Origin of the sequence: Psychrobacter sp. NPDC078929, from assembly GCF_050267985.1 — a bacterium.
Classification (GTDB): domain Bacteria; phylum Pseudomonadota; class Gammaproteobacteria; order Pseudomonadales; family Moraxellaceae; genus Psychrobacter.
Window position 1 is genome coordinate 1 of sequence record NZ_JBNNFX010000010.1, and the last position, 115,343, is coordinate 115,343.

Annotated in this window: 92 protein-coding genes and 2 pseudogenes (1 of these 94 running past the window's edge); 56 read left to right on the forward strand and 38 right to left on the reverse strand. The window is 43.2% G+C overall.

The window, feature by feature from the left end; all coding sequences use genetic code 11:
* From ACQKCG_RS07190 to ACQKCG_RS07205, 4 genes are all read left to right on the forward strand, one after another.
* A partial coding sequence (locus ACQKCG_RS07190) for a transposase (RefSeq protein WP_427585354.1) occupies positions 1-395 on the forward strand: 395 nt, incomplete at its 5' end.
* A gap of 760 nt (positions 396-1,155) precedes the next feature.
* The gene (gltB, locus tag ACQKCG_RS07195; protein ID WP_101206079.1) at positions 1,156-5,619 is read left to right on the forward strand and encodes a glutamate synthase large subunit; all 4,464 of its coding nucleotides are present in this window, start codon (positions 1,156-1,158) and stop codon (positions 5,617-5,619) included.
* Between the two features lie 231 nt (positions 5,620-5,850).
* Positions 5,851-7,272: a glutamate synthase subunit beta gene (locus ACQKCG_RS07200; RefSeq protein ID WP_058024467.1), complete on the forward strand. Its 1,422-nt coding sequence runs from the start codon at positions 5,851-5,853 to the stop codon at positions 7,270-7,272.
* A 205-nt stretch (positions 7,273-7,477) separates the two neighbouring features.
* Complete coding sequence (locus tag ACQKCG_RS07205; protein WP_101206078.1) at positions 7,478-8,689, forward strand: FUSC family protein; 1,212 nt, start codon at positions 7,478-7,480, stop codon at positions 8,687-8,689.
* Between the two features lie 82 nt (positions 8,690-8,771).
* Here ACQKCG_RS07205 and ACQKCG_RS07210 read toward each other — a convergent pair whose 3' ends face one another.
* The gene (locus ACQKCG_RS07210; protein WP_101206077.1) at positions 8,772-9,905 is read right to left on the reverse strand and encodes an ABC transporter substrate-binding protein; all 1,134 of its coding nucleotides are present in this window, start codon (positions 9,903-9,905) and stop codon (positions 8,772-8,774) included.
* A gap of 374 nt (positions 9,906-10,279) precedes the next feature.
* Between ACQKCG_RS07210 and ACQKCG_RS07215 the strand changes: the two genes are divergently transcribed.
* Positions 10,280-11,107: a 3-oxoacyl-ACP reductase gene (locus tag ACQKCG_RS07215; protein ID WP_101206076.1), complete on the forward strand. Its 828-nt coding sequence runs from the start codon at positions 10,280-10,282 to the stop codon at positions 11,105-11,107.
* 218 nt (positions 11,108-11,325) lie between these two features.
* On the opposite strand, the gene ACQKCG_RS07220 is transcribed toward ACQKCG_RS07215, so the two are convergent.
* Positions 11,326-12,156: a Cof-type HAD-IIB family hydrolase gene (locus ACQKCG_RS07220; protein WP_101206075.1), complete on the reverse strand. Its 831-nt coding sequence runs from the start codon at positions 12,154-12,156 to the stop codon at positions 11,326-11,328.
* Positions 12,157-12,455: 299 nt separating this feature from the next.
* Between ACQKCG_RS07220 and ACQKCG_RS07225 the strand changes: the two genes are divergently transcribed.
* The 4 genes from ACQKCG_RS07225 to ACQKCG_RS07240 all read left to right on the forward strand — a co-directional run bounded on the left by ACQKCG_RS07225 (position 12,456) and on the right by ACQKCG_RS07240 (position 15,328).
* Positions 12,456-12,962: a hypothetical protein gene (locus tag ACQKCG_RS07225; protein WP_101206074.1), complete on the forward strand. Its 507-nt coding sequence runs from the start codon at positions 12,456-12,458 to the stop codon at positions 12,960-12,962.
* A gap of 452 nt (positions 12,963-13,414) precedes the next feature.
* Positions 13,415-13,888 carry a BLUF domain-containing protein gene (locus ACQKCG_RS07230; protein ID WP_101206073.1) on the forward strand — a complete coding sequence of 158 codons (474 nt, stop codon included), beginning with the start codon at positions 13,415-13,417 and terminating at the stop codon, positions 13,886-13,888.
* Positions 13,889-14,261: 373 nt separating this feature from the next.
* The gene (locus tag ACQKCG_RS07235) at positions 14,262-14,741 is read left to right on the forward strand and encodes a BLUF domain-containing protein (RefSeq protein WP_101206072.1); all 480 of its coding nucleotides are present in this window, start codon (positions 14,262-14,264) and stop codon (positions 14,739-14,741) included.
* Between the two features lie 107 nt (positions 14,742-14,848).
* The gene (locus tag ACQKCG_RS07240; protein WP_101206071.1) at positions 14,849-15,328 is read left to right on the forward strand and encodes a BLUF domain-containing protein; all 480 of its coding nucleotides are present in this window, start codon (positions 14,849-14,851) and stop codon (positions 15,326-15,328) included.
* 129 nt (positions 15,329-15,457) lie between these two features.
* Here ACQKCG_RS07240 and parC read toward each other — a convergent pair whose 3' ends face one another.
* Complete coding sequence (parC, locus tag ACQKCG_RS07245) at positions 15,458-17,764, reverse strand: DNA topoisomerase IV subunit A (RefSeq protein WP_101206070.1); 2,307 nt, start codon at positions 17,762-17,764, stop codon at positions 15,458-15,460.
* A 457-nt stretch (positions 17,765-18,221) separates the two neighbouring features.
* Between parC and ACQKCG_RS07250 the strand changes: the two genes are divergently transcribed.
* From ACQKCG_RS07250 to ACQKCG_RS07275, 6 genes are all read left to right on the forward strand, one after another.
* Positions 18,222-20,015, forward strand: coding sequence for a vWA domain-containing protein (locus ACQKCG_RS07250; RefSeq protein ID WP_101206069.1), 1,794 nt, complete (start codon positions 18,222-18,224; stop codon positions 20,013-20,015).
* Positions 20,016-20,368: 353 nt separating this feature from the next.
* Positions 20,369-22,096: an AMP-binding protein gene (locus ACQKCG_RS07255; protein ID WP_101206068.1), complete on the forward strand. Its 1,728-nt coding sequence runs from the start codon at positions 20,369-20,371 to the stop codon at positions 22,094-22,096.
* A gap of 502 nt (positions 22,097-22,598) precedes the next feature.
* Positions 22,599-24,398, forward strand: coding sequence for an AMP-binding protein (locus tag ACQKCG_RS07260; RefSeq protein WP_101206067.1), 1,800 nt, complete (start codon positions 22,599-22,601; stop codon positions 24,396-24,398).
* Positions 24,399-24,579: 181 nt separating this feature from the next.
* On the forward strand, positions 24,580-25,296 hold the full coding sequence (rph, locus tag ACQKCG_RS07265) for a ribonuclease PH (RefSeq protein ID WP_101206066.1): 717 nt from the start codon (positions 24,580-24,582) through the stop codon (positions 25,294-25,296).
* Positions 25,297-25,414: 118 nt separating this feature from the next.
* Entirely contained in the window at positions 25,415-25,906 is a 492-nt protein-coding gene (locus tag ACQKCG_RS07270; protein ID WP_101206065.1) for a hypothetical protein, read from the forward strand.
* Between the two features lie 263 nt (positions 25,907-26,169).
* Positions 26,170-26,808, forward strand: coding sequence for a hypothetical protein (locus ACQKCG_RS07275; RefSeq protein WP_101206064.1), 639 nt, complete (start codon positions 26,170-26,172; stop codon positions 26,806-26,808).
* Positions 26,809-26,920: 112 nt separating this feature from the next.
* On the opposite strand, the gene hemJ is transcribed toward ACQKCG_RS07275, so the two are convergent.
* The 6 genes from hemJ to serB form a co-directional block, all read right to left on the reverse strand.
* Positions 26,921-27,355 carry a protoporphyrinogen oxidase HemJ gene (gene hemJ, locus ACQKCG_RS07280; RefSeq protein WP_101206086.1) on the reverse strand — a complete coding sequence of 145 codons (435 nt, stop codon included), beginning with the start codon at positions 27,353-27,355 and terminating at the stop codon, positions 26,921-26,923.
* 40 nt (positions 27,356-27,395) lie between these two features.
* The gene (gene bioB / locus ACQKCG_RS07285) at positions 27,396-28,559 is read right to left on the reverse strand and encodes a biotin synthase BioB (RefSeq protein ID WP_101206063.1); all 1,164 of its coding nucleotides are present in this window, start codon (positions 28,557-28,559) and stop codon (positions 27,396-27,398) included.
* Between the two features lie 245 nt (positions 28,560-28,804).
* Positions 28,805-29,311, reverse strand: coding sequence for an SCP2 sterol-binding domain-containing protein (locus ACQKCG_RS07290; protein ID WP_101206062.1), 507 nt, complete (start codon positions 29,309-29,311; stop codon positions 28,805-28,807).
* A gap of 206 nt (positions 29,312-29,517) precedes the next feature.
* Positions 29,518-29,910, reverse strand: a complete 393-nt coding sequence (gene aciT / locus ACQKCG_RS07295; protein WP_227522969.1) for an AciT family ciprofloxacin tolerance protein — start codon at positions 29,908-29,910, stop codon at positions 29,518-29,520.
* A gap of 277 nt (positions 29,911-30,187) precedes the next feature.
* Positions 30,188-31,183, reverse strand: a complete 996-nt coding sequence (locus tag ACQKCG_RS07300) for a DUF368 domain-containing protein (protein WP_101206061.1) — start codon at positions 31,181-31,183, stop codon at positions 30,188-30,190.
* Positions 31,184-31,534: 351 nt separating this feature from the next.
* Complete coding sequence (gene serB, locus ACQKCG_RS07305) at positions 31,535-32,725, reverse strand: phosphoserine phosphatase SerB (protein ID WP_101206060.1); 1,191 nt, start codon at positions 32,723-32,725, stop codon at positions 31,535-31,537.
* Between the two features lie 449 nt (positions 32,726-33,174).
* On the opposite strand from serB, the gene ACQKCG_RS07310 reads away from it, so the two are divergent.
* The 6 genes from ACQKCG_RS07310 to ACQKCG_RS07335 all read left to right on the forward strand — a co-directional run bounded on the left by ACQKCG_RS07310 (position 33,175) and on the right by ACQKCG_RS07335 (position 38,236).
* Positions 33,175-34,632: a hypothetical protein gene (locus ACQKCG_RS07310; RefSeq protein ID WP_101206058.1), complete on the forward strand. Its 1,458-nt coding sequence runs from the start codon at positions 33,175-33,177 to the stop codon at positions 34,630-34,632.
* Between the two features lie 186 nt (positions 34,633-34,818).
* Positions 34,819-35,055: a PA3496 family putative envelope integrity protein gene (locus ACQKCG_RS07315; RefSeq protein ID WP_057761656.1), complete on the forward strand. Its 237-nt coding sequence runs from the start codon at positions 34,819-34,821 to the stop codon at positions 35,053-35,055.
* Positions 35,056-35,344: 289 nt separating this feature from the next.
* A complete protein-coding gene (locus ACQKCG_RS07320) occupies positions 35,345-35,902 on the forward strand; it encodes a UPF0149 family protein (protein WP_101206057.1) in 558 nt (185 codons plus the stop codon).
* A 108-nt stretch (positions 35,903-36,010) separates the two neighbouring features.
* Positions 36,011-36,451 (forward strand): YbjQ family protein, encoded by a 441-nt coding sequence (locus ACQKCG_RS07325; RefSeq protein ID WP_227522968.1) that lies wholly within the window; start codon positions 36,011-36,013, stop codon positions 36,449-36,451.
* Between the two features lie 48 nt (positions 36,452-36,499).
* A complete protein-coding gene (locus ACQKCG_RS07330) occupies positions 36,500-37,006 on the forward strand; it encodes a YbjQ family protein (RefSeq protein WP_101206056.1) in 507 nt (168 codons plus the stop codon).
* Positions 37,007-37,312: 306 nt separating this feature from the next.
* The gene (locus ACQKCG_RS07335; protein WP_101206055.1) at positions 37,313-38,236 is read left to right on the forward strand and encodes a bile acid:sodium symporter family protein; all 924 of its coding nucleotides are present in this window, start codon (positions 37,313-37,315) and stop codon (positions 38,234-38,236) included.
* Positions 38,237-38,423: 187 nt separating this feature from the next.
* On the opposite strand, the gene ACQKCG_RS07340 is transcribed toward ACQKCG_RS07335, so the two are convergent.
* Positions 38,424-39,566 carry a formate/nitrite transporter family protein gene (locus tag ACQKCG_RS07340; protein WP_227522967.1) on the reverse strand — a complete coding sequence of 381 codons (1,143 nt, stop codon included), beginning with the start codon at positions 39,564-39,566 and terminating at the stop codon, positions 38,424-38,426.
* A 260-nt stretch (positions 39,567-39,826) separates the two neighbouring features.
* On the opposite strand from ACQKCG_RS07340, the gene ACQKCG_RS07345 reads away from it, so the two are divergent.
* From ACQKCG_RS07345 to ACQKCG_RS07365, 5 genes are all read left to right on the forward strand, one after another.
* Positions 39,827-42,796 (forward strand): valine--tRNA ligase, encoded by a 2,970-nt coding sequence (locus tag ACQKCG_RS07345; RefSeq protein ID WP_101206054.1) that lies wholly within the window; start codon positions 39,827-39,829, stop codon positions 42,794-42,796.
* 399 nt (positions 42,797-43,195) lie between these two features.
* The gene (locus ACQKCG_RS07350; RefSeq protein ID WP_134292579.1) at positions 43,196-43,723 is read left to right on the forward strand and encodes a hypothetical protein; all 528 of its coding nucleotides are present in this window, start codon (positions 43,196-43,198) and stop codon (positions 43,721-43,723) included.
* 20 nt (positions 43,724-43,743) lie between these two features.
* A complete protein-coding gene (locus tag ACQKCG_RS07355; RefSeq protein ID WP_101206052.1) occupies positions 43,744-44,040 on the forward strand; it encodes a hypothetical protein in 297 nt (98 codons plus the stop codon).
* A 4-nt stretch (positions 44,041-44,044) separates the two neighbouring features.
* On the forward strand, positions 44,045-44,440 hold the full coding sequence (locus tag ACQKCG_RS07360; protein WP_101206051.1) for a protein-export chaperone SecB: 396 nt from the start codon (positions 44,045-44,047) through the stop codon (positions 44,438-44,440).
* A 132-nt stretch (positions 44,441-44,572) separates the two neighbouring features.
* Positions 44,573-45,883: a VWA domain-containing protein gene (locus ACQKCG_RS07365; RefSeq protein ID WP_101206050.1), complete on the forward strand. Its 1,311-nt coding sequence runs from the start codon at positions 44,573-44,575 to the stop codon at positions 45,881-45,883.
* A gap of 109 nt (positions 45,884-45,992) precedes the next feature.
* On the opposite strand, the gene ACQKCG_RS07370 is transcribed toward ACQKCG_RS07365, so the two are convergent.
* The gene (locus tag ACQKCG_RS07370) at positions 45,993-46,889 is read right to left on the reverse strand and encodes an ABC transporter substrate-binding protein (RefSeq protein WP_101206049.1); all 897 of its coding nucleotides are present in this window, start codon (positions 46,887-46,889) and stop codon (positions 45,993-45,995) included.
* Between the two features lie 731 nt (positions 46,890-47,620).
* Here ACQKCG_RS07370 and ACQKCG_RS07375 point away from each other — a divergent pair.
* Both ACQKCG_RS07375 and ACQKCG_RS07380 read left to right on the forward strand, forming a co-directional pair.
* The gene (locus ACQKCG_RS07375) at positions 47,621-48,043 is read left to right on the forward strand and encodes a YbaN family protein (RefSeq protein WP_101206048.1); all 423 of its coding nucleotides are present in this window, start codon (positions 47,621-47,623) and stop codon (positions 48,041-48,043) included.
* Between the two features lie 243 nt (positions 48,044-48,286).
* A complete protein-coding gene (locus tag ACQKCG_RS07380) occupies positions 48,287-48,496 on the forward strand; it encodes a cold-shock protein (protein ID WP_045453470.1) in 210 nt (69 codons plus the stop codon).
* Positions 48,497-48,736: 240 nt separating this feature from the next.
* On the opposite strand, the gene ACQKCG_RS07385 is transcribed toward ACQKCG_RS07380, so the two are convergent.
* Positions 48,737-49,858: a YeiH family protein gene (locus ACQKCG_RS07385; RefSeq protein ID WP_101206047.1), complete on the reverse strand. Its 1,122-nt coding sequence runs from the start codon at positions 49,856-49,858 to the stop codon at positions 48,737-48,739.
* 220 nt (positions 49,859-50,078) lie between these two features.
* On the opposite strand from ACQKCG_RS07385, the gene ACQKCG_RS07390 reads away from it, so the two are divergent.
* Positions 50,079-51,014, forward strand: a complete 936-nt coding sequence (locus ACQKCG_RS07390) for a LysR substrate-binding domain-containing protein (protein WP_101206046.1) — start codon at positions 50,079-50,081, stop codon at positions 51,012-51,014.
* A 107-nt stretch (positions 51,015-51,121) separates the two neighbouring features.
* Here the strand turns inward: ACQKCG_RS07390 and ACQKCG_RS07395 are convergent, their stop codons facing one another.
* The gene (locus ACQKCG_RS07395) at positions 51,122-51,583 is read right to left on the reverse strand and encodes a universal stress protein (protein WP_057761630.1); all 462 of its coding nucleotides are present in this window, start codon (positions 51,581-51,583) and stop codon (positions 51,122-51,124) included.
* Between the two features lie 103 nt (positions 51,584-51,686).
* A complete protein-coding gene (locus ACQKCG_RS07400) occupies positions 51,687-52,148 on the reverse strand; it encodes a universal stress protein (protein WP_101206045.1) in 462 nt (153 codons plus the stop codon).
* Between the two features lie 296 nt (positions 52,149-52,444).
* Between ACQKCG_RS07400 and ACQKCG_RS07405 the strand changes: the two genes are divergently transcribed.
* Positions 52,445-55,525 carry an insulinase family protein gene (locus ACQKCG_RS07405; protein WP_101206044.1) on the forward strand — a complete coding sequence of 1,027 codons (3,081 nt, stop codon included), beginning with the start codon at positions 52,445-52,447 and terminating at the stop codon, positions 55,523-55,525.
* A gap of 82 nt (positions 55,526-55,607) precedes the next feature.
* On the opposite strand, the gene ACQKCG_RS07410 is transcribed toward ACQKCG_RS07405, so the two are convergent.
* Positions 55,608-56,171, reverse strand: coding sequence for an NUDIX hydrolase (locus ACQKCG_RS07410; RefSeq protein WP_101206043.1), 564 nt, complete (start codon positions 56,169-56,171; stop codon positions 55,608-55,610).
* Positions 56,172-56,729: 558 nt separating this feature from the next.
* Here ACQKCG_RS07410 and ACQKCG_RS07415 point away from each other — a divergent pair.
* Entirely contained in the window at positions 56,730-57,464 is a 735-nt protein-coding gene (locus ACQKCG_RS07415) for an NUDIX hydrolase (protein ID WP_101206042.1), read from the forward strand.
* Between the two features lie 132 nt (positions 57,465-57,596).
* Here ACQKCG_RS07415 and ACQKCG_RS07420 read toward each other — a convergent pair whose 3' ends face one another.
* From ACQKCG_RS07420 to nhaA, 3 genes are all read right to left on the reverse strand, one after another.
* The gene (locus ACQKCG_RS07420) at positions 57,597-58,985 is read right to left on the reverse strand and encodes an oxygenase MpaB family protein (RefSeq protein ID WP_101206041.1); all 1,389 of its coding nucleotides are present in this window, start codon (positions 58,983-58,985) and stop codon (positions 57,597-57,599) included.
* 77 nt (positions 58,986-59,062) lie between these two features.
* A complete protein-coding gene (locus tag ACQKCG_RS07425) occupies positions 59,063-59,665 on the reverse strand; it encodes a DUF2799 domain-containing protein (protein ID WP_101206040.1) in 603 nt (200 codons plus the stop codon).
* 209 nt (positions 59,666-59,874) lie between these two features.
* Positions 59,875-61,077 (reverse strand): Na+/H+ antiporter NhaA, encoded by a 1,203-nt coding sequence (nhaA, locus tag ACQKCG_RS07430; protein ID WP_101206039.1) that lies wholly within the window; start codon positions 61,075-61,077, stop codon positions 59,875-59,877.
* 462 nt (positions 61,078-61,539) lie between these two features.
* Here nhaA and ACQKCG_RS07435 point away from each other — a divergent pair, with 462 nt between their 5' ends.
* Positions 61,540-62,295, forward strand: a complete 756-nt coding sequence (locus tag ACQKCG_RS07435) for a TSUP family transporter (RefSeq protein ID WP_101206038.1) — start codon at positions 61,540-61,542, stop codon at positions 62,293-62,295.
* Between the two features lie 96 nt (positions 62,296-62,391).
* Here ACQKCG_RS07435 and ACQKCG_RS07440 read toward each other — a convergent pair whose 3' ends face one another.
* The 3 genes from ACQKCG_RS07440 to radC form a co-directional block, all read right to left on the reverse strand.
* Positions 62,392-63,768, reverse strand: a complete 1,377-nt coding sequence (locus ACQKCG_RS07440; RefSeq protein WP_101206037.1) for a dicarboxylate/amino acid:cation symporter — start codon at positions 63,766-63,768, stop codon at positions 62,392-62,394.
* A gap of 524 nt (positions 63,769-64,292) precedes the next feature.
* Positions 64,293-67,226, reverse strand: a complete 2,934-nt coding sequence (locus ACQKCG_RS07445) for an acyl-CoA dehydrogenase (RefSeq protein ID WP_101206036.1) — start codon at positions 67,224-67,226, stop codon at positions 64,293-64,295.
* Positions 67,227-67,574: 348 nt separating this feature from the next.
* The gene (gene radC, locus ACQKCG_RS07450) at positions 67,575-68,258 is read right to left on the reverse strand and encodes a RadC family protein (RefSeq protein ID WP_101206035.1); all 684 of its coding nucleotides are present in this window, start codon (positions 68,256-68,258) and stop codon (positions 67,575-67,577) included.
* Positions 68,259-68,386: 128 nt separating this feature from the next.
* Between radC and coaBC the strand changes: the two are divergent.
* The 3 genes and pseudogenes from coaBC to ACQKCG_RS07465 form a co-directional block, all read left to right on the forward strand.
* Positions 68,387-69,184, forward strand: a pseudogene (gene coaBC, locus ACQKCG_RS07455) (bifunctional phosphopantothenoylcysteine decarboxylase/phosphopantothenate--cysteine ligase CoaBC); the annotation flags it as partial.
* On the forward strand, positions 69,179-69,793 hold the full coding sequence (locus ACQKCG_RS07460) for a phosphopantothenoylcysteine decarboxylase (protein ID WP_424505569.1): 615 nt from the start codon (positions 69,179-69,181) through the stop codon (positions 69,791-69,793). The pseudogene coaBC and the gene ACQKCG_RS07460, both read left to right, overlap by 6 nt.
* 91 nt (positions 69,794-69,884) lie before the next feature.
* Positions 69,885-70,667 (forward strand): sulfite exporter TauE/SafE family protein, encoded by a 783-nt coding sequence (locus ACQKCG_RS07465; RefSeq protein WP_101206033.1) that lies wholly within the window; start codon positions 69,885-69,887, stop codon positions 70,665-70,667.
* 58 nt (positions 70,668-70,725) lie between these two features.
* Here the strand turns inward: ACQKCG_RS07465 and ACQKCG_RS07470 are convergent, their stop codons facing one another.
* The 3 genes from ACQKCG_RS07470 to ACQKCG_RS07480 form a co-directional block, all read right to left on the reverse strand.
* A complete protein-coding gene (locus tag ACQKCG_RS07470; RefSeq protein ID WP_101206032.1) occupies positions 70,726-71,640 on the reverse strand; it encodes a histone deacetylase family protein in 915 nt (304 codons plus the stop codon).
* Positions 71,641-71,768: 128 nt separating this feature from the next.
* The gene (locus tag ACQKCG_RS07475; RefSeq protein ID WP_101206031.1) at positions 71,769-72,623 is read right to left on the reverse strand and encodes a YbjN domain-containing protein; all 855 of its coding nucleotides are present in this window, start codon (positions 72,621-72,623) and stop codon (positions 71,769-71,771) included.
* Positions 72,624-72,653: 30 nt separating this feature from the next.
* Positions 72,654-73,763, reverse strand: coding sequence for a hypothetical protein (locus ACQKCG_RS07480; protein ID WP_227522966.1), 1,110 nt, complete (start codon positions 73,761-73,763; stop codon positions 72,654-72,656).
* 162 nt (positions 73,764-73,925) lie between these two features.
* On the opposite strand from ACQKCG_RS07480, the gene ccmA reads away from it, so the two are divergent.
* The 5 genes from ccmA to ccmE all read left to right on the forward strand — a co-directional run bounded on the left by ccmA (position 73,926) and on the right by ccmE (position 77,404).
* Positions 73,926-74,555, forward strand: a complete 630-nt coding sequence (gene ccmA, locus ACQKCG_RS07485) for a heme ABC exporter ATP-binding protein CcmA (RefSeq protein WP_101206030.1) — start codon at positions 73,926-73,928, stop codon at positions 74,553-74,555.
* 84 nt (positions 74,556-74,639) lie between these two features.
* Positions 74,640-75,347 carry a heme exporter protein CcmB gene (locus ACQKCG_RS07490; protein WP_101206082.1) on the forward strand — a complete coding sequence of 236 codons (708 nt, stop codon included), beginning with the start codon at positions 74,640-74,642 and terminating at the stop codon, positions 75,345-75,347.
* A gap of 286 nt (positions 75,348-75,633) precedes the next feature.
* Positions 75,634-76,422, forward strand: coding sequence for a heme ABC transporter permease CcmC (gene ccmC / locus ACQKCG_RS07495; protein ID WP_101206029.1), 789 nt, complete (start codon positions 75,634-75,636; stop codon positions 76,420-76,422).
* Between the two features lie 16 nt (positions 76,423-76,438).
* Positions 76,439-76,660 carry a heme exporter protein CcmD gene (gene ccmD, locus ACQKCG_RS07500; RefSeq protein WP_101206028.1) on the forward strand — a complete coding sequence of 74 codons (222 nt, stop codon included), beginning with the start codon at positions 76,439-76,441 and terminating at the stop codon, positions 76,658-76,660.
* Positions 76,661-76,903: 243 nt separating this feature from the next.
* The gene (gene ccmE / locus ACQKCG_RS07505; protein ID WP_101206027.1) at positions 76,904-77,404 is read left to right on the forward strand and encodes a cytochrome c maturation protein CcmE; all 501 of its coding nucleotides are present in this window, start codon (positions 76,904-76,906) and stop codon (positions 77,402-77,404) included.
* Positions 77,405-77,504: 100 nt separating this feature from the next.
* Here the strand turns inward: ccmE and ACQKCG_RS07510 are convergent, their stop codons facing one another.
* The 7 genes from ACQKCG_RS07510 to ACQKCG_RS07540 form a co-directional block, all read right to left on the reverse strand.
* The gene (locus ACQKCG_RS07510; RefSeq protein ID WP_101206026.1) at positions 77,505-78,353 is read right to left on the reverse strand and encodes an aldo/keto reductase; all 849 of its coding nucleotides are present in this window, start codon (positions 78,351-78,353) and stop codon (positions 77,505-77,507) included.
* A gap of 327 nt (positions 78,354-78,680) precedes the next feature.
* Positions 78,681-79,658, reverse strand: coding sequence for a MetQ/NlpA family ABC transporter substrate-binding protein (locus ACQKCG_RS07515; protein ID WP_101206025.1), 978 nt, complete (start codon positions 79,656-79,658; stop codon positions 78,681-78,683).
* Between the two features lie 170 nt (positions 79,659-79,828).
* The gene (locus ACQKCG_RS07520) at positions 79,829-80,515 is read right to left on the reverse strand and encodes a methionine ABC transporter permease (protein WP_057761583.1); all 687 of its coding nucleotides are present in this window, start codon (positions 80,513-80,515) and stop codon (positions 79,829-79,831) included.
* Positions 80,516-80,534: 19 nt separating this feature from the next.
* Positions 80,535-81,305: a methionine ABC transporter ATP-binding protein gene (locus ACQKCG_RS07525; protein WP_057761581.1), complete on the reverse strand. Its 771-nt coding sequence runs from the start codon at positions 81,303-81,305 to the stop codon at positions 80,535-80,537.
* Between the two features lie 256 nt (positions 81,306-81,561).
* Positions 81,562-83,691, reverse strand: a complete 2,130-nt coding sequence (locus tag ACQKCG_RS07530) for a sensor histidine kinase (protein ID WP_101206024.1) — start codon at positions 83,689-83,691, stop codon at positions 81,562-81,564.
* 85 nt (positions 83,692-83,776) lie between these two features.
* Positions 83,777-84,499 carry a response regulator transcription factor gene (locus tag ACQKCG_RS07535; protein WP_057761578.1) on the reverse strand — a complete coding sequence of 241 codons (723 nt, stop codon included), beginning with the start codon at positions 84,497-84,499 and terminating at the stop codon, positions 83,777-83,779.
* 258 nt (positions 84,500-84,757) lie between these two features.
* On the reverse strand, positions 84,758-85,978 hold the full coding sequence (locus tag ACQKCG_RS07540) for an efflux RND transporter periplasmic adaptor subunit (RefSeq protein ID WP_101206081.1): 1,221 nt from the start codon (positions 85,976-85,978) through the stop codon (positions 84,758-84,760).
* A 687-nt stretch (positions 85,979-86,665) separates the two neighbouring features.
* Between ACQKCG_RS07540 and pilG the strand changes: the two genes are divergently transcribed.
* From pilG to ACQKCG_RS07585, 9 genes and pseudogenes are all read left to right on the forward strand, one after another.
* The gene (pilG, locus tag ACQKCG_RS07545) at positions 86,666-87,043 is read left to right on the forward strand and encodes a twitching motility response regulator PilG (RefSeq protein ID WP_057761576.1); all 378 of its coding nucleotides are present in this window, start codon (positions 86,666-86,668) and stop codon (positions 87,041-87,043) included.
* Positions 87,044-87,222: 179 nt separating this feature from the next.
* On the forward strand, positions 87,223-87,585 hold the full coding sequence (locus ACQKCG_RS07550) for a response regulator (protein ID WP_057761573.1): 363 nt from the start codon (positions 87,223-87,225) through the stop codon (positions 87,583-87,585).
* Between the two features lie 3 nt (positions 87,586-87,588).
* Entirely contained in the window at positions 87,589-88,119 is a 531-nt protein-coding gene (locus ACQKCG_RS07555; protein ID WP_057761571.1) for a chemotaxis protein CheW, read from the forward strand.
* A 528-nt stretch (positions 88,120-88,647) separates the two neighbouring features.
* Positions 88,648-89,709: pseudogene (locus tag ACQKCG_RS07560) on the forward strand (methyl-accepting chemotaxis protein); the annotation flags it as partial.
* Positions 89,710-89,893: 184 nt separating this feature from the next.
* The gene (locus tag ACQKCG_RS07565; RefSeq protein WP_101206022.1) at positions 89,894-90,751 is read left to right on the forward strand and encodes a CheR family methyltransferase; all 858 of its coding nucleotides are present in this window, start codon (positions 89,894-89,896) and stop codon (positions 90,749-90,751) included.
* A 30-nt stretch (positions 90,752-90,781) separates the two neighbouring features.
* Positions 90,782-97,657: an Hpt domain-containing protein gene (locus tag ACQKCG_RS07570; RefSeq protein ID WP_101206021.1), complete on the forward strand. Its 6,876-nt coding sequence runs from the start codon at positions 90,782-90,784 to the stop codon at positions 97,655-97,657.
* Positions 97,647-98,642, forward strand: coding sequence for a chemotaxis protein CheB (locus tag ACQKCG_RS07575; RefSeq protein ID WP_101206020.1), 996 nt, complete (start codon positions 97,647-97,649; stop codon positions 98,640-98,642). Before ACQKCG_RS07570 ends, ACQKCG_RS07575 begins: the two co-directional genes overlap by 11 nt.
* Before the next feature lie 17 nt (positions 98,643-98,659).
* The gene (locus tag ACQKCG_RS07580; RefSeq protein WP_101206019.1) at positions 98,660-99,157 is read left to right on the forward strand and encodes a hypothetical protein; all 498 of its coding nucleotides are present in this window, start codon (positions 98,660-98,662) and stop codon (positions 99,155-99,157) included.
* A 138-nt stretch (positions 99,158-99,295) separates the two neighbouring features.
* A complete protein-coding gene (locus ACQKCG_RS07585) occupies positions 99,296-99,823 on the forward strand; it encodes a cytochrome b (protein WP_101206018.1) in 528 nt (175 codons plus the stop codon).
* 85 nt (positions 99,824-99,908) lie between these two features.
* Here ACQKCG_RS07585 and minE read toward each other — a convergent pair whose 3' ends face one another.
* The 5 genes from minE to ACQKCG_RS07610 form a co-directional block, all read right to left on the reverse strand.
* Entirely contained in the window at positions 99,909-100,199 is a 291-nt protein-coding gene (minE, locus tag ACQKCG_RS07590) for a cell division topological specificity factor MinE (RefSeq protein WP_057762631.1), read from the reverse strand.
* A 2-nt stretch (positions 100,200-100,201) separates the two neighbouring features.
* Positions 100,202-101,014: a septum site-determining protein MinD gene (minD, locus tag ACQKCG_RS07595; RefSeq protein ID WP_057761560.1), complete on the reverse strand. Its 813-nt coding sequence runs from the start codon at positions 101,012-101,014 to the stop codon at positions 100,202-100,204.
* Positions 101,015-101,303: 289 nt separating this feature from the next.
* Positions 101,304-102,128, reverse strand: a complete 825-nt coding sequence (gene minC / locus ACQKCG_RS07600) for a septum site-determining protein MinC (RefSeq protein ID WP_101206017.1) — start codon at positions 102,126-102,128, stop codon at positions 101,304-101,306.
* Between the two features lie 71 nt (positions 102,129-102,199).
* A complete protein-coding gene (locus ACQKCG_RS07605; protein WP_220455975.1) occupies positions 102,200-103,297 on the reverse strand; it encodes a hypothetical protein in 1,098 nt (365 codons plus the stop codon).
* 380 nt (positions 103,298-103,677) lie between these two features.
* Positions 103,678-104,640 carry an acyltransferase gene (locus ACQKCG_RS07610; protein WP_101206015.1) on the reverse strand — a complete coding sequence of 321 codons (963 nt, stop codon included), beginning with the start codon at positions 104,638-104,640 and terminating at the stop codon, positions 103,678-103,680.
* Positions 104,641-105,015: 375 nt separating this feature from the next.
* Here ACQKCG_RS07610 and ACQKCG_RS07615 point away from each other — a divergent pair, with 375 nt between their 5' ends.
* From ACQKCG_RS07615 to ACQKCG_RS07645, 7 genes are all read left to right on the forward strand, one after another.
* Positions 105,016-105,672 carry an OmpA family protein gene (locus ACQKCG_RS07615; protein WP_057761553.1) on the forward strand — a complete coding sequence of 219 codons (657 nt, stop codon included), beginning with the start codon at positions 105,016-105,018 and terminating at the stop codon, positions 105,670-105,672.
* Between the two features lie 346 nt (positions 105,673-106,018).
* The gene (locus ACQKCG_RS07620) at positions 106,019-107,479 is read left to right on the forward strand and encodes an imelysin family protein (RefSeq protein WP_101206014.1); all 1,461 of its coding nucleotides are present in this window, start codon (positions 106,019-106,021) and stop codon (positions 107,477-107,479) included.
* A 286-nt stretch (positions 107,480-107,765) separates the two neighbouring features.
* Positions 107,766-109,430, forward strand: a complete 1,665-nt coding sequence (locus ACQKCG_RS07625; RefSeq protein WP_227522965.1) for a di-heme oxidoredictase family protein — start codon at positions 107,766-107,768, stop codon at positions 109,428-109,430.
* Positions 109,431-109,513: 83 nt separating this feature from the next.
* Positions 109,514-110,665: an imelysin family protein gene (locus ACQKCG_RS07630; RefSeq protein WP_101206013.1), complete on the forward strand. Its 1,152-nt coding sequence runs from the start codon at positions 109,514-109,516 to the stop codon at positions 110,663-110,665.
* Positions 110,666-110,668: 3 nt separating this feature from the next.
* A complete protein-coding gene (locus ACQKCG_RS07635; RefSeq protein ID WP_101206012.1) occupies positions 110,669-112,231 on the forward strand; it encodes a DUF1513 domain-containing protein in 1,563 nt (520 codons plus the stop codon).
* Positions 112,232-112,447: 216 nt separating this feature from the next.
* Positions 112,448-112,981 (forward strand): M48 family metallopeptidase, encoded by a 534-nt coding sequence (locus ACQKCG_RS07640; RefSeq protein WP_101206011.1) that lies wholly within the window; start codon positions 112,448-112,450, stop codon positions 112,979-112,981.
* A 196-nt stretch (positions 112,982-113,177) separates the two neighbouring features.
* Complete coding sequence (locus ACQKCG_RS07645) at positions 113,178-113,780, forward strand: methyltransferase domain-containing protein (RefSeq protein WP_101206010.1); 603 nt, start codon at positions 113,178-113,180, stop codon at positions 113,778-113,780.
* Here ACQKCG_RS07645 and ACQKCG_RS07650 read toward each other — a convergent pair.
* Together ACQKCG_RS07650 and ACQKCG_RS07655 are read right to left on the reverse strand one after the other, a co-directional pair.
* Complete coding sequence (locus ACQKCG_RS07650; protein ID WP_101206009.1) at positions 113,758-114,429, reverse strand: HD domain-containing protein; 672 nt, start codon at positions 114,427-114,429, stop codon at positions 113,758-113,760. The two genes, ACQKCG_RS07645 and ACQKCG_RS07650, sit on opposite strands and share 23 nt — an antisense overlap.
* Positions 114,430-114,469: 40 nt before the next feature.
* Positions 114,470-115,343 carry the 3' portion of a hydrogen peroxide-inducible genes activator gene (locus ACQKCG_RS07655; RefSeq protein WP_101206008.1) on the reverse strand. The gene runs 38 nt beyond the window's last position, so the window shows 874 of its 912 coding nt (coding positions 39-912); its start codon lies off the right edge, out of view — the gene reads right to left on this strand; the stop codon is at positions 114,470-114,472.

Consider the following 115,343-nt stretch of genomic DNA (forward strand, 5'->3'; position numbering starts at 1 on the left):
GTAAACCCTGTATCGATAGCTACAACTGGCAAGCTTCGAGACGTACGAATGTCATCGGAGCTCTCTATGAAAAAATGCTATTTGCGCTTGATTACGTTGAGCAGAATATCAATAGCACCATATTCTACGACTGGTGCAAATACACGCTAATCCCAAGTCTTAAAACTAAATGCGTGATTGTCATGGATAATGCTCGATTTCATAAGAGTAAGCGTATTCAAAAGCTACTTAATAGACATGGTCATCGTATTTTATGGCTGCCGCCGTACAGCCCTGATCTAAACCCTATCGAGAAAAAATGGGCACAGGCTAAGTTTCTACGCCAAGGATGGATGGAGAATAATCTACCTAAACTGTTTCATGATATGGGCTGTATCGATTTTATAAAGATTTAACTATATTATCAAAGCCTTTTGCTAACTGTCATTTATATTGTTCGCATTAAAATTTTAACAGCATTTTTATTTGTCCTATAACCAATAGTAATAAGTCCTCTTACAATTTATGGCTAATGAATCGATAGAAAAGACTAGATTTTTCGACAATCATTAACTAATATAACTGTGGGCGACGTTCTGTATAGTTATCGTAAAAAATGTCTATTTAACAACTATTTAGTGGTTTTTTCTTAGTTTTTAGAGTTCTTTACTAAATATTATTGTCTCAAGCGCGGTTACTTACTATCCATAATTAGGTTATCGTAAGTGACGCAACCTCTCTTATTGTCACTCTTTTTAGGGTAAACAAAGTGCTTGAATACAGAGCGTCAGATATTCAAGATAAACAAGTGCACTGTTATTAAGTTATTGTATGCTTAGCTTTAAATGCTAGACATGACAACATAACAAATGATGCTTAAATGAATGGCATTAGATATCACTGATTGAGTAACTGGCATTTAAGGGCGTAGATTCTCCCGTTGCCAAGGGCTGCTACTTACTATCTTTTGATACACGGACCACATGTCAAGACATCAGCTAATGACCAGGAGGGTCAAGGGTTTTACTTTCTCTTAAAGTATGATGTCTATCGAGCATTGCGCTATTTGCCAATTCGAACACACGAATATCCACTATCAGCCCGTTCTGCTTACGGGTACCAACTTATACTCCGCATTGGAAATGTAAGTTGCCCGTCTACTTAAAAGGACAAGCTATGTCAATGATTTCCTCACAAACACACCTGGCCACGCCAGATGATTTTTCTGATAATTGCGGTTTTGGCCTAATTGCCCATATTGAGGGTGAAGCGAGCCATGATTTGGTAAAAACTGCCATTCATAGTTTAAGTTGTATGACACATCGCGGCGGTGTTGCTGCTGACGGTAGAACTGGTGATGGTTGTGGCTTACTATTAGCCACGCCTACTGATTTCTTTAAACAGATTGCTGACGAGCAGCAATTTGCCATTACGGACAACTTTGCTGTCGGTATGGTGTTCGTGAATTTAGATAGCGATAAAGCCAAGCATAGCCAACAAGTATTAAGCGATGAGATTACAGCCCAAGGGCTAGAAGTGGCTGGCTGGCGTGATGTACCACTCGACTTGAGTATTGTTGGTGAGATTGGTCGTGAGACATTACCAGACTTTAAGCAAGTGTTCGTTAATGCGCCAGATGATCTAGCTGCTGATGACTTCAACCGTAAGCTGTTTGTTGCACGCAAAAAAGCAGAGCAGCGTTTGACGGATGATGAGCTATTCTATGTCTGTTCATTGAGTTGTCAGACCATTATTTATAAAGGCTTGGTAATGCCTTCAGATTTGCCAGCGTTTTTCTTGGATTTGCAAGATGAGCGTTTGGCATCACATATCGTAGTATTCCATCAGCGTTTTTCAACCAATACGTTACCGCGCTGGCCACTGGCACAGCCATTCCGTTATCTTGCGCACAATGGTGAGTTAAATACCATTACAGGTAACCGCAACTGGTCTAAAGCCCGTACGCCAAAGCTAAAATCAGACAAGCTGCCTAACTTGAATGAGCTGACACCACTTGTAAATAGTACCGGTTCAGATTCATCAAGCTTAGACAACATGCTTGAAGTGCTTATGTCTGGTGGTATGAACCTATTCCATGCAATGTCTATTTTGGTACCGCCAGCGTGGCAGAATGTTGATAGCATGGATATGGATCTACGTGCGTTTTATGAGTTTTACTCACAGCATATGGAAGCGTGGGACGGTCCAGCAGGGCTAGTCATTCAAGATGGACGCTATGCGGTCTGTATGCTCGATAGAAACGGCCTGCGACCGTCACGTTGGGTAACCACTAAGAACGGCTATATCACTGTTGCATCAGAAGTGGGCGTTTGGGATTATGAGCCACAAGACGTATTGGCAAAAGGTCGTGTTGGACCTGGTCAAATGCTGGTCATTGATACGTTAACAGGTCAAATTTTAGATACGACGGCTATTGCAACTTTACTAAAAACGGCGCATCCATATCGCAAATGGTTGCGTGAAGAAGCGACGCGTGTTCGTGATGATGAGCGTCTAGAAGAGACATTGGCAACGCAAGCGTGCCGCGGTGATAAGCTCAAAGCGCTACAAAAAATGTATCACATCACCAATGAAGAGCGCACAGAAATCATTCGCCCTAATGCTGAAAATGGTCAAGAACCAGTCGGCTCAATGGGTGACGATACACCAATGGCTGTACTCTCGCAGCAAATTCGCCATGTCGGTGACTTTTTCCGTCAGCAGTTTGCACAGGTGACTAATCCGCCAATCGATCCATTACGTGAATCAATCGTGATGTCGTTGCAGACTTGTCTAGGTGCTGAGACTAATGTGTTTGCGCCATCAGCAAGAGATGCTCACCGTATTATTTTGTCATCACCAGTCTTGTCAGCCAGCAAGATGCAGCAGCTTGAAACCTTGGATGATCCAGCATTCAAGATGGCTCGTATCGATCTGAACTATGACCGTACTTTAGAGTTATCTGATGCTATCGTTGCTATTTGCGAAGAAGTGGCAGATAAAATCCGTTCGGGCAATACCTTGATCGTACTGTCTGATAAAGAGATCGATGCAGAAAAAGTACCTGCCAATGCCATCATGGTCACAGGAGCCGTGCACCATTACCTGATTGCAGAAGGTATCCGTACCGATGCTAACTTGGTGATTGAGACAGGTCTTGCGCGCGATTCGCATCAAGTGGCTGTATTGATCGGGTTTGGTGCAACTTGTGTGTATCCGTATCTGGCATATGATGTGATCGATGATTTGGTGGCTACTGGTGAGTTGCTTGGTGACCCAATTCAAGCCCGCGTTAATTTCCGCAAAGGCTTGGATAAAGGTTTGCTAAAAATCTTATCAAAAATGGGTATCTCTACCATTGTGTCGTATCGCGGTGCACAGCTGTTTGAAGCAGTTGGTCTGTCTGAAGAAGTCGTGAGCCTATGTTTTAAAGGTGTACAAAGCCGTATCAAAGGCGCTACCTTTGCAGATCTTGCCGCTGACCAAGCGCAACTGGCTGCCAACGCATTTAAGCGTCGTGCGCCACTAGATCAGGGCGGTTTGCTCAAATTTGTCTTCAATAAAGAGTACCATGCCTTTAACCCTGACGTGATCAACAGCCTGCATACGGCAGTACGTACGGGCAATTATGAGAATTATCAGAATTATGCCAATCTAGTCAATAGCCGCCCAGTGGCGACCTTACGTGACTTGTTGCAACTAAAGACTGACAACAGTATCGATGTCGATGATGTTGAAGATATCTCTGAGATTTTGACGCGTTTTGACTCAGCAGGCATGTCGTTAGGCGCGCTGTCTCCTGAGGCGCATGAATCGATTGCGATGGCGATGAATACTATCGGTGGACGTTCAAACTCTGGTGAGGGCGGTGAAGATCCTGCGCGTTATGGCACGTTGCGTAACTCAAAGATCAAGCAAGTGGCCTCTGGTCGTTTCGGCGTGACACCTGCATATCTGCGCTCAGCAGAAGTGATGCAGATTAAGGTCGCTCAAGGCGCAAAACCGGGCGAGGGTGGTCAGCTACCTGGTGGTAAAGTGAATGCGCTGATTGCGCGCTTGCGTTATTCGGTGCCAGGCGTGACCTTGATTTCACCGCCGCCGCATCATGATATTTACTCTATCGAAGATTTGGCGCAGCTGATTTTTGATTTGAAGCAAGTCAATCCAGACGCATTGGTATCCGTTAAATTGGTTTCACGTCCAGGTGTTGGTACGATCGCGACAGGCGTTGCAAAAGCCTATGCCGATTTGATTACGATCTCAGGTTATGATGGTGGTACAGCAGCATCTCCGCTATCGTCTATCCATCATGCAGGCTCGCCATGGGAGCTAGGTCTGGCTGAAACCCATCAGTCTCTACGAGTGAATGGATTACGTGATAAGGTACGTGTTCAGACCGATGGTGGTTTAAAAACAGGATTGGATGTCGTCAAGGCTGCCATTCTTGGTGCAGAGAGCTTTGGCTTTGGTACTACGCCGATGATTGCGGTTGGTTGTAAGTACCTTCGTATCTGTCATTTAAATAATTGTCCAACAGGGGTTGCTACCCAAAAAGCCAAGCTACGCGATGAGCATTTCATTGGCGAAGCAGAAATGCTGATTAATTTCTTTAAATTTGTGGCGACTGAAACACGTGAATGGTTAGCAGCGCTAGGTGTTCGTAGTATGGAAGAGCTGGTCGGTCGTACTGACTTGCTAGATATCTTAGAAGGTAATACGGACAAGCAGCGTCATCTTGATTTAACGCCATTGCTATTTAGTCACCCAGCCAGTGTGGGCAAAGCCCAAACGTGTCAGGTGGAGCGTAACGAGCCGTTTGATAAAGGCTTGCTCGCTGAGCAGATGATTCGCGATATGCTCGTCAATATTCGCCAAGGCTCAGGCGGCGATTATAGCTATTTCGTTGGCAACTGTGACCGCTCTATTGGTGCTCGTATCTCTGGTGAGATTGCGCAAGTATGGGGCAACCTTGGCATGAGCGATATGCCGATCAAGCTTCGTCTGACAGGTACTGCAGGGCAAAGTTTAGGCGTGTGGAATGCTGGCGGCTTAAATATCGAGCTTGAAGGCGATGCCAATGACTATGTGGGTAAAGGTATGGCGGGTGGTGAGATTGTCATTTATCCACCGAAAGACTCAAACTTTGTAGCACAAGAAACGGCCATCATCGGTAATACCTGCCTATATGGTGCAACGGGCGGTAAGTTATATGCTGCTGGGACCGCAGGTGAGCGTTTTGGCGTTCGTAACTCTGGCGCGCATGCAGTCATCGAGGGTACAGGAGACCATTGCTGTGAATATATGACTGGTGGCATCGTCACGATTCTTGGCCGTACTGGACTCAACTTCGGTGCTGGTATGACGGGTGGTTTTGCTTATGTACTCGATATGGAAGGCGACTTCTTTGACCGTTGCAACCATGAGCTAATCGATCTAAACCGTATTTCAAGCGAGCAAACAGAAGAGCATCGCATTCATTTGCAACAAGTTATTGAAGCTCATGTAGATAAAACAGGCAGTGCATGGGGTCAGACAATTCTGAACGACTTTGAGCACTATGTTCGTAAGTTCTATTTGGTTAAGCCAAAAGCGGCGAACATTGCAAGCCTTCTTAAAACTACCATGGCCGACCCACAATAGCCGATACGTAACTGCCTATCGTATCAATGGAATGCATTGATGGATTGTATTGATGGATCGGCAGTCGCTTTAATCAGGTTAGCCAGCGTTCCGTTTTTAGAGACGTTTTAACTCACAGGTTTTCAGCAGGTACGTGACAGCAGTGATATATGTCTTAAATTTTAGACAAACCAAACATCGCTGACTGTCACCACCCACTGCAAAAGAGCCTTATATAAAAGAGATAGCACCATGGCAAAACGCTTAGAAAATAACTTCCAGTTTTTAGATGTACCAAGATTTGATCCAACCAAAAAAGACATTGCAACGCGTTCAACAGAGTTTGTTGAAATTTATAAACCTTTCGAAAACGAAGCTGTTGCCCAGCAAGCGCATCGTTGTCTTGAGTGTGGTAACCCGTACTGCGAGTGGAAATGCCCAGTACACAATTATATTCCTAACTGGCTAAAGTTGGCGACAGAAGGACAGATATTCCAAGCGGCTGAATTATGCCATCGCACCAATACCTTGCCTGAAGTATGCGGACGAGTTTGCCCACAAGATCGCCTATGTGAAGGCGCTTGTACCTTGAATGACGGTTTTGGCGCAGTCACTATCGGTAACGTCGAGAAATATATCAACGATACCGCGTTTGCACTTGGCTGGCGCCCAGATATGTCTGAAGTCGTTTGGACAGACAAAAAAGTTGCTATCATTGGCGCAGGACCAGCAGGTCTTGGCTGCGCAGATATCTTGGTCAGAAATGGTGTCAAGCCTGTCGTCTTTGACAAACGTCCTGAAATTGGTGGCTTATTAACTTTTGGTATTCCTGAGTTCAAAATGGAAAAAGACGTCATGCGTAACCGCCGTGTCATCTTTGAAGACATGGGTATGGAATTTCGCTTAGAGACAGAGATCGGTACAGACGTCACCATTGATGAGCTATTGGCTGAGTATGACGCGGTCTTTATGGGTATGGGTACATACACCTATATGCGTGGCGGCTTCGCTGGTGAAGAGTTGACAGGCGTCTACGATGCGCTAGATTACCTGATTGCCAACGTCAACCGTTGTAATGACTGGGAAAAAGATGCCGAAGAGTACATCGACCTTAAAGGCAAAAGAGTTGTCGTACTAGGAGGTGGTGACACAGCGATGGACTGTAACCGTACCAGTATTCGTCAAGGTGCTGAAAAAGTCGTCTGTGCTTATCGCCGTGATGAAGAAAATATGCCTGGCTCACGCCGCGAAGTAGTCAATGCTCGTGAGGAAGGGGTTGAGTTTTTATTCAACCGCCAGCCTACTGAAATCATTGGCTTAAACGGCAAAGTCAATGGGGTAAAAGTAGTCACGACGCACTTGGGTGCGCCAGATAACCGCGGACGTCAGCGTCCTGAGCCGATTCCTAATTCTGAAGAGATTATCCCATGTGATGCAGTCATTATGGCATTTGGCTTTAGACCAAGTCCTGCTGATTGGTTCGAGTCGCAGCAAGTGGCAATGGACAGCTCTGGTCGAGTGTTGGCTGCAGAAAAACAAACCTTTAAATTCCAAACGCAGAATCCCAAAATTTTTGCAGGTGGTGATATGGTACGTGGCTCTGATTTGGTCGTGACGGCTATTTGGGAAGGCCGCGAAGCAGCAGAAGGTATACTAGACTTTTTAGAAGTATAATTACCTCGATTTAGATTCCACGATTTATTAGTGGTTTGTGATGTAAACGTCTTTTGTCTTTTATCAGACAAAAGACGTTTTTTTTGAGTGATGCTTGGTAAATCGAGGCTCGACTGCTAGCATGTTTTTGCGTACCCTATATGCTTTATCGTTTACCTCATTTATCCACTAAAACTCGTTTATTCACTAAAAAGAGTAGCCTTGCGTGAAATCAACCCTTTACCAGCTTATTACTGCTCCATTTACTGAGCCTTATGTTCGCTATCAACATGCCGACGTCTTGCACGCCATTCGCTTAGGAACGGCTGTCATACTGGCGCTACTGGCCAATAAACTCACCAACCTGCCGCATGGTGAGTGGACCACCATTACGGTTTTTATTATCTTGGGATTATTGCAGTATCAAGGCGCTATCTATACCAAAGCCAAAGAGCGTGTCTTGGGTACTCTATTAGGCATAGGTACGGCCCTTGGGGTGCTGTGGTTCATTCAAAATGCAGGTGCATGGCCATGGATCGATTATGCACTTATCGGTATATTAAGCGGCATCATTGGCTATTTAGCCGTCAGAAAGCTCGGATATACAGGGCTGCTAACGGGTATCACTATGTTGATGATTGTCTCTGACTTGGGTCACAACAGCATCGGTCAAGATGGCATCTACCGCGCGCTAAATATCTTACTGGGGACAGGCGTTTCGGTAGCAGTGACGCTGATTTTGCCGCTTAAATCAACGTTGATGTGGCGATTCTTATTGAGTAGTAATCTTGATGCTTGTAGTAGCCTCTACGCTGGCGTAGGTCATCATATTGAGGCGACGGATGGAGTGGTGGACGACTCTGTTCAAAAGCTAAACCCAGTGGCTTTTCCTGTCAAGGAAGTACCCGTTGATAGAGCGTTGGTCACAGCGTTACAGCAGATCAATAAACGCTTGCTAGCCGTGCGCCCCCATATCGCGGCGACAGCCAGTGAGTCAGGAATCGAAAAAGAAACATTAGAAACGATTCAGCGTACTCATCGTAATATCATTGGGACGATTGATTTACTACTAAGTGCGGCACCGCGCTTGGCAAATATCGACATTGATGAAGAAAACCATATTTTATTGGTACATTATCAGCATGAGCTAACCCAAGCGATGCAGCACATGGCAGCGGTATTACGTAGTCCAAGTGACGAAGTATTCCGGCCCATTACTCGAATCGCCGTCTCAGAGTATCCAAGCGTACAGCACCTGGCGTTTGAGTGGCAGGGCTATTTTTGGTTGACCCAAACCTTGCAGACTCAATTGCAGCAGCTGAGTGATTTACTGCAAACATCGAAACCGCATTGGTTTGCTGCATCTGGTCTGGGCTATCAGCGCCGCGAGCAGCGCCGGATGAAAGAGCAGGGCGGCGAGACGGATTTACATTTATGACATACAAAAAAACGCTGACCATTTAGGATCAGCGTTTTTATTTTAAAAGACTACGTTATTTTCAAGTGCTACATCAAAACTATTAACGACCCGTCTTTAGTTTGTCCCAATACTGCTGATACACTTGCAACGCCTCATCGCCCACATCTTCTTGGAACTCAGCTTTTGCCAGTACTTCTTTAGAAGGGTAAATCGTTGGGTTGTTTCGAACGCTCTCATCCATTAGCTCACGCGCTGCTATGTTTGGTGATGCGTAGCCGATCTCTTCGCTGACAACTTTTGCATTTTCAGGACGTAATAAATAATCAATAAACTTATGTGCTGCATCAACTTGCTTAGCATTTTTTGGAATGACAAAATTGTCCATCCATAAGATAGCGCCTTCGGTTGGATACTTATAAACCAAGCTAGTCAAACCTTCGTCATTGGCCATGACTGCTTCACCATTCCATGTCATACCAAGCGAAGTCTCACCTTCAATATACGGCATACGTGTCGCATCAGAGTTAAAAGTTTTGACGTTTGGCATCAACGTGGTGAGCTTATCGTAAGCGGCTTCGATTTCGTCAGGATTGCTACTATTACCTGAGTAGCCAAGAGTCAGCAGTGCCATACCGAATACTTCACGCACGTCATTGGTCAGCATCACCTGACCCTTATACTTAGGGTCCCAAAGGTCATTCCAGCTATTGACAGTTTTCGGATCGACACTGTCACCGTTAATGGCTAGACCAGTGCTGCCCCACATATAAGGGATAGAGTATTTGTTATCAGGATCAACTTTGGTATTGGTAAATGAGGTATCAAGGTTTTTAAAATTGCTCAATTTAGACTTGTCTAGCTCTTGTAGCAGTCCTTCTTTCGCCATTTTTTCGACGTAATAAGTCGATGGAATCGCTAAGTCATACTGACTAGAATCATCGAGTAGTTTGAGCTTGGCATACATCGCTTCGTTAGAGTCAAATGTGGTGTAATTAACTGAGATGCCAGTTTCTTCTTCAAAACCATCTAAAATCTCTTGCGGCATATATTCTGACCAGTTGTAAAGGTTCAGCGTCTCATTGCTCGCCGCAGCACTGCCATCCGCTGCATTATCAGAGTTGCTACAGCTGGCAAGCACCAAGCCGACAGCCATTGCTAATAATGCTTTTGGCACTATACGACCGACACTAGCCGAGGTGTGAGTAGTGGGATGGAACGACGATAAATGGGTCAAAATATCTCTCCTAAATAAAGATAATGCAAATCAGAAAAATTCAATAAAAAAGCCAAAAACATACAAGCCTGACATGGCCAATAAAACTATTATGGTCATTAGTTTATACAATTTAAAGGGTTGTTATTAAGGTAATGCTTAACAATACTAATAAAAATAGTCAGTTGGGCTAATGAGATGGGTAGTAAACTAACTTAGTGACAGCTAATTTTGAGTAGAGTTGCTAGCGATCTGCTAAAGTCGAATCGAAAAAAGATAGCATATAACCATGCTATGATTGGCGCAGGCCGAAGTATGACGAACATCATCTAAGTAAGTATAAGCCTTCGGCTCTAAGACACCAACCATACCATAATAATAAAGGATACAGCACAATGACCGAAAGTACCTCAACTCAAAACGCCTTGAATAAAAGCCACTCAGTTATACCGGCATTGCTTACGGATAAAGTTGCCATAGTCACTGGTGCCAGTCGTGGGCTTGGTGCACAGATTGCACAGCAAATGGCAGCAGCAGGCGCTATCGTTTGCGTCAACTACCTCAATAGTAAAGAGGCTGCTGAGGCAGTAGTGGCTGATATCATCGCGACAGGTGGACAAGCATTTGCTTATCAGGCGGATGTGACCGATCTTGAGCAAGTACAAGCCATGGCAGCTGAAGTCATCACTCGTCATGGTCGTATCGATATATTGGTCAATAATGCCTTGCCAAGTTATCAGTTCAATCCAAGCGCTGCGTACACTAGTATTGAAACAGTAAGGTGGTCGCACTTTTCGCAACAAATGGACGGTATCGTCAAGGGCGCAGTCAATACAGTGCAAGCAGTGTTGCCGCAAATGAAAGCGCAGCAAGTAGGTAAAATTATTAACATCTCAACCAATCTTGTCTACAACCCAGTGGTTACCTATTATGATTACACCACGGCTAAATCAGCATTGATTGGACTGACCCGCAACCTAGCGAGCGAGCTTGGACAGTATGGTATTCGGGTTAATTTGCTAGCAGGTGGCTTATTAAAAACCACCGACGCAAGCAGCTTAACCACTGAAGAGGTATTTGACTATATCGCGACTACGACGCCGCTGCGCCAAGCGACTTCGGTAGCTGACTTTGCCAATTCAGTATTGCTCATGGCATCTGATTTGAGCATGGCTATTACTGGACAATCTATCGCTGTCGATGGTGGCTTAACCATGCCTTAATTGAGGCCTTAACTGACGCCTTACGTTCTATTAGATTTGTAGAAAGAATGAAATGAATACTCGACAAGGTATTGGAATTATCACCGCTACAGTTTCCAGTTGAAACGTTTATATAAAATTAGTCCATAACAAAAAGCCCTTACTAGTCGGTTAGTAAGGGCTTTTTTAATTGAACGTTAATTAAATAAACATTAATGGCTTTATGTGCCTGAACAGTCTTACGACTTCATTGCTAACTGATTAAGCACGGTTTGAATACCATACTCTTCAATCGTCCCAGTGACAAAGTCAGCGCGTTCTATTAAAGCTGGCTGCGCATCTCCCATGGCTACAGCAAATCCAACCAAGTCGAACATTTCTAAGTCATTCATACCATCACCAAATGCCATACACTCGCTTGCATCTACCGCATAGTACTCGCATACATCTTTGATGCCGCGAGCTTTTGATGCCTCTGCTGGCAATATATCGGCACCAATCTGATGCCAATGTACCAGCTTTAAATCATACTGGGCAAAGTCGATGTCTTGCATCTTTTCTTGCTGATTATTAAAAAATACCGAGCACTGATAGACGGTATTTGTTTTGTAGTACTCAGGATCAAAGATCGAGTTGGGCGTGACCGCATTGAACTCGCGTAAACGTTCATTTTCACCTGACCAAGCGATATGAGTGGCAGAGTCAAACTTATGAATCAAATCACTCTGCTGGCATAGGCGTACGATTTTATCTGTCTGTTCAGCAGTTAATGGGTAGTGGCTGATTCGGCCGCTTTTATCAAAACTATATTGTCCATTCATACAAATAATGGCGTCCAATATATCTGCATCAAGCAACGCTAAAATGTCTTCAGGCAATATGGCTTTAGAGCGGCCAGTCGAAATCACTAGTTTAATATCGGTATCTGCAAGCTGCTCAAGCGTCGCTTTATTGTGTTCAGCGATAATGCCGTTACGGCTCAAGGTATCATCGATGTCAAAAAAGATGATTTTTGGGGTCGAAATCTTAGTAGTCATACTTTCTTTGGCAATCTTATCTTCGATAAACATGATAATCCTATTATTTTTAGTCGTGTAGATACAATGATTCAGATACTACTACAACATACCCAATCAGATAAATACCTATCGAGTAACCTATGATGCTGCAAGCATGCTTATTGAAACAGTATTTGGATGTAGCCTGTAGAACCGCTCATTGCTTGTCCAGAGGATTAACAAAAATGCTAAACGATATGATTAACTTAACCGTGTCTATGTATTATAAAGTTATATTCAATTATCAAAAACAATCTACCAAATAAGATGGACTCTCGTTATTAATGCATCAGCTACCTAAAGGAATAAGTATGAAATTCTTTACCTTAAAATCGATTACAGTTTTTGCAACATTAGCTTTATCTACCAATGCTTTTGCAATGGATGTTAAATTTAATGATGCTGTTTGGGATGGCAAAAAAATACCTGAGGGGCAGCAATGTCTAAACTATGGTGGCAAAAGTCCAGCCACGCCTAGCATGACTGTCTCAAACATTCCGGCAGGCGCGGAAAGCTTGGTATTCGTCTATAACGATGTAAGCAACAAACGTATGCAGCATGGTGGCCATGGCATTGTGGAGTTCGCACTACCAGAGGGTGCTACGAGCGCAGAAGTGCCAAGAGTGTTTGGTCATACTTACGAAGTACCAGTAGATATTGAGATGGTCGCAGAATACCGTAACCGTAAAGGTGAGGCGGGCGGTGCATATAAGCCGCCTTGCTCTGGCGGCAAGAACCATCTGTATACGGTAGATGTACAAGCATGGCAAGGCGACTCGGTACTTGCTGAAACAACAGTTGAGATGGGACGGTATTGATACGTTAGCTACTCAATCAATATGCAACAGTTAGTATGCAACAAAGCCGTCTATACAAAACTGTTTATACATAGCATAGACGGCTTTTTATTGAGGGTAGGTTATGTTTCATATACCTATAAACGGGCTAGCTTAATAGACATTAAAGACCCTGATAAATGCTTGTAGAATTTAGTCTATAAGTAAACATGACTTAGTCATATAAGTGCGTTGAGGCAGGGCTATAGGAGAATATAGATTAGGCTTGTTAATTATTGGAATAATGCCAAGATACTGAACGTGACAACTTTGTAGTATAATTTTACTACTATGAATATTGGTATGCTATATCATTGAAACTTCTATGTTATAAATCTAAAAAAATCATAGCAAATGATAAAAAACGTTATTAATTATACTTTATCTTAAAGTGTATCTTGATTTGAATGAATTTTTTATAAATAAGGTTTCTTATGAACATAACGACAAGCCAATCCTCAGAAGATAGAAAAAGGCATGGCGAGCATATTCTTATCCACATGACATATATCGCCAAAAATGTCGATCTAGATTCTGGGATTGAGCTGACTCGCGCACTTGAGTACTGGCGCAGATATTTTGAAGAAAACGATATCGTTTCAGCTTTAGTCATTAGTGAAGGTTATTTCGTTCAAAGTTTTCAAGGGACAAGGCCTGCTATCAATACTGCCTTGGAAAAGATACTTGACGAGCATTCAACTATTGTCCCTAATATTGTGAATATAGAGGAAATCGAAACGCGTCAATGGAAAGGGTTTTTAGTTAAACATCTAACCTCAAGCGTTGAAGATGAAGAGCATGCCCTAAAGAACTTTTCAGCAGGCTCTGACTACAATCCTTATTTAATGAAAAGCTCTCAGATTGAAAGCTTCTTGAAGGCGGTTTTTGAAAATGCTGAATCTAATTAATTTTAAATGAATAGCATTTATTTCTTAAATATTTGCCTCTTAGAGTTGTTAGTAGTCACTTGTCCTAGCTTTCAGAAAAAAGCCGTCCATACGTTTGTATAGGTGGCTTTTTGTTGAAAGTAAGTTAGCAGTATCGGTACAGGATGTTTTCTTAGCAACTGGATAAAATATTGGCGGATGTTCATAGGTGACTATTCATACCTGACTCTTGCAGGATTTAACTACTAAAAATGACCTAGTGATACCTGTTTTTGTCATGTTATTTTAAAGTATGGATGATAAGAAGCTGGTCAATTCGCAAGAGTTTTATTGATTATACTTTATGATAGAGTGTATATTAATTTATATACCTACTATATAAATGGATTTTCTTATGCAAATAACGACAAGTCAATCTTCAGAAAATAGGAAAAGACATGGCGAGCATCTGCTGATTAGCCTAACGTATATCGGTAAAAATATTGAAATGAAAACAGGTATAGAGTTGACTCGTGCTCTTGAACAGTGGCGAAGATACTTTGAGGAAAGTGGGTTAGTTGCAGCGCTTGTGATCAATGACGGTTACTTTGTTCAAAATATTCAAGGCTCAAGACCGGCGGTCAACGCTGCTCTAGCGAAGATAATTGATGAGCATTTCAAGATTGTTCCTAATGTTGTCAAGGTGGAAGAAATAGAAGCGCTTCGGTGGGATGGGTTGGTAACCAAGCACCTGACGGAAAGTGCCGAAGATGAGGAGTATGCCTTAAAAAGTTTCTCAGCAGGGTTTGATTTCAATCCTTACCTAATGAAAAGTACTCAGATTGAAAATTTTCTAACAGCGATATTTGAAGGTGCTGAATCCGATAGGTTTTAAGTGAGTAACATTTACATATCATAAGAGTCATCTATTTTAATTGGCATAAAAAAGCCGCCTATAAAGTATCTTTTGATTTAGATAATTTTTTATAAATAAGGTTTCTTATGCGTATCACTACCAGCCAACCTTTAGAAGATAGAAAAAGACATGGTGAGCATATTACTCTCAGCCTAACGTATATTGGCAGAAATAGTGACAGTAATAATGGAATAGGATTGGCTCGTCTGCTTGAGCAATGGCGAAGGAATAATGAAAAAAGTGGTGTAACCTCAGCGCTTGTCGTGAATGACAATTACTTTATTCAAAATATTGAAGGTCCAAGACCTCTTATCAATGAAATACTAGTAAAATTAATCAGTGAGTACTCTTACCTAGTACCCCATCTCAGTGACATTGAGGAAATAGAGGAACGTAGGTGGGATGGGTTTTTAATAAAATATTTAACATCAAGTGCAGAAGACGAAGCATATGCCCTAAAAAGCGTTTCAGCAGGTGCTGACTTTAATCCGTATCTAATGAAAAGCACTCAGATTACAAGCTTCCTGAGAACGATCTTTAAGGATACCGAATTCAATAAAGCTTAAATAAATTCTATATTTTGATTAACGTAAAAAAGCCGCCTATACATTGTGTATGGGCGGCTTTTTAATAGGAGCTGTTTAATTTTATTAGCTAGATTTTGAACTAGGGTTTCCAAAATTTAACTAGTCAAACTACCCAATCTCAACACTCGTCACATTCTGAAAGCCTCTTGGCAACTGCCCACCACGATTACCGCGAACACCCGTATAGTTAGCCAAATCATTTGGCTTGAGTGTCACATGGCGTTTGCCAGCAGTAATGACAAGGCTGTCTTGCTGACTAAGTGGTGTGATAGCAAGTACCTCTTCGCCATCTTTCAGTTTAATAAGTTTGTTCCCTTTACCGCGAGCTTGTTCAGGCAAATCATCAAGGGCAAATATCAGTAGATATCCTGCATTGGTCGCGACAGCAACATGATCAGGTGTCACACGTATATTGCTACTTTCACCTTCGGCATTGGCGGCCGTCTCTACTGGTGCGTCGATACGTGCAACAGGGAGCAAGCGACTATCAGTTGCTAGGTTAATAACGTTTTTACCAGCTTTTTGATTGCTATCGAGATTACCAATGGTATTAATAAAACCATAACCTGCTGAGCTGGCAAGGATAATACGTTGATCGTTATCACCCGTTAGTAGCTGCTCAAAGCTAGCGCCTGCTGGCGGCTTTAATACACTGGTCAATGGATCACCTTGACCACGTGCAGATGCTAAATTATGCGCATCGATACTATAGCTGCGTCCCGTACTGTCGAGCACGTAAATCCTTTCGTTTGATTTGCCGCGCACGTGCGCTTGATAGCTGTCACCTGAGCGGTAACTCATACCAGCGGCATCGACATCATGGCCCTTGGCGGCACGAATCCAACCTGCTTTTGATAAGATGGCAGTGACCGGCTCACTCGGTACGAGATCTGACTCTTTCAGTGCTTGTGCTTCTTCGCGTTCTGCCAATGGTGATACACGCTCATTGCCATGTTCTTTCATATCGGCAGTAAGCTCATCGATCATCAAGTTGGTCAAACTGTCTGGATTGTCTAAGTATTCTTGAATGATGGCACGTTCGGCAGCAAGTTCATCTTGCTCGCGGCGCAGCTCAATCTCTTCTAATTTTGCCAACTGACGCAAACGAATATCCAAGATAGCATTGGCTTGAATGTCAGTCAGGTCATAATCCTGCATCAAGGTCGCTTTTGGATCATCCTCTTCACGAATGATGCGAATCACTTCATCAATATTCAGATAAGCAATCAGTAAGCCCGCCAAGATATGTAAGCGTTTATCGATTTTATCTAGGCGATATTGCAAGCGTCGCGTGACCACCGAGCGGCGACAGATTAACCATTCTTCCAAGACTTCCTTTAAGTTTTTCACCTGCGGCTTACCATTTAAGCCAATCATATTCATATTGACGCGGTAATTGCTTTCTAGGTCAGTACTGGCAAACAGGTGACTCATGACACGATCGACATCGACTCGCGTTGAGCGCAACTCAAGGACGATACGGCAGGCATTTTCGTGATCTGATTCATCATGAATATCCGTCACCCAAGGCAGCTTTTTATCGGTCATAAGCTTAGCTATTTGCTCTTGGATTTTGTTGCCTGACACTTGGTAAGGAAGCGCATCAATGATGACGAGGTTTTTTTCTTTAGGGTCAACATGAAAGGTGGCACGCATCTTATAACTGCCACGTCCAGTTTCGTACATCGCTTGCAAATCTTTTTTGCTAGTGATGATTTCCGCTGGTGTCGGCAGGTCAGGTGCGGGTATCGATTGGGTAAGCTGCTTAACCGACAGCTCTGGGTTTTTGAGCAAACGAATGGCTGCGCGTACCACTTCATTAAGGTTATGCGGCGGAATATCGGTTGCCATACCGACTGCGATACCTGTTGTACCGTTTAATAAAATATTAGGCAGGCGGGCAGGTAAGGTAGTTGGTTCTTGCATCGTACCATCGAAGTTATCTTGCCAATCGACTGTACCTTGACCCAATTCTGCGAGCAACGTATTGGCATAAGCCGACATTTTAGCTTCGGTATAACGCATCGCCGCAAAGGATTTCGGATCATCTGGGCTACCCCAATTACCTTGACCAGTGATAAGCGGATAGCGATAACTAAACGGCTGAGCCATCAGTACCATTGCCTCGTAACAAGCGCTGTCACCATGCGGATGGTATTTACCCAATACGTCACCGACTGTACGCGCGGATTTCTTGGCCTTGGCAGAGGACTTTAGCCCAAGCTCGCTCATGGCATATACGATGCGACGCTGGACAGGTTTTAGACCGTCAGCAATATTTGGCAGCGCCCGATCCATGATGACGTACATGGCATAGTTGAGGTAGGCCTGCTCAGTGAACTCTGCGACTGAACGAGTGTCCATCGGTTCATTGGGAATAATTGGGGCGATCGTATGATCAATAACATCAGACATAAAATAGGATTCACTTATCAGTTTTAATAGGTATAGATAATTGGTTCAAGCATACAAATAGGATAGTGCTATCGTAAAGGATATTGCACCAATTAAAAAGACGTATGTCAGAATATACGACATCTCGTGACGTGCTTAAAACAAGCGCTTACAACGGTCTTTTATAGTGTGGTGATTCATAGCTTTTATAGATTAAGTTAAGTATAGTAAATCTAATATTTGTTTTTTATATGGTTAATAAATGTCTTAAGGTTGAATCCTTTTTATTTAAGATATTTTGTCTATCATCAATCCAAAAACAGTAGGTTCAAAATAGTTCTAATGCAAAACTAATAACTGAAAGTATGACAGTTAATAGACTGAATAAGGCGGCTGATTTGCCTATTTAAATAGCGTTAACCATATATTGACACGGACAAGTCGCTACTGAATTATCTTACAATAAGGAATTTCTGTTATGTCATTTGACACTTTATCTAAAATTTCCGCCTCTAAAATGCTAAAAAACGAAAGTAAGCACCTAGGGAAAAACGCTACTAGAAATGTACTATTGATTACTGCTATAACCAGTCTGGGATTGACAGCCTGTAGCCCTTCACAAATGAGCAAAACGCTACCAGCCGAGACAAGCAGCACAGTCAATCAAGATGCAGCAGTGATGTCAGAGTCTATCATGGCATCACCCAGTGTGAGGCCATCAGTCATCAGTCAACAGATGATGATACGTTCTGCGGCACAGACAGGTATCGTACGCCCATCACCGAGCATCATAGTCACGCCAGAGGCAAAAGACAACTATCAAAAAAACGCCGCCAATCCTGTACATCGAACTACGGATATGGCGGTATCAACTTTGTCTATCGATACCGATACGGGCAGCTACGCCAATGTGCGCCGCTATCTAAACGAGGGTCAACTACCACCTGTTAATGCCGTACGCGTAGAGGAATTGATTAATTATTTTAACTATCAATTTGATGATGGCAAACGCTTAGGTAGTGCCCCGTTTGTTATATCAACTGAGGTAGTGGACTCACCTTGGGATAGAGCAGATCAGGATAATAAAATCGTCAAAGTTGGTATCAAAGCCGTTGATAGTAGCTGGTCGCAAAAAACGGATAAGCAATCTATGCCACCTGCCAATCTCGTATTTTTGGTAGACGTGTCAGGATCTATGTCGTCACGCGATAAGCTGCCATTGGCACAGTCATCGCTTAAGCTATTGACAGAGCAAATGCGCGCCCAAGACAGCATCAGTATCGTGACCTATTCAGGTAGTACTAGTGTGGTATTGCCTGCGACCAGCGGTGACCAAAAAGCAAAAATATTGGCTGCGATCGAGGGATTAAATGCCTCAGGCTCAACCAATGGGGAAGATGCTCTTAAATTGGCCTACAGACAAGCTGAGCAAGGACTAAAAAAGAACGGTATCAATCGAATCATGATGTTAACGGATGGCGATTTTAATGTCGGTATTAGTGATGTCGATGAGATGCTGGATTTGGTCAAAGCCAATCGCGATCGCGGTATCTCTTTGTCTACCGTTGGCTTCGGTCGTGGTAATCTGAATGATCACATGATGGAACAGATGGCGGACAACGGCAATGGTAATTATAGTTATATTGACAGCTTAACTGAAGCGAAAAAAGTCTTTGGCGATGAGTTAGCCGCGACATTCAACACCGTTGCCAAGGATGTAAAAGTCCAAGTTGAGTTTAATCCTGATGTGGTGAGTGAGTGGCGCTTAATTGGTTATGAAAATCGCGTACTGGCTGAAGAAGACTTCAATAATGACAAAGTTGATGCAGGTGAGCTTGGGGCAGGTAAGGCGGTTATCGCTTTGTTTGAGGTGACACCAAAAGGTCAAAAAGGGTTATACAGCGATCGCCGTTATGCTAATAGCAATGCCAGTATTAGTTCGAATAACAAACAGAACTCTAATGAGCTTGGCTATCTAAAAATTCGTTATAAAGCACCGACAGGTGGTAGCTCTAAACTGATTAGCCAACCGATTAATAAAGCTAGCCACGCTTTAAACAAAGCCAGTATCGATACTCAGTTTGCGATGGCAGTAGCAGGGTTCGGTCAACGCTTGACTCAAAGCGATTATATTAATGATTGGCAGTACAGTGATAGCACTAAGCTTGCCAAAAGTAGTATCGCAGATAGACCAAGTAGCGATACTGATGGTACTCGTCGCAACTTTGTGACGTTAACTGAGCTGGCGAGTGCGCTAAAAAATAGCCAATAGTGAACAGATATCGTGTCGGGATGGTCATTATGAAGCAGAAGTTAAGGGTCATATTTTCTAATAGCTTGACTGATATTTTTAATCTAATATGTTGATATTTATAGGGATATTGAGCGTCAAGCCTATTTGAGAACTGGTGTAGCAATCTTTTGTATTGAGTACTATGTATAAAGTGTGTATGTTAATGAACAAAGGGCTATTTACCGCTATATTGTTCGCTCAGCACTATACAAATATATCGCAGCCTTGCTTTTTATCATAACGATAGGCAAGACTCTGACGTTTTGTATATTTATCACACTGTGATTGGCGTGGGTTGACGGTAATGTATTATTACTAGGAGAGAAAAGATTATGGAAAATCAAGGAAACTTAACCCGTCGTGACGATAAAGTTTGGCTAAAAACGTATGAAGAACTTGGTTTGGAGTATGACATTGAATTGCCAGCCGACAATACGTCACTTATCGATATTTTCGAAAAAAGCTTCGCTGAAAATGCTGATAAAACTGCCTATATCTGCATGGGTTCATCGTTAAGCTTCCAAGAAGTAGATTTATACAGCCGTCAAATGGCCGCTTATCTACAATCATTAGGATTGGTTAAAGGCGATAAAGTTGCGGTCATGATGCCCAACATTTTGCAGTTACCAATCTCTGTCATCGCTGTACTACGTGCAGGCTTTACCTTAGTCAACGTCAACCCTCTGTACACTACCAGAGAGCTCGAGCATCAATTGACTGATTCAGAAGCCAAAGTGCTGATCATGGTCGAAAACTTTGCTAAAACCTATCAAGACATCGGTCGCAATGTGGTCGATAAAGTCGTGATTACGGGTATGGGCGATTTGATGGGTACGCTCAAAGGCTTTATGGTCAATACGGTCGTCCGCCATGTCAAAAAAATGGTGCCAGACTATAGTATTTCTAATAGCATCAGCTTCAAAACAGCACTAAAGCAAGTCACTGCTAGCAAATATAAGCGCCCAACCAATATCACACTTGATGACATCGCCGTCCTACAGTATACCGGTGGTACAACGGGTGTGGCAAAAGGTGCGATGCTAACGCACAAAAACTTGGTGGCAAACTTAATTCAGTCTAATACCTTTTTGGGCACCGCTTTTGATGATTTCGATCAAAGAGGTGAGCAACCTGTGATTATGACGGCATTGCCGATGTATCATATTTTCTCATTCACCGTATGTGGTATGTTCGGTCTGTATCGCGGTTGTGTTGTATTATTAGTACCAAATCCACGCGATCTTGATAGCTTGTTAAAAGCATATAAAGCCAATCCACCAGCGTTCTTCCCAGCGGTAAACACGTTGTTCAACGCGCTTGCTAATAACGAAGAATTTATCGCGATGGATCATAGCAAGCTGCGTCAATCGATGGGCGGCGGCATGGCAGTATTGAGCCCAACAGCCGAAAAATGGCGCCAAGTGACAGGTAATATTATTATTCAAGGTTATGGCTTGTCTGAAACATCACCAGTCGCGACCGCTAACCCTAGCAACAGCAAGACATTCACTGGCACTATTGGTGTCCCTATGCCAGCAACCGATGTGGCGATCTTAGATGATGCAGGTAATGAAGTAGCACTTGGTGAGCGCGGTGAGATTAGTGTTCGTGGTCCACAGGTCATGAAAGGTTACTGGAACCGTGAAGATGCTACTGCCGAAGTCATGACAGCAGATGGATTCTTCCGTACTGGTGATATCGGTATCATGGCTGACAACGGATATGTGACCATCGTTGATCGCAAAAAAGATATGATTTTGGTGTCTGGTTTTAACGTCTATCCGAACGAAGTCGAAGAAGTCATGGCTGGCCATCCTAAGATTTTAGAATGTGGCGTCATCGGTATCGAAGATGAGAAAAGTGGTGAGATTCCTAAGATCTATGTTGTCCGTAACGATTCAAGTCTGACTACCGAAGAAGTTCTTGAGTACGGTAAAGAGAACTTAACAGGTTATAAGCGTCCTCGTCGTGTTGAGTTTATTGACGAGCTACCAAAATCGAACGTTGGTAAGATTTTGCGTAAAGACCTACGCGTACTTGAAGAAAAAAACCACGGTTAATTTGCTGATCCACGCACCTAGATAGTTGTTTGATAGATGCGTGTATTAACCAAAGACACATGTGAAAGGGTCGCTCGATTAGATACTGTAGTAACTAAAGTAGTAACCAAAAATGATAAGGCTGCAACCATGCTGTCTTATCATTTTTTTGTCTTTATCGCTTTTAACATTTGCGGATGACAGCTACTATTAATAGAGAATATCTATTAAAACTGCTATAGTGCCCATCGACGTATTTTTGTTTTTGTCCAAAAAATCGTACTGGTTTTGCTCAAAATAACAGGCAAAATCATGGTAGTAAAGATTGTTCTCGACTTGGTCGTGCTGAGTGGTAGTATCATAGACCCAGTAACACACTTTAATTCGCAAAGCTTATGAATGACAAACCCGATCATACTTATCTATTTCTTATTCATAAGCTTCTGCTGTCAGCGATAATCATAAAAAATGGTGTTTCCATTAGCATATTCAATGTTTTTAACAGTAACATTTAGGGAGAATTATGACGGATAATATTAATAAAAAAACGACAGATAATAGCGCTGCAACTGACGATAAAGCCAATACTACTAACGACGTTTATCAAAGCAATGCGTTTCCTACTATGCCGACCATCGACAGTGATAGTCCGTGGCTGAGCGCTTATGAGCGCTATAGCATCGATGCTACTATCGAGATGCCAGAAGACAATACCTCTTTACTGGATGTGTTCGAGCGTAATTTTAGCCGTTATGGCCAAAAACCTGCCTATATCTGCATGGGCTCATCGATTACTTTTAAGCAATTAGATCTATATAGTCGCCAGATTGCTAGCTATTTGCAGTCAATAGGACTGGTCGCAGGTGATAAAGTTGGAGTCATGATGCCCAATGTCTTGCAGTATCCAGTGGTCGCTTTGGGTATCATTCGTGCAGGGATGGTGTTGGTCAATGTAAACCCTCTATACACCAGCCGTGAGCTATCACATCAGTTGCATGACAGTGGTGCGAAAGCGCTATTTATTGTTGAAAACTTTGCCAAAACGTATCAAGAGGCCGAAGACAAAGGTCAGGTAGAGCATGTAGTCGTGTGTACCATTGGTGATATGCTAGGTACGATTAAAGGAGCTGTGGTTAACCTTGTGGCTCGTCATGTCAAAAAGATGATTCCTGCTTATGGCATACCGAATAGCGTGAGTTTCAAGCATGCCTTAAATGCTGAGTCAGCCAGTAAGTACCAGCGCCCTGAGTTGAACTTAAGCGATGTGGCCTTGCTGCAATATACCGGTGGTACGACAGGAGTAGCGAAAGGCGCAATGCTGTCTCATGGTAATCTAGTCGCCAACATGCTACAGGTCAGTGCGCTGATGAACAGTGCATTTGATGATGATATAGATGGTAGAGATGTGATTTTGACCGCACTGCCGCTATATCATGTATTCTCATTTATGGTCTGCGGTATGTGTAGCATGTACCAAGGTTATGCCTCGCTACTCATTCCGAATCCGCGCGATCTTGATGGGCTTATCAAAGAGATGGCTAAATACAAGCCGGCGTTTATCCCTGCCGTGAATACTTTGTTTAACGGCTTAGTACACAAAGATAACTTTGCTGATTTGGACTTTTCTAATCTAAAAGCATCTATCGGCGGCGGTATGTCAGTATTGCCTAGCGTAGCGAAAGAGTGGCACAAAATCACTGGCCTGCCTATCGTTGAAGGTTATGGTCTATCTGAGACATCACCTGTCGTAGCATTTAATCCGATGACTATTGCAGAATTTACCGGAAAAATCGGTATTCCTGCGCCTAGTACCGATATCGTACTCATTGATGATGACGAAAATATAGTAGCCATGGGCGATCGCGGTGAAATCTGCGTAAAAGGCCCACAGGTCATGATTGGTTACCAGAATCGTCCGAAAGAAACCGCTGAATCATTTACAGCTAGTGGTTACTTCAAAACTGGCGATATCGGCATCATGGATGAAAAAGGCTTTATCAAAATTGTCGATCGCAAAAAAGACATGATTTTAGTCTCTGGTTTCAACGTCTATCCAAACGAAATTGAAGAGGCGATGAGTGAACATCCAGCAGTCGTAGAATGCGGTGCTATTGGTGTTCCAAACGATGATCGCGGCGAAGAGCCAAAGCTGTTTGTGGTCAAAAAAGGCAACGTGACTGAAAAAGAGCTACTAGAATATGGCAAAAAACAACTGACTGGCTATAAGCGCCCACGTCATATACAGTTCGTCGACGAATTACCAAAGTCGAACGTTGGCAAAATCCTACGTAAGGAATTGCGTAAGATGGAAGGGTTAGAATAGTTTATATCTGACATTCTGTTGATAACGGTGGCGTAATGGCAGGAGCGAATCTTGCTATTGCGCCGTTGTCACGTTAGGATATCTTAAGATTTTAGTCGACTACATATCTATCAATGTGTTTACTAACGACTGATAGGTATTTTTATGACACTGCTTTTATAACATTGTACTAGGAATTTTTATGCGTATTGACAATCGTGAGCTTGACCAACTTCGCTCGATCAGCTTTGAGCGCCATTATACGAAGCATGCTGAAGGGTCAGTACTGGTAAGTTTTGGCGATACCAAAGTACTATGTACTGCCAGTGTAGAATCTGGTGTGCCGCGCTGGCTCAAGGGTAAAGGCAAAGGTTGGATCACAGCTGAGTATGGTATGTTGCCACGTGCGACCAACACGCGCAATCAGCGTGAAGCAGCTCGCGGTAAGCAGTCAGGTCGTACGCAAGAGATTCAGCGTTTGATTGGTCGTAGCTTACGTGCCATGATTGATCTGAGTAAACTTGGTGAAAACACCATCTATCTTGATTGTGATGTGTTGCAAGCGGATGGCGGTACTCGTACGGCGAGTATCACTGGTGCTGCGATTGCGCTTATCGATGCGCTAGAGAGTATCCAAAAGGCCAAGAAACTCAAAGCAGATCCGCTAATCGGACTGGTTGCTGCGGTTTCTGTTGGTATGAAAGATGGCGAAGCGTATCTTGATCTGAACTACGAAGAAGACTCTAGCTGCGATACCGATTTGAACGTTGTGATGACCCAAAAAGGCGAGTACATTGAGCTACAAGGTACTGCTGAAGAAAAGCCGTTCACTCGTGAACAAGCAGATGCTATGCTGTCGTTAGCTGAAAAAGGCATTGCTGAATTGATTAAAATGCAACAGACGGCGCTTGGTTGGTAGACTAGCGTTTAAATACAACACACTGTCTTTGTTTTTAGTGTCAATAACTGCCTGTTAGCTGCTAATAGGCAGTTTTTTAATAGAAAATATTCGTACATTACGTAATAGGTAACAACACATGCTAAAGCTGACTGATGATGGCGCCAAAATCACCTTACAAGGGCAATCGAATGCTGCTGATAATGGCATGTTTTGGTTTGGTTCTGCATTATTGGTCGGGGCCGTAGCAGTCGCCATGGCGATGAGCCTATTGCCTGAGCGTCTAGCCATCGGTGCGCTTGCACTGCTTATCATTGGTAGCTTCATTTTTAATAAAAAGCGCCAACAGCATAAAAAAGCCATGAGCGGTATGATTAGCAGTGGCACATTATGGGTAAGGGCTGGCGAGTTGGTCCATGACAATCTAGGTAAGCGTGAGCATATTCATTTAACGGATGGTGATAAGATAACGCTGATTGGCGAGCAATTACAGATTGTCGATAGCAGTGACGTTCGCAAATATCATATTACTGGTTTCGAGAGTGCTCAAGAAGCAAAAGCTGCGAAAGCTATCTTAGAAGGGCAAGCGCTAACGAAACGCCATGTAAATATCAAAATGAAGAGTAATTAGTATCATTTTTCAGTTTCATACTCTATGAAAGCATAGCTACTATCCTCGTGCTATCCAAACTTCAAACTCAAATATCATTTTAAATCTCACTCGACGCGCCTCTCCAATATTGTCATTCATCAGTATGTTTATACCGTCTATCACCTATCGCAGGCGAATAGTGCTTGCAGATTTGTGCGCAAATGGTTTATAAGTAGGATTATAAAATTTATCCTTCTTATTATTGATACTGTCATTGGGATCTAGTTGACAAGGAGTTAGTCATGCTGCGTTTGTCTATACCGTCAGTTGCCGTGTCGTGCGGGTTTTTACTATTTACCTGCGGCATGGTAGGGCAAGCCCATGCAGATAGTATGAGTATGCTTATCGCCCAAAAATCCATTCAACCAACGATGAATACGTCCTATCGTTATCCTGAGGTACAGCGTTCAGCACCTACAGTCTTACCAGCATTTTTGTCAGGGAACTATGACAATGTTGATAGCGAGTACCTACCGCTGCTGAGCAATGCAGAGAAGCAAAGTAGTATGGCAGCACGTGATGTGGTCAGTACCGCACGCAAAATGGCACTTAACGAGCGCACGATTATTCAGGGTGGCTGCTGGGACTATTTAAATGCTGTATTCAATCGGGCAGGGGTATCGCGTAATACCATACACAAAGGCACTTATGCGCAAGGGCCCTATGCTAGTAGCAGTGAGATTGAAGCAGGCGACTGGCTCTATTATATCAATCATGGTTACAATGGCGTCGAGCATAGTGGACTGTTTGTCGGTTGGGTCGATGAGCGTGCCAAGCAGGCATTAATACTGAGCTATGCTGGCGAAAATCGCCGTGAACCAGCTCGTTATCGCGTTTATGATTTAAGTAATGTTTATCAAATTATGCGCCCTAGTGTTTAGTGCTCTATATCTTCAGTTTGACAACATGTTTTATAAGTGAATAAAAAAGCGTCCGCAACTCATTGAAGTTAAGGACGCTTTTGTTTTGTATATTTGATTGGTTTTTCTGATGCTAAAATGGTTTTACCACGACTAGAATCACGATAATCACTAAGGCAAAAACAGGCACTTCGTTAAACCAGCGCCAGAATTTATGTGTTTTATAGTGTGGATTATCTATCAGCTTCTTACGATAAAAGCCGCAAGCGCCATGATAGCCTGATAGCAGCACGACTAAGAGCAGTTTAACATGTAGCCAGCCTTGGGTTTTATAGACATCCCAGCCCAGCCCCAACATCCATAGACCAAAGATCCATGTCGCTATCATCGAGGGTGTCATGATGCCGCGATATAACTTGCGCTCCATAATGATAAAGCGCTCTTGGCTGATAGTATCATCGCTCATCGCATGATAGACAAACAAGCGCGGCAAATAAAATATCGCTGCAAACCAGCAGACCATAGAGATAATGTGCGCCGCTTTAATCCAGTTAAAATAATCTGCCATCATAGTTTCTCTTGCTTAGCTTATATTTTTTAGCGTGGGCTTAATCTGCCAATACAACTTGTGTTTGATGACCATTCATCGCATCCATTACAGGCAGTACTTTAGGCGCTCTTGGTGCGGCAAACTGTTTGGTAAGGCCAAGCTCACGCATGAGTCTGTCGTCGCCTGATTGGCTTGAGTTGCCAGTAGTAAGAAGCTTGTCACCATAAAAGAATGAGTTAGCACCTGCCATAAATGCCAAGGCTTGCTCAGAATCTGACAGACTTTCGCGGCCAGCAGATAGACGCACGTAGCTAGTCGGGCAGCAAATACGGGCGACCGCAATAGTGCGAATCCACTCAAGTACAGACAGCTGACCTTCGGCCAATACTTTGTCACCAATCGGTGTACCTGCAATAGGCACCAGTAAGTTGACTGGAATTGATTCAGGCGCTTTTGGCATTTTTAGCAGCTCGAGTACCCAATCGATGCGGTCATCACGGCTCTCACCCATACCAACGATATTACCACTACAGACGTTAATGCCAGAGTTACGCACGTTTTCTATCGTATCTAAACGCTCATCATAGCTACGCGTGCTGACGACTTGTTCATAGTAGCTGCGCGAAGTATCTAGGTTATGGTTATAATAATCCAATCCTGCATCGGCCAACTGTGTTGCCTGATTGGTATCAAGCATACCCAGTGTCATGCAAGTCTCAAGACCTAGTGCTTTCACTTCTTTAATCAGCTCAACCACATAAGGCATGTCCTTGGCACTTGGATGTTTCCACGCGGCACCCATGCAGAAGCGTGATGAGCCACTGTTTTTGGCACGCTTGGCCGCTGCGATGACTTTATCAACTTCTATGCGTTTTTCTGCTTGTAGTTTGGTAGTGTCGCGATGATGGCCTGACTGTGAGCAGTAGCCGCAATCTTCAGGGCAATTGCCCGTTTTGATAGAGAGTAGCGTGCTGATCTGTACTTCATTGGCAGTAAAATGCTTTCTATGGATGGTTTGCGCTTGTAACAGCAAGTCCATTAGAGGTAAGTCAAACAGTTGCGCGATTTCTTCACGGCTATACGTGGTGGCAACTTTACTATCAGTTTGAGTCGCGTCTGTGGCTAGATTGGCCAAAAAATCACTGTTGGTCGTATCTGGCTGAGTGGCTACATCAGTTGGCTGGGTGGCGTCAGGTTCGGAGATGCTAAGCAATCCTGCCATAAGGTAAGTCCTTTTATAAGAATTAGAGGGTATTAAATAAAACCAATGTTTTTATCTATTGTCATTTATAAGGTAACAAAAAAGGTTGCCGTATAGTATACCGCAACCTTTTTAGAAAATCAGAACACTGCTAGACAGTATGTATAATTGTCACAGTAGCGCACATAAATAGTAACTATACGTTTGGCTATCTAGTTCTATATCATCCATTCTACCAATGCCTATCGCTCAGTGCATCATTCTTTTTATTTGCCAAGTTTGTGCTTGGCGATACCAACCCAATGCTCAGCAAGTTTCTGTGCTTTATAAGCGTAAGGTTTGGCTTTTTGAATATATGGTTTGCACTCTTCTGGGATAGCTGGAACGATATGCTTAGCAAGTTTGTTGAACCACATCATTAAGCTATAGTCGCCTTCAATGCTCAAGTTACCTTCTTGTACAGCAGTCATAAAGGCAGGCAAGCTACCTTTGGTTAGCAGTCTAACGCCAGTCATAGAATCTTTGAAAGTGATGGTCAAATCGGCTTCTTTTGCATGGCCGCTTTGTTGACTGAATTGTCCATTGTCAAAGCTAAAAGTGCGGGCGATATCAGACTCAGTACTAGCAAACTCAATCGTAACTTGACGATCAGCGAATAATGCTTTGACATCTTCGTTATCGCTATCAGCTAACATAGACAAACGATAGCCAACAACAGCCAATAAAGCATCTAATGGATCAGATTTGATATCTAATACAGGAACAGTAAACATAGCAGAACTCCTAAAGAAATGAGGCATAAAAATAAAGCGTACTTTATACCAGTTTTTATGACAAATATATAACTGGATTATAAACTATCACAGGGTGCCAACTCTTTAGGAGTTAAGTAGAGAGCGTTAAGTATCTTGTAACATTCGATGTCACTGACGTAAGCAAGGTATTGATATAGACAAATAGAGGTATAAATAGGACGGTTTTAACGGAAACGTGGCTGATAGTTATCATCGTAGACAGGAGTGTGTTCGATATAACGTGCGGCTTCTAGCTCACGTTGCTGACTAACTGTCTGACTCACGTCATCATAGCGTAATGCCCGATATAGTACCCAAGCTGCCAACGGTAACCAACTGATGCCCATAGCGATGATATAGCGATGCCATGACGATAGCTCCATCAACATAGGGCGACCGGCTAGTATATTTTGAATCAATTCAACGGTGAACCAGTAAGCCATACCGCCAAACAAATATAGCAGTAGCCAACGATATGACGACAAAGCTAGCACCATTACTAAACTGGCTAGCAGTCCATAACCAAGCCATGCCGCGCCGCTCCATGCCTCTACACCGATAAAAGAAAATATAGTCATTAACATCATTCATCTCGCTATTCATAAGGTGAATTCCAATGAGACTATTATGAGAGGTTATTGAGTAAAGCTGAAGAGGGTGCAGGCGACTTTGCGACAACCGTTGACGTTTGGTTTTTTGGCTTGTTTTGCGATATTTGATGGCTAGGTTTTAGGCTAAGCGCCGTAAGGTCAGGCGCTTATTTTGAGGAATATGGAAACGGTTTTGTTTGCTCGGGAGGGTGTTTGTTAGCTAGCAAAGTAAAATAGAAAACAGGATTGACAGTTTGCTAAATATTTAGACTCGATTGGTACGATTACCCCACCACGATAATAGCGAAACTAGAATAGCACCGAGTAGCATAAGTCCTATTGTCGTTGACCACTGTGCGCCAGTAGGATATTGCCATGGCATGACATTATGGACGGCTTCAGTATTTAACGAGCCTAGCGCATCTACTTTCCATGGCCATACTTTTATTAGAGAGCCTGCAATAAAGCCTGTCAGCAATGCCAAGGTAGCTTGGTAATAATGCGAGAGTAGCCACTTAAGTGCGCGCGTGAATAACAATAGCCCAGTCGCCATACCCGCAATGACTGTGAAAATAGCACTTAGATTCATCGTATCGACTGCTTCTAATACCGCATCGTAAGCGCCTAGCAATAGTAAAATAAAAGACCCTGATATCCCTGGTAGGATCATGGCACAAATAGCAATTGCCCCTGCAAAAAACAGATACGGTAAGCTAGGCGTGGTCGTAAGCAACGGCATACTACTGATGACTACGGCGGCAATAAGTCCAGTCGCAAACAGTGCGACACGTCCTATATTCCAGCGCTTCATCTCACTGAGTAAGATAAATACCGTTGCAACGACCAGTCCAAAAAAGAATGACCAAATAAGCAATGGTTGGTTGTCCAATAAATGCTTAATGATACCGGCCAACGTCGCAAAGCTAGTGGCAATACCCAGTAGCAAACACAATAGAAACGTCGCGTCTACTTGTCGCCAAATCGCAGCGAACCCTTTAATACCACCTTCTTGTCGAAATATCGTCCAAAGATTGGGGCCGATACTGCCAAGCGCGTTAATCAAACGCTCGTAAATCCCTGCAATCAACGCAATAGTGCCGCCAGAGACGCCAGGTACGATATCAGCTGCTCCCATGGCCATACCTCTGACATAGATACCTACCAGCTGCTTTGGGCTATCAGTACGTACAGGTACCGTATCTTGCTCTAATGGCGTTGGCGCTGACGGCTGAGTTGGCCGTGGAGGTTGTGGTGCCGTCATGGGCATTCCTTTATCATTTAAAAATAAGTGTTATCTGAAAGTAAGCATTAGCTAAAAATAAGTAGTATCTAAAAATGAGTAATAACTAAAAACAGGCATTAGCTAAACATCAGTCTGCATAGCAGATTTTATTAATTATCATCACGTACTAAGGCATGTCTTTAATTCATTTAATAGTCATCTAACTGGTCTGAAAATGGCTAAATCTTGTCAGACATTGTCAAATAGCTGGTTAATATACTGATACTATCTACGCTACTTTTCTTGTTTAAGCCACATCCTAAAGCATAAAAGCCAGATTAATGACAAAACATTAACCTAGCTTATGAAATGGCATAAAGCGTCCTGCAATTACTCAGTAGGCGCCAGTGCAGGATAGCCAAGAGCGTACAGAGTACCTTCAAGCCCTGTCACGTTGATAGCGGCATCAGCACGTGCTTGAACGATTGGTTTGGCATGATAGGCCACACCAAGATCGGCAAGCGCCATCATCGGTAAATCATTAGCACCGTCACCGACACAGACCACTTGTGACATCTCAATGCCTAAGCGCTCAGCAGTATGCTCAACGATAGCGGCTTTTTTGGCACCGTTAACAATAGGCCACTGTACATGACCAGTGACTTCACCTTCCTCGATATCTAGAGCATTGGCATGCACTTCATCGATACCCAGCTGCTCCGCGATATAACGGGCAAAATACGTAAAGCCGCCGGATACTAGCACGGTATGATATCCCAATGCCTTTAGCGCACTGATGGTGGTGCGCGCACCTACCGAGACGGTCAGGCGGCTACAGATATCATCCAGTACGTCAATTGGTGTGCCTTTTAATAATGCCACGCGCTGAGCAAACGATTCATCAAAATCAATCTCACCGCGCATTGCTGCTTCAGTGATGGCTTCGACTTCTTCGCCAATACCAGCCGTTTTTGCTAGCTCTACGATGACTTCTTGCTCGATCAAGGTTGAATCCATGTCAAAGCAGGCAAGCTTGTGTGTCCGCAGCATATGACCGACAGACAGGATATGACAGTCCACGACGTTTATGTTGCCTGTGCTATCTGCACTGCGTGTATTGTTATATTCTTCAGTTAGGTCACGACGCAGGCGAGCGGTCAGTTGATCATCAATGATGTGAGCGGCTGCGGTTTTTTTGCCAGGGTGCATCAGCGTGTCAGTGACTGGTACTAGCAGATAACGGTAGACTTGAGTATGGGTAAAGGGTAGGCGCTGTGCGTCTGCCGCTGTAGGCTCTGTATCAGATACCGTGATATTGACGAAGCTAGCGTCAGTATCTTCGGCAACGGTCACTAGATGCCAGCTTGGCTGTTCATCGACCCACGACTGAACGTACTGATGAATATCCAATGCGGATACCTGAGTCGGCAGTACTACGATGAGCGCAAAAACAGGTAGCGACTGTAGCGCATCAAAGTCTTGCAAATTGGTATCTTCGGGTAATAATGCCGCAATAGAATCAACGGCTTGTTGCCATGCTTTGCTGTCTTTTGGTAACGAATAAGATGTATTTTTTGGCATGGCTCAATTGTCCCTTGTATGCTCATATAAGATTAGGAATAATAACAGTTTTACTGAGCAGCGCCTATAGATGACGCGCAAAGTAACAATGATGCTAAAGAACAGATTTTATGGCGTAAGAAGCCATAGAAAATGCAAGAAAGTTATTATGATAAATTTATAAAGCGCTCACGCTATAAGGCTTATTATGGTGATATAGTAGATGAGATAAGCTGGCTGTTTATCAACGGTGCTTTCTTATTAACGATGCCTTCGCAAAATATAATAAGGCAAAAGATAGCGAAGCTGGCAACAATATTGATGGTGTCGATAATCGCTAATAATCAGTACTGCTTTACAACTATGTGCGCACTACCATTGGCGCGCATCACAATTGTTTAAAAATTAGCCAAAAAATGAGCAGTAGCCTCGTTTTTTAATTTCTTCTCTCCAAAAAAGTTTAACATATCATGACGTATTTAGCGCCGCGGCAAGGGTTGTTTGCCATTATTCTTCTGGTTAGTTTTTGTTTGCAGACGCTGTTATTGGTCATTAGTACTGACCAACAGCTGAGCAATAGTCGTGCGTTAAAAGGCGAGCAGATGGTCGCCCAGCTGATTGATGAAGCAAGGTTGTCTTTAGAAAATAAAGACCGCGTGAGCTTAAGCGTTATTGCCAATCGCTATACCAGCGAGCAAGACGTCACACGGATACTGATTAAGGACAACAACGACGATATCTTGGTGCCAGTAGGCAATGCGCCGATGCAGCAAGGTGACACTATTCGTCAAATCGCCACCAATGGCGATGCAGTTATCGGTAGCGTTGCATTGACTTTGAAAGACGTTAGCAAAGGCGAGATTATCGCCATGCAATGGCCGTTTGTCATCGGCACCATGCTGCTACATTTACTGCTTTGGCTGATTTACGGTTACCTCGCTCGTCCGACCAAAGAGCAAATTAATGCGTTAAGTCGAGATATCCAAGAGCTGTATCGTGACCAATATAGACCAGTCGATCAACGCGGCTACGACCGTGAACTTGAGCGCCAGTCAACGGGTCAATCAGCGTCTCATTTGGCAGACAGTCAAGTAGCGACAGATAATACGGCTAATGTCAGAAATGACGAAGTGACTAATGCCCGCAAGTTTAATGTGCATAATGAAGTGAACGAGTACCTTAGAACGCAGCAAAACCAAGAAACAGGTAGTGATACTGACAATCTAGCGAGTGCGAGTGAAGGTAGCGAAAGCGAAATAGCGGATACAGATAGTGTTGCTTCTCAAGTTACCAGTCATACGTCTAAACTGTCTGCCACACGGTCTGTTGATAGCGTCAAAGTTCAAATTGTATTCCATGATGAGTTCAATATGCTTGAACGCCTTGCGCCTGCGCAGCGTCTTCCGTATCTAGCACTCTGCACCCAGCTACTCAATCAAGCCGTGACTGAGCTACTAAGACAACCATTGCTACTGGGCGTGAGTGCGATGAATGAAGCGCACTTTGAAGATAATGGCGCAAGTGTGGTACTAAAGGCTGATAATAGCCATGCAAAAGTGGCACTCGCAGGCGTGATGCTTGCCAAGCTATACTTAATGCTAAACAAAATTATCCACGACAAGCACATTGAGCTGTCACGTTTTGCCTTACCAGCAAAAGCGGGTGTCAGTGATGACGCGCAGTCAGAGCCAATGACTCACCTGCTCCAGAGTATCGGCAAAAAAGAGCAGCTATTAATACTATTGCCAAATGCCGGTCTCAAGCAAATCAGCAATCACGTACAAGTACATAACATCATGCGTCCAACCACTGTCTATGAGCGCGAGTGTGCAATATTTGATGGGGCTAACGACTCATTGATTCAGCGTTTGGCCGATGTGCGCAACGCAGTTCTGATGATTGAAGATGAGGACGAGCTACACATTTAATGCCAACTGTATTTGGTCATTTATATTACAATTGTCTGTTATATAGCCTACTGGACTATCTTAATCGTAAGGTTGAAATGTACCATATTGCGAAAAAGGATTGACAACATTCAATAGAGACTTTATAAGGCATATATATATTGATGTATTCTTAATACCCTTGCCTAAAAATGATAGGAGTTTGTCATGAGTGACGCTGATATTGACGACGATTTTGATGATGATTTTGTCGACGATGATGATGCAAAGATGGTTGAAGAAGCTGAGACGAGCGTACGTACACGTTTAAGTAGTCTTGAAAAACGTCGGCTAATCGATAACTTGCTAGAAGAAAAGCGTTTGGCTAAAGAGTTAAAAGACGATCTAGACGATATAGACAACTTCGATGAAGATGGCGATGATTGGGATGATGACGATTTTTAATTTATCGTCGTCAGTCTTTTAAGCGGACTAAAGTGCTTTAGTGACTACTTTAATGACAGTGGCTATTTTAATGACTAAAATCATTTAACCAATCAAACTGGTTGCCTGCTGTTTTCTAATTTTCTAGGTTGCTCGCAACCAGTTCATCTCGATAATACTTACCCGATAGAGGTTGCTTGAGTTTGATTAACTAAGCAGCCTTTAGTCTTAAAATAAGTACTCGTCCTCTTTTATTTAACCGATCGCCCACTGCGATTGATGACATCTATCTGCTAAGGAAAACCAAATTATGAGTAACCAACTAAGTTTTGATGAATTACTAGACTATTTGGACAATCAAGAAAGCCAGTTCGTGCTAGATAGTGTCGCAGCGCATGGTTTTTTGACAGCGACGGTTATCGGTCGTCCATTGCCTAACTGGATGGATGCCCTGTTCGAAGGTCACGTAAGTGAGATTCCAGACAACGTCATCGACGGTATCAAACGCTGGCGCGATTCGATCATGGCTGAGTTAAAAAACGAGACGCCGATCGAATTACCGTTTGGTGAAGATGCTGGTAACGAAGAAGTGGCGGTTGATTTTTCTGACGAGTCAGACATCGTTGCTTGGTCAATTGGTTTCGTTGATGCCATGTATGGTGATGAAGCAAGCGATTGGTTTGAAGATCAAGAAACGGCAGAAGACGTCGCAGTATTGACCTTGCCAATGATCGTACTTAGCGGTATTGATGATGAAGATCCAGAGCTGTCTGAGATGCGTAAAGACGAAGACAAAATGGTACAGATGGCCAATAGCATCGAAGGCAATTTGACTGAATTGTTCTTATTGTTCCATACCAACGATTAGTAATGCTAAGAAACAGCGCTGTTAGCAGTGCTGTTTTTGTCTTGTCTATGCTGTATCACAGCGCTTTGGTTTACCATGTATTTTATAAGTCACCGATAAGGTCATCCTATGACTGTGCAACTCTCTAACCTTGAACACTTACCTAATTATCAAATCACTGAACGCCTAGACGTGGTGTACGGTAGTACCGTGCGCTCAAAGCACGTGGGTAAGGATCTGTTTGCTGGGTTAAAAAACATCGTTGGCGGTGAGCTGACGGCTTATACCGAGCTATTAGAAGAGTCACGCCAAGAAGCAATCGATCGCATGATTGTCAAAGCAGAGGCGCTAGGGGCTGATGCAGTGGTCGGTCTACGTTTTTCTACTTCTAGTATTGCCCAAGGTGCCTCAGAGCTGTTTGTCTATGGTACGGCGGTCAAGGTTGCGCCGATATCGCAGCAGCAGTATCAAAACCCGCCAAGCGATGGTTACAATCATTCCAGCCAAAATGTGAGTACTCAGACCCAAGTCGCACCCGATGATTTGCCGCGTTTTAATCCTTTTGGTTAATCCTATAATACTAAAAGCACCAATGCTTTTTACGATGAGAAACGTGCTATGAATGATTCACTCACACAAGTGCTCATCAATTACGGGCCGTTTGTCTTCTTATTCGCAGCTGGCTGGTTCTTCGGGTCACGCCATGAGCGTCAGCATTTGGCACAGCTAACAGTAGCAGAGCAAGCATTGGGCGATATCACTGTCTCAAGCGAACGTCTATATCGTCCCAAGTTAGCAGCGGGCAGTGAAGGCGAGCTAGTGCTTGGTAGTGTCGTCATCGCTCAAGATTATTTCAAAATGATCATCGCTCGCGTATTAAGTGTCTTTGGCAAAAACTTAACCACCTATGAAACTTTGCTAGATCGTGCGCGCCGCGAAGCCATCGTTCGTATGCGGACTGAGGCAAAAGCCAAAGGCTACACGCATATCTACGGGTTACGTCTTGAGGTAACCAATGTTAACCAATTAGGCAGTATGGTCGAAGCCATCGCCTACGGTACAGCTGTTATCAGTATCGACCATATTCACTCTACATCTGCTATAAATTACAAAACCTCCACTTAAATCATTTCTAGTTTATTTTCAAGTGTAAAAACCTATAATTGACTGACGAGTAGTCAGAAAAATCAAAACCATACATTTTTACAACGATATACTGAATTTTGCCGTTCCGTTATTATTTCGGTTCGTAGTAACCAGTTTTATCAAAAATTGTCGGTTTAAAAAACACGACTGTATGGAAAAGTGTCATATAAAGAGCTGACAACGTCGGTGGCTTTTACCCAAGATATCAGCAGGATTGGCTGATTGAGCATGACGAGGTTGTCATAAACCTGCCCGTGTAAGGGCTCTATCTACAAGGATGTAGTTATGGAAGGTGTTGAGTTAGTCACGTTTATAAATGCAAAAGTCATTCCCATTAGTATCTTTTTGATTATGATGGGAATGGGATTGTCCTTAGTTACCAATGATTTTAAGAGAGTCGTCAAATACCCTAAAGCAGTCGCCATAGGCTTGACCAATCAGCTAATATTTTTACCATTGGTAGGTTTTGCTTTGGCAACCTCTATGTCTCTCGAGCCAGAGTATGCCGTTGGGGTTATGTTACTGGTACTGTGTCCTGGTGGCACGACATCGAATCTATTTACCTATTTAGCCAAAGGTGACGTCGCTCTTTCGGTCACCATGACCGCTATTGCTAGTGTCATTACCGTATTTACCATTCCTATCGTCCTCAGTTTTTCGCTCGTATACTTCATGGGTGCTGGTAGTGAGTTTCAGTTGCCAGTGGTCAAGACCATGATTAGCCTAATTGCTCTGACTATCTTACCCGTCAGTATTGGTATGTTGATCAAACGCTATGCCCCTAACGCGGCAGACAAGGGACAGGTGATGGTGTCTCGTTTTGGCGTGATATTTTTGAGCTTCTTGGTACTTTTCTTAAGCTATGTGCAACGAGATATTATCGTTGAAGCGTTAATCGCTACTGGCCCTGTGGCATTGATATTGAATGTATCGACGATGGCGCTTGGTTATTACACCAGTAAATGGTTCGGTCTAAATCCTGCACAAAGACGCTCGATTACTATGGAAGTCGGCCTACAAAACAGTACGCTTTCGATGTTTATGGCACTGACGCTATTGGCTAACTATAAGATGTCGATGACGCCAGCCATTTATACGCTAATCATGTTCTTGACCGCGGGTATCATGGTCAGAGTATTTACTGCCCAGCACAACAAAGCCAAAAGAACCGAGATAGAAAACAGCGTATTGGCAGCACGTAGAATGTAAGAGGTTTAAGATAACCGTAGTAACGCATTGTTGCGCAGTCGAGACAGTACTTGGCAAAAATCAACAGTGTATGATGCGATAAAAAAAGCCCATAATCCGCTTTTTATAATGAAGCTGGTTATGGGCTTTTGTGTTTAGTGTTAGTTCTAACTCAAACCAGTTTAGCTCAAACCAATTTAGCTCAAGTCTAGAATCTTCGTCTGTCCATTTTCGCTCTTGCTTCGGCAGCTTGCTCTTTGACTTTTTCAATTTCAAATAAGAACGTACGGTTTTTGAGTACCGCGACAAACACCACACCGCCTACCGTATTACCCACCAATACCACGACTAAAAATACCAAATAGCGCCAAAGACTGACGGTATTGCCATATAGCAGCGCTGAAAATATCTCGATATTGCCCACGATACTATGATGCAAGCCTAAAAATCCGATACTACCTGTAATCAGCGTCACCAGTACGATACGGCTAAGTGTATCTCGTGCAGAGGTCACTAGCCATGCGGCCACGCCCATCATCCAGCCTGCTAGCACCGCGCTACCAAAGATAACCCACCACTCAAAACCTAAGATATGCTCGGCATAGACATCGATGGCATGGTCTGTAAACAGATGCATATGTAGTCCCAGACCAATCATTAATGCTGCAAAGATACAGCCGCCAACGATATTACCAGCGATGACGATACCCCATAGCCGTAACAGCTTATGTAGCGGTTCAATTTTATTTAAGACAGGCAAGCTCAAGAGGGACGTCTGCTCAGTAAATAATAACGACTGACCAATCACCACGATAATAAAGCCGATTGGATACAGCAGTGACGACAGCACCATCGCATAGCGACTGGGTATCACATCATTGAGTAGGGCAAACATCGATAAAATCATAAAAAAGCTGATACCAATCTCTAGACCAGCTGTAAAGGCGCTGGTAAATAGCGAACCAAGTGAACGCTCAAAGGTTTCTTTTGCGTGGATAACTTGCTCGACTAAGATACTGGCGTAGCTTTTCGCTTGGCTTAGATTGTCATCACTGGCGACCTTTTTGATGGTTTCTTTGTCTTCGTCGCTGATTTCTTCTGGTAGGTCATCATTATCCAGATCTTCGGTGGCTTTGATAGGTTCGTCTGCGTCACTATCTGAAGTTTCGTTTGCATGACTGTCTGTCGTGTCGTCTGCATCCTTATCTACCTCAATGTCTTTAGAAGAATCGCTGTTTTCTTCTAGCGTATCGTCGCCTTCAGGCACAGGAGTAGTGGTACTCGCATTTGTACGCTCATCGTTTGGTCGATTAGCCTGAGAATCATGGTCATGCTCGGTATCTTGGGACACGGTTGGCTCGCTGGTTATAGGCTAATGATTTTGCTGCATAAGTAATCTCTATTATATTTCCCATTCTTTTGATTGCTGTTGTTAATTGATTAACAATTTGAGTAATAAATCGCCTTCAGGCTTTATAAATTGCCTTACCATCTAACAAAATCTGCCTATCTGCGTTAAAATCACACTATCAACTACTTTTCCTGTTTTTATAGCGTTTCGCGCTATCTCATTTTGACCACATTCATTATCAACAATAAGATCACCCTATTATGAGCAATCCTAATACCGATACCAGCATTGATAGCAATGCGAAAACCAATCTGACCCAGTCGATCCAAGCGGCGCTAAGCCAATTAGAGAGCGCCTATAACCCTGCGGAAGTTGAAGCAGGTATGTACCAAGGCTGGGAAGAAAGCGGCTATTTTCAGCCGACTTTTGATAAAGACGAGTCATTTTCTATTGCCTTGCCACCGCCAAACGTCACTGGCTCGCTACACATGGGTCATGGTTTTAACAATGCGATCATGGATGCGCTCACCCGTTATCACCGTATGGATGGTGACAATACGCTGTGGCAGCCGGGTACGGATCATGCGGGTATCGCAACCCAGATGGTCGTTGAGCGTCGTCTGGAGGCGCAAGGTATCAAGCGCCGTGATATGACGCGTGCAGATTTCATCGATAAAGTCTGGGAATGGAAAGAAGAGTCAGGCGGCAATATCACTAGCCAGATTCGCCGTTTGGGCAGCTCGGTTGACTGGTCGCGTGAGCGCTTTACCATGGATGATGGTCTGTCCAATGCGGTAAAAGAAGTGTTCGTTCGTCTATTTGATGATGGTTTAATTTATCGTGGTAAGCGCTTAGTTAACTGGGATCCAAAGTTCCAAACCGCATTATCTGATTTAGAAGTAGAAAACCATGACGAAAAAGGCAGCTTGTGGCATTTCCGCTATCATTTCACCGATACAGACCTAACCACCCAAGATGGTAAAAACTATCTGGTCGTCGCTACCACGCGTCCTGAGACACTCCTTGGTGATACCGCTGTCGCCGTTAATCCTAGCGATGAGCGTTATGCGCATTTAGTCGGCAAAACCATTACCTTGCCAATTACGGGTCGTGTCGTGCCTATCGTTGCCGATGACTATGTCGAAAAAGACTTCGGTACGGGTTGTGTCAAAATCACTCCAGCGCATGATTTTAACGATTATGAATTGGGTCGTCGTCATAGCTTGCCATTGATTAACATCCTTGATGAGCGCGCCAATATTTTGCCAGCGATGGAAGTTTATCCTGATTTGCAAACACGTGAGCCAGAGCTAGAGACTACACCGAGCGACTATGCAGGACTTGAGCGTTTTGCCGCGCGTAAATTCCTTGTAGAGCAAGCAGGCGAGCAGGGCTGGCTAGAAGATATCGAAGACTACGCACTAAAAGCCCCGCGTGCTGAGCGTGGCGGTACGATCGTTGAGCCGTGGTTGACCGATCAGTGGTATGTCGCAGTTAAAGAGCTTGCCAAGCCTGCGATTGACGCGGTAGAAGACGGCAGCATTGAGTTCGTCCCTGCCCAGTACAAAAACATGTATATGGCATGGATGACCGACCTGCAAGACTGGTGTATCAGCCGTCAGCTGTGGTGGGGTCATCGTATCCCTGCATGGTATGACGATGCGACAGGTGAGATTTATGTCGCACGTGATGAGGCGGAAGTACGAACTAAATACAACCTAAGCGACGATGTCAAACTGCGCCAAGACGATGATGTACTCGATACATGGTTCAGCTCGGGTCTATGGACATTCAGTACGCTTGACTGGGCAGACGCCAACGCCGATCCACGCGTGATGGACACTTTCCACCCAACTAGCGTATTGGTGACAGGTTTTGACATTATCTTCTTTTGGGTGGCCCGCATGATCATGATGACCATGCACTTCGTGAAAAACGAAGATGGCACGCCGCAAGTACCGTTTAAGACCGTCTATGTGCATGGTCTGGTACGTGATGGCAATGGTCAAAAAATGTCAAAATCAAAAGGTAACGTCTTAGATCCGATCGATCTCATCGACGGTATTGAGCTAGAAGCGTTGGTAGAGAAACGCACCAGCAACATGATGAATCCAAAAGACGCGGCCAAAATCGAAAAGCAAACGCGTAAAGAGTTCCCAGAAGGCATCCCAGCCTTTGGTACGGATGCACTGCGCTTTACCTTCACCTCTCTTGCCAGTACCGGTCGCGATATCAACTTTGATCTAAAGCGTGTCGAGGGCTATCGTAACTTCTGTAATAAAATCTGGAACGCCAGCCGCTTTGTACTGATGAACTGTGTCGATAGCGAAGGCAATGCCAAGCCTATCGACCAAGCGGCTAATCCTGATGTGTGGGAATTACCAGAAAAATGGATCATGAGTCGTCTGAACTCTACCGTTGCCGATATTCATCAGCATTTCGCTCAGTATCGTCTCGATATGGTCAGCCAAGATATCTATGAGTTTATCTGGAACGAGTACTGTGATTGGTACGTTGAGCTTGCCAAAGCCAGTCTGAATGATGACTCGGTATCAAGCGAGCGTAAAGCGCAAATCCGCTATGTACTGCTGCACGTCCTTGAGACAGCGCTACGCTTCAGTCATCCAATCATGCCGTATCTGACTGAGCAAATCTGGCAGACCATCGCGCCGCTACTGGGTCGCAAAAACACCGACAGCATTGTCGTTGCTGACTATCCACAGACCGATGCCAGCCAAATCAGTGAGCAGACTGAAGCGGATATGGCGTGGCTACAGGAGCTAATCGCGAGCGTCCGTAATATCCGTGGTGAGATGAAACTGGGTAATGCCGTACGTCTGCCAGTGCTACTACAAAACGTCTCTAGCGATGAAGATGCGCGTTTATCACGTATCAAAAACCAGTTTAAAGCGCTTGCCAAAGTCGAGAGCTTGGAGATCGTCAAAGAAGGCGATGAGGTTCCACTGTCATCATCAAGTATGGTCGGTCAGCTACGGGTACTCGTACCGATGAAAGGTCTGATCGATCCAACGGCTGAGCTGGCACGTTTGGGTAAAGCGCATGAAAAACTACAGAAGCAAGCTGACGGTATCGCTCGTAAGCTAGGTAATGAAGGCTTTGTCAGTAAAGCGCCTGCGGAAGTGGTCGATGCTGAGAAAGCGAAACTGGCTGAGCTAGAAGGGCAGTTGACCGCGATGACGGCGCAGATGGAGCAGTTAAAAGCGTTATAAATAAAGCGTAAATATCTATAGTAATAAAGAACGCTGTCACAATTGTGATGGCGTTTTTTATTGCCCATTTTAAACATAGTTTATGAATATTAAATGTAATAGTCGCTAGCTGTAGGAGAGGCCTTTTACAGATACGTTCGATGAAATAGTTGATTCTGATAACATTGTTTATAATGAAGTTAATATTCAAAAGATGTATAATCTCTGTACACAAATAAGATTTTATTTTATTTGTGACATATATCAGAAAATATTAATGTAATTCTATTGATGATATCTCCATAATAAGTGTGTTCAAAGAATATAACTTTTCTAAAATGTGCTGATAAAAATATCGAAGCTAGCGTAGCTAAATGTTAGTACATACCCTAAACTCAAATGTTACTGGTCGTTTTAACTGTGAATATATCTACACTAAAAGGCATCCACGGTACGACTAAGTATCATGCAGCAAATATATCAGTGAATGGGTTTGTTCTCTCTCCTACAGGCAAGATAGGTAAAGCAGGGAAAGGGATATATTTTTGGTACTATGCTCAAGATAGAACAACGGCAATACATTGTGCAGAAACTTGGTCTAGTTTTGCGTTAGCGAAAGGTTTTTACGATAAGGGAAAAGACTGTAAGATAGTCAAGTTTGACGTTCATATAGAATCTGATGAGGAAAAAGTATTAGATTTTGATGCTCAGATGCGTGAAAGTTTTTACACTGCTTTTCCAATAGGTGAGTACAAAGAGAGGAGCTATGGAGCAAAGCTCGATCTCTTTATAGAAGAATTAGAAAAAAATTTAAACTTTCAATTCAATTTGTTGAAAATATCTTTATCAGTGCCTAATTTGGGTCAGAATGTTGCATTCTCTAACTCCTTTCTAGCAATTATTGTTAAGAATGAAGTTGATATTAAGATTATAGAATATATTGAATAGTTATATTTAAGGAGAAAAAAATGAACCTCCAACAAGCGCTCGAAGCAACTGTAAAAAAAATAAGGTCTATGAATCCTATAGATGTTAATGAAAGACTGCTAAAGTCAGAAGATAACAAATTCGTTCTTACTTTAAATCATCTTTTAGATTTAGATAGAACGGAACATTATGAAATTGAGCAATACTCAGTTAGGGAAAGTTGTGCGTCAGAAACCCTATCTGGCTATTTTGTGCCCAAAGATATTAACTTAACTTATAAATCGATATATTCTTCTGAAATTGATAATTTCGATAAAGACTACCTAATAGCTGCGTGAAATTATGAAACATCATCCTATACAGTTGAAAGCGATACAAGTTAAAAAGCTTTATCTAGAAGTTTTTGATAAGGCTATAGCGTCTGCAGAAGAGTTAGAAGTCGATGTCCAGTTTAAAGTAGGTTCTAAAGTTCCTGAACCTAATGATGATGTTATTCTTGTAAATTTTATTTGTAACGTCAAAAAAAATGAAGGCTTTAGTTTGGAAGTCGATATTTTTGGTGTGTTTACACTTGAAGGTGAATTTCCAAGGGATAAGCTAGAGCATTGGTCCAACTATAATGCTCCCTTGATTCTACTGCCTTATGTCAGGGAGAATGTAGCCGCATTATGCGCACGTTCTGATTTAAATTTTCATCTGCCTCTGATTGAAGTTCCTACTTTTAGGTATGAAAATTAGCCTGAAAAATATCATGATCCAAAATTTTTACTGACATTAAAAAACCGTTTCAGTCCTAACTGTAGCGGTTTTTTAATGTCAGTAATTACGCTATCATCTTTAAAGGAATAACACGCTAAAGTAAGGAACACCATGAACCATCTCACCATCGGACAACGCGCGCCTCTAAGCAACCTTGCTGTTGACGATACTGCACCCATCACGCTTAAATTCACTCGTCAAAGCCCGATAGAGATGGACATCAGCTGCTTTGCCTTAGACGCAGCGGGTAAGCTAATCAATGATGATTACATGGTGTTTTATAATCAGCCAACCTCACCGTGCGGGCAAATCAAGCTCACCCATTACGAGTCGCAGCCAACGGCGAATAAAAGTATCCAAGCTGAGTTTGAAGTGAATTTATCCAAACTGGCAGATAATATAGACAGCTTGTTTTTTGTATTATCAGCCGACACGCCGCTGAATCAAATTCAGTCATTAGAGATTGGCATTTGGCAGCAATCACAAAAAGCGCAGGCAGAATATCAAGCAGCAGACTTTGCCCAGCAGCAAGCCAGTATGCTGATGCAGCTTTATCGTAAGAGTGGAGTTTGGCGTGTCGCCAATGTGGCGCAAGGCTTTAATGGAGGACTAGCGGCAATCGTGCAGCACTTTGGTGGCGATGTAGAAGAGGGTAAAAATGAAACTACGGCTTCACCAGCTCCGCAACCCTCTAAAATAAATACCTCAAAAATTCCCTTAGAAAAAGTGATGCTAGAAAAAGCACCGAAACTCGTTAACCTCGCCAAAAAAGCTACCATTTCACTAGAAAAACGCCAGTTACAGCAATTAACGGCTAAAGTTGCTTTAGTATTAGATGCCACAGGCTCAATGAATCGACAATATAAAGAAGGTCGCGTACAAGAAGTGGTCAACCGCCTATTGCCATTGGCAGTGAACTTCGATGATGACCAAGCGCTAGACTGTTGGGCGTTTGCCCGAGATCCGCAGTATTTGGGTGAGATTGGGCTGAGCAACTATGACGGCTTCATTGACAACGCTCATGGCGGTTGGCGCAAATGGGCACTTGGCCCGCGCATCAACAATGAAGCAGAGGTCATGAAAGCCGTGACGGAGTTTTATCAAAAAGATGGTTTGGATGTACCTGTCTATGTGCTATTTATCAGTGATGGCGGGGTGAATGACAATCGCGGTATCACAAGAGTCATGACGGAAGCGGCGAAACTACCGATATTCTGGCAGTTTGTGGGCTTGGGTGGTCGTGGTTATGGCATCCTAAAAAAACTAGACGACATGACAGGGCGTGTGATTGATAACTGCGACTTTTTTGAACTCGATGACTTGGACGATATCAGCGAAGAAGCCTTGTATGAAAATATGCTAGAAGAGTTTCCAATGTGGCTAAAAGAAGCCAAGCAACTTGGTATAGTCACTTCACTATAAAAGTATTACTGCGTTAACCTCATTATTCGATTACAGCTAAATAAAAAACCGCCACAGCAAATACTATGGCGGTTTTTTACTATTCAAAATATTGTAACTTCTAAAATCTCTATAGCGCCCAAAGCGACTGATATTGCTCATGAGTCAAGGTCACGATATCGATCTCGGCTAACATCTCACGCAGTTCTTCCCATTTATTTGCATCAGGCTTAATCGGCGTGATCAATCTACCTAACGTATTATCAATAATGGCATCCATCAGCACATCTGCTTCGGTTTTACTATAGTCATAATACATACGATGAGCAGTCTCTGGCTCGTTTTTGCACAGCTCCGTCATCTGGTTGGTCACTTGGATAAAGGTATCTATCGCTTCCTTTTTCGCGCTATAGATCTCATCAGTCGTGAGAATCTCTAACGCTGAAAAGTTCGGATAAGGTGACAGATGCTGATCGATAAACGTAAACTCCAACCCTTCATGAGTCGCTTCAACGCCTTCAAAGTTATAAAAGCATAGCCATGCACCATCTAGGCTTGGGTCTTCTTGCAGGTTTTTGATGTGATAAAAGTCTTTTTGTACAAAGGTCACATTATCACGGCTGATACTAAAGCCATTTTTCTTGGCATAGCGAGCCAATATCTCAAAGCCAATACGATTGGTCTTTTCTTCAGCGGCAGGGGTGCAAATGAGGATAGGTTGATTGTTTTTGAGCTTATCCATACTAGACTGCTGCATCAATATGCCGCCATCGGTCTCAAAAAAGCAGCCTAGTGCGCGTAGATTAGGCACGTAATGTTCAAACAGATGGATAGGCTCATTGACGTGCAGATCGATGCTCTGGTTCTGTAGTTCGGCAAAGCCATCATAGTGATCATCTGGCTCGATAATAGTGATATCAAGCCCTGCTTGCTCATATGCGCCCGTGGTCACACCAGCGATAAAGGGCAGGTGATCAGGGTTTAAAAACCATTCGAGGGTCAGAGTAAGTTTGGTGGTCGGTTGCATGGTTGTTTCCTTTTTAGGTATGGAAAACAATCAGACTGATACGATTAAGTAAAACAAGAAAGGCTAAATAAGAAAAGTGAGGTCGCAATGCTAACTGTCAGATGCTCGGCGTTTGATATAGGTATCACGAGTACATCATCTATAGACTGCTCTTATTTATAGACCTCTGAGGGCGTGTCACGCTTGTTTCCTACGTCAGTGCTAACTGCTTCAGGTTCACGGGTGTATCTCAGCGATGATGTGAGCTGTGTCTACAGCGTTAAATCAAAGCACCCCGACAAGATTGATTGGTATTACATTATTTTCGATCAGTACCGCTAATGAATCCGTACTGCGAATGGCTATTATCGATAGCTACTGCGTCATCATAGACGACTTACAAGATGGGATGCAAGCGTATCGGGAAAGACGATGACAGGTGATGACAGGTGTTCGTTAACCGCTCTTTATGATAGCTGTTGTTTATCACGGCTTTTTATAAGCGCTTTCAATCAATGTATTAATAAAAGAGTGCAGCATTTATTATTGGTACTTACCCAATTACTAACCAAACATACCTATCAATAGCAAAAACCTTATATAAATAGTCTTGAGCGCAGACGGGCGATATTGCATGATTAGCCTTCTATATTAGCCTTCTATATTAGCCTTCTATATTAGCCTTCTATGCCGCTGCTTATATAATAGGCGCTACTCTAGACAATTGACATTTGGCATAACTGACAACTTATATGACCGACAATAAAAAAGCGTTCTATTACCGACCCAAGACTGATCAATCCAACAGCCCAATGCTGCGTTGGACCTTTGTGACGCTTGGTTGGTTGTTTTTTATCTTGGGTATTATCGGTATATTGCTGCCAGTGATGCCTACAGCGCCTTTTATTCTGCTAGCAGCAGGCTGCTGGGCGCGTAGTTCTCGACGCTTTCATTTTTGGCTGATTAATCATAAATACTTTGGTAAATTCGTCCGTGATTGGGAAGAGAATCATGCCGTTCCGCTTTATGCCAAGTGTTTAGCGACGGTTATGATGGCAGCATCGACAATTATGTTATTTTATCGTTTGCCTGCCGATATGATGTGGATGGCATGGGCGGTAGCCACTGTCTGTAGTGGGGTAGCGATATATTTGTTCCGTTTACCAAATGCCTAAATCCGTTGCAATTTGCGCCAAAATCAGCCAATAAACGGCTCTGGTTACACGAAACATGAGATAAGACTTGCGATACTGGGATGTACCCCTTATAATACGCCCAAGCTTAAGAGCAGTTCTGCACCAAATCATTACCTCGTAGTATTAGTTATAATCCTTCGTTTTAATATTTATCGTTCAGTAGCTATTTGCAAGCGTTACCGGTCACTAGACCATTAATAAATTTAAAAGTAGGATTATACTATGTCAGACGTTCAAAAAGGTACAGTTAAGTGGTTCAACGAAGCTAAAGGCTTTGGTTTTATCGCTCCAGAAACTGGCGCAGACGTTTTTGCTCATTACAGCGAAATCACTGGTTCAGGTTTCAAAACTTTGGCTGAAGGCCAAGAAGTTGAGTTCACTGTAACTCAAGGCCAAAAAGGCCCACAAGCACATAACATCGTTGCTATCTAATTTGTCTTTATAGACAGATAGATGAATAGATGTAGAAAAGCGAACCTTCGGGTTCGTTTTTTTTCGTCTGCGATTTAATATTTAAGATATGAGTACTTAAGCGAGTAGAAGTCTTATTTGAAAGGTTTTAACTAATCATATTAGACCGCGACCAATGCAAAAAGGCCTCTAGCTATTTATAACTAGAGGCCTTTTATGTTGTGCAATGAAGTAATAAGCTAAAAATGAACAGTCGAATTATTATATAAAGCTAATGCCGATATTAATCAGACCACCGCCCAGTATCAACCAACCAAACATAATGGCACCCAATATAAGCGGTCTAACGCCAGCTTGCTTGATCGCACTTAGATGCGTGGTCAGACCTAATGCAAACATAGCCATCGTAAGTAGCACATCATCTAGCATCACCATACTGTGTACGACACTCTCAGACATCGGCACCCAAGTATGTATCAACACAATGCCGATAAAGATAAACGCGAACCATGGCACTTTGACTTGTTTGACACGAGTCATAAATGACGCTGTCTCGTCTTTATTATCTTCTTCTACAGCTGCACTATCTACGGTGCGATCTTTGGTTAGCGCAAACGATAACACAAGCAGGAAAGGCGCGAGCATCATGACGCGTATCATTTTGGTCACGACCGCGGTATCACCAATCTCGGTATTGATTGCATTACCTGCGACTACGACTTGCGCTACTTCATGGACGGTTGAGCCAGTGTACATTCCGTACTGCTGGGCGCTGAGCCAAGGCTGTAACCAACCAAGATGATATAAAAAAGGATAGAGCAGCATCGCGATAGTACCAAACACCACCACAGTTGCCACGGCGATAGTGACTTTATGAGCTTGCGCGTTGACCACAGGCTCTGCGGCAATGACGGCAGCAGCACCGCAAATACTTGCCCCTGAGCCAATTAAAATAACCGTTTCTTTATCGACTTTTAACCACCTAGTACCTAACCAATAGGTCAGCAAAAAAGTTGATGTCAGTACCAGTGCATCCGTCATAATCGCTGGCATACCGACGCTCGCAACTTGCGTCATGGTTAGCTTAAACCCATAAAACATAATTGCAAGTCGCAGTATCTGACCTTTGGAAAAGCAAACGCCGCTGTTTAAACGTTCAGTGAATTTGGGATAGATAGTATTGCCTAAGATCATACCTAGCAAAATTGCTAGCGTTAAAGAGGATAGTCCAACGATATGCCCGTTTGACCAGATATCCAAACTGCTGTCCAACCATAAGCAAAATAAACTACCAATCAGAACGACTACCAATCCCGCCAAGTGACGGTGATTAGGGGTATAGTTATGAACGGAGTTGCTGACTGATTGGACGAATGTTTGCATGATGCGGCATCCTATTACTTATATTAAGATAAGCATAAGCTTATGAATAGACAGTATATGCCTGCTGTATTTATAATAAAAACAGATTAATAAGATATAAACTATCGATTTTTTAGGTTAGTATCTATAATAAAAATAGGTATACCGCGCATAAGCATCAAAAAAGACAAACGTCACGAATAAAACAGCGCAAAAACTGGCATAAGGCAATATCAATATTATGAAAAAATCTGTGCAGACAGTGCCAAAGATTACGCTTAAGCAGCTTGCTGTTTTTGTCAGTATTTATCAGACAGGCAGCACCAGTCGCGCCAGTGAGGAGCTGCATTTATCACAATCAGCGGTTAGTAGTGCACTGACAGAGTTAGAGTCTAGACTACAGATGCCGCTATTTGAGCGCGTCGGTCGCAGGCTCAATCAACATCCCAATGCCCATCCGATTTATATACAGGCACAGGCTATCTTGGGTCAGTCGCTCACGCTTGAGCATTATCATCAGTATCAAGCAGGGCAGATTCATATCGGTGCCAGTACCACTATCGGCAACTACGTGCTGCCGTCATTGCTTGGCAAGCTATATGAAGCGTTGCCCGATGCCAATGTTGATATGTATATTGCCAATACGCAAGAGGTAGTTAGCGAGGTTGAGCAACTAAATATCGATATCGCGCTGGTAGAAGGAATGCCGCGTCCGGTAGATATGAAAGCCATTGAGCAGCGCGAATGGCGTACTGATACGCTGATGATATTTGCCAAGCGTGATAGCAAGTGGCTAAAGGGTATAGCTACCTATAGCGAAGATAAGGACTACTATCAGCTGAGTATTAATCAGTTAGCGCAGTTGCCGCTATTGGTACGTGAGGCAGGGTCAGGCACACGGCAGATTATCGACGAGCAATTGCTTAAGTATCTACCCAATGCAGAAGTGGTAAAGGCCATACATCAGTCCGAGGCCATCAAGCACATGGTGAGTGCAGATATTGGTCTTGGTTGTCTATCGCAGCATGTAATTGAGACAGAACTGGCAACAGGTGAGCTGGTACAAGTGAACGTAGCGGGAATTGATCTATCAAGGACATGGTGGCTAGTTTGGCACAAAGCCCGTCACCAAAGCCCCATTTGGCAAACCTTTATAGATATTATTCAACAGAGTTAAACGATGACTCTAAAAACTATTAGCCATAAAAAAGCGCAGCGTTAAAAGTTACGCTGCGCTTTTTTTGAGACATGCTTTAGATAATATAAGACAATCAAAGCATATTGTTATGCTGAAACAGGCTTGTCCAATCTCACCACAAAGCTATCGCAAGGTACATTAGGCAAGATATTATCTGCTGTCGCGCCACTGATCCATGCAGCGATACCAGTACGCTTATGACGTCCGATGACCAATAGATCGACATCGTGTTTATGACAGTAGCTGACGATACCTTCACTGCTAGAGATGGCAGTCGTGACTTCCGACGTTGCGGCATTTAGCTGATTGCGTTCAAGGAATTGCGCCAGCTTTGCACGCGCTTCTTGGCAGCGTTCATCATCAATCTCATCGTATAGGCTAGAGGCAGGCACCAGCTCATAGCCGAAGCCAACCATGGTGTCTTTGACAATATGCAAAACAGATAGCTTAGAGCCTGGACGGTTTTCGACGATGCGCTTGGCCTTTTGGGCGACTATATCTGCATCAGAGAGTAAGTCGGTGACCAGTAAAATATGTTCGTAACTCATAGCGTCTTCCTCATGTCAGATAGTATTTACTATAGCACTACTCTAGGGCGCTGTTAAGTAAAGCTTGTCGTCTTTAGCAGCGGATTGGAGCAATCAATGCCAATTATTCCAAGACAGGCTGATCAAGCTTCACCACTAAGCTGTCGCAAGGGACATTTGGCAAGATACTATCGGCAGTGGCTCCTACCAACCAAGCAGCGATACCATGGCGCTCATGGCGTCCAATGATAAGTAAATCGACGTCTTTTTCACGGCAGTAATTAATGATACCTTTACTATTAGAGATGGCAGCGGTGACCTCAGAGTTGATTGCTTCTAGCTCATTACGTGCCAAAAATTGCGCTAATTTCGCCCGTGCTTCTTGCCACTTTTCATTATCGACATTACCCGAGAGGCTAGAGGCAGGCACGAGCTCGTAACCAAAGCGAACCATGTCATCTTTGACTATATGCAAGACAGACAGTCTGGCTTCAGGAGAGCCTGCGAGAATACGTTTGGCTTTTAGCGCCACTTTGTCCGCATCAGACAGCAAGTCAGTAACCAGTAAAACGTGTTGGTAGCTCATAAAGTACTCCACTCCTGTTAATAGTTAACTTTATAGTAGCAGTGCAAATCACCTTTGTTAAGTAATAAATCCATAATAAAATTGTGGATATTTATAAATTTGTAACTATAAGGCTTTAATAGTTAAAGTTGATAGCCGCGTAGATTATGTGGTGGATTATTGCATGGCTGCTGCCTTGACTTATCCATGTCGCAGCCCCACTAATAGCGCTAAGCCAACTCTTTTTTAGCCAATTTATTACTCTATTTTCCCTGACAGTCAGGGCACTATACGCATGATAAGCGATAAGGATAACTATGACGGACACGCCATTTACTGCTGATTTAACGCTGCATCCAGCATTTGAGCTGATTGAGCATCGCCATATTGAGGCGCTATCGATGGATGTGCTGATCAGTCAGCATGTAAAAACAGGAGCGATGCATTATCATCTGGCACACCCAAGTGATGAAAATGCATTTTTGGTCGGTTTTCGCACCCAGCCAATGGACTCAAAAGGCGAGGCGCATGTTTTAGAACACGTGGCATTATGTGGTTCGAATAAGTTCCCAGTACGTGATCCGTTTTTCTCAATGATTAAACGCTCATTAAACACGTTTATGAATGCGATGACCGCCGCTGATTGGACGGCCTATCCATACGCGACGCAAAACAAAAACGACTATTTTAACTTGCTTGCTGTCTATCTGGATGCGTCGTTTTTCCCCAATATTCATCCGCTCGATTTTGCCCAAGAAGGCATTCGCGTGGAGCTTGACGAAAATGACAAGCCGCAGTTTAAAGGTATTGTTTTTAATGAAATGAAAGGCGCAATGAGTGGCGAGATTGATCAGCTATATCATACGGTTGCTCATCATCTGTTCCCAACGACGACCTATCATTATAATTCAGGCGGCGATCCTGCCGATATTCCTGACTTGACGCACACTGAGCTGACCGAGTTTCACCAGAGCCATTATCATCCGTCAAACAGTGTGATCATGAGCTTCGGTAATATTCCTGTTGCTGAGACGCAAGCGAAGATACACGAAGATGCCTTGATTCAGTTTGAAGCAGGCAAAAAGCATGTATCGCGTCCTGAGCAACGTTTGTTTTCACCAATCAGCGCGGTTGACACTTATACTGCTGACGAAGCGGGCCCAGATCAGACGCATCATGTGGTTGCTTGGTTGCTACCATCGATTACCGATCCTAAGCAGCGCTTAGCATTGCGTCTATTAGAAGGCGTATTGATTGAGCATGCAGGCTCGCCATTGCGTGCTTATCTTGACAGCCATCCACTAGGTAAAGCGCCAAGTCCGCTATTGGGACTTGATGACAGTCATTATGAAATGGTCTTTTATACGGGACTGCGCGGTTCTAACCCTGAACACGCCGAAGCGGTCGAGCAGGGCATTATTGACTTACTGACCGAAGTAGCCAATTCACCAGTTGATGATGAGACAATCGAAACCATTCTGCATCAGATTGAAATTGATCAGCGTCACATCGGCGGCGATAGCATACCTTATGGTCTAAACCTTATGCTAGAGGGCTTTAGTACCGCTATTCATGACGGCAACCCTATCGATGTTTGGGAAGTAGACGAGCACCTACAGTGGCTACGTGAGCAAGTTGTCGATCCACAGTGGCTACCGAACTTGATTAAAACGCATTTATTGGACAATCAGCATCGCGTACGCGTAACGATGACCCCTGATAGCGAAAAAACAGCCCGTTTGGCAGCAGCTGAGCAGACTCGTTTGGATACTATCGCGATGGATTTGACTGCTGATGATAAGTCGATCTTGAAGCAACAAGCCTTAGATTTGGCTGCACGTCAAGCTGCGCCAGATGATTTAAGCTTATTACCAAAAGTAGGTCTAGAAGACGTACCAACGGATATCAGCTTTAAAGAAGGCACGCAAAAGCAGGTGCGTTTGAGCGGGCAAGACGGCACGCTATTTGAGTATGAAGCCGGCACCAATGGCATTTATTACTATCAAGTGATTGTTCCACTCACTGAGGCAATCGGTAATGCGAGCGCAGATGAGCTACCAGTCAATGATGTGATTAATCATCCATTGCTACCTATTTATTTAAGTCTATTGTCTGAGCTAGGTACTGACTCGCTTAGCGCTCACGAGATGCAAGCTAAGCAAGCAGCGCATTCTTCTGGTGTGACCGCTCGTATTAGCCAGCGTACCAACGTCGATGATAGCCAAGCAATTAGCAGTTATTTTGTGGTGGCAACGCGTGCGCTAAATCGCAAGCCTGAAGCGATTGATTTGCTCAAAGAAGTCATGGAGCATAGTATCTTCTCTGAGCATGACCGTATCAAAGAAATCTTGCAACAGCGTCAAGCAGGTTGGCAATCAAATCTAGCAGGATCTGGTCATTCATACGCCATGCAAACGGCCAGTCGTGGCATGAGTCGCCAAGCGCAGTTGGAATATGTGCGCAGCGGCCTACCAGCATTGAACGCACTTAAAGATTTCTTGGCACATGCTAGTACAGATGATGCTCAGTGGGATCAACTGGCTACGAGCTTGATGGATTTACATCAACGTCTGATCAGCTTGCCTAAGCATGCCGTTATTATCTGTGAGGCAGAGCAAACCGAACGCTTGAGTAGCTTAATCGTCGATAGCTGGAAAGACAGCCAAGCGACGACCGCTTCTAATGATTTAACGAACGCAGTAGCAAATATTCCAAGTGAGTTTGCAAACCTGCAATTAGATACTGCATTGAATGGTGCGACTGATACAGTCAAAACATTAGAGAGTGGCGACGATGTTAAAAACGACGTGCTAGATGTTGCAGATTTAGCATGGTTAGTACCAACCAATGTCTATCACAATGCCAGTGCTTATACCGTACCTGCTGCTGACCATCCTGATACCGCTGCACTCATGGTGTTAGCGCCTTACCTACGTAACGGTTATTTGCACAGTGCGATTCGTGAGCGTGGCGGTGCCTATGGTGGCGGTGCGGGCTATGATGCCAACGCTTGTGCCTTTAAGTTCTTTAGCTATCGTGATCCGCAATGCTCTGAGACCTTTGCTCACTTTGATGCCAGTATCGAGTGGTTATTAAACGAGCCACAGACCGATGAGCAATTGGAAGAAGCTATCTTAGGTATTATTTCAGGTATGGATAAGCCGGGCTCTCCTGCAGGCGAAGCAATCAAAGCCTGCTTTGCAAATCTGCATCATCGTGGTGTTGACTGGCAGCGCAAAATGCGAGCGTCGATATTGGCCGTGACGGTCGCTGATTTGCAGCGCGTTGCCAAGCAATATCTACAAGGTCAAAAGCATGTACGTGCGGTGCTAGCGCCTTACGACAAAGAAGAGGCAGTAAAAGGCCTAGGCTTTGAGGTTTGTAGAATTAAGAGCTAAGACCATTAGGTTTGTTTTTGATTAAAAGTTAAGCACAAAAAAGCCAAGCATCATGCTTGGCTTTTTGTGGTTAGGTAATTGACTAATATCGCTTGATACTCAAATCTTTGCCAATTTTGTCTTGATGAATCGGAAATTCTGACAACTCGTTATACTGCTTACGATCAGCAAAGTAGCTTTTTAAAGTACGGCGAATGGCTTCAAATGCCAGTGTATCCCATGGGATGTCTTCTTCGCTAAACAGTGCACAGTCGAGACTTTCTGAGCCAATACCATACGCGCCATCTTTTAGATCGGCCAGATAGATAGAGTAGATCTGCCCAATATCTGGTAAGTCATAAATGCAGTATAGATGCGGATTCAGTACGATGGCATCAGCTTCTTCGTAGCTCTCGCGTGCTGCGCCTTCAGCCATGGTCTCACCGTTTTCCATAAAACCTGCAGGTATCGTCCATAGCCCATATTGTGGCTCAATCGCTCGGCGGCACAGTAGCACTCTGTCTTCATGTACCACCAGCGAGCCACAGATAACTTTTGGGTTTTCGTAGTGGATATAGTGGCAATTGGGGCATACCAAACGCGGCATATTATCCGTAGGTGGGATTTTTCGTTCTGCTTCATGACCGCATTGGAGGCAATAGCGCATATCAACTACCTTGTTATAAAAGTTATTGTGTATGATGTTTTTTATAGGTTATAAGACCTATATTCTGAAGTGCTGCTGTCATCGTTTCGAGATACGTTAGATACAAGGATGATGAGACAATTGCTACAGGCAGCAAATGGCGTAGAACTGACAATAAACCTAACTTAAATGCATCTGATTTAAACGTACCTGACTTATATAAGATATTATTCTAAAGAGCAGCTATCGTCTTAAGATAGCACATATTATCGACGGACAGAATCACGATAACAGTAACGCATCATTTCACAGATAGGCTTACTGTTATTGGTCAACAAGGCCGTTATTGAGCATTGATAAGCAATGAATCAGTCACATAAATAGCATGCAGCCACTATTATATTGCGCTAGTCTAGTGAGTGTTCAGTAATTATTGATACTAAAGCCGCTGACAAGTCGCGTGGCCGAGAACAATAAATAGATTGTTGGTTTTATTTACTAGTCGCGATTTTAATAATAGAAAATAAGAAAGATGCTGGTGATACCGCTTAATAACGATAAAAATATAGGGCAATTATAATGTTATTCCCACCGGAGGCTGTAAGCTTCGATAACCTGTCAGTTGCTGTACCTACTTTTATTCGTCATCCGACGCTTCGTCAATTAGCCGAGCGAGTACAGCACGAGACATTGAACGCGCTGACGAGTCCAGCGATGTACGAGAGTGGCAATACCTCACAAAGTACGCGTATTCTAGACAGCTTATATCAGACACCCATTGCTGATGCATCAATATTGGTCGCGATTACTCATGAGCGCAGGCCTAAACTACTACTAACACGCCGCGCTGCCCATATGAACAGTCATGCGGGTGAAGTGTCTTGTGTAGGTGGTAAACATGATCGAGGCGATGGCAATAATGTCGTTACCGCATTGCGTGAAGCCTGCGAAGAAACAGCACTACCACCCAATAAAGTCCAATTGCTTGGTCAGCTACCGATCCAAACTTCAAAAAGCGGTATGAGCGTACGTCCAATCGTGGCACTTATCGCTCCTGGCCTAGTACTCGTACCTGAAGCGGGAGAAATATCACGTATCTTTTGGGCAGATTTAGAGTCGTTAGTCACTCAACCAACGGTAGAATATGAGATTGAGTATAAGATGCAAGAGCAAATGGCTACCATACTGACGCCGAGCTGGCAGGTCGATGGTGAGACAGTATGGGGGCTAACAGGACGGGTAATTGCTAACCTATTAGAAACAGGGTTTGATCGACAGCTAGAATGGTATTACCGCGTAGAAAACAAACGCTGATAAATGTCATCTATTTATAATATAGTCGATGCAATTTAAAAGTAGTACAAGGCAACCGAGTGTAGATGTATATGTAATACTTCAAACGAGGTTAACGCAGTAATGCTTTTATAGTGGAATGACTATGGTCATCTACTTATAATAATCATCGTTCTTTTTAAGCCACCAGTTCATATTGTCTTGGCGCTTGGCACGGAATGCTTCTAGCTTATGAGCAACGGACGCGTTATGCTGCCGTGCAGTATCGAGCGCAAAAAGAATCGGTACTGAAGACAATACACCAAAGCGTATCTTCGATTTTGGTAAGTCCAGCCCATCGCCTATATCATCACCAACTAAGGTGCGAGTGACACTTGCGTTGACCATTTCAACAAAACGTCCACGCCGATTGTCTTCACCCATCAGCTGACGCGGTAAATCATGCAATGCTTTTGCCAATGGCTGACCCATCTTAAAATCTAGCTGCTGTATCGATAGATAGGTATAGAGCCATTCCCAACACGCGGCCTCATCTTTTGGTAAACGATCTAGATCAACACCCATCCAATAACTGGCAAGATTCCATAGATGCAGGATACCTTCAGCTTCTTCTGTGCTAATACGTGCGCCTAACAATCTTAGACCGCGCATAATTAGTAACGAGAACTGTAAGTGGGTGGCAATCATATCGGTTTGATTGATAGGGATGCCCCAATAGTCAGTATTCCAACTACCATCAGGGTTATGATGTTGCTCGGCGTTTGGTATCACGCCTGTAGCAGCATTGCCTTTACCTTTGAGTAGGTTCTGCCTTACCAAGGTATGTATCTGACGTACTTGGATCGATTGTCGCCAGCCCTCAGAGCCAATGGCCAGCACTTGCTCGACAGGTTTATTTTGATTGCCTGCGCTCATATTAGATGAAGGGTGTTCAGACACGGCCAAGATATAGGCATAAGTACGCATCAGTCGTGGTAGCGCATCGTGCATCAGTGCGCCCGTCTGAATGAGCGGTAGCGAGAGGGCAGGGATGCTATAGCCAGCCATCAAAGCAACATTACGCAGTAGCCAAATGAGCATGAGTGGATAGCGCCGATAGGCAACCGCACCTATCCGAGCAAGCTTTGGGTCGAACCAATCAGGATGGCTGCTAAATTGCTCAGTGAGCGCTTTAAATGATGGGTTGGTTGCAAGGTCCTTGTTTACAAGGCCATTGTTCGCAGGATTATGATTTGAATTATCGCCAAGAATAGTATGCTGTAAAGGCTTTGCAAATTTTATGCTTTGAGCAGCTAACGCGTCTGCGAGTGGATCGCCAATATCGTAACCTGCCACGATCTCATCAAGTAGAGCAGGCGATATTGTAAAGTCTTTTGGTAATAGATAACGTTTAATGCGTTTTAAAACCTGCAAATCGCTATGGTCATCGATAGCAGTGGTACGTCCATGACGCTGATAAGCGTTCGATGATGGAGCGTTCGATGACTGAAAGTCAGGTTTGTCAGTTGGAGTACTTGCCGTATTGATGATTTTCTTATCCATAATTATCAAGTACCATTTTCAGAGTGAGGACATGCCTTAGAACGTAAAACTTGCATTGCGATAGCTTCGCATCCCAGTCATTCGTAAAAACTACTGGATCGGTTCAATGAGTCTAATTGCTGCTGTGTTGTTCGGATACGGCGTTTGGTATCACGAATCTCATCAGATAGAGATAGCAGCCGTGCACGGGCTTCTTTTTCATTAGAAAAGTCTAGCATTTCACCATTTTCTAGCTTATCGAATTCTGATTGGTAAGTATCTAAGAGGTGATTGTCTTTGTCTAATTGACTGTCTAAGGCGTAATAATCTAGCCCTTTTTGATTAGCCGCTTGCAATGTGTTGGCCATAGCAATTGGACAAACATTGTTTAATTGACGACCACGTCTACCGATGTTATAGGCATTATTGATAGTGCAGTATTGTTGTAGACCAAGTTTACGACCGCGCTCCCATGCTTGGTAGTCGGGGGCGACACTGGCTTTGGCACAGGCTTTTGTATGAGATGCTAATCGGTCTGAATGATAACCTGCCACGCCATCGTTATAGCCGATAGCTTGCCAATCACCGATGAGACATTCTTGCTTGGAGAGTGTTGCACAGCCTGCTAGCAGATAGATACTACCGAACACAGATAAACCTAATGCCAGTTGACGTACAACGCGGTGTATAAGTCGGTACATGGTTAGCTCCGATAGCTGTGATAACTATCATAACGATAATAACTGTGAACACAAATAAATGATGCTAGCAATCAACTACATTATGCAGACTTGTCATTAATTGCTAAGTCACTTATAAATATCTCGATAACGTACATACAAATAAAATAGAGCAGCTTATAAGTGGCATCAACATTAAGTAGTACCACTATAAGCCACTCTATGTTTCATCAATGTGGGCGAGTCAAATCGACCGATGTACCGCTAGCATTATCTTTCAAGCTCATTTTTAGCATGATGTAACCTGCGATACCAGAGACGATTGAACCCATGATAATGCCCAAGCGCTCATCAAACATAGTGGTATCGCCAGCAAATGCCAAACCACCGATGAACAAACTCATGGTAAAACCAACACCGCACAATAGAGCTGCACCGTAGATTTGCTTATAGTCCATACCTTTTGGCATGGTTGAGATACCAAGTTTGAAGATTAACCAGCACATCATCATGACGCCTAACTGCTTACCAATAAACAAACCAGCGGCAATACCTAGCGGCACTGAGTGGAATAGCTCAGCAAAACCTGCGCCTTCGAGAGAGATACCCGAGTTGGCAAAAGCAAAGATTGGCAAAATACCAAAGGCGACGGTATTGTGTAGATCGTGCTCTAGCTCTTCAAGTGGAGAGTGCTCAGGATCAGTGCGGTCGAACATCGGGATAAACAGTGCTAATACCACACCTGCCAATGTTGCATGGATACCAGACTTGAGTACGGCAATCCACATGATCAGACCGATGAGTAGATATGGTGTGATATTGGTGACGTTACGGCGATTAAGAACATATAAGAACGGCAAACATAGACCAGCTACTGCCAATGACTCTAACGACAACTCACTGGTATAAAACAAAGCGATAATCAGAATCGCACCAATGTCATCGAAGATAGCAATAGAGACTAAGAAGACCTTTAGGGAGTTAGGTACACGATTACCTAAGAGACTCAAAATACCGAGTGCAAAGGCAATATCTGTAGCCGCAGGAATGGCCCAACCTTTCCAAAACTCAGGCTCATTGTAGTTAAAGAGCAGATAGACAATCGCCGGCATAATCATGCCGCCGAGTGCGGCCCCTGCTGGCAGTATTATCTGTTTGACATTGGACAGCTCGCCGATGAGTACTTCACGCTTAAGCTCTAATCCAACCAAGAAAAAGAAAACTGCCATCAGACCATCGTTGATCCAGTGATGAGCATCTTTGGCAATCGCGAACTCACCAATCTGAATGGAGACAGGTGCATGAATAAAACCTTCATACCATACGTTGAGAGGGGAGTTGGCAATGATCATTGCAGCAATGGCAGCCAATGCTAAAACGATACCGCCCGCTGCTTCAAATTCAAAAAATGCCTTAATCCTTCGTATTGCCATATCATCCCCGTTTGCTAAATATAATTCACTAAATCATTCAATAACTTCAAATGTCTATCTCGCTGTTTGTATAACGATAGCAGATAGACCCTAACAGTTTCTCATACTCTTATTAATATAAACAACAAAATACGTTGAGCGAAGACCATCCGCTCGCTTTTTTATATCAATAACAGCAATATTATAAAGGGGATATGAAGGTCAATACAGTTGTAAGTCGTTAAATCTTTTTAATCAGTCGCTATTTGGCTGAGCATATTCGGAACGTTATTAGACAAATTTAGCAGACTTTGTTACGTTTTTGGCTTTTTTTACGGTTTTATCTTTATAATGAGCAGCGCTGTGCGACGTGTCATTATTTCTTTTGCTAGCACTGGTAAGCTGTCAGCTTATCGATAATGATATTTTAGCCTTATCTCAGAACTCCTTTTCTCTTCTTATCATATTTTGCAGGTCAGTGTCATGGACTTAACTTTCTCGTTAGAGATTATTTTAATGCTTACTGCGGTGGCCGCGTTGGCAGGATTTATTGATGCTATTGCTGGCGGCGGCGGGTTATTGACTATCCCTGCCATGCTACTGGCCAACATCCCACCAGTATTGACGCTTGGCACCAATAAACTGCAAGCGGCATCAGGCGCACTAGCGGCGTCTATTACTATGATTAGAAAAGGGGTCGTCAAACCGCAACGTATCAAAGTAGCTATTATCGCCGCTTTTATTGGTTCCGTTATCGGCACTATCGCTGTACAGATGTCACCACCTGACTTGCTTGAAAAGGTGATTCCATTTTTGATCGCTGCTATCGGTATTTATACGTTATTTGCCCCTAGATTGGGTGAAGTAGAGGCTGCACCGCGTATCTCAGAGAGCAAATGGCAAAAAGTCGTGGCACCGTTGATTGGTTTTTATGATGGTTATATTGGTCCAGGTACTGGTATGTTTTTTGCGCTTGGCAATGTGGCATTACGTGGTCGTCAAATTATCGAAGCAACAGGTGCGGCTAAAGTATTGAATTTATCGACCAATATTGGCTCGTTAATTTTCTTTATTTTGGGTGGCAACGTACTGTGGAAAGTGGGGCTAGCGATGATGGTTGGACAAACCATCGGTGCCTATTTTGGCTCGCACATGGTGGTTAAAGGCGGTAGCAAATTGATTCGTCCAGTGATTGTACTGGTCTGTCTGGCGATGTTGACCAAGTATGTGTTTGGCTAGTTAGTTTTTGATTTGACTAGTTATTGATCATAAAAAAACCTCAGCCAACTTGACTGAGGTTTTTTATTTTATGCACTTCTATCTCGCAATCGTGGGTTAGCGGCGACGATCAACATCATCATATTCACTACCCATGATGCCATCACTAAAGACTTCAGAGAACTCACGCTCATTGTCTTCATCGATATGACCATCAAATACATCTTTTGCACCAGCGTTAGGATCGTTGTAAATAGCCAGATCCATTTTGCCTTCTGATTTTGCCACGATAGTAGTAACAGCAGCATCACCACCGACGTTTACAGCAGTACGTAGCATATCAAGGATACGATCCACACCCAAGATTAGACCAATACCTTCGATTGGTAGACCCACTTGAGCAAATACCATAGATAGCATGATTAGACCAACACCAGGCACACCAGCCGTACCAACAGACGCCAGTACTGACATCAAGATGACGGTTAAGTATTCGGTCACGCCCAAATCAATGCCGTAAATGTTGGCAATAAAGATGGTTGCAGTACCCTGCATGATAGCCGTACCATCCATATTGATGGTAGCACCAAAAGGAACAGTGAACGACGCAACTGAGTTGTTTACACCCATACGCTTGGTAACCGTACGCAAGGTAATAGGAATCGTCGCGTTTGAGCTTGAGGTACTAAAAGCAAAGATTTGTACTTCACGCATTTTTGCCAAGAACGTCTTGATAGACAGGCCTGAAGACACTTTTAGTACAATCATCATGGTGATAAAGAAGTGGAAGGCCAATGACCCGACCAATACCGCGACATAACCCAGTAGTGACCAAATCAAGTCTAAACCTAGCTCTGCCATTGCTTTGGTCAATAGCGCAAATACACCATATGGTGCAAGGTTCATGATGATCGTGACCATCTTTAAGATAACTTCGTTGATCAGCTCTAGGCTCTGCACTAAGCCTTTGGCAGGTTTACCTACCATCAAGATACTGACACCGATCAAAATAGCAAAGAAGATGATCGATAACATATCACCATTTGCCATCGCGCTGATGGGATTCGATGGGATAATGTTAGAGAATACATCAAGTAGAGGCGGCGCTGACGCAGCTTCAAACTCGGCTTCCGTTCCGATATTCATGCCTTTACCGATACCGAATAGCGAGCCAAGACCAATTGCAGTCGCAATAGCGAGTGCAGTGGTTATCATATAAATAATGAACGTTTTGGTACCAATACGTCCAAGTAGGCGAATATCACCAATACCGCATACACCGCAAATCAGTGAGATAAGCACCAAAGGTACGACCAACATTTTTAGCGAGTTGACAAATAGTTTACCAACAATGGCAAGGAAGCCATTGGTGATGTAAGTGTTAACAAAGCCACCTTCGCCGTTCAATCCTGAGTAGTTTAGAAATAGGCCCAGTCCAATACCGAGCACCATGGCAACAATGATCTTGCCCGTCAGTCCCAAATTCTTCCACATAATTCATATCCTTTGTGTGCATAACAGCTTTATAGTAAGTGTTCATTAGCCAACATGATTGTACTTATCAGCCTTACTACAAAGCTTGTTATGACTATTAAGTTCCCGTGATTGTCGCTCGATGTCACATTTTCGTGGACAATATAAAAGAATAGCTAAGGGCACTGCAAGATTTTTTTCTGATTTTATTCTAAATGTACATTCCTCGTTACAACTATGTGCCCATAATATAGTCAATATTTATTCTAAACGGTTTGTTTCCCATATGAAACAAAATATTCATGAAAGAGTTTTTAGGGTAAGCAAATATGTCAAACTATTGATATTGAACCATTGATTTCAAGTTATCGAAATGCAAAGAAAAGAATAAGACTCATATGATTAATTAAGCTCAGAATTTCCAATAGACCAAAAAAAGCCAGACTATCGTTTATAGATAGTCTGGCTAATAAAAAGTGAAAGTTTTACTATAAAATCTAATAATACTCAGTTTCTAATAGCAATATTAAAAACAGAATAGACCATTAAACCTTATCGTCTTCTTCACGTGATAAGGGTGATTGGCGTTCTAAAGACTTGATGTCACTATCACTTGCTTCCGTATTTATCTCGTCAGGTGGTGCAATATGACGATTATGATTATTGCCCATACGCTCGTTAAGATGTGACTCAGCATCACGATGGCGATGATCGAGTGCCTCTATCTCAGGCTCTGACTCTTCAAAATCTGTCTGCGAATTTACTTCTTTGACAGTATCTTGCTCACTCACCAACTCTACATCGCCATCACTTTCATAACCATGATTAGGGTTGGCATCACCAGTATGATTGTCTGTGTTTGCAGGACTGTCTAGATCATTAATAGTTGGTTCGTTAGTGGTGGCTAGCTCATCGACGACAGATGCATCGGTATCCACAGCGATACCGTTTTTACTCTGAGCTTGTCTTTTTAGCTGTGCGTAATCAGTCAGTTGGTGAACTGCATTTTCAAGCGCATGTGGATTGTCACGTTCTAGCGCTTCCGATAGATGCTCGTCAAACGTATCGGTCAATAATGAATCAAAACGCATGGCGTTATATTGAATCAGAACTTCTGCTTCTTCTTCGGTAATGCCGCCATTTTGACTGGCGTGTACCACATGATCTTCAAAGGTTAGACCTTCAAAGCTGTCTTGATGCTCTGCCTTTTTAAACTTCTGCCACAATGGTTCGATTTCGACCAACGTCTGATAAGCATGCTCCATACGACCAGTTACATCGTCTGCATCTGTGTTGTAATAAACCATGGTTTTTAGATAATCGCGGAATGGGTTGGCTGCAAAATCATCCATGAAAGTATCGCCCAACTGGCGTTTTAGCTCATCGCTTGCTGGGGTGAAGATACGTCCACTTGGGAAAGTCACAAAGCTAACCACATTGGCTGCCATACGATTCGGGAAGTTAGCGAAGAATGACACAAAGGCTTCTTGAATCGTGTACAAACTGTTTTGTAGCGCAACTTCAGCATGTAAGCGCTCAGACTCTGATTTACTACCATGCTCATAGAATTGCAAAATAGCAGTCGCAATAAATAAATGACTATGGATGTCTGCTAAGCGACCAGAGAGCATTTCTTTACGCTTTAAGTCTCCTGCTAGTAGTCCTAATGCCATATCAGCAGTTAGGGCAAAGCTCGCACTTAAGCGGTTAATATGTTTGTAATAAGGACGGGTAAAGGCGTCTGCGAAACTCGGGGCCTTATCGCTACCACCAATATAACCTGCGACAAAAGCTTTGGCGCCACGGTTAAACGTATAACCCAAATGCTTGAAGAAAAGGGTATCGAATTTTTCAGTAGCAGCCGCTTTATCTTCGCTTTGTAGTAACTGAAGCTCGTCGAATAAATAAGGATGACAACGCATCGCACCTTGACCAAAGATCATAAGTGAGCGGGTCAAAATGTTGGCACCTTCGACCGTGATAGAGACAGGAATCGCTTGATAGGGTGTCGCCAAAAAGTTACGCGGACCCATCTGTACAGCACGACCACCGACCACATCCATACCGTCGTTGACAACGCTACGCATGGTTTCAGTCGCATAGTATTTTGCCATGGCAGTCATAACAGATGGCGTACCACCTTGGTTTAATCCGCAAGTAACCAAATGACGGAATGCTTCTAACATATAAGTGTTACTTGCCATACGGCTAGTAGCGTCCTGTACACCTTCAAATTTACCTACTGATATCTTGAACTGTTCGCGAACTTTGGCGAATGCACCGACAGATAGGTAAGTCATTTCACTGGCTGATGTCGATAGAGCTGGTAGAGAAATACCTCGGCCAACGCCCAAGCATTCCATTAGCATACGCCAGCCACGACCAGCGTTCTCAACACCGCCGATGATGTAATCTAATGGAATAAAGACGTCTTTGCCATCGACCGTACCATTCATAAATGGTGAGCCGATTGGATTATGACGTGGCCCTGTTACAACACCTTCGTGATTAGCTGGAACGAGGGCACAGGTAATGCCGTAATCGGTCTTTTGAGGATTGCCAAGTAGACCTTCAGGATCGTGCATTTTAAATGCTAAACCAACAACAGTGGCGACAGGTGCTAGGGTAATCCAACGTTTAGAGAAGTTCATGCGTAAGCCAAGCACTTGCTTACCTTCGTGCATACCGTAGCAGACTACACCTGTATCAGGAATGGCACCTGCATCAGAGCCAGCTTCAGGGCCAGTCAAACCAAAGCAAGGTACTTCATCACCTTTGGCAAGACCTGGCAACCAGCGCTGCTTTTGCTCGTCCGTACCGTAATGCATCAATAGCTCACCAGGGCCGAGCGAGTTGGGAACCATACAGGTCACAGCAGCAGTCGGCGAGCGCGAAGCAATCTTGCTCATTACACGGCTTTGCGCATAAGAGCTAAATTCTAAGCCACCAAATTCTTTTGGAATGATTAAACCTAAGAAACCATTACTTTTGATAAATTGCCATGCCTCAGGTGATAGATTTTTATCTTTATGCTGGATTTGCCATTCATCAAGCATGGCACATAAGGTTTCTACTTCATTATCGATGAAACTTTGCTCTTCTTCCGAAAGCTGCGGATAAGGATAATTGGAAAAGGTATCCCAATTCGGCGCACCCATAAACAGCTCTTTTTCCCACCAACTAGTACCCGCATCAAGCGCTTCACGCTCTGTATCACTCATACTCGGCATCGCACCGCCTAGCGCTTTATAGACAGGCTTAGTGATTAACGATTGGCGAAGCGGTGCAACGAGTAAGACCAAACACAGTAGCGCCATTGGTATACCCAGAATGAGCGACCATGGGCTGATAATTGCGGTAACGATAACCGTAATCAGGGCGACGATGCTACCGGTGACCCGTGATAAGGACAACAAAAAGATGGCCAAGACCACGGCTAACTGAATGATGACTGCCAAAATAAACAAGCCAATTGCCATGACTATCTCCTTTAAAGCGCTGAATAAAAAATGCGAAAAGTACGTAAATGAAAGAGCTAACTATAATTATTTTTCGTCTTGCCATTTACTGTCTTACAAGTAAATCGAATGATTTGTTAATCCATAAATGCTCGGTTTTACGTCTCTTAAGTACTAGTATTAATGGTCTAGTAAGTAATTGACAAATAAATGGCAAGAATGGCTACTAATATGAAACAGTTGTCGATAACTATCAAGAGCCAAAATGCTACGCTCTGTCGATGATATGTATCAAACATCATTGTTTATAGGTTAATCATATGTCTAGTTGGAACACGTAGCTAGCCATTATCGAAAAATTGCAAAAAACTAGCTAAAAGGGGAAAGGCAGCTTTCGGCATAAGACAAAGTGTCGTTACGTCCGACGATAATGTGATCGACAAGCGAGATATCTAATAGGTCGCAGGCTTTTTTTAGCTCATAGGTCAATAAGTTATCTGCCGTTGATGGCTTGGCATCGGTATGAGGATGATTATGCGCGATGATAAGTTGGCTAGCAGCGTGGCTTAGTGCATGCCGCAGTACATGCTTGATACAGACAGAACATGATGAGATGCCACCCGTAAATAGTATCTCGAAGTTTAAAAGGTTTAGGGCATTATCCAGACAGAGTACCGCAAATACTTCACGGTGCTCACCGCGCAACTGGGTGCTGATATAGTCTTTGACTGCTTGTGAACGTCCTAGTGCTTGCCCAGTTTTGAGTTGGCTGTCCAGATAGCGCGTACCCATCTCAAGTGAAGCTAATATTTGGGCGTACTTTGCAGGTCCCATACCATGGCAGGCAAGAACCGTCTTTTGAGGGGCGGCTAATAGCTCGGCTAAGCTACCAAACTGATCAATCAAATGCCGCGCTAATTCAATCGCTGATTGAGACTGAGTACCCGTACGCAAAAATATGGCCAGTATCTCGGCGTCAGACAAATGAGCTGCACCAAATTTTAAAAGTTTTTCGCGTGGCCTGTCATCCTCATGCCAGTCTTTGATCGCCATGGTCACTCCTTGAAAATGGGTTGATACTTGTTATCTGAGATAGATACGGAAAATCTTACCCAATTTATCTCATAATTGTTACTATAAGCGCAATTTTATCTTTTCACTTTTTTGTTGATGCCACGCTTATGTCCAATATTGTGCTTGCTATTACTGGCGGTATCGCCGCTTATAAATCTGCTATATTTGCCCGCTTATTGATTAAAGCGGGTTTTGATGTGCGCGTTATCATGACGACAGGTGCACAAGCATTTATCACACCGCTGACTCTACAGGCGTTGACGGGTAACGAGGTGCACGTGTCGTTGCTCGATGAGCAGGCAGAGGCAGGCATGGGGCATATTGAGCTGGCCAAGTGGGCCGACTTAATCGTCATTGCACCTGCTTCAGCCAATACGCTTGCGCGTCTGGCCATGGGTATGGCTGATGATCTATTGACTACAGTGTGCCTTGCCACTACAGCGCCTGTCATTATTGCTCCTGCCATGAATCAGCAGATGTGGGCGCATCCAGCGGTCAATCTAAATGTGCAAACCTTGCGCGATATGAATTATCAGATTATCCAGCCAGCTAGCGGTGAGCAAGCGTGCGGTGATGTCGGAGCAGGGCGATTGCCTGAGCCTGAGCAGTTATTGGGTGAGGTTTTACTGTTCATAGCGATGAACACGACGCCGCAATTGCTGGCAGGAAAAAGAGTAGTCATTACTGCAGGTCCAACAGTAGAGGCGATCGACCCTGTGCGTTATTTGTCTAATCACTCTTCAGGAAAAATGGGCTTTGCATTGGCGCGCGCCTGTGTGGCTGCTGGTGCCGACGTTGTCTTAATTGCTGGTGGTAAGGTGGCATTGCCCACGCCGCTTAATGTCACACGGATCGATGTGCTGTCTGCCGAAGATATGCTGATAGCGGCGCAGCAATGTGTGGAAGGTACGCATAGCGAGCTTCAATTAGTCTTTGAAGAGGAGCATGACCATTCTCATGAGCATACGCACGATCACTCTCATAACCATTCTCACGAGCATCATCATGGCGACTGTGGTTGCGGTGATGATGTAAGCGACCATAACGACAATCATGACTTGCTACAGTCTTATGATGACAAACAATTTGTGAAAGCAGATATCTTTATTGCCACTGCAGCCGTGGCAGATTATCGTACGGAAGAAGCCGCACCGCAAAAAATTAAAAAGACACAAGATGCCATGACGCTCAGTCTGGTTAAAAACCCTGATATTCTGGCAACGATTTCTCTTGCGCATCCAGAGCTATTTGTCGTTGGTTTTGCAGCAGAAACGCAAGATGTTGAACGTTATGCCCGTGGTAAGTTGGTCGCAAAAGATTTGGATATGATTGCTTGCAATGATGTCTCACGTGCAGATATTGGTTTTGCTAGTGATGACAATGCGATGCAGGTGTTTTTCTCTGAGCGCTATGAGCGTGACGCGGTAACACTTGAGAAGACCAGTAAAGATAAAATTGCTGAGCAACTGGCTAGCATTATTGGTCAAGCAATCGGTCAACGTAAAGATAGTTAGAGCTACAGGCGCTAAATCTGATAGCTAGCATGTAGATAGTGTGTAGATAGTGTGTAGATACAGACGCTGAGCCTAAAATGGTGTGACCGATATGATGAATATAGCTGGTAACGATAGCACTCAGATGCTAGTGCTGACGATCATTTTTGCGCTTGCCTCACTGCTGCATGGCATTAGCGGACTTGGCGCAACGCTAGTAACGACTACTGCACTTGCTAGTATGTACCCATTGCAACACGCTATTGTGTTAGTGATTTTCCCCTCGCTAGTCGTTAATGTGATGACATGGCTAGTAGGCGGTGAACGCACCATTTGGCAAAACTTTATCTACTACGGCAGACGCTATTGGTTGCTTGCGCTTACCAGCCTGCTAGGTAGCATTTTAGGTGCGAAACTCTTGCTATGGGTCGATAGCGCTTATATCCTCTTATTGTTGGCCGCGGTCATTGCCTTCTACGTTGTGAGTAGCTTACTTGGCAAACAAATCCGTTTACCAAACACCAAGCCTATGTTGATTGCCGTCGGCTTTGGTGCAGGCGTCATTGGCGGCTCGACCAATGCAATGTCGACCATACTGATGATGTATCTACTGTCTGCCAGTGACGATAAAAACACCATCGCCAAAGTCGGTAACATGTGCTATTTCTTGGGAAAGATTGCTCAAATTATCGTGTTGCGTGAGCCTATCATGGCACTGAGCAGTGGTGAGTGGCAGCTGATTACTTTTTTAAGTGTGCTATCTATAGTGACTCTTTTGGTTGGAATCCGTTTGCGTCGCTATTTACCGCAAGCGCGTTTTCGTCAGCTTATTTTATTGATTTTAATCGTGCTTGGAATACGTGTCGGTTGGCAAGGCATTACGGCATTGTTATAGATAGAATATATGAGCCATCCCAACGCTGGACTCATCTTTACCTTTCAGCAATATTTTATTAGACCAATTCCTCAAAAAATATCTGCTGTGCCAAACGAAAGGTATTACAATGCGCTTCGACCACGTCTTCGATATCTTCTGAGTAGCCGCCACCCATCACGATAGCGACAGGGATATTGGCGGCTTTTGCTTGCTGCAGAACATATTCGTCACGCGCCTTGCACCCTGCTTGTGTCAAACCAAGTTTGCCCAACTTATCAGTAGCGAGCACGTCGACAGCAGACTGATAAAAAATCATATCTGGTGCAACCTCAGCGATTAAGCGTGGCAGCGTGTCTTCTAATATCTGTAAATACTCAGCATCACCGGTATCATTGTCTAGCTCAATATCTAAGTCTGATACTTGCTTACGAAACGGGTAGTTCTTTGCACCATGCATGCTAAAAACAAAAACGCGTGGTTCATCTGCCATGATACTGGCGTTGCCATTGCCTTGATGAACATCCAAATCGATAACTAAAATCTTCTGTGCCTGTCCACGATTTAATAGTAAGTTGCTAGCGATACAAACATCATTAAATACGCAAAAGCCTTCTCCATGACCAGCAAAGGAGTGATGAGTACCGCCTGCAACATTCATCGCCACGCCATATTGCTGAGCATATAGCGCGCATTCATACGTTGCATGAGCAATATAACGACCACGCTCTACCAACTGCGGTGTCATCTCAAATCCGATAGCACGAGCAGCCTTGCGCGGCAGTGTTTGGGTTTTAAGCTGATACCAGTACTCTGCGGTATGCGTGGTCAAAATCTCATCTTCGCTCAAGCGAGCAGGGGCAAAGAAGTTATCTTGGCTGATAGTGCCTTCTGCCAGTAGACGCTCAGGGATCATAATGTACTTTTGCATGGGGAAGCGATGTTTTTCTGGCACGGAGTAGCGAAAGACGTCAGAGTAGGCAATTTTTAGCATAAGATTTCTAGCTTAGTATTGATGGTTTTTTGGATAGAAAAATAAAGGGATAAGTATCAGCTATCGCGGATTATGGCTTGATTGAAAAACCGGTTCATCGAATGAACTTAATTATCAAACAAACTGAGCTATTGAACAAACTGAGTCGGCAAAAAGAATGTCCGCGCGTCTGACTGTTGACGTAGCTCGACAAGTAGCGTTTGCATGTTTTCGGCAGGGTCTTGATTATTAACCAAGTTGCCAAATAGCTCATTGGCGACCGTGGTCATCGCAACCACGCTTTGGAGTAAATGCTCAATGATCTCATTATCTATACCAACCGCTTCGACATCGATAGCATTTTTGTAGCGTATCTCACCATCGTTGACATCCATCTCTAGATTACCGACTAGCATGTCATAGTTGATTTGGGTAATAAGTAGCATCGCGGCACTTTGATGAGTTTCTGGTATCAAAAATGGCAGGATGCCATAAATGGCTAATAGTTTGTTTTTTTCTTGCACCCGAAACAGATAACCACAGTTTATTTGCTTATGACGCATTCTCAAGGATAAATGATGTGACTTCTGGCTGTCGTTGGTTTTGGGTCTATAATGCGTGTAGTGCCACTGTTTGTCATTGAAGTATTGCTTTAAGCAGTCGACGATAGGCGTGTCACTTTGGTTTTGAGGTTCTGCATTTGCGCTATCGGTTTTTAAGTTATCGGTTTTGAGTTGATGTGTATCTGCTTGTGCTTGAGCGTTATCCTGTCCGCTTCCTTGATTTGCCTCTAATTCATGAGAGGTATCAGAGACAGTACTGTTAGTAGCTTGAGAACTGATATTAGAAATATCAGCCGATATATTTTTTGTATTATTAATCTCGCTGTCAGCAAGTGATGCACGCCCTTGCTCGCTTGCGCCATCGATGACTGACTGCGGTGCGGAAGCAGTCAGTAACCGTCTGATCTTTTGCCACAAGCTAAGTTTATTGCGTTGACTCATAATAGTATGCTGACAAGTAAGGGTTATAAATTAATCGTGAGTGAATGCCAAACCTTCTTTGATAGCAGGCTGTGCATAGAACGCTGTTAGCATTTCACGAATATGAGCCGTCAACCAAGGCGTCTCAAGAGCATCGTACACGATAGGCAGTAGAGCTGTACTGCACTGTTTCATGGCCGCCTCGTCAATGTGCAAACTCGCCGCAATGGTCGCCAACGTGTCAGACTGATGATTGGCATACCAAGTGTCAATGCTTGCCGAGACTAAGCTGTGCAGATACGGTGACAGTCGCAGGCGGTTATAGCTTTGTTGGATACTGGCTTCGATATGGTCGATGCTACTATTACCAGGCTCATCGCTTAAGTAGGTTTGTATCTCACTAATCGGTTGGTCTTTGATGCGATCCCAGCCCATAACCATCAGACGCGCCACTTCTTCGTTCGATAAGTGTTCCTGTGCATTGGCTTCGGCTTTGCGCGTCAAATCTTTGATATTGCGATGCAAGTAGGTTTGCAGTTTTTCATCGAGGTTTCTGTTGGTCGCCTTTTCGAAAGAGCTACGCCCAAGCTTCATCAATTTACCAACGCCACCTGCTTTATCGAGGGTGCTTTCCATAAAGTCATTGATAGCGTGATAAAGTGTTTGGGTCAATAAATTTGCAAAGGTTTCGTTACCGACCAACGTATGAATCAATATGTTACGCTGCTGCTCATGGCTACCGATATAGTTGGCCAGAGTTTCGACTTGGGCATCATCGACCAGCTCAGACAAAGGCACGTTGTCATTAACTGGGTGATAAATAATAGTATGCAAAATATCACGGATGTCGGTACGCATGACTTCGGTCATCGGCTGATTTAATAGCCAGTCTTTCATCAGCTGCTGTAAATGGTCACAGGTGATGTATTTGCTTAAAGGTTGCGCACCAAACCATTGCCAAGCTTCCATCGCTAGTGGCTCAGCTTGATTGTGCAACCACCGTTGCATAAAGTTGACTTGAGCATCGATCAAGCTATCTACTGTCAAACGGCTGGCTGATGGCTCTTTTGACAAGTTAGTGTCTGCGTTGTCATTTTTAGTCTCTGCAGCAGTATTATGTTTTTGGCTATCTTGTGAAGTCGGCATAGGTTTTGAAGTCATATTTTAAAGTCGTATTTTTTTGAGGTCGTACTTTTTGAAGTCAGAGTAATCGACAATTTGTTATACTGTGTGTTTGTAGCGAGCATACGGTATTATGCCACGAACATTGCCTTTGTTTGTGATGAATATTGACTGCTGCTTGATAAATAACCAGAGGTTTTGATGACGGTTTTGGGTACGCCTTTACTTGCACTTGATGAGCTGACGGTTCAGCGCGGTGAGATACCGCTGTGCGAAGGAGTTGCGTTGCAGCTATCTACGGGTAGTATTTGCCATCTAATCGGGGCAAATGGGACGGGAAAGACCACGTTACTCATGCAGTTGGCTGGGTTGTTACCTGTTTTGTCAGGTGAAGTTACTTATCAAGGACAATCGTGCCTGCCCATCCAGCCTTTATATGTCTCGCACCAGTTGGGCATCCATCCAAATCTGACAGTGGCACAAAACCTGACGTTTCTACTGAACTTATATGGCATCACGCCAAGTATTACCGATATTGATGATGCACTCACATGGGTTGGGCTACAAGGGTTTGAAACGATCAGCTCCAGTCATCTGTCCGCTGGGCAAACGCGGCGTATCACGCTGGCCAGATTGTACTTGTTAACTCCTGACGTGACACCGCTCTGGTTACTTGATGAGCCTTTCACGGCGCTGGATGTTGATATGGTGGCACGTATGGAAGCGCGGTTATGCGAGTTTGCACAGGCTGGCGGGTCGATACTAATGACCAGCCATCAAGCAGTCGGTGTCGCCAATCAAGTGCTCGATTTGTCAGATTACATGGTATAAGTTTGATTGATATCAGTACCATTAATATATGTGCAAGGTCAAATAATGACAGACAGTCCAATACAAGTAGGATCAGTAGCAGCCATGAATAAAAGTACAAATGCTATTGTCGTAGCACCTCGCAGTATTGGCTTCCTGCAGCTGTGGCGCCGCGAATGGCAAGTCAAGCAGCAAGGAGCGGTGCAATGGTTGTATCCGTTGGTGCTGTTCTTAGTGATTATTACTTTGTTTCCGTTGGCAGTGGGTAGTGAGTCTGCGCTATTGCAGCGTCTGGGCGTATCAGCAGTGTGGATTGCTGCGTTGCTGTCACTGGTAATGGGCGTTGATGGATTATTCAAGCCTGCGCTTGATAATGGTACGCTTGCACAATTGGTCGTGGCCAAAGCGTCACTACCGTTATGGGTGCTGATTAGACTGGTCATTCACTGGATTTTTAGCAGTGGTATTGTGGCGGCGCTTAGTTTGCTTGCCGTGCCGTTATTTCAGCTTAGTTGGTTTGAAGCGTGGATATTGATGGCGTCCATCGTGACAGGTAGTCCAATGCTCCTAATGCTATCCGCGATTGCCAGTAGTTTGACGCTATCGTTAAAGAATGGGGCAGTATTGGTGCCTTTGATTGCTTTACCGATGCAGTTGCCAGTATTGATTTTTGCTACAGGTGCGGTTGATTTATTCGCTTCTGGGCTGAACGGTTTGCCTATTTTGGCCTTGTTGCTAGCAGGAAGTATTGTTTCTGTCTTGGTTATGCCTTGGGTGATTGCTACAACTTTAAAAATGTCATGGCTCAATTAAACGATTTGATTGTTGCAATCCTAAAGTCCAGTTGTCGAAATTTGATTAGCTAAACCCAGTTATCTAAACCTAGCCATCTAAATCCAGTCATCGAAATTTAGTTATCTGCATCACATGTATTAACATCGTGGTGAAAACTGGCAATTTTGCTATAATAGTCAACTGAATACGTAAACAGCTCTCTGTAGATTCTATCCAGTGTTTAACGCCAGCAGGTGAGTTGATAGTGGTGCTTTTATAGACCACATCATTTATCGCCAGTAAGCTGTGTAATAGGTTTCTTCCCATGCCCAACCTGAATAACGTCTCATCCCCTAGCTTGTGGCAGCGCATTTGGCAGGGTTTCTTGACCACTGTGGGTACCAAGCAGTTTTTTCGTATCTTTAGCCCTTGGGTCAAGTGGTTAGCGATATTAGCCGGTCTCTGTTTGCTCATTGGTAGCGTATGGGGCCTTGCTTTTGCGCCGCCTGATTATCTTCAGGGTAATAGCTATCGCATTATATTTATCCATGTTCCAGCGGCCAGTCTTGCCATTTCTATCTATTTTTCTCTCGCAGTCTTGGGGGTGATCTATTTGGTATGGAAGATTAAGACGGCCAGTTTGGTAGCGCAGGCACTTGCCCCAATGGGCTTTTTGCTATGTGTCATTAGTTTGCTTACAGGCTCTATCTGGGCAAAGCCAACATGGGGTACTTACTGGGTATGGGACGCACGCCTTACGTCAATGTTGATATTAGCGTTTTTGTACGCGGGCGTGATGGCACTGTTTGCTGCTTTTGAGCATACGGCCAATCGTGGTAAAGCGGCCGCTATTTTATCTATCGTGGGCGCAGTGAACCTGCCTATTATCAAGTACTCAGTAGAGTGGTGGAATACCTTGCATCAAGGCGCGACCTTTAGCTTGACCGCCGCACCAAAGATGTCGGCAGATATGTGGATGCCCTTATTACTGATGATTATCGGCAGCTATTTACTGGTTGCGACATTAGCGATTTATCGTACCAACACGTTGATTTTATACCGCGATCAAGGCAAAGCGTGGGTCAAAGAATACATTCGTGGTCAATACAAATAACGGCTAGGAAAATACTATGCAGCCTTACTTTTATAGCGTATCTGAGTTTTTCGCCATGGGTAAGCATGGGGTTTTTGTGTGGTCGTGCTGGGCGATAACGATTGGCGTGATGTTGGCGTTTATTATCTATAGCCGCAAACAACGACAGTCACTTATCAAACAGCTGACTATCCAGCAAGCGCGTCAAGCACAGCGAACCACCAAAACCTCAACGCCTGCGACTAAACAAGCTGAATAAAAATCATCTTAATATCAGAGTTTTAGCGTAAGAAACCGTATCCTTACACTGACAAAAATATGACCTTATAGGCAGTGATGAGGCTTATTGATTTGTCTGAAAAATGCTACCATATAGCGATTAGAAGAGTACGATTAGAAAGACATTTTCAAAACGTTTTTCTAATGGTAGTTTCTTCAAACTTTTCTGTTTTGTAGATTGATTATGGTTTATAAAACAGTGACTCATTAATGGGGTAGTGGTATGAATGCAGTTCGTCGGAAAAAACTGACTTGGGTTATGTTTACGCTGGCAGGTGCGGCAGTAGCAGTTATGTTGGTTATCTATGCCATCGGGCAGCAAACTGACTACTACTTTGATGCAACTGCGATTGCCCAAGGTGAAGCGCCTCAAGACAAACGTATTCGTGCTGGTGGTATGGTGGTTGCAGGTAGTGTGCAGCGTGCAGCAGACAATCCATTAAATGTTGAGTTTGCGATTACTGATTTTCAATCAACCGTGCCAGTGACTTACCAAGGTATCCTGCCAGACTTATTTGCTGAAAATTCAGGCGTCGTAGCTACGGGTAAAATGCAAGGCGATACTTTTGTTGCTGGGGAAGTATTGGCTAAGCATGACGAAAACTATATGCCACCAGAAGTTGCTAAATCTATGAAAGAAAATAATCGCAGCGGAGCGATACCTTCTTCTGAACAGTATAACCCTGCTGAAAAAATTCATGAGACTGAAACGCTACAACAGTAATGATTATAAGTTTTCATATCATATAAAAAAGCCACCGATTATCGGTGGCTTTTTATTGAGCTTGGTTTAGCTAATCAGCTAATCGTACTTATTAACCCTGTTAGTCATCCCATACTGGACTATAGTCAGGATGTTCAATTTTACGACCGTCAGAGCTGGCTAAGTTACCGATTTTTTCTAACTCATCTGCACTTAACTCAACCTTGATGGCGTCTAGATTGCCTTCCAAGTGATCAGGGTTAGACGTTTTCGGAATAGCCACACGATGCTTGTCTGATAAGATCCACGCTAGTGAGATTTGTGCTGGTGTTACGTTGTGCTTATCCGCAATCTCTTTGATAACATCATTGTCGAATACATCGCCACGAGCGAGTGGTGAGTAAGCTTCTAGCAAAATATGATGGTTGTTCAAAAAGGTTTGTAATGTATCTTGCTTAATGAACGGATGAAACTCAACTTGGTTTACGACAATAGGCACATCAGCATATTTCTTGGCCTCAATGATATTAGCAATATTAAAGTTTGAAACACCAATATGACGCGTCAAACCTTGCTTCTGGAGTTCACACAGCGCAGGAATGGTCTCAGATAACGGTACGCGGTCATCAGGCCAGTGCAATAGCAATAGATCGACATAATCTGTACCCAAATCTTCCAAAGAACGTTTTGCTGCTGCGACCAGTTTTTCTGGCTCAAACTTCATATCATCTGGAAAAATCTTGGTAGTCAAAAAGAACTTATCACGAGCCACGCCTGACTGTCTGATACCTTCGCCAACTTCTTTTTCATTGCCATAAGCTTGAGCGGTATCGATATGCTCATACCCCATTTCTAACGCTTTTTTGACCACATCTACGCAGTCTTGCCCAGTTGACTGCCAAGTACCTAGCCCTAGGATGGGGATGTTTGCTTGTCCAGCGGTACGAATATTATAGTTTTTAGCGCTCATATTATTATCCTTGTTATGTGTGTCTTATAATTTTCATTAGTTTTAAATGTCATCAATAGTATGGTCTAACGAGTAAATTACTATTGAGCCTGTCCACTATAGGAAAAACCAAGGACAAGTGGAAGCGTGAGTGACGGTTTCCTACAAAGGGCAAACAGGCTGTAACGTGATTTTTAATAGTTGCTTAATGCACAGTTAGTCTTTTGATAACGGTATTGGAAAACAGCACTCCCAAAATTAAAGACAAAAAAACACCCATCACTTTAAGTAATGGGCGTTTCTATTAATCATAACACCTGAAAAACTAGGTGTTTTAGACTTAAGGTCTTATTGAGCAGCAGCTTCTGTAGTTTCTGGAGCGTCAGCGCTTTCAGTTTTAGCAGCAGTGTCCGTATGTGCGCTATGATCAGTACCCCAGATTTTTGGGTACTTGTAGCCAGGGAACGTTTCATGAGCGTACTTTTTGAAAGCTTCTGAGTTATAAGCGTTGGTCACATCTTCAACCCATTTTTTACCAGTATCAGCAGATTTGATCGCTGACCAGTTTACATAAGCAAAGCTTGGCTCTTGGAACAATGCTTCGGTCAATTTGATACCAGAGTCAGTAGCATAGTTACCGTTGATAACTGCGAAGTCAACTTCATCACGTGCGCGTGGTAATTGAGCAGCTTCTAGCTCAACGATTTCGATATCGTATTTGCTGTTGTCAGCAATATCAGCTTTTGACGCAGTCAATGGATCGATGTCGTCTTTTAGGGTAATCCAACCAAGATCATCCATCATAACCAAAGCACGTGCAAAGTTACTAGGATCGTTTGGTGCAGAAACACTCATACCTTTAAATGCAGCGTCAAGGCTAGTCTTTTTACCTGAGTAGATGCCAAGCGGTGCGGTTGGTACTTGGAATACTTCAACCAAATCAAGGTTGTTTTCTTTTTTGAAGGTATCAAGATAAGGCTTATGCTGGAAAATGTTGATATCCAAATCGCCTTCAGCCAATGCAAGGTTAGGACGGACATAGTCAGTAAAAGCAATCAACTCAACTTCATAACCTTGAGCTTCAAGCGTGCCTTTTACTTGGTTACGAACCATATCAGCAAAATCACCCTCAGTCGTACCGATAACAATTTTGGTATGGTCAGGATCGATATCGCTAGCGGCAGTTTCTGCAGTGGCACCTTCGGTTACTGGCTCTTTAGTTGCTTCTGGCGCTGATGAATTGCTGCAACCAACTAAAACTAGACCTGATACACCAACAGCGGCAAATGCGGTAGCTAACTGACGGCTGATATCTGTTAATTTCATAATATGTCCTTAATAATGAATGGGGTTGAGTAAAACGTTTATCGTCTGAACATTAAAAAAGCAACATTATAAATAGTAATGCTGCTTTTGTTGTAAGAGCTGAGATAAGGGTTGAGTGTTGCCAAAAATAAACCTAGTCGCTCGTAAAGTCAAGTATTCTCTAAAGCGGTTTAACGTTTGTCTAAACGATTGGCGAGCCAGTTACCAGAGGCTTGAATCGAGACGACCATGATTGATAGTACAATCACGATAAAAATCATTACCTCGGTTTGATAGCGATAATAGCCATAACGAATGGCCAAATCACCCAAACCGCCACCACCGATCATACCAGCGGCAGCTGAATAAGAGAGCAAGCTGATACAAAGAATAGTGACTGACAATACTAAACCTGAGCGCGCTTCATTAAGTAATACTTTAATAATGGTAAAAGGCCTGGCACCCATCGACTCGGTTGCTTCGATAATACCGCGCGGCACTTCACGCAAATTTTGCTCGACCAAACGCGCAAAATAAAACGAACCAGCGATAGCAAGTACCAGTGATGCAGCGATCGGTCCGATACCTGTGCCAACGATAGCCTTGGTAAACGGACTCATCGCAATCATCAAAATCACGAAAGGGAAGGCACGCATAAAATTGGTAATACCGCCAAGCACACCGTACAACGTCTTGTTTTGCAAAAACTGTCGATCACTAGACAAAAACAAGAATACGCCAAACAGTCCACCGATGACGATTGCGACCGTGGTGGAAATACCAAGCATCACAAACGTATCAATAAATGCGCTCACGATCTCTTTGCGTAACACAAGTAACTTGTCTATAGAGGCGGATAATTCAGTACCAGTTAACATATCTATTTCTCCTGCCTCATTAGTCCTCGACGACTAGGCCTTTGCCAATCGGGGTAGTTGCCTGAATCAGACCGTCTCGCACATCCGCAACTTCTAATAGTTGTCCTTGATGCAATAACGCTGCGCGATCACAAAGTCTACGAATAACACTCATCTCATGGGTCACGATGACGATAGTCACGCCAAGCTGCTCATTGATATCGCGCAGACAAGTCAGCAAACTACGGGTCGTGGCAGGGTCAAGCGCACTGGTTGGCTCATCGGCCAACAATACTTTTGGACTAGGGGCAATCGCGCGGGCAATACCCACACGCTGTTTTTGTCCACCTGACAACTGCGCAGGATAGTGACCAGCACGATCGGTCAAATCAACAATCGCAAGACAATCCATAACGCGCTTATGAATGTCGCGACTTGGATAACCAGAGATTTTTAAGTTAAATGCCACGTTGTCAAAAACCGTTTGATTAGACATCAGATTAAACTGCTGAAAAATCATACCGATATTATGACGGGCAATACGCAGCTCACTGGCAGACAGCGTGGTTAGGTCAGTACCGTCTATCACGACTTGACCTGAATCTGGACGTTCAAGCATGTTGATTAGGCGCAATAAGGTAGATTTACCTGCACCTGAATAACCCATTAGACCAAAGATTTCGCCTTGTTTGATAGTCAGAGATGTCGGCTCAACAGCGGTAAACCAATGTGGCTTGCCGTCTTTGTCTTTGATTGATCGGTCGCTTAAAAAACTTTTGGTCACATCGTTTAAGACAATCATGTCATTCATGGAGGGCTCAAAATTTAATAAATTTTTTAATGGTTAAAAACGCGTCATCAGACCTCTTTCAATATGTAAGAAGCTTGTCAAAACGACAACAGTCAATAACCGTATAATAAGGGGCGGTAATATAGCATATTATCAGGCACTTTGGATATGCACATACGTGTCCGGCTTATGATTAATAGCTATTAAGAATAAGCAGTTAAAATGGCAAGTGTGAAGGCGATAGCTTGATAGCTATCTATATAACGATGGGGATTGATTACTCGTGATAGTTGTAATGAGGGTCATGATGAATTGGGATGGTTACCAAAAATCTAGTATGACCATTTAGCGTATCTGTAATAATGCGCCCTTGATGAGCGGTAACGATTTGTGAGACTAACGATAACCCTAATCCAGAGCCTTTGTTTTTTTGCTGTAAACGTACAAATGGGCTAAAGACTTCTTCCCGCTTGCCTTCAGGGATACCAGTGCCTTCGTCGATTACAGCCAGCACGGCATATTTTGGCAGTGGACGTTCGGGTTCAGTTTTGGCTTTCTTCATATGCTTAGCAAATAAGCCTTCTTTACGCACGACTGCGCCTGAGTTCTCATTGTTTGAGCTATTAGATTTGGCGTCATCTTTCGTATTATTTGAGCCGTTATTTTTAGTAGCGGCATCAGTAATAGAACTATCTGATTTTTGAACACTGTTCTCGATAAGAATGCCAGTATTCTCGCTTTCTACGTTGCTTATAGAGCTTGTTGATGCTACTTCAGTCACGTTAGCATTGTTGGTATTATCGGCGTCGCTAGCAGGTTCAGTAGAGTCTGGAACAGCCTTCCAAATAACTTTCTTAATTCTGTCGGTCAACTCACTGGTAAAGCTGTAATAGTCAGCAAGTAGTGATGATTCACTAGTAGTAGGTTGGGGTTTGCTAGCATTGTCTATCAAGCTGTCATCTGAAAAATCGTCGTCAATACTGACTTCATCATTGCTCTCGTTGTTCTCATTGCGAGCAACTATATCCTCACCGTTTCTGTAGATGATAGGCGTCGGTAGCTCTGCTATTGAGTCAGTTGTATCTGATTTATTTTTGTCAACCGAACTAGTAGCTTCATGCTTAGCAGTTTGGTGTTCAATTACTTTGGCATCAGCGTTTTCTTCATAATCGTCAAAGTCTAAACTGTTGTAATCGACAAAGCTGCTGCATAGCACTGTTTGTAATAGATAGTCAGGCACAGTTCCAGCTTCTTCTATGCTCTGAACACCGTATAGCAATACCGTAACAGGTGGCTTGCCATGTAGCATAGCGTTGGTAAGTAAGTTACGAATCAAATGAGTCAACATTGATGACTGACCATCTATTACGATGTGCTCACCAATCAGCGTGGCTTCAGGGTAATGCTGACGCTCTTGATTTACCAAATCGTATAAATCTAAGTTTTCAACTTGCTGTAAGGCATGACCTGCATCCAAACGACTAACCAGTAATATGCTTTCTACTAAGTCATTAAGACCTGACAAGTCTCTATTGATTGCTTGTGCACGTTTATCGAACTTTGCTTTGGTATCAGTTGGTAGCGCACCAGCCAACATATCCATCATTTCAATCTGTAGACGGATACGTGTAATCGGTGTACGCAGTTCATGAGAGGCATGTGCCAGTAGCAATTTATTGGCATCAATTAAGTGTTCAATTTTTTGTGCTGCTTGGTTGAATCCGCGTGCTAATGCAGCGATTTCATCATTACCACGCGCATTCACTCGCACCGTAAAATCACCATCACCCAATTGAGTCATTTGTTGGCTTAACTGGTCAATACGCCATGTCATCGTCCGGGCAATCAACCATAGTACACCTGCCATAATGAGCAAGAGTAGTAGCGTACCAGTGAATAAGTTCAAGGCTGCAGAAAGGACAGGTTTTTTAGGCGTTAGACGTGATTCATACAGTAAGGTATAACCTGTACTGCTATATACTTGAGCTTGCTTAGTAGGTGATGTATCTGCAAGTGATGGAAAAACGCGTGAGAATAAAGAAGGAGTAGGGGGAAGCTCTAGGGGTAGGTCACTGTTGTCAGTTTGCATAAGCAGCCGACCTTCGCTGTCATACAATCCCATTTTTGCTTGCAGTGACTCATCAAAAATATCGAAGCTTTTCTTAACGACCGCCAGCATAAAACGCGACTGCAAATGATTGTCTTTGCTGATAGAAATATTCAATTCATGCAAGAATGGATCGATTTGACCCAAGATCTGTGTGGCTAATATCTCTGAGCGAATACCAGCGTCTTTGTCATGAACAAGTTGGGTCAACAGCACCATTGCCACAGCAAATAACGTAAGTGCCAGCATAACGCTGGCAAATAGTTTGGCAAATACGGAACGAAAACCCAATTGCTGCATTAAACGATCTCTATTATTAAACGCTTGTACCGACTCATAGTACAGAGTTTACACCATGAGTCAGCTAATTAGGCATCCTTTACGATTACACCTGATCAGTGGCAAATTGATAGCCGACGCCGCGTACGGTAATAATACGCTTTGGCTGGCGTGGATTGTCTTCGATCAAAGCACGTAAACGCGAAATATGTACATCAATTGCACGGTCAATATTGTCTGAGCTGTCATCATTTGGCATCGCTTGCCAGAGTTGCTCACGATTCAATACTTTGCCAGAATGAGTGGCAAAGTAATGTAACAACTGAAATTGATGCGTGGTCAGACGTACTGGTTGGTCATCGATAGTGACTTCATGACTATCAGGGAACACACTCAAACGACCGAAAGTTAGGCTGTCTGATTGGCTATCGGCTTGATTTGGTTGCTCATGACGACGAATAACCGCACGAATACGAGCTAAAAGCTCACGTGGCTCAAAAGGCTTGGCAATATAATCGTCAGCACCCATCTCCAGCCCCAACACGCGATCGGTTGTATCGCCTTTTGCGGTCAGCATAATGATAGGCACTTTATTGGTCATGTTATTCTTGTTGCCACGAATCTTTTGACACACTTGCATACCGTCCATATCAGGTAGCATAAGATCCAACACAACCAAGTCAATATCGCGCTCTTTGGTGTCTAATAAGTCGAGACCTTCTTGACCAAGACCAGCATGATGCACGTCATAATAGTTCATGGTCAAATAATCGCTGATCAGCTCAGCCAAATCTGGATCGTCTTCAATCAATAAAATCTGCTTACTCATGGGGTGTCCTCTAATTGGTATTGTGATTTATAAAAGTATAACGTTTTTGGTAATGATGGCTGTTGGTAATAATAAATAATTAAACTATTAAGCCTCTACGTTTTCAAATATACAGAATAGCGCATAATTAAATGTGAGTCGTATTTTAATACTCGGATAATGCTATATATAGTAGGGTCATATTGCCTAATTATGCTGTTACAAAACAAGAGAAGCTTTGTTAATGTTTCTACGCAATGTAACTGTCAACGTAAACTATTACGACACAATAACTTTTTTACCTTTAGAATCAACAGGTAAGTCAGCCAAACAAATTAAGCTATCATTGCTCACCCCTGCTATCAAATACTGCTGCGTAGTAGGATCGTATTCCACTACCTCAATAGGTTGGCGTGTTAAACGCTGATCTTGACCTATAATCCAAACATTTGCAGTCAATGGTTGTAGCGGCATATAAGGAGGAGTTTGCAACTCTGTCAGATCAACATCATGTAGCGCGCGCTTAGGTACGATAGTACCTACATCTATTTGACCATAGTTGACGCGGCCTGTGACTTTCATATTTGGCAGTAACTTATCACGACTTACTTCGTTGTCGATGACATTAACATAGACCAAGAGCTTTTTGGGCTGACTGGTCGATACCAGTTTGCTGACCTGTCCCGTAAACTTGTCTGAGATACCATCGGTGGTAAAATTGACTGTCTGACCAACGGAGAGCTGTGGTTTTGCTTGTATAGGCAGGGTAGCCATAAAGTGCAGCTTGGTCTCGTCACTGATCTGTAGTAGAGACGCGCGCGCCGCCAACTGTTGTCCTGCATCAGCAGATAAGTTTTCTACTCGCCCTGAGAAACTAGCATGAATGGTAATCGAATTATACTGCGCATCTTGTTTAGCCGTATTAATGTCTGCATTTTGATTAGTGATGTTGCTATCAGTATCTATCGCAGAATTTGCTTCTAACGTTTTATCACTGTCAGTTTTTCTTACAACAGCGATATCTGCGTCTGGCGCAGCTTGTGCGGAGTTAGCATCAGAGTTTTGCGTATCTTCTTGATTGTTTTGATTAGTACCCCCTGATTCTGAATTACCTTGTTCAGGCTTTTTCAAATCTTCAGCTTTGCTAGCCGTGCCCGTACGTCTAAAGACAAGCAATGGCGTGCCTTTTTCTACCCATTGACCTTCACTAACCAGTGTTTTTTCTATACGAATCGGATGTACCGCAACAAATGTGGTCTGCTTGATAGGTTCGATATTACCTTGTAATCCGAGACTCGGCTGATACCTTGAAGGTTTAATACTCAAGATATGTTCTGGCGTCATTGTGACACTATCACTTGTGATGATAAGTGGCGTGTCTGCGGTTTCTGCTTCAGTGTCAGTAACGGCTGATTCATTTGTAGGTGACGGCTGACAAGCAGCGATAAATAGCACGCTGAATAAATAGAGGATTTTTCTTAAATGTCTAGAAGCTGTCATAACAGTCACCATTGTAATCGTCATATTATTATATAGTGAATTGTAACGTGGTGGAACGACTGTAAAATATTTACTAAACTTAAGAAAGCTGATGAATCGAATACTAAGCAGAGTTGAAGTTATATCTTTAATAAATAAGAACAGTTATTTATGATACTAATGAGTTCGAACATAATTTTGCTAATTACTGGAAAAGCAATAATAACTATGCTAAAACAAACACTATAAAATATACTGATACATTTTTATTACAAATGAAAATTATTCAGTAATATGATTGCCAGTTATATACAATACAAAATTATAATAACGATGCCTTTTATTTGAACTCTAATCTATTTATATGTCAAAGAACGGATTTATGATTAATTGGAATCATTGTTATATGTGACTTTTTTATTGGATATGCGAAGGGTAAGTTATCTTATTCAAGGCACTCAAATAACGCTAGATTTTGTAAGATTAATAATAATAAAGTGCGTATAGTACGCTATATTGATACCGCGATTAGTCAGTAGGCATCAATTGTAGAAGATTCGCTGTTATAACAAATTTCAACGCAAACAATGCAAATGTAGGTACTTATATCGATCTGACAATAGATGATATAAAAGTTTAAAATAGCCAAGCAAACTTTGTATTGCTAGATAGCGTTACGAACAAATAGTCGTTTACAGGACAATGAGAATGGAAAATAATTTTGAAGGTTTAAAAGTAATGGTAATTGATGATTCAAAAACCATTCGCCGTACTGCAGAAACTTTATTACAAAAAGCGGGCTGTGAAGTAGTGACCGCTATTGATGGTTTCGATGCATTAGCAAAGATTGTAGATAACAATCCAGATATTATTTTTGTCGATATTATGATGCCACGTCTAGATGGGTATCAGACTTGTGCACTGATAAAAAATAACCCTGATTATGCCAATAAACCTGTAATCATGTTGTCATCTAAAGATGGTCTATTTGATAAGGCACGTGGTCGCATTGTAGGTTCTGATGAGTATCTGACTAAGCCATTTAGTAAAGATGAGCTTTTTGATGCTATTAATCAGTACCGCTAATCGAATAAATATAGACTTACAGGGAGTGATTGATATTATCGCTCCAGATTATTCAATACTGAGTAATCATGATTAAAGAATGGCTACCAGTAGATTTATAAGTGCTATTTTTAATCATTTTATCTGAACCATATATCAATATATCTTCACAGATATTTTAGAACTTAAAGGAACCTCCTATGACTACCGTTTTAGTCATTGACGACTCGCCATCAGAAATGGCGAAATTTCGCGATATGCTTGCCAAAAATAACTTCCAAGTGTTGGAAGCGACCAATGGTGAGCAGGGTTGCCAGATGGCAGCTGAACATTTACCAGATGTGATTTTGATGGATGTGGTCATGCCTGAAATGAATGGTTTTCAGGCCACGCGCAAGATCACACGCGGTAAAACCACTGCTCATATCCCTGTCATTATGATTAGTACCAAAAACCAAGAAACAGATAGAGTTTGGGGCAAGCGTCAAGGCGCCAAAGAATATATGAACAAACCAGTTGATGAAAGTGGATTGGTCAATATGATTCGCAAAGTGATGGAGTAACTTGTGGCTTCTAGAGGATTTATCGAGCTTCTGCGTTTAGCAGATTTGGCACGCGCGCGCAAAAGCGGTCGCCGCGGTGGCCAAGAGTTTGATTGGCAAGGTGTGGTATTTGAAATTGGTGGGCAGCGCTTAGTTGCCCCTATGGGTCAGGTATCAGAGGTATTATCTATGCCAGAATATACTAGCCTACCTCTAGTAAAGCCATGGATGCTAGGTATTGCTAACATTCGTGGGCGACTATTACCTTTGACAGATCTGTCGCATTTTTTGCAAGTACCTAGTCGCTTGACACAAATGAGCCAACGAAAAGTTATCGTCATTGATTATGACAATAACTTTTCAGGACTGCTGGTGGATCAAGTACTTGGTATCGAACAGTTCACACAAGAACAGTATCGTCCAGAAGCCATAGATCCAGAGTCGCCGTTTGCGCCTTATAACCATGGCAAGTTTTTCAAAAATGACCAAGACTGGTATGTATTTATGCCAAGTTTGCTTGCGCAGGATACTCAGTATTCAGATGCTGCAATATAATTGTCGATAATAGAAGACCTGTCTGTTAAGTAACGACAGAGAAATAGCGACTGACATAATAGGGTTCGATGTCAGCATTTATACAGGCTTTGCTAATCATTGTTTAGATAACAATACGATTGTCAAAGTCAGCCACAATTAGACTTTGATGACTGTTTGAAAGGAAGACGCAAGATGAGTGATGTGATAAAAAAACCTGTAGCTGGTATGGCCAAAACATCAGCAGATGGCAAAAACGCTGATAGTACTTGGAAGCTATTGTTAGGATTTTTTGTTCTATTAAGTTTGGCTTGTCTGATTTGGCTAGTTAACTCGCTATCATCGGTAAGTCAGTATTTCGATAGTTTCAATCAATCCGTTATCTTGCCAGCGGCTGTATTTGCAATCGGCGCATTAGGGATTGTGTTTGCTTTGTACCAGCTACTGAAACACCGTGGTGGATCAGAGCGATCACTTATTGAGAAAGAAACCTTGCGTCGTCGCCAAGAAGCAGAAGCTGAGTCTGAGCGAGCGCGTCAAATCCAAGAAGAAAACGAACGTAACCAGATCGCTATTTTACGTCTGCTTGATGAGTTGGGTGATTTGGCAGAAGGTGATTTGACAGTCAATGCGACTGTATCAGAAGACTTTACAGGGGCGATTGCTGATTCAGTCAACTTTGCAATTGACCAATTGCGACAGCTGGTACTGGTTATTAACAGCACTGCTGACCGAGTCTCACAGTCTTCAGATCAAACGCAGATGAATGCTGTTGAACTGGCCGAAGCTTCTGAACACCAAGCACAAGAAATTGCTGGTGTATCAGCCGCTATTAATGAGATGACTGTCTCAATTGATCAGGTTTCAAACAACGCTGCAGAATCTGCAACGGTTGCCCAGCGTTCAGTTGCTATTTCTCATAACGGGGCAGAAGTTGTACAGCGCTCTATTGAGGGTATGAACGTTATTCGTGACCAGATTCAAGAAACATCAAAACGTATTAAGCGCCTTGGTGAATCTTCGCAAGAGATTGGTGATATCGTTGGACTAATTAACGATATTGCTGACCAGACCAACGTTCTGGCATTGAACGCCGCTATTCAGGCATCGATGGCAGGGGAAGCGGGCCGAGGTTTCGCGGTTGTTGCTGATGAGGTACAGCGTCTGGCTGAGCGTTCAGCGAACGCTACTAAGCAGATTGAAACATTGGTAAAAACCATTCAGGCTGATACCAACGAAGCAGTTATGTCGATGGAATCAACAACTTCTGAAGTTGTACGCGGCGCACGCTTAGCGAAAGATGCGGGTGAAGCACTAGAAGAAGTACAGAGCGTTTCTAATACTTTGGCTGACTTGATTCAAAACATCTCAAACGCTGCATTACAACAGGCTGAGTCTGCGGGTCATATTTCTCACACCATGAACATCATTCAAGATATTACCTCACAAACGTCTTCCGGAACGATGGCAACAGCCCGTTCTATTGGTGAGCTAAGTGAAATGGCAGCAGCACTACAGGAATCGGTAACAGGCTTTAAGGTATCGAACGACGACGAGCTAGTAGATTATGAAGTGTTAGATACGGAAGGCGCATTGAAAGAAAGCGTTTAGTGGTTAGTTACTCTTTTAGAGCCAGATTGATAGTATTCTATTGTTCTTTATATTGAACAAAGTTGCTGCTGTAAGAGTGATAAAAAGAAGCCGTAATTATAGTAGGTGATTTGTCTAGCTTAGGTAATGTTGGTAAGCCAAATCATCTGCTTATACAGTTGATCTGACATTAGGTAATACTTTGATGAAAGTCGACAGTTTGGATGTGCAACGATGGCAAAAGTACATAGAGCAAGAGACTGGATTTGTGCTGCCAGACATACAGCTACAGTGGTTGGCCAATGCAATTGACTGTACGGCTATGTCGAATGGATTGAGCGTTCAACAATTATGGTATCAATTATCGAGAAACAATGAGTTGCGTCAGCAGTTGCTAGATAAAGTGCTCATTCATGAGAGTCGCTTCTTTCGACATAGACCCTCTATCGACTTTGTCACAGAATATGCATTGCAGCATCGTAAAGCGGACAACATTGATAGTTTGTTTCGTATTTGGAGTGTTGGCTGCGCAAGTGGACAAGAAGCTTGGTCATTGGCCATGAGCTTGGCTGCACAGCGATGCCAAGACTATGAAGTATTAGGGACGGACATCAGTGGAGAGGCTATTAAAAGCGCACGGTTGGGGCAATATGATAACAGGCAGCAAACTTTAATCCCGCAATCGTGTCAGCCGTTTGTTCAGCCGCTGCCATCTAAGAGTACATTAAACAGATTGAAGCCTAGCACATCAGAAGCGGCTAATAGTATGCAGGAAAATTGGCAGGTAGCACCTGTATTGCAGCCATATGTCAATTTTTCTGTACACAATATTATTGAACAAAAACCACCCACTACGCATCTTCAGAATGTGATTATTTGCCAAAACATGCTGCTATATTTTCGTAAATTTGATCAGCGTGATATTTTGGCACGGTTATCAGAGCAGTGCACGTTAGAGGGATATATTATATTGGCTCCAGGTGAGGCGTTGTTCTGGCGTCCTTCAAATATGCGCCGCATTGCGCACCCACAGGTTAATGTGTGGCAAAAAATTAGTGCCTAAATTAGTGCATAGACGAGTTAGGATAAACCTATGAAAAACCAGCCCAATGACATCGTGACGTTTCAGTGGTTGCTACCATTATTCAATCAGCAGTTAACACAGATGTCTGACGGTTGGCAATTAGGTGAATCTAGCATCGACCATGAGCAACTGACATCAAGTTATCATCAGATTAGTGGTGCGCTCATCATACTTAAGCTTCCCTTATTAGCGGGTGTTGCTAGTAAGTTGAGTCAACTCGCAGGATTACAAAGTTGTGACGATTTTTCTATTAAAGAGCGCCGTATAGGTCAGTTCTCTCATCGATTATTACAACGAGAGATCAATCAGTATGCGCGTACAGGAATCTATCATAGAGGTCTAATAAGTAGAGCAATTGATGAGCTGACCCAAGCTTTGTCTCAACGAGATATAGAAACTGACATTCTTGTAAATGTTAGTGACGTTCAGCATGAATACGCAAACGATCATGCGAATAACGAAAATATTATCAATAATATTGAAGCCGCCCTACCTACAGAACAAACTACTGCTAGCTTGACAAGTGAACAGTGTCAGCAGTTGCTACTCGTATGGCGTCAGCAAGTACAAGCATTACTAATCACTAATACAAATCACTCATCAGCACTCAGTACCTTAGAAAAAGCTAGCCAGTATCTTAGGCAGACAACACACGATAGTGGTTTACAAAGACTATGGTGTTTGACTGAGTTATTGCTCAGTGATCTGGCCCAAAACGAAACGCCACTTCCTGAGCGTTATGCACCATTATTAGGTCAGCTTGATCAAATTATAGAATCTTGTACCCAGTCAAATGAAGTACCTTCAACTATAGTTGTAAGATTGACCACCGCAATCTATGTTGAATTGAGTTATCTAGCGCACAGTAGCAAACGTACTCAGTCTATTTTGGATAAAGTATCTCAAAGTACCACGACAGCGTCTCGTTTTTTACCGCAATTATTAACTCAGCTTGATGCGCTTATTTTCAAACTGGATGAGCCAGATAGCTTGGTAGCTCCTTTACAACATATCAGAGAGCAGCTCAAAAACCGAGGCTGGACTTACTACGTGTCTCAGGTGGAATCCATCCTTTCAGATTTGAAACAGTCTCTTGTATCAGAAACAAGTTTTGCGCAAGAGCAGTGGCAAATTGAACGCAAGCTGCAAGAGCTATACAACGCTATTTATAGTACTGAGCAAACCATTTCTCTTAAGATTGGTGATGCGACCTCTTTCGCTACTGTGCCTGAAGTGATGAATAGTAATGAGACAGAATTAACAGGTAAGCATGACCCTATTCCTACCGATGATGGCCTACGTGAGCTTCGAATTGCAGTAGAAGAGATAAAGCAAAACTTCAACGACTATATACAACATCAAGATATTGGGTTATTACCAGCGTCTACTGATTTTACCAGTATTGGTCAAGCCTTTGACGATATGGAATTGCCAGAAATTCGTCATACTATGGATGATATTGGTAGTTTATTTACACAGTTAACTACTCGTAATATTACTACCCCGAGCTGGAGTTTGGTACAAGCGTTGGCTGAAAGCTTAACGTCTATTGAACTATTACTTGATTATCTTGCACAGCAGGTTTTCGATCAGCAGTTGCTTAATTTAGTAAATGAACATACGGCCAGAGCAACACAGCTTCTTGATACTGATATCGAATCATCAGAAGGGATTAACAAGACTGTACTCACTCAAGAGTCAGCTGCGACAAATGTTGTACGTTACGATGATAGTGGCGAGATCAGCCCTGTTATTAATATAGATGATGCAAATGTAGTTGAACAAGATAATGCGAGTCTGTCCAACAGTACTGAAAGTGATGCACTAAAGCAGGCTCGTGAACACGTGAAGCCTGATAACTTTGAAACAGATGAAGATGTCCACGATATCTTTATTGAAGAAGTGACTGAAATTATTACTGATCTTGAAGATTTTCTTCCTATCTGGGCGCAAGACTCACAAGATCTAACACCATTGACTGAAGTGCGTAGAGGTTTTCACACTCTAAAAGGCTCAGGTCGTATGGTTGGTGCCTTTAGTATCAGCGAGATAGCATGGTCAATCGAAAACCTACTCAATCGTTTATTAGATAAAACATTGCCAGTAACAGATGATGTGGTAAATCTAGTGGTTGATACCACAAAAATTCTACCAGCATTGGTAGCAGATTTTTCAGCCCAGCGACCACCAAGCTTTGACCCTGCGATTACTATTTTACAAAGTAGTAATCTTATGAGTCAGCAGCCGGTCAACACTGGACTGACGACAGCTGAAATTGCTCCTAAAGAGGTTATGTCAGAAGATGTAGAATTAGAAAAATCGCTACTAGAAATTGATGATGCTGATAACGATTCTAATGAGAATCGTACTGAGTTGGTTACTGACTCGAATAACAACGAAGCAAATACCAACGAATATCTATCTACATTGGATATTCCAGAGAGCCTTGCACCTTTTATTAGAGAGACTAATCAACTACCAGCTGATGCCGACGATGCAGATCCTGATATCAAAGAGATATTTATAGAAGAAGCCAATGAAGTATTGGCAGAAATTATGCCGTTGTATGAAAGCTGGCAGAAAAATTCGACCGATCTAGAGGGCTTGAAAGATATTCGACGTGGTTTCCATACCTTGAAAGGTTCGGGCCGCATGGTAGGCGCTAACTATACAGCGGAATTGGCATGGTCTATAGAAAACATGCTTAACCGTGTTTTAGATAACAGTATCGCTATCTCAGCTGATATGCGTCAGTTGATTATAGATGTACTGGCAGTTTACCCCAAGATGCTTGTAGCATTTGAACAGGGTACTCAAGACTATCCAGCTGTTGTCCCAGTATGGATTGCATGTGCTAATGCGTATAGCAAACAGCAAGGTAATGGATTTAGCTATGCTGCGTTGTTTGCACAATCAGTAGATAGCTCTATAGATGAGATGGAAGAAAAGACGCCATGGTCTGATACGGCTGAGACTCGCTATGCTTATGATGACAACAGTAATGAAGCCATAGACTCTACCTTACAGACCTTTCGTTCGGTCAATGAAAAAATGGCAGAGGCAGCAGTTGTCCTTACTCCTCAAACTGAAGAAGAAAAAGCATTTTGTAAGATCTTTATTGATGAAGCAGAAGAGTTGCTTGATTGTATCGAGCAGTTTGTCAAAGACAATAGAGAACAGCATCATATAGAAATCACAGATGAAATCGTACGCGCATTTCATACTTTGCGCGGTGCTTCTGGTTCTAGTGCTTTGGCCGCTATCAGCGAAGTCAGTGCGACCATCGAGCATAGCTTGGAGTCATTACAACAACAAGATATAGGCATGAATGCTCAGCACTTAGCAGCATTGGCCCAGTCAGCCACACTAATAGAGGGTTATCTAAATAACTATAAGCAAAATATAGAGCCGCACGATGCATCAACAGAGGACGATGGGTCGCAGAGTCAGCATGATATAGCATCATTGCAGGCCATGCTTGATGAGCAATACGTGGCTAATGACACTACTGTCATGACCAATAAGAAACCGACGATAGAAGAGTTATTAGACAGTAATATTGATACGTTGCTCGATGCTGAGTGGGAATTAGATGATGCGTTGAATCATACTGAGATAGAGCATATTCAAGACTATATAGAGCAGCAAATCTCTCAAATAGCTTCTCTTATGGAAAAAGCGCAAGCATTTCCAAAATTTGTCACAATTTTAGATGAGCTGGGTAATGCGTATCGCTACTTAAGTAATCATATCGATAAAGCTCAAAATCAAGACATTCAAGCGATATTGCATGCAGGTCATGCTCAGCTGATTGGCTTGTTCGATGCCTTAGCTGGAAGTACCTCCTTAAAAATAGATAAACAAGTCATTGATGAACTACAGAGTATCTATCAAGAAAGTAATGACAATGAGGACCTCGGTTTCATCGTTAGAGCCGTTCCAGCAGCTGACCTACAATTTGAAACCATTGACACTGATGCCGAGCTGTTAGAAATATTTTTAGAAGAAGCACAAGAGCTTGATACTGCACTAGATGAAAGCTTCAATAAGTGGCGTGCCGATATCACCAATATCAATGCGCTGAAAGTTCTACAGCGTCATTTGCACACGATTAAAGGTGGTGCACGGATGGCTGGTATCCGTAGTATTGGAGATTTGACCCATGAAGCAGAAAGTGTCTATGAGTCGTTTGTAGAGAATCGAAGAGCGCCAACCGCGCAGTGGCTTGAAATCATGCAAATGGTGCAAGACACGATGTCACTACAAGTGATGCATATCGTGAGTCATAAGAAATCTTTCTTTACTCCAGAGCTCATTGAGCAGTTGCGCCAGCTTGAAAAAGCAAAAACGTTACCAGAGGTAATTGATCTAGTCATACCAGTACCGAAAAATCACTTTGAACCTACAGAGCGTAGCATTGCTGCCAATGTTGTTGACAGTGATAATGAGGTATTGAGTACCCTAAGTCTGGATAGCATGATTAAACAATCATGGGCTAACGGACTCCCTGATCCTGATATATTAGCGGTATTTTTAGAAGAAGCAGAAGAGCTTACTAATCGTAATAAGTATCTGCACTTGTTCTTAAAAGACACGAGTAATACTACAGCGTTGCAAGCGCTCCAACGTGACTTGCATACCATAAAGGGTGGCGCACGAATGGTCACTGCCTCTGGTATTGCTGACTTAGCTCATGAAATGGAGTCAGTCTATACAGATTTTGTCAGTAATCGACGTCCAGCCACCAAAAAAGTATTAGAGTTGCTGGTTGCAAGTCATGACTGGCTAGCTGATGCAGTATTTATTCTTCAACAACATGTTAATCCACCAACGCCTACGTTGTTGATTGAAGCATTGGAGCAGTTTGGTAGAAACCCTGATAGCCTAAAAACGATACCTAAAGAGTCTCTACAAGCCCAGCGTGAAGCAATCTTGATTGCCAAAGAAAACCAAGGTTCGCAGTATCTTGCAAAAGACATCAGTGAAATGCCGTCTATGCTTAGAGATACTCATGAGGAAGATCAGAGCGCTAGTAGCAATGAGATGATTCGTATCTCAGGTGGTTTGATCGAGCACATGATTAATCTATCTGGTGAGTCAGCGATTAACCGTGCTCGTATCGATATGGGTATCAGTAGTCTAACAAACAGTATTGAAGAGATGAGTACGACAGTACAACGCTTGGCAGATCAGCTACGTCGTATGGAGATCGAGCTAGAAGCACAAATTTTGTCTCAGATAGATGAGGAGCTCATCGATAATGAAGACTTTGACCCTCTAGAAATGGATCAATACTCATCTTTGAATCAGTTGTCTAAATCTTTAACAGAGTCAGCCTCGGATTTGGTTGATATTAACCATACATTATTAGAAAAAACCCGTGATAGTGAAAGCCTACTGCTACAGTTGTCTCGTACCCAGACTGAACTGCAAGATGGTTTGATGAATTCACGTATGGTGCCATTTACGCGCTTGACACCACGTCTTGAACGTATCGTACGTCAAACAGCTAACGAGCTTAATAAGTCTGTTGAATTGTCCATCATTAATGCTGATGACGAGATGGATAGAACCATCCTAGAGCGCATTACTTCACCGCTTGAGCATATGTTACGTAATGCTGTCGACCATGGTATTGAAACCACGTCAACTCGTCTAAAGTCAGGCAAAGAGCGTAGCGGCCGTATTACCCTTGAGGTGCATCGTGAAGGTAGTGAGATCGTCATCCAATTAGCAGATGATGGGCGAGGCATTGATGTTGAAGCAGTACGTAGTAAAGCCATCTCTCAGGGTCTAATTGATGCAGACGATAATAGTCTGTCAGACCTTGATATTATGCAATACATCTTCAACGCTGGATTAAGTACGAGTCAGCAAGTGACTCAGATCTCTGGACGCGGCGTTGGTATGGACGTTGTTATTAGTGAGGTTCGCCAACTAGGTGGCTCAGTATCCGTCGTTTCAGAGTTGGGTAAAGGCTCTAGTTTCACAATGCGTCTACCATTGACGGTAGCCGTGTCTGACGCGTTGGTTGTTCGTGCTGCAGATCGCTACTACGCGATTCCATTGGTACAGATTGAGCGCGTGGTTCGAGTGAATCCAGAGAAGCTCTATGACTACTATCAATCAAATGATGCTACATTAAATTTCGAAGACACTGAGTATCGAATACGCTATCTAAATGAAATTTTATCAGGCAATAAGTTAAATGAGTTGGTGGTAAATACCAATACCAGCTTACCGCTTATCATTATTAAAAACCGTACTGGACAGAATATCGCTTTGCAAGTGGATCAGATTGCAGGTTCGCGCATAGAAGTTGTTGTCAAACCTTTAGGCCAACAGTTATCAAATATTCCAGGGGTTTCAGCTGCTACTATCATGGGTGATGGCTCGGTCATGCTCATCTTAGATCTGATTGCTCTTATGCGTAATGCGCAATTGGTCAAAAACATTACGAAAGCCGTTGATGCCAAAAGAGGGCGCATAGAGTCCAAACCTACCATTCTAGTCGTCGATGATTCAGTGACAGTGCGTAAAGTAACCTCACGTTTCTTAGAGCGCCAAGGGTTCAATGTGGCAGTCGCTAAAGATGGTATTGACGCAATTGAAATATTGCAAGATATGACACCAGACATGATATTGCTTGATATCGAAATGCCTCGTATGGACGGCTTCGAGGTCGCCACTCAAGTCCGACATAATAGTCGTCTAAAGCAAATTCCGATTATTATGATAACGTCACGTACTGGCGAAAAGCATCGTGAGCGTGCCTTAGAGATTGGTGTAAATGACTATATGGGTAAACCATTCCAAGAAAAAGAGCTGCTTGATAAAATGCAAAAATTACTAGGTGAAGGGGTCAGCCTGACTAATGAAGGATAATGCACGTGTTTTAGCGCTGCGAAAAAAAAATAGAAACGACATTAAAGTGATGGTGGTGGCAGAAGACCATCGCCAGCGCATGGCGTTTTCAGATACGGTACGTGGTTTCGGCTTTATGCTAGCCGGCTGTGTGTCACGAGCACAGTGGCATGAAACAGGTGAGCTTTCTAACTCAGCTATCGATATTTGGCTGATAGACAGTGATTATGATGACAGTGTGGCAATAGCGACGGTGGCATCTAAACCAGCAGCAGTACTGGTAGGCTTCAGTCAGGCTCCGTACCTAAACGAATCCCAAGAATATGCAAAATGGCAGCGTAAGTTAAAGCGTAAATTTGCCCAATTGCTTGACTTGCCAATATTGGTAGATGCTCCAGCTTACAAGAGTGCTGATACTGACTGGCATTATGTTGTATTTTTAGGTGCTTCTATGGGTGGCCCTAGTGCAGTTAAAGAGTTTTTAGATAATGTGCCAGCCACACTGCCAATTTGTATTTTATTGGCGCATCATTTCAATCAGGCCATGATTGGTACGTTGCCCCGCATACTTAACCGTCACAATGACTGGCGCTGTAAGATTATCGCTTCTTCACAGCGGCTACGAGCAGGAGAGTGTCTGATAGTCCCTATTGATAAGCAGGTTGTCTGCGATTCAACAGGTCGCGTGATACTATTGGATCAAGATTGGCATGGTGAATATAAGCCTGCAATCGGACAGCTGCTCAAAAATACTAGCGATGTTCATGGTAGCGAGCTTATTAATATTATATTTTCAGGTATGGGTAATGATGGCTCTCAGTATCTAGATTTAATCCAAGATAATAACAGTCAATTATGGGCACAAGATCCGAGATTAAGCGCATGTCCAAGTCAACCTCAGGCTATCATTGACTCAGGGCATTGCAATTTTGTTGGTAGTCCTACCGATTTGGCAAAAAAACTAACCGATTACATTGGTGAAAGGGCAGATAGCCATTCACATTAACTTATTGCGAGTGACGTATGACACAAATTTTAAAACATTCGTTTGAGGCTGTGAGTCTGTTGACTACCAACAACGGTATGCTTGACGTCACTATTGTTCCAGCAGTTAACCAGCCGGACTGGATCATTCCAAGTAGCCTAATTTTGAGTGTGGATGAGTCCCAGCAGCAGGTTTCTAGGTACGACTGGCAACAGCAAGATTTGGCTGTATTTCATTTGCTACTGCAAGATCAAATCCCAGACAAAATGGTTGTTTTGGAAGGTAATACGACTGATCACCGTTTTGCCTTACAGACAGCAGGTGATTTGCGTCAGCTGCAAGCACGAATTTCTGAAGTGAAAGATGTAGAGACACCTGAACAGTTTAGTACTGCCAATGGCGAAGATAGGGAAGAGTACTTTAATAAAAATGACGTCTCATCCTACCTATATCAAACAGTGATGATTGATGACGAAATCTACTTAGTGCCAGATTTGGATAAAATTGCCTATCACCTGATTGATTCGGATAGCTAGATTCTTATCGCTATTTAAGGTATTCTCCGTTCTATAAATAGTAAGCCAGTAATGTTAATGACTTCATCTGTTGAAGAGCATTAGCTGGCTTATAAAACTGATTAGAGATAATTCCTGATAAAGGTAGTAGAGTCACTCATGAATAATGCCAACTCGAATGTATCAAAGTGGTCGGTTAGTAGCCGTATTTTTCATTGGATTAGTGCAGCCTTACTGTTAGCCACATGGATAATGATACTGCTATATGAGAATTTAGATAGCAATATGTTTATTGGATACCATAAAGCGTTCGGCGTGAGCTTATTATTCTGGATGATTGCTCGAGTCATCAACCGCGTTTTTACTAAGGCGCCACCACCGTTAGCTATGCCAAAATGGCAAATGCTCGTATCTCAGCTGTCACATTTTGCTCTCTATGCCATACTGATTGCTATGCCAATGGTTGGCTTACTGATGGCAGTATATGGCGGTCGACCGGTTGATATTTTCGGTATTTTTCAGATCCCTGTATTCGTGACCCCAGATAGAAGCTTGGCTCGTTTTTACAATAACTTGCATACTGAGATTATCTGGCCAATGATTATTGGTTTTACGGTCTTGCATATAGCAGCCGCGTTATACCATCAGTTTGTCAAAAAAGACAATCTTATTGCTCGTATGAAATAACCTATAATCGATAAACATTAAAAAGCCCCAAGTATCAAACTTGGGGCTTTTTTTATTCATTGTAGAAATACGTACTATTAAAACGCTATTTCTTATGCTCAGGCAAATTGATATTCATCTCTAACACATCTAAGCTGTCTTCAGAACGATGGTTAATATTGACATCATCAATCTGCACACCGTTGACGTATTTGTTCACAACTTCTAAGATTTCACGTTTCATTTTTTCGATACGATCAACCGTTAGTCGATTGTTCAATCTGTTTTCGCTAGCAACGATAACTTTTAAACGCTCAGTTGCTAAATTTGCGCTACCTGCGTTACTGTTGTCGTCAGTACCAAATAGGCTACTCCAAAATCCTTTTTTCTTAGTCATCATTATCCCCCAAACCAGCGCTGTAATAGACTCTTTTTCTTCACGTCAATATGACGTAGTGGACGCTCTTCACCCAAGAAACGGGCGACAATGTCTTCATAACATTGACCAGCCACAGAGTCGGTATAATGGATAACTGGTTCGCCATGGTTGGACGCTTCAAGCACTGAATGGCTCTCAGGAACAACCCCAAGTAGTGGAACTTTTAGGATATCATTTGAGATAGTATCAATATCCATCATCTCATTGGCAGCCGCACGTTCAGGATTATAACGAGTGATAATCAAATGCTCGCGAACAGTCCCTTGGTTCTCTTCTACTTTTTTCGTCTGACTTTGTAGAATACCGATGATTCTATCTGAGTCACGCACTGAAGAGATTTCAGGGTTGGTGACAATAATAGCTTCATCCGCATGATACATCGCTAGCTGTGCACCGCGCTCAATACCAGCAGGCGAGTCACAAATAATATAGTCAAACTGTTTAGAGAGCTCAGCCATTACCTCTGATACCCCTTCGTCTGTCAGTGCGTCTTTATCGCGTGTCTGACTGGCGGGCAGGATATATAAGTTTTCAAGCTGTTTGTCTTTGACAAGTGCTTGCGACAAACGCGCGTTTCCAGTGATGACATCAACGAAGTCATAAACAATTCTGTTTTCGCAACCCATGATTAAGTCTAGATTACGTAGACCTACATCAAAGTCGATAACAACTGTTTTATAGCCACGTAACGCCAAACCAGCGGCAAAAGAAGCACTTGTCGTGGTTTTACCCACACCGCCTTTACCTGAAGTGATTACAACTATCTTCGCCACAATGGCACACTCCTATGAATCAATGGGATATCTTTTATATAAATAGCAAAATTACATGTTATTCACCTAACATATATACACTATCTTCGAAGCTAGCCTAGCATAAATAAACAAAAATTTATAGCAGCTCGATACTAAAGCAGAAAAACAACCTATGTATCGCTCAATTAGCCTCTCTGCGTGGTATTGGTAGGGTCATAGTCATGCTCTTTGGCTTGTCGAATAGAGCAGCTTAACTACCTTAGTTTTCTATAAAGTCACTTCACGGTGTATTATTTTTAATGGCGTCTTAAGCTTCATCCATCACGGTAAATACTAAGCCTTCGCCTTCTACAAATTTTACTTGCACCGACTTGTCGATGACATGCTCAGGCAAGTTGTCTCGTAAGCAATAGGTCCCTGCTACTGATACCAATGACGGATTAAAGACTTGGCAGAATATACGGGCATCTTTATCACCTGTTGCGCCTGCCACCAAACGCCCTTGTGCACGGCCATATACATGCAAGCTATTGTCAGTAATCGCTTCAGCACCGCTATTGATACTACTGGTCAAAATTAAGTCGCCGCCAACGTGATTGAGGCTTTGTCCTGAACGCAGCATTTGATCATAGATTAAGCTAGTAATATGCTGAGTACTTACCAATGTCTCGGTTGGCATATTATATAGTGTCGTTTCAGTAGCAGGTTCGGTTGTGGAAGAAATATCATCGACGTTGTTAGCATTAACTACTTTGGCGTTGTTGTTCTCTGCCGATGGTTGGGTAGGGATGGACGCTTTTTTACTTGGCAATATACGCTCAATACGCTTACCATCTGCTGGGAATATCGCTAAGCGCTGCTCACGTGCTTGCGCATCCAGCACTCCTGTCACCACGCCAATAGGCTGCAATCCCCATGCCCATAACAGCTCTACCAATGCTGACAAATCCTGCTCAACGTCACTATCAATAAGGATAGGGATATTGCTCGATTTATTACTGAGCGTTTCAGTTAGCTGAGCTTCTATAGCTGCTAGATCGCTTGTACTAAACTGTACGCGTGAAAACGTCAGCATTTTGCCATAGAAAGCTAGCGCTGGTGCAGTCTGGTTATCGTTAGCTGAAACTGTCATATACAAACCCTTAAAAATAATTCTGTCACGGTATTATGTCTCTTATTACGTCATGCTATTAGATAGCTAAACTATAGATTTAGCATATCTTGGTGCTTCCATTGCTGCACTTTTACTTGCGCTTCAAACGAAGTCAAACTGTCATCAATGATACTAGAAATTAAGGTATCTAGCGCTGTATTATTGGTATCTATTTGCGCAATACCGCTAGCAATTTCTATCATTAATATATCCAAGCGCTTAGGGTCTAAAAGTCGCTTGTTTAATGCATTTACGACGTTCTCACCGATATTGTGCCCGACGTGATGCAGCTGTGATTCAATCAGGCTGCCCGCGATAGGTATCATGCGTAGATAGCGGCGCAATTCAGGTGTGTTGGCCAATCCTTCCTCAATAGCATTGCCCATTTCGCTCGCCAATATACTGCCCCCACCTGATGAGGCAGTCAGTTCCTGCAGCTTCGGTGCAAGCTCTGTACGCAGCATAGACAATACAGCCGCTTCAATCTCATTTCGATTTTTTGCAATCGTCGACTCGATGAATGATTTATGCGTGTCTGAACTGGTTAGTTCTTGTCGAAAGTTCTGTATCGCTGTCAAAATAACGCGATCAGAGAGCTCTTCTAACAGTAGGTCAATATAGAACTCGATTCGGTTGATCCACGTCTGCGGCAGTACTTGATAGCCAAGCTGATATAGACGTCGTCCAATAACGACCGCTCGCAGCAGTCGCAAAGCACGTAGCTGCGGAAAACAGCCTAATACTTCGTACCAATGAACGAATGGGAAAAAGAACCAGCGATAATAGACTTTTTGTTTAATAGCAATCGCCCAGCGCAACAGCAACTCAACGACCAAAAAGATAGTAAAAAAACCTCCAGCAGTGCGTAGAGGATCATGTAGAGTGCTCTGATACCAATTGAGCGCTTCACTGATGGTTAGCCATTCTGCAGCATTACTACTAAAATTGCTCATCAAAATAGCGTCGATACTGATCAATAGCAGATCAATACTGATTGCAATAATCATAACGATATCGTAAGTGAGCTTAAAGCGACTCGGCTTTGGATGGTTCGGTTTTGGCGGCTCATCACTTATTGGATAAGGAGGCTGACTCAAAACAGATTCGGTAGCTAACGGCGAGCTAGTAGTAGAGGTGGGCACAGTCATACCTTATAAGTAATAAATGGCACAAAGAATGGGTCAGAAATCGATATTTACTACCATTTACTATCAAAGTAGACATCGAAAATCTATGCGTTCATGATTAGTCACATTATCAATGAATAAGGTTAAAAAACAACCCATCTATGATTAAAATTTACTTATGATGCATGGCTGTTTTAACAGTAAACATCATAAGTAAGATATGACTATGGTGACACCTGTACCCGTAACTTTGTTCCTCAATAACTTTTTATCTCGTACTCGATACTTATTACATCAACGTTTGTTACATCGATATTTACTACTTAGTACGCTTGTATCGACTGTGCTTGGTATTTTATAAGGTTTGACGGACAACCATTTAATATGGCTGCTCATGATTGTTAGGCATCTTGCGCTTTAGGATTGGTTTCAAAATCTGCCAACATAGTGCTAATGCGTTCATCTTTTTGACGCCACACCTGTTCAACCCAGTCGAACATTTGAGCTTTTGTATCCTCGTCATTTTCGTAGCCACCTTGCTTGATACTTTCGAACAAGGCATCTGGTATGTCGATGTAGCGCAAGTCAACGCCCAAACGTTTGATATTGCCTTTCCAAAGATCCCCATAGCTTGGCACACCATCAGGGTATACGATTGTCATGTCTAGTATGCCATCGATATCTTCACCTAGTGCGCTAATAGCCAATGACAATCCGCCTGCACGAGGTTTCAATAAGTGCTTATAAGGCGATTTTTGCTGAGCTTGTTTGGCTTTGGTGAAACGAGTACCTTCCAAATAATTTAATAAGGTAAACGGTTTGTCTTTTAGTAGGGCGCAGGCACGTTTGGCTTCTTCGATGTCCTTGCCTTTTAACGCAGGATTTTTGGCGATGGCTTCTTTTGAGTGTCGGCGCATCATTGGAAAGTCTAAAAAGTAAAAAGCTTGACCAACGATAGGAATGTAAATCAGCTCAAACTTGGTAAAAAATCGCGTAAGTGGCAAACGTTTTTCGCCAATATACTGCACGATGCTAGTATCGACCCATGATTGGTGGTTGCTCACTAGCAGGTATTTACCATTGGTATGGATATCGTCCGGTAGGTTGATACGCCAATCTTTGCGAGGCAACATGTTATCGATCAAGGCACTGTTGCTACTGATCCAGTGAGTAGCAATTTTTATGACGGCTTTGTCTGCAATAGAGGCGCCAGTAATGACTTTACCGACGCCCATTAGCCATAAAGGAATACTACCACCGAAGCTATTGGCGGCGATGACACCAGTAGCTGTTGCAAGCGACACAGCTTTGCCCAGTTTAGGCGAACGTTTATGCATTTTTCGAATGGTAGATGTCAATCGCATGCTCAATCCTTTTCAGTCTATCTGATTAATAATAAGCAGTATGTCGCTGAATCTGTCCTAGTCAAGTCAGGAATATTATGAACGTAAAGCTTTAAATCATGACTATTTAAAGCCGACAAATCTAGCGATATAATTTTAGCAGAAACATGTTGTAGTGTACGGTTGTAAACGTGACTAGTGGTAGCAAGGCGCGAAGATTTGACCTATAAAACCATTGAAATATAACCTGCACTTCTCATACATAGGTATGACAAAATATTACACAGAGATAAGTTGTAGTTGCCATAATAATGGGGAATGTAGATAAGTACTTAAAAAAGATTAACGGACAATCTTTATAAAAAGCACGATTTTTTAAACTTAAGAGGAAATATTATGCGTAATACTTTAATGATTGCAGCAGTAGCATCAGGTCTAGCACTTAGTGGTTGTACAACAGATCCAAACACTGGACAACAGCGTCTAAACAAAGCTGCTCTAGGTGGTCTAGTTGGTGCAGCAGGTGGTGCAACTATTTCAAAAGCAACAGGCGGCGACAAAACTGGTCGCGATGCGGCTATCGGCGCAGCATTAGGTGCAGGCGTTGGTTACTACATGGAGCGTCAAGCTCGTCAGCTTGAGCAGCAAATGGCTGGCACAGGCGTAACTGTTGAGCAAAATCCAACCACTGGTAACATTGATTTGGTTATGCCAGGTAGCATCACGTTCTCATTTGATGATGCAACCCTTAGCTCATCATTCAAGCCAACGCTTGATAAGCTTGCTTCAACGATGAACCAGTACAACCAAAACACAATTACTATCGCTGGTCACACTGATAGCAAAGGTTCAGCATCTTATAACATGGGTCTGTCACGTGATCGTGCTTACTCAGTTGCTAACTACTTAACAGCTCGCGGTGTTGCTTCAAACCGTGTAAACGTTGTTGCTTACGGCGAGTCACGTCCGATCGCAGACAACAATACTGAATATGGCCGTGGTCAAAACCGCCGTGTTGAGCTAACAGTTAACGCACCACAGAGCGTAAACTAATCAATAGCTATATAGCTATATAGCTATTGAGTATGTGCTAGATATTTGAGCACATATATTTCAAAAAGAGTCAGCGATATGCTGGCTCTTTTTTTGTATTTTCAGTTTGAATAAAACAGTGATGATTGATAGATATAGTTAATATTAAATTAAATATTGATAATGATTATCAATAACACTATAATTTGTCAGTGTTTGCTATTGATGCAATATTAAACGTCTTATCTTGCGCACTGAGAGTCAATGTGCATGGCTAAGATGGCCTGCTGTAACATGGCTTGATTATCAAAATAATTGAGGCTACTTAACCAAAACGAATTTTTTGCTATATTTATTGAGGATATGTATGACGATTACCACAGTAACGAGCCGTAAGCTTTTACCAACTACTTTAGCTGTTGCACTTGCAGGATTGTTAATGGTGTCGGGCTGTACAAAGCAAGCCGATGAAGACACCAATGCTGTGACAGAGACGCAAACAGAAGTAGCAAACACAGAGACAGCTGATAATACAGAGATGACTGCTGCCGAAAAAGCACATATTGATAGATTGATTATCAGTTATGCAAATATGGCACACGCCGCTTATAAAGATTCGTTGGACACGGCCAAAGCGCTACAAACTGCGGTAGAAACATACGTGGCCACTCCAACACAAGAAAATCTTGATGCTGCAAAAGCTGCCTATAAAGCAGCACGTCAACCATATTCACAAACTGAGATTTTCCGTTTTGACGAAGGCTTTGTGACTGCCAATGACAAACGTGCTATCAACAGCATCGATAGCTGGGAAGGGCAGATCAATGCTTGGCCACTTGATGAAGCGCTGATTGATTATGTTGGTGATGACTATGAAGGCGAATATAACAGCCAAGAGAACATCATCAATAGCGACAGCATTACTGTCGGTAGTATCAAGCAAGATACCAGTACGATTACACCTGAGCTACTTGCAGAAATGAATGAAATCGGTGGTAGTGAAGCCAACGTAACGACTGGCTATCATGCGATTGAATTTATGCTGTGGGGTCAAGACAACAATGGCGTAAAAGAAGGTGCAGGTAATCGCCCAGTCACTGACTATGCGACTGAAGCTGGACAGTGTACTAGTGGTGAGACCGCCAATGAAGATGCCAGTATCTGTGAGCGCCGTGGTGAATTCTTAACTGCTGCAACTCAACTATTGGTTGATGATTTGACCGCGATGGAAGCTCAGTGGCAGCCTGATACTGAAAATACCTTACGTAGTGATTTGATAGCGCGCAAATATGACAATGGTCTGCGCCAAATTATGTATCAAATGGGTAGCCTAGCATTAGGTGAGCTTGCTTCTGAGCGTATGCAGGTCGCTTTTGTTACTGGCTCTACTGAAGATGAGCACGAATGCTTTAGTGACTTGACTCATTTAAGCTATGCCAATAATGCGCGCGGTATCCAAAACGTCTTTAATGGTAGCTATACAACAGTCGCTGGTAAGACAGTGGGCGGCTACGGTATCAAAGATTATCTAACGGATAACGGCCACACAGAAGCTGCTGATAAATTGGCTGCTGAGTTCAACAAAGTAGAAGGCGCGTTTAACGTTATCGTTGAAAAAGGCGAAAAAGACGGCATCAAGATTGACCAGATGATTGCAACTGTCGGTCAAGCCAGCCAAGAAGGTATCTCTGCTGAAGAACAAAACGTCCGTCGTGGATGGGTTGAAGCGGGTATCACTAGCTTACAAGAGCTGACCGCCAGTATCGAAAATGCTGCAAAAGCAGTTGGAATCGATAATCTAGACGCAGATGCAGGGTCACAATTTTAAGCAAAAATTTAAGCTAGCGGCTCTTATTTAAAAGCCTTTCATTGGCTTTGCGACGTTTTATTAGTCGTTATAGGTCAGTAACCGCTGTTTATTAGATACTTAGATTAGATATAATACGTGCGTTGTCAGCCACCGTTGGCAACGCATTTTTACGAGCATTAAATAAGCCAATTGGCCGGTGTACCATTTCATTATATGTCGATAAGCAATGATTGTGACGACATATAATGAGATGGTATGACAAAATTTTAATGGTTCTACTCTAGCGCTAAGGCACTGAATTTCTATGAACGCCAATTATGTTAACCCTTCTGATTCTCCTCTTGCTACTCAAATCCTACGACATATACCTTCTAAGCTTGCGCTAATTATCGCCAGTGCAATGGCTATCAGTGCGTGTCAACCATCTGATAGCGTTTCTGATGATACTTCTAGTGATGCTTCAGAGCAGACCTCAAGTAATGACAGCGGCAGTGAGAAAAACCAATCGCTGTCGTCCGAACACGCTAAAAATATAGAAACACTGGCGGGCGTGCCGATGCAGCAACTGGTGAGCTTTGACCCTCAAGAGATCAAGCAGGGCGGTGACTCTGGTATTAGCATTAGCAGTGCTGAGAGCTACTCGAAGCCCTCATCAAACCTAGCTGCTTCTCGTAAAGGATCATTCTTTATTGGTAACGCGTTTTTCAAGCAGCCGTGGGTCGTCGCACCTGCTAGTACTGATAGTCGTGATGGACTGGGCGCATTATTCAATGTGGCCGCTTGCCAGTCTTGTCATGTCAAAGATGGGCGAGGTCATGCGCCGATGACTGCCGATGACGATGCTGATAGTTTATTGATTCGTCTGTCTATGCCAGCGACGACCGATGAGCAGCGCCAGCAGCTACAGGATTCGCTGATTGAAAAGGTGGCTCATCCTATGTATGGTGGCCAGCTACAAGATCGTGGTATTCAGGGCGTGCCTGCTGAAGCGAGAATTGCGGTGCAATGGACAGACACACCAGTTACCTTTGCTGACGGATATGTCGAGACACTACGTGCGCCAACGTTTAATTTGACCAAACCTGGTTACGGTGCTTTTGACGATGACATGATGGTATCGCCGCGTGTGGCGCTACCGATGATTGGGCTTGGGCTACTAGAGCAAATACCTGACGATGACATTAAAAAGCAAGCCAGCGACAGTAGTAATGGTGATATCAGTGGTAAATTTAACTGGGTGACGGATCCACAAACGGGCAAGCGTGCGCTTGGACGATTTGGGTGGAAAGCGGGTCAAACCAAACTTATTACTCAGAACCAAAGTGCCTTTAACGAAGACATGGGTCTGACGTCGAACATCCGTCCTAACGAATCCTGTATGCCAACGCAGACCGCTTGCCTAAATGCAGCGACAGGTGCTGATGAGCAGGGCAATGGTAAATCACCTGTTGAAGTAAATGATGAGGTTGCTAAATTTGTAGAGTTTTATACTCGCAATCTAGCAGTGCCGCATCGCCGTAATGCAGATGATAAGCTTGTGCTAGCGGGCAAAAAGCGTTTTTATGACATGGGTTGTCAAAGCTGCCATACGCCAAGATATCAGTTGCCAAAAACCGACGATGATCATCTTGAGCAGCATGGACAAGTGATTTATCCTTACACAGATTTGCTATTGCACGATATGGGCGATGATCTCGCTGATCGTACGATTGCCGGTAAGCTACCACCGAAAACAGCACAGGTTGAATTTCTGGCCAATTCTTATGAGTGGCGTACGCCAGCACTTTGGGGCGTGGGGCTTGCGCAGACAGTTGATCCTCAAGCGACGTTTTTGCATGATGGCCGTGCCCGTACGTTGATGGAAGCTGTTTTATGGCATGGCGGAGAAGCCGAAAAGCAAAAGCAACAAGTATTGAAATTAGATAAACAAGGTCGCGCAGAGCTTAATGCGTTCCTAAAGTCGCTATAATAAAATCATTGTAATAAAGTCACTGTAATAAAGTCATTATAAAAACGCTATAAATTACTACCTATAACATTACCGAGAAACCTATGAAAATAAACCACGCTTTGGCAATGGCGCTATCTGCATTAAGTGCTGGACTGTTGATCAGTTGTGTCAAACCTGCCGATGACAACAAAACTGCAGATGTAGACAGCCAAAAAGTTGTGCAAGACAGTGTAGCTACTGACAGCTCAGTAGAAAACAGCAAAGAAAGTACTGAGCAAATCGTTGCAGTAGATATCAGCCCTGAGACTGCAAAAACGTATTTGACGCATGTGGCAGACGATATCGTGATTCCTGCGTATGCTGATGCAGCCAAGCAAAGCGATCTGTTGAACGAATTGGCGCAGAAACATTGTATCCAAGCTCCAGTAAGTGGCGACGAGCTACAAGCATTACGTGCGCAGTGGCTAGCATTGGCAAAAGCATGGTCAAGTGCTGAGATGGTCAACTTTGGTCCTGCGACTGCTAGCATGAGCAATCTATATATAAACTACTATCCTGACGAGCGCGGACTCGTACATAGTGGCGTGGCTGATTTGATTGCTGCCAATCCAAAACTAACGCCAGAGCAGCTTGCTGGCGAGAGTGCTATCGTACAGGGTGTGCCAGGGTTGGAAGAAGCTTTGTTTGCCAATGAAAGTCTAGACGCTGGTCAGTGTGCTTATGTGATTAGTGCCAGTAGTGCGTTGAGCACGCGTCTAAAAGACATCGAGAAAAACTGGCAGCAAAACGCGACTGATTTATTGGCGATAGACAAAACAGCAGAAAGCGATAGAGGCTTAAATCAATGGATTAACTCTCTACTGTCGTTGATTGAGACCATGAAATCTAACGCTATTGATCAGCCACTCGGTCTGACAGGTAAAGCAAAGGGTCATTTGCCTGCTGCTACTGCTGGTCAGAGCCGCGCTATCATCAATGCTAAGTTAGATACGATTAATAAAGCAATGACTGACCCAGTACTGACCGCTATTCTTGGTAGCAATGACGAAAATAAAGTTTCAGATAATCTCTCGACTGCATTGGCTGATACGACTGCATTATTAGCACAAATGCCAGAAGATTTATCAGAGGCTAGTAAGGACGACCAACAAGCGTTATACGATCATTTGACTGATGTCACTCGTCTGATTAAGCGCCAGTTAATCCCAGCACTTGGTATTCGCGTGGGCTTCAATAGCACTGATGGCGATTAGACAATGTCTACTATCGAAGCGAGTACAGCAGTGTCAGCAGCCCAGACTCATGACCAGTTAAATAGGTCTAATCGGTCTGGGACAACTTCGTCAGCTCATGAGCTTTTGACGACTTCAGTGCTGACAGCAGTGGGTACGGCAGCATTGGTTGGTATTCACCATTGTTATCGTAAGCAGCAGCATCCAGATGCCAGTCTACAAGATTATGTAGATGGTATTTGTACACAGTTGCAGGCATTACATGCGGCACCTGTTTCAACGCCGAAGCTTTCGCGCTTGCGCTATGCTTGTGAGCAAGCAGCGGCAACATGGAAGCAGGCTTATCATGCTGTAGGTGATGGTAAAAGTAACACGCCTGACTTTGCTGTCATGCATACGACAACGATGCTGGCACGACCAGTCAGTTGGGTCAGTGGCGTCGCATCCATGCCAAAGGATCAGGCCACATCAAGCCAAAATGAGCATGACTTTGGTGTGGTAGGTATTGATGCTGACAGACAAATCGTTTGGCAGACGACTATGCCCGAGCGTGTCCATGACATCGTTGTTCAACCTCTGCCTATCAATGTATCTGAAGCTCAAACTCAGCATAGTAACATCAATCAAAGGCGTGATGTCGTCGTCATGGGTCGCCGTCCAAGCGAAAGATTCTGGGTGCTTAATACATCAAATGGGCAAGTACAGCATGCGATTACAGCTGATGTAAACCGTCACTTTTACGGTCATGCTTGCTACAGTTTAGATGGCAGCTTGTTCTATGTAACCGAGAACGACACAGTGAGTCTGGCAGGTAAAATTGGTATCTATGATGCCCATGATGCTTATAAAAAAGTAGCAGAGTTTGATTCATATGGTATCGGGCCGCATGAGCTGATTATGCATCCTGATAGCGAAACGCTCGTCATTGCAAACGGTGGTATCAAAACCGAGCAGGCCTCACGCGAAGAGCTAAATCTAGATACCATGCGACCCTCACTGGTTTATCTGAATCGTCACGATGGCACACTGCTTGAGCAAGTGACTCCAGAGCATAATCAGATGAGTGTGCGCCACTTAGCCATGCACGATGACGGCACAGTGATGATCGGTATTCAGTTCCAAGGTGAAAAACATATCAATGTACCGTTAGTGCTGACTCATAAACGTGGTGACGGCAGCTTTACTCCATTGACTATGCCAAACAATCAATGGCAACGTTTTCACCAATATATCGCTAGCGTGGCGGTGGATAGTGAGCGTAACTTACTGTGTGTGACCACGCCGATTGGTGGCTGTGCGGCGATTTATGATTTGCATACTCGCAAGCTGATTGATGATGTAAGTCTGCCAGATTGTGCAGGGGCTTCAGTGTTAGCTAACTCTAGTGTTTCAATGAGTAAAATTGATAAATATGCCGAGCCGACAGGATTTATCGTCAGTGATGGTCAAGGGCAGTTAACTGCGTTAAGAGTAAATACTTTACCAGAAGTAAAATTGGACGTAGACGACGTTGAACCTCATGAGTGGATTATCAAAGACAGCCAACTGCATATGATGTCGTTTGACAACCACTTACAAGCGTTGTAGTAAATGGCGCTAAGCAAGAGCGACAGACGAACAGGCATGGCGATTAGTAACGAGTATTGTTAGAACAGTAGTAATAGTCAGCCAAGGAGATAGAGCATTAGCTTAGATACCAGTTTAGATACGGTCAGACAGCAGCTTGCACAGGCAGGCATCGAGCTACATATCAGTAAAAAGCGTGTTAAAAATATCAATTTTTGCTTAAAGCCTCATACGTTGATGGTCTCTGCACCGATGCATGTCAGCGCATCACAAATGTTGCATGCTGTGGCTAAGCGGGTGCCTTGGGCGATTGCAAATCATCCGCAGGTATTAGAACAATATAGACGTAGACAGAATACGTCGTCAAACTTTTCAACTGCTAATAACTCAGTTTTATTATGGGGTACAGAGCAATCATTTACACTCAGTCCTGATAAAAAAGTTACCTATTATCGGCAACAACTCTCCGAAGTCGCACCTGCACTATTTGAAAAGTGGCAGCCAATCGTTGGCGCTTACGCCAATGAAATACGGTTAAAAAAAATGCACACACGTTGGGGCAGCTGCAACACGCGCGCAAAACGAATTTGGCTATCGGTTTATCTTCCTGCCTATCCTATCGAATGCACCGAATACGTAATCGTTCATGAGCTGTGCCACTTGCATCATGCCAATCATAGCCGAGCGTTTTGGCAAGCGGTTGCAACAGCGATGCCAGATTATTTGCAATGGCATAATATCCTAGCGGGCAAGACAGGGCAGCTGGACTAAACCTATCATCTAACTATCTAAATAGTCCTCATAAATAGCTTGATATCATCTATGTAACTTTCATTATGCTGAGCAACAAGTCCTATTTTTATCATCATTTTTAAAATAAGGACACACCTGCATAAGCCTGATATGATAAGGAATAACGATACAAATTGTGTTGTTTAAACAATAGATTTATATACAGGGATGTCATATGGAACACGTCAACCAAGCGGAGTTTTGGCAGCAGCGTTATGAGAAGAACAGCATCGGTTGGGATATGGGACAGGTATCACCACCGCTCAAAGCTTATATTGACCAGTTACCTGAGAGCGCGAAAAATCAAGCGATACTAGTGCCAGGTGCAGGTAATGCTTACGAAGTAGGCTATTTATATGAGCAAGGTTTTACCAATGTCACGTTGGTTGACTTTGCCCCTGCACCGATTGAGACGTTTGCAGAGCGCTATCCTGATTTTCCCTCTGAACATCTGATCTGTGCGGATTTTTTTAGCTTATCAGCTGAGCAATATCAATTCGATTGGATACTTGAGCAGACGTTTTTTTGTGCGATTAATCCGTCGCGACGTGATGAATACGTGCAGCAGATGGCAAAGCTATTAAAGCCACAAGGTAAACTGATTGGGTTGTTATTCGACACGGATTTTGGACGGGAAGAGCCACCATTCGGCGGCAGCAATGAAGAGTACCAACAGCGTTTTCAAAGTCATTTTGATATCGATATTATGGAGCCCAGCTATAATTCACATCTAGCGCGGCAGGGTAGTGAGCTGTTTATAAAGCTGCGAGCAAAGTAAGCTCGCGCTTAATATTATTACGAGCTTGCGTTTCTAACTGATTATAGTAATGGTCAGTCAGATAAAGTTTGGGATGTGCTAGTAATCCTTGTAACACTGCAGTGCGCCCATCACGGTAATTGTCATCGGCGACGTGTGCATATTCTTGACGTATCGCCTTTGCATACTGCTCATATGCAGACCAAGGCGCACCCAAAATACTCAAATCCATATCTAACAGATATGCCGCATCGTTATATTTGTCATTGTCTACCAACGTATCTAGCTGATGATTAGCGGTCATCATAATGAGAGCGTGAATGTGTTGGCATTGCTCTGTGCTTAGATAAGGGCTCAAAGCATCTGTCGCAAATTCTGTACTTTTTAGCTCGTTGTCGGAGCGTGTTGGGTCGTAAATCACATCATGATAGTACAGTGCCAATGCAGTGATATGCGGCTCAGACAGAATGTGATTAATATTCTCAAGCTGTACCAATAACTGCTCAATGTGATTGAGTGTATGGTAAGCACGTTGTGGTTCACCATAGCGCGTCACGATATCTTGCCAAAGCCTATCTATTTGCTTTGGCGAGATATCACTGGTCATAGTTGACAAATGCTGTGCAAAGCACTTGCCAAGCTCATCATGCTTATTTGAGACAGTTTTCATATGTCATTTTTTCACTATGCACATGGTAAAAATGGTTTGGTTATTCTTTGTTAGCCACTGCATCTTTAAATGCTTTATTAAACACCTCACCGAGCAAGCTAACATCATCGACACGCGCATAGTTCAGACGGGTGACAAAGGCAATATGGCGATGCGGCCCATCTTCAGCCAATGGTATGGCGACGGCATTTTGGTTTTGCAGGTGTAGCTGATCGAGCGCCATTTCAGGTACTAGCGTCGTGCCCATATTGGCAAGCGCCATTTGAATCAAAGTATTTAGACTGGCATCTGAGAAGCTTGATTTCATTTGTGCACGGTCAAAATGACAGACAGACAGGGTCTGGTCGGTTAGGCAGTGTCCTTCACCAAGTAGCATGAGGTTGGCAGTTGCCAGTTCGTCAGCATTGATGGTCTCAAGCTTGGCATGTATGTCATCTTTTGGGAACACGGCAAAGAAGTCTTCACTCCAAAACTCAAAACTGTGTAGCCCATCTACCGCATAAGGTAGCGCAATAATAGCGGTGTCGATATGACCGTAGCGTACCTGTTCAAGCAAACGCTCTGTCTGTTGTTCGACGATGGTCATACGGAACTCTGGATATTGTGCACGCAGCGCAGGCAGTACTTTTGGCAGCAAATAAGGCGCAATCGTCGGAATGATACCGACAGTCATGGGATAGGCAAGCGGCGTCTGATGGCTATGAGCACGCGTGGTCAAATCGCTGACCTCAGAAAACACTCGCTGCGCCCGTGTGAGGATGTCTTGACCGATAGGGGTAATCAATACCTGTTTATTGTTGCGCTCAAAAATCTGAGTATCTAGCTGTTTTTCTAATTCTGCGATACCCAAACTCAGTGCAGATTGCGAGATATTGCAATCTTCAGCAGCACGTTTAAAATGACGATGTTTGGCG

Excerpts from the sequence above, each read along its gene's own strand:
- ACQKCG_RS07355 (WP_101206052.1), top strand. The coding sequence starts at position 43,744 with ATGAACCTCCAACAAGCGCTCGAAGCAACTGTAAAAAAAATAAGGTCT.
- ACQKCG_RS07320 (WP_101206057.1), top strand. The coding sequence starts at position 35,345 with ATGAGTAACCAACTAAGTTTTGATGAATTACTAGACTATTTGGACAAT.
- parC (WP_101206070.1), bottom strand. The coding sequence starts at position 17,764 with ATGTCTGATGTTATTGATCATACGATCGCCCCAATTATTCCCAATGAA.
- ACQKCG_RS07300 (WP_101206061.1), bottom strand. The coding sequence starts at position 31,183 with ATGACGGCACCACAACCTCCACGGCCAACTCAGCCGTCAGCGCCAACG.
- ACQKCG_RS07425 (WP_101206040.1), bottom strand. The coding sequence starts at position 59,665 with ATGTACCGACTTATACACCGCGTTGTACGTCAACTGGCATTAGGTTTA.
- ACQKCG_RS07385 (WP_101206047.1), bottom strand. The coding sequence starts at position 49,858 with ATGCAAACATTCGTCCAATCAGTCAGCAACTCCGTTCATAACTATACC.
- ACQKCG_RS07400 (WP_101206045.1), bottom strand. The coding sequence starts at position 52,148 with ATGAGCTACCAACACGTTTTACTGGTTACTGACTTGCTGTCTGATGCG.
- ACQKCG_RS07465 (WP_101206033.1), top strand. The coding sequence starts at position 69,885 with ATGATGAATATAGCTGGTAACGATAGCACTCAGATGCTAGTGCTGACG.
- ACQKCG_RS07395 (WP_057761630.1), bottom strand. The coding sequence starts at position 51,583 with ATGAGTTACGAACATATTTTACTGGTCACCGACTTACTCTCTGATGCA.
- ccmE (WP_101206027.1), top strand. The coding sequence starts at position 76,904 with ATGAATGCAGTTCGTCGGAAAAAACTGACTTGGGTTATGTTTACGCTG.
- ACQKCG_RS07650 (WP_101206009.1), bottom strand. The coding sequence starts at position 114,429 with ATGAAAACTGTCTCAAATAAGCATGATGAGCTTGGCAAGTGCTTTGCA.
- ACQKCG_RS07520 (WP_057761583.1), bottom strand. The coding sequence starts at position 80,515 with ATGTTAACTGGTACTGAATTATCCGCCTCTATAGACAAGTTACTTGTG.
- ACQKCG_RS07415 (WP_101206042.1), top strand. The coding sequence starts at position 56,730 with ATGTTATTCCCACCGGAGGCTGTAAGCTTCGATAACCTGTCAGTTGCT.
- ACQKCG_RS07310 (WP_101206058.1), top strand. The coding sequence starts at position 33,175 with ATGACGTATTTAGCGCCGCGGCAAGGGTTGTTTGCCATTATTCTTCTG.
- ccmA (WP_101206030.1), top strand. The coding sequence starts at position 73,926 with ATGACGGTTTTGGGTACGCCTTTACTTGCACTTGATGAGCTGACGGTT.
- ACQKCG_RS07290 (WP_101206062.1), bottom strand. The coding sequence starts at position 29,311 with ATGTTTACTGTTCCTGTATTAGATATCAAATCTGATCCATTAGATGCT.
- ACQKCG_RS07640 (WP_101206011.1), top strand. The coding sequence starts at position 112,448 with ATGGTCTCTGCACCGATGCATGTCAGCGCATCACAAATGTTGCATGCT.
- ACQKCG_RS07470 (WP_101206032.1), bottom strand. The coding sequence starts at position 71,640 with ATGCTAAAAATTGCCTACTCTGACGTCTTTCGCTACTCCGTGCCAGAA.
- ccmC (WP_101206029.1), top strand. The coding sequence starts at position 75,634 with ATGCCCAACCTGAATAACGTCTCATCCCCTAGCTTGTGGCAGCGCATT.
- ACQKCG_RS07580 (WP_101206019.1), top strand. The coding sequence starts at position 98,660 with ATGACACAAATTTTAAAACATTCGTTTGAGGCTGTGAGTCTGTTGACT.
- ACQKCG_RS07270 (WP_101206065.1), top strand. The coding sequence starts at position 25,415 with ATGCTAAAGCTGACTGATGATGGCGCCAAAATCACCTTACAAGGGCAA.
- ACQKCG_RS07380 (WP_045453470.1), top strand. The coding sequence starts at position 48,287 with ATGTCAGACGTTCAAAAAGGTACAGTTAAGTGGTTCAACGAAGCTAAA.
- ACQKCG_RS07390 (WP_101206046.1), top strand. The coding sequence starts at position 50,079 with ATGAAAAAATCTGTGCAGACAGTGCCAAAGATTACGCTTAAGCAGCTT.
- ACQKCG_RS07315 (WP_057761656.1), top strand. The coding sequence starts at position 34,819 with ATGAGTGACGCTGATATTGACGACGATTTTGATGATGATTTTGTCGAC.
- ACQKCG_RS07490 (WP_101206082.1), top strand. The coding sequence starts at position 74,640 with ATGAATAAAAGTACAAATGCTATTGTCGTAGCACCTCGCAGTATTGGC.
- ACQKCG_RS07630 (WP_101206013.1), top strand. The coding sequence starts at position 109,514 with ATGAAAATAAACCACGCTTTGGCAATGGCGCTATCTGCATTAAGTGCT.
- ACQKCG_RS07540 (WP_101206081.1), bottom strand. The coding sequence starts at position 85,978 with ATGACAGCTTCTAGACATTTAAGAAAAATCCTCTATTTATTCAGCGTG.
- ACQKCG_RS07225 (WP_101206074.1), top strand. The coding sequence starts at position 12,456 with ATGAAATTCTTTACCTTAAAATCGATTACAGTTTTTGCAACATTAGCT.
- ACQKCG_RS07435 (WP_101206038.1), top strand. The coding sequence starts at position 61,540 with ATGGACTTAACTTTCTCGTTAGAGATTATTTTAATGCTTACTGCGGTG.
- ACQKCG_RS07220 (WP_101206075.1), bottom strand. The coding sequence starts at position 12,156 with ATGTTTATCGAAGATAAGATTGCCAAAGAAAGTATGACTACTAAGATT.
- ACQKCG_RS07360 (WP_101206051.1), top strand. The coding sequence starts at position 44,045 with ATGAAACATCATCCTATACAGTTGAAAGCGATACAAGTTAAAAAGCTT.
- pilG (WP_057761576.1), top strand. The coding sequence starts at position 86,666 with ATGGAAAATAATTTTGAAGGTTTAAAAGTAATGGTAATTGATGATTCA.
- ACQKCG_RS07345 (WP_101206054.1), top strand. The coding sequence starts at position 39,827 with ATGAGCAATCCTAATACCGATACCAGCATTGATAGCAATGCGAAAACC.
- ACQKCG_RS07475 (WP_101206031.1), bottom strand. The coding sequence starts at position 72,623 with ATGAGTCAACGCAATAAACTTAGCTTGTGGCAAAAGATCAGACGGTTA.
- ACQKCG_RS07530 (WP_101206024.1), bottom strand. The coding sequence starts at position 83,691 with ATGCAGCAATTGGGTTTTCGTTCCGTATTTGCCAAACTATTTGCCAGC.
- ACQKCG_RS07330 (WP_101206056.1), top strand. The coding sequence starts at position 36,500 with ATGAATGATTCACTCACACAAGTGCTCATCAATTACGGGCCGTTTGTC.
- gltB (WP_101206079.1), top strand. The coding sequence starts at position 1,156 with ATGTCAATGATTTCCTCACAAACACACCTGGCCACGCCAGATGATTTT.
- ACQKCG_RS07375 (WP_101206048.1), top strand. The coding sequence starts at position 47,621 with ATGACCGACAATAAAAAAGCGTTCTATTACCGACCCAAGACTGATCAA.
- rph (WP_101206066.1), top strand. The coding sequence starts at position 24,580 with ATGCGTATTGACAATCGTGAGCTTGACCAACTTCGCTCGATCAGCTTT.
- ACQKCG_RS07605 (WP_220455975.1), bottom strand. The coding sequence starts at position 103,297 with ATGACTGTGCCCACCTCTACTACTAGCTCGCCGTTAGCTACCGAATCT.
- ACQKCG_RS07510 (WP_101206026.1), bottom strand. The coding sequence starts at position 78,353 with ATGAGCGCTAAAAACTATAATATTCGTACCGCTGGACAAGCAAACATC.
- ACQKCG_RS07250 (WP_101206069.1), top strand. The coding sequence starts at position 18,222 with ATGTCATTTGACACTTTATCTAAAATTTCCGCCTCTAAAATGCTAAAA.
- ACQKCG_RS07275 (WP_101206064.1), top strand. The coding sequence starts at position 26,170 with ATGCTGCGTTTGTCTATACCGTCAGTTGCCGTGTCGTGCGGGTTTTTA.
- ACQKCG_RS07525 (WP_057761581.1), bottom strand. The coding sequence starts at position 81,305 with ATGAATGACATGATTGTCTTAAACGATGTGACCAAAAGTTTTTTAAGC.
- ACQKCG_RS07230 (WP_101206073.1), top strand. The coding sequence starts at position 13,415 with ATGAACATAACGACAAGCCAATCCTCAGAAGATAGAAAAAGGCATGGC.
- ACQKCG_RS07260 (WP_101206067.1), top strand. The coding sequence starts at position 22,599 with ATGACGGATAATATTAATAAAAAAACGACAGATAATAGCGCTGCAACT.
- ACQKCG_RS07610 (WP_101206015.1), bottom strand. The coding sequence starts at position 104,640 with ATGCGATTGACATCTACCATTCGAAAAATGCATAAACGTTCGCCTAAA.
- bioB (WP_101206063.1), bottom strand. The coding sequence starts at position 28,559 with ATGGCAGGATTGCTTAGCATCTCCGAACCTGACGCCACCCAGCCAACT.
- ACQKCG_RS07335 (WP_101206055.1), top strand. The coding sequence starts at position 37,313 with ATGGAAGGTGTTGAGTTAGTCACGTTTATAAATGCAAAAGTCATTCCC.
- radC (WP_101206035.1), bottom strand. The coding sequence starts at position 68,258 with ATGGCGATCAAAGACTGGCATGAGGATGACAGGCCACGCGAAAAACTT.
- ACQKCG_RS07645 (WP_101206010.1), top strand. The coding sequence starts at position 113,178 with ATGGAACACGTCAACCAAGCGGAGTTTTGGCAGCAGCGTTATGAGAAG.
- ACQKCG_RS07535 (WP_057761578.1), bottom strand. The coding sequence starts at position 84,499 with ATGAGTAAGCAGATTTTATTGATTGAAGACGATCCAGATTTGGCTGAG.
- ACQKCG_RS07410 (WP_101206043.1), bottom strand. The coding sequence starts at position 56,171 with ATGCGCTATTGCCTCCAATGCGGTCATGAAGCAGAACGAAAAATCCCA.
- ACQKCG_RS07440 (WP_101206037.1), bottom strand. The coding sequence starts at position 63,768 with ATGTGGAAGAATTTGGGACTGACGGGCAAGATCATTGTTGCCATGGTG.
- hemJ (WP_101206086.1), bottom strand. The coding sequence starts at position 27,355 with ATGGCAGATTATTTTAACTGGATTAAAGCGGCGCACATTATCTCTATG.
- ACQKCG_RS07240 (WP_101206071.1), top strand. The coding sequence starts at position 14,849 with ATGCGTATCACTACCAGCCAACCTTTAGAAGATAGAAAAAGACATGGT.
- ACQKCG_RS07570 (WP_101206021.1), top strand. The coding sequence starts at position 90,782 with ATGAAAAACCAGCCCAATGACATCGTGACGTTTCAGTGGTTGCTACCA.
- ACQKCG_RS07550 (WP_057761573.1), top strand. The coding sequence starts at position 87,223 with ATGACTACCGTTTTAGTCATTGACGACTCGCCATCAGAAATGGCGAAA.
- nhaA (WP_101206039.1), bottom strand. The coding sequence starts at position 61,077 with ATGGCAATACGAAGGATTAAGGCATTTTTTGAATTTGAAGCAGCGGGC.
- ACQKCG_RS07215 (WP_101206076.1), top strand. The coding sequence starts at position 10,280 with ATGACCGAAAGTACCTCAACTCAAAACGCCTTGAATAAAAGCCACTCA.
- ACQKCG_RS07365 (WP_101206050.1), top strand. The coding sequence starts at position 44,573 with ATGAACCATCTCACCATCGGACAACGCGCGCCTCTAAGCAACCTTGCT.
- ACQKCG_RS07235 (WP_101206072.1), top strand. The coding sequence starts at position 14,262 with ATGCAAATAACGACAAGTCAATCTTCAGAAAATAGGAAAAGACATGGC.
- aciT (WP_227522969.1), bottom strand. The coding sequence starts at position 29,910 with ATGACTATATTTTCTTTTATCGGTGTAGAGGCATGGAGCGGCGCGGCA.
- minC (WP_101206017.1), bottom strand. The coding sequence starts at position 102,128 with ATGACAGTTTCAGCTAACGATAACCAGACTGCACCAGCGCTAGCTTTC.
- ACQKCG_RS07405 (WP_101206044.1), top strand. The coding sequence starts at position 52,445 with ATGACGGACACGCCATTTACTGCTGATTTAACGCTGCATCCAGCATTT.
- ACQKCG_RS07585 (WP_101206018.1), top strand. The coding sequence starts at position 99,296 with ATGAATAATGCCAACTCGAATGTATCAAAGTGGTCGGTTAGTAGCCGT.
- ACQKCG_RS07615 (WP_057761553.1), top strand. The coding sequence starts at position 105,016 with ATGCGTAATACTTTAATGATTGCAGCAGTAGCATCAGGTCTAGCACTT.
- ACQKCG_RS07565 (WP_101206022.1), top strand. The coding sequence starts at position 89,894 with ATGAAAGTCGACAGTTTGGATGTGCAACGATGGCAAAAGTACATAGAG.
- ACQKCG_RS07420 (WP_101206041.1), bottom strand. The coding sequence starts at position 58,985 with ATGGATAAGAAAATCATCAATACGGCAAGTACTCCAACTGACAAACCT.
- ACQKCG_RS07575 (WP_101206020.1), top strand. The coding sequence starts at position 97,647 with ATGAAGGATAATGCACGTGTTTTAGCGCTGCGAAAAAAAAATAGAAAC.
- ACQKCG_RS07635 (WP_101206012.1), top strand. The coding sequence starts at position 110,669 with ATGTCTACTATCGAAGCGAGTACAGCAGTGTCAGCAGCCCAGACTCAT.
- ACQKCG_RS07620 (WP_101206014.1), top strand. The coding sequence starts at position 106,019 with ATGACGATTACCACAGTAACGAGCCGTAAGCTTTTACCAACTACTTTA.
- ACQKCG_RS07255 (WP_101206068.1), top strand. The coding sequence starts at position 20,369 with ATGGAAAATCAAGGAAACTTAACCCGTCGTGACGATAAAGTTTGGCTA.
- ccmD (WP_101206028.1), top strand. The coding sequence starts at position 76,439 with ATGCAGCCTTACTTTTATAGCGTATCTGAGTTTTTCGCCATGGGTAAG.
- serB (WP_101206060.1), bottom strand. The coding sequence starts at position 32,725 with ATGCCAAAAAATACATCTTATTCGTTACCAAAAGACAGCAAAGCATGG.
- minE (WP_057762631.1), bottom strand. The coding sequence starts at position 100,199 with ATGACTAAGAAAAAAGGATTTTGGAGTAGCCTATTTGGTACTGACGAC.
- ACQKCG_RS07200 (WP_058024467.1), top strand. The coding sequence starts at position 5,851 with ATGGCAAAACGCTTAGAAAATAACTTCCAGTTTTTAGATGTACCAAGA.
- ACQKCG_RS07515 (WP_101206025.1), bottom strand. The coding sequence starts at position 79,658 with ATGAAATTAACAGATATCAGCCGTCAGTTAGCTACCGCATTTGCCGCT.
- ACQKCG_RS07370 (WP_101206049.1), bottom strand. The coding sequence starts at position 46,889 with ATGCAACCGACCACCAAACTTACTCTGACCCTCGAATGGTTTTTAAAC.
- ACQKCG_RS07480 (WP_227522966.1), bottom strand. The coding sequence starts at position 73,763 with ATGACTTCAAAACCTATGCCGACTTCACAAGATAGCCAAAAACATAAT.
- ACQKCG_RS07625 (WP_227522965.1), top strand. The coding sequence starts at position 107,766 with ATGAACGCCAATTATGTTAACCCTTCTGATTCTCCTCTTGCTACTCAA.
- ACQKCG_RS07445 (WP_101206036.1), bottom strand. The coding sequence starts at position 67,226 with ATGGCAATTGGCTTGTTTATTTTGGCAGTCATCATTCAGTTAGCCGTG.
- ACQKCG_RS07325 (WP_227522968.1), top strand. The coding sequence starts at position 36,011 with ATGACTGTGCAACTCTCTAACCTTGAACACTTACCTAATTATCAAATC.